Source organism: Modestobacter marinus, assembly GCF_019799945.1.
GTDB lineage: Bacteria > Actinomycetota > Actinomycetes > Mycobacteriales > Geodermatophilaceae > Modestobacter > Modestobacter marinus_B.
Genome location: NZ_JABGCH010000006.1, coordinates 1 through 115,343, shown reverse-complemented (window position 1 = coordinate 115,343; position 115,343 = coordinate 1). Strand labels below are relative to the sequence as shown.

Annotated in this window: 103 protein-coding genes and 1 tRNA gene (1 of these 104 running past the window's edge); 36 read left to right on the top strand and 68 right to left on the bottom strand. The window is 74.1% G+C overall.

What is annotated here, in order from left to right; all coding sequences use genetic code 11:
• Positions 1-755 carry the 5' portion of a dihydroxy-acid dehydratase gene (gene ilvD / locus HK417_RS08125; protein WP_222265203.1) on the bottom strand. Its footprint begins 964 nt before the window's first position, so only the first 755 of its 1,719 coding nucleotides appear in the window; it begins with the start codon at positions 753-755; the stop codon falls past the left edge of the window.
• Between the two features lie 238 nt (positions 756-993).
• Here ilvD and HK417_RS08120 point away from each other — a divergent pair, with 238 nt between their 5' ends.
• On the top strand, positions 994-1,821 hold the full coding sequence (locus HK417_RS08120; protein ID WP_222265201.1) for a helix-turn-helix transcriptional regulator: 828 nt from the start codon (positions 994-996) through the stop codon (positions 1,819-1,821).
• Between the two features lie 35 nt (positions 1,822-1,856).
• Positions 1,857-2,219, top strand: a complete 363-nt coding sequence (locus HK417_RS08115) for a PH domain-containing protein (RefSeq protein ID WP_308123444.1) — start codon at positions 1,857-1,859, stop codon at positions 2,217-2,219.
• Here HK417_RS08115 and HK417_RS08110 read toward each other — a convergent pair.
• Positions 2,216-3,157, bottom strand: coding sequence for a 2-hydroxyacid dehydrogenase (locus HK417_RS08110; RefSeq protein ID WP_222265199.1), 942 nt, complete (start codon positions 3,155-3,157; stop codon positions 2,216-2,218). The two genes, HK417_RS08115 and HK417_RS08110, sit on opposite strands and share 4 nt — an antisense overlap.
• Positions 3,158-3,218: 61 nt before the next feature.
• Here HK417_RS08110 and HK417_RS08105 point away from each other — a divergent pair, with 61 nt between their 5' ends.
• Positions 3,219-4,367 carry a PQQ-dependent sugar dehydrogenase gene (locus HK417_RS08105; protein WP_222265197.1) on the top strand — a complete coding sequence of 383 codons (1,149 nt, stop codon included), beginning with the start codon at positions 3,219-3,221 and terminating at the stop codon, positions 4,365-4,367.
• Here HK417_RS08105 and HK417_RS08100 read toward each other — a convergent pair.
• The 5 genes from HK417_RS08100 to gatC all read right to left on the bottom strand — a co-directional run bounded on the left by HK417_RS08100 (position 4,364) and on the right by gatC (position 8,548).
• Complete coding sequence (locus HK417_RS08100; protein ID WP_222265195.1) at positions 4,364-4,912, bottom strand: GNAT family N-acetyltransferase; 549 nt, start codon at positions 4,910-4,912, stop codon at positions 4,364-4,366. The genes HK417_RS08105 and HK417_RS08100 overlap by 4 nt on opposite strands.
• 31 nt (positions 4,913-4,943) lie before the next feature.
• Positions 4,944-6,455, bottom strand: a complete 1,512-nt coding sequence (gatB, locus tag HK417_RS08095) for an Asp-tRNA(Asn)/Glu-tRNA(Gln) amidotransferase subunit GatB (protein ID WP_222265193.1) — start codon at positions 6,453-6,455, stop codon at positions 4,944-4,946.
• The gene (locus HK417_RS08090) at positions 6,452-6,643 is read right to left on the bottom strand and encodes a hypothetical protein (protein WP_222265192.1); all 192 of its coding nucleotides are present in this window, start codon (positions 6,641-6,643) and stop codon (positions 6,452-6,454) included. Before HK417_RS08090 ends, gatB begins: the two co-directional genes overlap by 4 nt.
• The gene (gatA, locus tag HK417_RS08085; protein ID WP_222265190.1) at positions 6,640-8,169 is read right to left on the bottom strand and encodes an Asp-tRNA(Asn)/Glu-tRNA(Gln) amidotransferase subunit GatA; all 1,530 of its coding nucleotides are present in this window, start codon (positions 8,167-8,169) and stop codon (positions 6,640-6,642) included. Before gatA ends, HK417_RS08090 begins: the two co-directional genes overlap by 4 nt.
• Positions 8,170-8,248: 79 nt before the next feature.
• Complete coding sequence (gene gatC / locus HK417_RS08080; RefSeq protein ID WP_222265187.1) at positions 8,249-8,548, bottom strand: Asp-tRNA(Asn)/Glu-tRNA(Gln) amidotransferase subunit GatC; 300 nt, start codon at positions 8,546-8,548, stop codon at positions 8,249-8,251.
• A gap of 193 nt (positions 8,549-8,741) precedes the next feature.
• Between gatC and HK417_RS08075 the strand changes: the two genes are divergently transcribed.
• The gene (locus HK417_RS08075) at positions 8,742-9,401 is read left to right on the top strand and encodes an ACT domain-containing protein (protein WP_222265185.1); all 660 of its coding nucleotides are present in this window, start codon (positions 8,742-8,744) and stop codon (positions 9,399-9,401) included.
• Positions 9,402-9,442: 41 nt separating this feature from the next.
• On the opposite strand, the gene ligA is transcribed toward HK417_RS08075, so the two are convergent.
• Together ligA and HK417_RS08065 are read right to left on the bottom strand one after the other, a co-directional pair.
• Positions 9,443-11,617 carry an NAD-dependent DNA ligase LigA gene (gene ligA, locus HK417_RS08070; protein WP_222265183.1) on the bottom strand — a complete coding sequence of 725 codons (2,175 nt, stop codon included), beginning with the start codon at positions 11,615-11,617 and terminating at the stop codon, positions 9,443-9,445.
• Between the two features lie 91 nt (positions 11,618-11,708).
• On the bottom strand, positions 11,709-12,923 hold the full coding sequence (locus HK417_RS08065; RefSeq protein ID WP_222265181.1) for an HNH endonuclease: 1,215 nt from the start codon (positions 12,921-12,923) through the stop codon (positions 11,709-11,711).
• 109 nt (positions 12,924-13,032) lie between these two features.
• Here HK417_RS08065 and HK417_RS08060 point away from each other — a divergent pair, with 109 nt between their 5' ends.
• Positions 13,033-13,503, top strand: a complete 471-nt coding sequence (locus tag HK417_RS08060; RefSeq protein ID WP_222265179.1) for a hypothetical protein — start codon at positions 13,033-13,035, stop codon at positions 13,501-13,503.
• Here HK417_RS08060 and HK417_RS08055 read toward each other — a convergent pair whose 3' ends face one another.
• From HK417_RS08055 to HK417_RS08000, 12 genes are all read right to left on the bottom strand, one after another.
• Positions 13,504-14,556 (bottom strand): methionine synthase, encoded by a 1,053-nt coding sequence (locus tag HK417_RS08055; RefSeq protein ID WP_222265177.1) that lies wholly within the window; start codon positions 14,554-14,556, stop codon positions 13,504-13,506.
• Positions 14,557-14,594: 38 nt separating this feature from the next.
• Positions 14,595-16,430 (bottom strand): bifunctional metallophosphatase/5'-nucleotidase, encoded by a 1,836-nt coding sequence (locus HK417_RS08050; RefSeq protein ID WP_222265175.1) that lies wholly within the window; start codon positions 16,428-16,430, stop codon positions 14,595-14,597.
• A 134-nt stretch (positions 16,431-16,564) separates the two neighbouring features.
• A complete protein-coding gene (gene mnmA, locus HK417_RS08045) occupies positions 16,565-17,662 on the bottom strand; it encodes a tRNA 2-thiouridine(34) synthase MnmA (protein ID WP_222265173.1) in 1,098 nt (365 codons plus the stop codon).
• 82 nt (positions 17,663-17,744) lie between these two features.
• Positions 17,745-18,935, bottom strand: coding sequence for a cysteine desulfurase family protein (locus tag HK417_RS08040; RefSeq protein WP_222265171.1), 1,191 nt, complete (start codon positions 18,933-18,935; stop codon positions 17,745-17,747).
• On the bottom strand, positions 18,932-20,311 hold the full coding sequence (locus tag HK417_RS08035; protein ID WP_308123443.1) for an MFS transporter: 1,380 nt from the start codon (positions 20,309-20,311) through the stop codon (positions 18,932-18,934). The genes HK417_RS08040 and HK417_RS08035 overlap by 4 nt, the downstream gene beginning before the upstream one ends.
• A 161-nt stretch (positions 20,312-20,472) precedes the next feature.
• The gene (locus HK417_RS08030; RefSeq protein ID WP_222265170.1) at positions 20,473-21,438 is read right to left on the bottom strand and encodes an electron transfer flavoprotein subunit alpha/FixB family protein; all 966 of its coding nucleotides are present in this window, start codon (positions 21,436-21,438) and stop codon (positions 20,473-20,475) included.
• Between the two features lie 38 nt (positions 21,439-21,476).
• The gene (locus tag HK417_RS08025) at positions 21,477-22,256 is read right to left on the bottom strand and encodes an electron transfer flavoprotein subunit beta/FixA family protein (RefSeq protein ID WP_222265168.1); all 780 of its coding nucleotides are present in this window, start codon (positions 22,254-22,256) and stop codon (positions 21,477-21,479) included.
• 117 nt (positions 22,257-22,373) lie between these two features.
• Positions 22,374-23,471: a PLP-dependent cysteine synthase family protein gene (locus tag HK417_RS08020; RefSeq protein ID WP_222265166.1), complete on the bottom strand. Its 1,098-nt coding sequence runs from the start codon at positions 23,469-23,471 to the stop codon at positions 22,374-22,376.
• On the bottom strand, positions 23,468-24,301 hold the full coding sequence (locus HK417_RS08015) for an enoyl-CoA hydratase/isomerase family protein (protein ID WP_308123442.1): 834 nt from the start codon (positions 24,299-24,301) through the stop codon (positions 23,468-23,470). The genes HK417_RS08020 and HK417_RS08015 overlap by 4 nt, the downstream gene beginning before the upstream one ends.
• Positions 24,302-24,424: 123 nt before the next feature.
• Positions 24,425-25,981: an NAD(P)/FAD-dependent oxidoreductase gene (locus HK417_RS08010; protein ID WP_308123441.1), complete on the bottom strand. Its 1,557-nt coding sequence runs from the start codon at positions 25,979-25,981 to the stop codon at positions 24,425-24,427.
• A 123-nt stretch (positions 25,982-26,104) separates the two neighbouring features.
• Positions 26,105-27,796: a hypothetical protein gene (locus HK417_RS08005; RefSeq protein ID WP_222265164.1), complete on the bottom strand. Its 1,692-nt coding sequence runs from the start codon at positions 27,794-27,796 to the stop codon at positions 26,105-26,107.
• A gap of 15 nt (positions 27,797-27,811) precedes the next feature.
• On the bottom strand, positions 27,812-28,612 hold the full coding sequence (locus tag HK417_RS08000; protein WP_222265162.1) for an ABC transporter ATP-binding protein: 801 nt from the start codon (positions 28,610-28,612) through the stop codon (positions 27,812-27,814).
• A 118-nt stretch (positions 28,613-28,730) separates the two neighbouring features.
• On the opposite strand from HK417_RS08000, the gene glgX reads away from it, so the two are divergent.
• The gene (glgX, locus tag HK417_RS07995; RefSeq protein WP_308123440.1) at positions 28,731-30,899 is read left to right on the top strand and encodes a glycogen debranching protein GlgX; all 2,169 of its coding nucleotides are present in this window, start codon (positions 28,731-28,733) and stop codon (positions 30,897-30,899) included.
• Between the two features lie 63 nt (positions 30,900-30,962).
• Here the strand turns inward: glgX and HK417_RS07990 are convergent, their stop codons facing one another.
• A complete protein-coding gene (locus HK417_RS07990; RefSeq protein WP_222265158.1) occupies positions 30,963-31,931 on the bottom strand; it encodes an FHA domain-containing protein in 969 nt (322 codons plus the stop codon).
• 223 nt (positions 31,932-32,154) lie between these two features.
• Positions 32,155-34,704 carry an alpha-glucan family phosphorylase gene (glgP, locus tag HK417_RS07985; RefSeq protein WP_222265156.1) on the bottom strand — a complete coding sequence of 850 codons (2,550 nt, stop codon included), beginning with the start codon at positions 34,702-34,704 and terminating at the stop codon, positions 32,155-32,157.
• Positions 34,705-34,860: 156 nt separating this feature from the next.
• Here glgP and HK417_RS07980 point away from each other — a divergent pair, with 156 nt between their 5' ends.
• The 5 genes from HK417_RS07980 (at position 34,861) to HK417_RS07960 (ending at position 45,050) form a co-directional block, all read left to right on the top strand.
• Positions 34,861-36,891, top strand: coding sequence for an alpha-1,4-glucan--maltose-1-phosphate maltosyltransferase (locus tag HK417_RS07980; RefSeq protein WP_222265154.1), 2,031 nt, complete (start codon positions 34,861-34,863; stop codon positions 36,889-36,891).
• 108 nt (positions 36,892-36,999) lie between these two features.
• On the top strand, positions 37,000-38,865 hold the full coding sequence (gene treS / locus HK417_RS07975) for a maltose alpha-D-glucosyltransferase (protein ID WP_222265152.1): 1,866 nt from the start codon (positions 37,000-37,002) through the stop codon (positions 38,863-38,865).
• Positions 38,862-40,232: a maltokinase N-terminal cap-like domain-containing protein gene (locus HK417_RS07970; protein ID WP_222265151.1), complete on the top strand. Its 1,371-nt coding sequence runs from the start codon at positions 38,862-38,864 to the stop codon at positions 40,230-40,232. The genes treS and HK417_RS07970 overlap by 4 nt, the downstream gene beginning before the upstream one ends.
• A gap of 77 nt (positions 40,233-40,309) precedes the next feature.
• Positions 40,310-43,531, top strand: a complete 3,222-nt coding sequence (glgB, locus tag HK417_RS07965; RefSeq protein WP_222265149.1) for a 1,4-alpha-glucan branching protein GlgB — start codon at positions 40,310-40,312, stop codon at positions 43,529-43,531.
• A gap of 109 nt (positions 43,532-43,640) precedes the next feature.
• The gene (locus HK417_RS07960) at positions 43,641-45,050 is read left to right on the top strand and encodes a neutral zinc metallopeptidase (RefSeq protein WP_222265147.1); all 1,410 of its coding nucleotides are present in this window, start codon (positions 43,641-43,643) and stop codon (positions 45,048-45,050) included.
• Here HK417_RS07960 and HK417_RS07955 read toward each other — a convergent pair.
• Positions 45,047-46,015, bottom strand: coding sequence for a tetratricopeptide repeat protein (locus HK417_RS07955; RefSeq protein ID WP_222265145.1), 969 nt, complete (start codon positions 46,013-46,015; stop codon positions 45,047-45,049). The genes HK417_RS07960 and HK417_RS07955 overlap by 4 nt on opposite strands.
• 108 nt (positions 46,016-46,123) lie before the next feature.
• On the opposite strand from HK417_RS07955, the gene HK417_RS07950 reads away from it, so the two are divergent.
• Complete coding sequence (locus HK417_RS07950) at positions 46,124-47,242, top strand: serine hydrolase domain-containing protein (protein WP_222265143.1); 1,119 nt, start codon at positions 46,124-46,126, stop codon at positions 47,240-47,242.
• A 21-nt stretch (positions 47,243-47,263) separates the two neighbouring features.
• On the opposite strand, the gene HK417_RS07945 is transcribed toward HK417_RS07950, so the two are convergent.
• The 6 genes from HK417_RS07945 to HK417_RS07920 are packed head-to-tail and all read right to left on the bottom strand — an operon-like array spanning position 47,264 to position 55,648.
• Positions 47,264-48,955, bottom strand: coding sequence for an acyl-CoA mutase large subunit family protein (locus tag HK417_RS07945; RefSeq protein ID WP_222265141.1), 1,692 nt, complete (start codon positions 48,953-48,955; stop codon positions 47,264-47,266).
• Positions 48,956-48,977: 22 nt separating this feature from the next.
• Positions 48,978-49,514 (bottom strand): MarR family winged helix-turn-helix transcriptional regulator, encoded by a 537-nt coding sequence (locus HK417_RS07940; RefSeq protein ID WP_222265139.1) that lies wholly within the window; start codon positions 49,512-49,514, stop codon positions 48,978-48,980.
• A gap of 10 nt (positions 49,515-49,524) precedes the next feature.
• A complete protein-coding gene (locus tag HK417_RS07935) occupies positions 49,525-51,894 on the bottom strand; it encodes a putative bifunctional diguanylate cyclase/phosphodiesterase (RefSeq protein WP_222265137.1) in 2,370 nt (789 codons plus the stop codon).
• A gap of 48 nt (positions 51,895-51,942) precedes the next feature.
• A complete protein-coding gene (locus HK417_RS07930; RefSeq protein WP_222265135.1) occupies positions 51,943-53,409 on the bottom strand; it encodes a phytoene desaturase family protein in 1,467 nt (488 codons plus the stop codon).
• 23 nt (positions 53,410-53,432) lie between these two features.
• Positions 53,433-54,446 (bottom strand): methylmalonyl Co-A mutase-associated GTPase MeaB, encoded by a 1,014-nt coding sequence (gene meaB / locus HK417_RS07925; RefSeq protein ID WP_222265133.1) that lies wholly within the window; start codon positions 54,444-54,446, stop codon positions 53,433-53,435.
• Positions 54,443-55,648 (bottom strand): acetyl-CoA C-acetyltransferase, encoded by a 1,206-nt coding sequence (locus HK417_RS07920; protein ID WP_222265131.1) that lies wholly within the window; start codon positions 55,646-55,648, stop codon positions 54,443-54,445. The genes meaB and HK417_RS07920 overlap by 4 nt, the downstream gene beginning before the upstream one ends.
• A gap of 114 nt (positions 55,649-55,762) precedes the next feature.
• On the opposite strand from HK417_RS07920, the gene mce reads away from it, so the two are divergent.
• From mce to HK417_RS07895, 5 genes are all read left to right on the top strand, one after another.
• Complete coding sequence (gene mce, locus HK417_RS07915) at positions 55,763-56,215, top strand: methylmalonyl-CoA epimerase (RefSeq protein ID WP_222265129.1); 453 nt, start codon at positions 55,763-55,765, stop codon at positions 56,213-56,215.
• Positions 56,216-56,289: 74 nt separating this feature from the next.
• Positions 56,290-57,603 carry a hypothetical protein gene (locus HK417_RS07910; RefSeq protein ID WP_222265127.1) on the top strand — a complete coding sequence of 438 codons (1,314 nt, stop codon included), beginning with the start codon at positions 56,290-56,292 and terminating at the stop codon, positions 57,601-57,603.
• Between the two features lie 160 nt (positions 57,604-57,763).
• Positions 57,764-59,548 (top strand): hypothetical protein, encoded by a 1,785-nt coding sequence (locus HK417_RS07905; protein WP_222265125.1) that lies wholly within the window; start codon positions 57,764-57,766, stop codon positions 59,546-59,548.
• A gap of 66 nt (positions 59,549-59,614) precedes the next feature.
• Positions 59,615-60,475 (top strand): DUF4397 domain-containing protein, encoded by an 861-nt coding sequence (locus HK417_RS07900; RefSeq protein WP_222265123.1) that lies wholly within the window; start codon positions 59,615-59,617, stop codon positions 60,473-60,475.
• Positions 60,476-60,489: 14 nt separating this feature from the next.
• Positions 60,490-61,122 (top strand): class F sortase, encoded by a 633-nt coding sequence (locus HK417_RS07895; protein ID WP_222265122.1) that lies wholly within the window; start codon positions 60,490-60,492, stop codon positions 61,120-61,122.
• 66 nt (positions 61,123-61,188) lie between these two features.
• On the opposite strand, the gene HK417_RS07890 is transcribed toward HK417_RS07895, so the two are convergent.
• The 3 genes from HK417_RS07890 to nucS are packed head-to-tail and all read right to left on the bottom strand — an operon-like array spanning position 61,189 to position 63,894.
• Positions 61,189-61,527: a hypothetical protein gene (locus HK417_RS07890; protein WP_222265120.1), complete on the bottom strand. Its 339-nt coding sequence runs from the start codon at positions 61,525-61,527 to the stop codon at positions 61,189-61,191.
• 2 nt (positions 61,528-61,529) lie between these two features.
• A complete protein-coding gene (locus HK417_RS07885) occupies positions 61,530-63,194 on the bottom strand; it encodes a 3-hydroxyacyl-CoA dehydrogenase family protein (protein WP_222265118.1) in 1,665 nt (554 codons plus the stop codon).
• Positions 63,195-63,222: 28 nt separating this feature from the next.
• Complete coding sequence (gene nucS, locus HK417_RS07880) at positions 63,223-63,894, bottom strand: endonuclease NucS (protein WP_222265116.1); 672 nt, start codon at positions 63,892-63,894, stop codon at positions 63,223-63,225.
• Between the two features lie 60 nt (positions 63,895-63,954).
• Here nucS and HK417_RS07875 point away from each other — a divergent pair, with 60 nt between their 5' ends.
• Positions 63,955-64,809 carry a hypothetical protein gene (locus HK417_RS07875; protein ID WP_222265114.1) on the top strand — a complete coding sequence of 285 codons (855 nt, stop codon included), beginning with the start codon at positions 63,955-63,957 and terminating at the stop codon, positions 64,807-64,809.
• A 6-nt stretch (positions 64,810-64,815) separates the two neighbouring features.
• On the opposite strand, the gene HK417_RS07870 is transcribed toward HK417_RS07875, so the two are convergent.
• Positions 64,816-65,589 carry an enoyl-CoA hydratase-related protein gene (locus HK417_RS07870; protein WP_222265112.1) on the bottom strand — a complete coding sequence of 258 codons (774 nt, stop codon included), beginning with the start codon at positions 65,587-65,589 and terminating at the stop codon, positions 64,816-64,818.
• A gap of 53 nt (positions 65,590-65,642) precedes the next feature.
• Here HK417_RS07870 and HK417_RS07865 point away from each other — a divergent pair, with 53 nt between their 5' ends.
• From HK417_RS07865 to HK417_RS07855, 3 genes are all read left to right on the top strand, one after another.
• Positions 65,643-66,374 carry a YqjF family protein gene (locus HK417_RS07865; protein WP_222265110.1) on the top strand — a complete coding sequence of 244 codons (732 nt, stop codon included), beginning with the start codon at positions 65,643-65,645 and terminating at the stop codon, positions 66,372-66,374.
• Positions 66,375-66,420: 46 nt separating this feature from the next.
• Positions 66,421-67,446 (top strand): Gfo/Idh/MocA family protein, encoded by a 1,026-nt coding sequence (locus HK417_RS07860; RefSeq protein WP_222265108.1) that lies wholly within the window; start codon positions 66,421-66,423, stop codon positions 67,444-67,446.
• An 89-nt stretch (positions 67,447-67,535) separates the two neighbouring features.
• Entirely contained in the window at positions 67,536-67,853 is a 318-nt protein-coding gene (locus HK417_RS07855) for a hypothetical protein (protein WP_222265106.1), read from the top strand.
• Between the two features lie 9 nt (positions 67,854-67,862).
• Here the strand turns inward: HK417_RS07855 and murA are convergent, their stop codons facing one another.
• Positions 67,863-69,161, bottom strand: a complete 1,299-nt coding sequence (murA, locus tag HK417_RS07850) for a UDP-N-acetylglucosamine 1-carboxyvinyltransferase (protein WP_222265104.1) — start codon at positions 69,159-69,161, stop codon at positions 67,863-67,865.
• A gap of 91 nt (positions 69,162-69,252) precedes the next feature.
• Between murA and HK417_RS07845 the strand changes: the two genes are divergently transcribed.
• Entirely contained in the window at positions 69,253-69,855 is a 603-nt protein-coding gene (locus HK417_RS07845; RefSeq protein ID WP_222265102.1) for a cob(I)yrinic acid a,c-diamide adenosyltransferase, read from the top strand.
• Positions 69,856-69,878: 23 nt separating this feature from the next.
• Here the strand turns inward: HK417_RS07845 and HK417_RS07840 are convergent, their stop codons facing one another.
• From HK417_RS07840 to argS, 24 genes are all read right to left on the bottom strand, one after another.
• A complete protein-coding gene (locus tag HK417_RS07840) occupies positions 69,879-70,283 on the bottom strand; it encodes a DUF2550 domain-containing protein (protein WP_222265100.1) in 405 nt (134 codons plus the stop codon).
• A 64-nt stretch (positions 70,284-70,347) separates the two neighbouring features.
• Complete coding sequence (locus tag HK417_RS07835; protein ID WP_222265098.1) at positions 70,348-70,737, bottom strand: F0F1 ATP synthase subunit epsilon; 390 nt, start codon at positions 70,735-70,737, stop codon at positions 70,348-70,350.
• 149 nt (positions 70,738-70,886) lie between these two features.
• Complete coding sequence (locus tag HK417_RS07830; RefSeq protein WP_222265096.1) at positions 70,887-71,123, bottom strand: hypothetical protein; 237 nt, start codon at positions 71,121-71,123, stop codon at positions 70,887-70,889.
• Between the two features lie 259 nt (positions 71,124-71,382).
• Positions 71,383-72,828 carry a F0F1 ATP synthase subunit beta gene (atpD, locus tag HK417_RS07825; protein WP_222265094.1) on the bottom strand — a complete coding sequence of 482 codons (1,446 nt, stop codon included), beginning with the start codon at positions 72,826-72,828 and terminating at the stop codon, positions 71,383-71,385.
• Positions 72,829-72,919: 91 nt separating this feature from the next.
• The gene (locus HK417_RS07820; protein WP_222265092.1) at positions 72,920-73,873 is read right to left on the bottom strand and encodes a F0F1 ATP synthase subunit gamma; all 954 of its coding nucleotides are present in this window, start codon (positions 73,871-73,873) and stop codon (positions 72,920-72,922) included.
• Positions 73,874-73,875: 2 nt separating this feature from the next.
• Positions 73,876-75,513: a F0F1 ATP synthase subunit alpha gene (gene atpA / locus HK417_RS07815; protein WP_222265090.1), complete on the bottom strand. Its 1,638-nt coding sequence runs from the start codon at positions 75,511-75,513 to the stop codon at positions 73,876-73,878.
• 64 nt (positions 75,514-75,577) lie between these two features.
• Positions 75,578-76,408: a F0F1 ATP synthase subunit delta gene (locus tag HK417_RS07810; RefSeq protein ID WP_222265088.1), complete on the bottom strand. Its 831-nt coding sequence runs from the start codon at positions 76,406-76,408 to the stop codon at positions 75,578-75,580.
• Positions 76,408-77,001, bottom strand: coding sequence for a F0F1 ATP synthase subunit B (locus HK417_RS07805; RefSeq protein WP_222265086.1), 594 nt, complete (start codon positions 76,999-77,001; stop codon positions 76,408-76,410). Before HK417_RS07805 ends, HK417_RS07810 begins: the two co-directional genes overlap by 1 nt.
• Positions 77,002-77,059: 58 nt before the next feature.
• Positions 77,060-77,287 carry an ATP synthase F0 subunit C gene (atpE, locus tag HK417_RS07800; RefSeq protein ID WP_056288464.1) on the bottom strand — a complete coding sequence of 76 codons (228 nt, stop codon included), beginning with the start codon at positions 77,285-77,287 and terminating at the stop codon, positions 77,060-77,062.
• 94 nt (positions 77,288-77,381) lie between these two features.
• Positions 77,382-78,212, bottom strand: coding sequence for a F0F1 ATP synthase subunit A (gene atpB / locus HK417_RS07795; RefSeq protein WP_222265084.1), 831 nt, complete (start codon positions 78,210-78,212; stop codon positions 77,382-77,384).
• On the bottom strand, positions 78,209-78,538 hold the full coding sequence (locus HK417_RS07790; RefSeq protein WP_222265083.1) for an AtpZ/AtpI family protein: 330 nt from the start codon (positions 78,536-78,538) through the stop codon (positions 78,209-78,211). The genes atpB and HK417_RS07790 overlap by 4 nt, the downstream gene beginning before the upstream one ends.
• 14 nt (positions 78,539-78,552) lie before the next feature.
• Positions 78,553-79,062 carry a hypothetical protein gene (locus HK417_RS07785; RefSeq protein WP_308123439.1) on the bottom strand — a complete coding sequence of 170 codons (510 nt, stop codon included), beginning with the start codon at positions 79,060-79,062 and terminating at the stop codon, positions 78,553-78,555.
• On the bottom strand, positions 79,059-80,369 hold the full coding sequence (locus HK417_RS07780) for a glycosyltransferase family 4 protein (protein ID WP_222265081.1): 1,311 nt from the start codon (positions 80,367-80,369) through the stop codon (positions 79,059-79,061). Before HK417_RS07780 ends, HK417_RS07785 begins: the two co-directional genes overlap by 4 nt.
• Before the next feature lie 3 nt (positions 80,370-80,372).
• The gene (gene glyA, locus HK417_RS07775) at positions 80,373-81,719 is read right to left on the bottom strand and encodes a serine hydroxymethyltransferase (protein WP_308123438.1); all 1,347 of its coding nucleotides are present in this window, start codon (positions 81,717-81,719) and stop codon (positions 80,373-80,375) included.
• A 104-nt stretch (positions 81,720-81,823) separates the two neighbouring features.
• A complete protein-coding gene (locus tag HK417_RS07770; RefSeq protein WP_222265079.1) occupies positions 81,824-82,465 on the bottom strand; it encodes an L-threonylcarbamoyladenylate synthase in 642 nt (213 codons plus the stop codon).
• Between the two features lie 14 nt (positions 82,466-82,479).
• Positions 82,480-83,322, bottom strand: a complete 843-nt coding sequence (gene prmC / locus HK417_RS07765) for a peptide chain release factor N(5)-glutamine methyltransferase (RefSeq protein ID WP_261326145.1) — start codon at positions 83,320-83,322, stop codon at positions 82,480-82,482.
• Positions 83,323-83,336: 14 nt separating this feature from the next.
• On the bottom strand, positions 83,337-84,413 hold the full coding sequence (prfA, locus tag HK417_RS07760) for a peptide chain release factor 1 (RefSeq protein WP_222265077.1): 1,077 nt from the start codon (positions 84,411-84,413) through the stop codon (positions 83,337-83,339).
• An 87-nt stretch (positions 84,414-84,500) separates the two neighbouring features.
• Positions 84,501-84,725, bottom strand: a complete 225-nt coding sequence (gene rpmE, locus HK417_RS07755) for a 50S ribosomal protein L31 (protein ID WP_222265075.1) — start codon at positions 84,723-84,725, stop codon at positions 84,501-84,503.
• A gap of 184 nt (positions 84,726-84,909) precedes the next feature.
• A complete protein-coding gene (gene rho, locus HK417_RS07750; protein WP_222265074.1) occupies positions 84,910-87,093 on the bottom strand; it encodes a transcription termination factor Rho in 2,184 nt (727 codons plus the stop codon).
• Between the two features lie 285 nt (positions 87,094-87,378).
• Entirely contained in the window at positions 87,379-88,272 is an 894-nt protein-coding gene (gene thrB, locus HK417_RS07745; protein WP_308123437.1) for a homoserine kinase, read from the bottom strand.
• Positions 88,273-88,274: 2 nt separating this feature from the next.
• Complete coding sequence (gene thrC / locus HK417_RS07740; RefSeq protein WP_222265072.1) at positions 88,275-89,366, bottom strand: threonine synthase; 1,092 nt, start codon at positions 89,364-89,366, stop codon at positions 88,275-88,277.
• Entirely contained in the window at positions 89,363-90,658 is a 1,296-nt protein-coding gene (locus HK417_RS07735) for a homoserine dehydrogenase (protein ID WP_222265070.1), read from the bottom strand. The genes thrC and HK417_RS07735 overlap by 4 nt, the downstream gene beginning before the upstream one ends.
• Positions 90,659-90,692: 34 nt before the next feature.
• Positions 90,693-92,186 carry a diaminopimelate decarboxylase gene (lysA, locus tag HK417_RS07730; RefSeq protein ID WP_222265068.1) on the bottom strand — a complete coding sequence of 498 codons (1,494 nt, stop codon included), beginning with the start codon at positions 92,184-92,186 and terminating at the stop codon, positions 90,693-90,695.
• Positions 92,183-93,844 carry an arginine--tRNA ligase gene (gene argS, locus HK417_RS07725; protein WP_222265066.1) on the bottom strand — a complete coding sequence of 554 codons (1,662 nt, stop codon included), beginning with the start codon at positions 93,842-93,844 and terminating at the stop codon, positions 92,183-92,185. Before argS ends, lysA begins: the two co-directional genes overlap by 4 nt.
• A 199-nt stretch (positions 93,845-94,043) precedes the next feature.
• Here argS and HK417_RS07720 point away from each other — a divergent pair, with 199 nt between their 5' ends.
• From HK417_RS07720 to ygiD, 4 genes are all read left to right on the top strand, one after another.
• Positions 94,044-94,859 (top strand): DUF3105 domain-containing protein, encoded by an 816-nt coding sequence (locus tag HK417_RS07720; protein WP_222265064.1) that lies wholly within the window; start codon positions 94,044-94,046, stop codon positions 94,857-94,859.
• Positions 94,860-94,882: 23 nt separating this feature from the next.
• Positions 94,883-95,569, top strand: a complete 687-nt coding sequence (locus HK417_RS07715; RefSeq protein ID WP_222265062.1) for a DUF305 domain-containing protein — start codon at positions 94,883-94,885, stop codon at positions 95,567-95,569.
• A 75-nt stretch (positions 95,570-95,644) separates the two neighbouring features.
• Positions 95,645-95,716, top strand: a tRNA-Arg gene (locus HK417_RS07710).
• Positions 95,717-96,050: 334 nt separating this feature from the next.
• Positions 96,051-96,929 carry a 4,5-DOPA dioxygenase extradiol gene (gene ygiD, locus HK417_RS07705; protein ID WP_308123436.1) on the top strand — a complete coding sequence of 293 codons (879 nt, stop codon included), beginning with the start codon at positions 96,051-96,053 and terminating at the stop codon, positions 96,927-96,929.
• A 43-nt stretch (positions 96,930-96,972) separates the two neighbouring features.
• Here the strand turns inward: ygiD and HK417_RS07700 are convergent, their stop codons facing one another.
• Positions 96,973-97,467: a MarR family winged helix-turn-helix transcriptional regulator gene (locus HK417_RS07700; protein WP_222265060.1), complete on the bottom strand. Its 495-nt coding sequence runs from the start codon at positions 97,465-97,467 to the stop codon at positions 96,973-96,975.
• A gap of 83 nt (positions 97,468-97,550) precedes the next feature.
• Here HK417_RS07700 and HK417_RS07695 point away from each other — a divergent pair, with 83 nt between their 5' ends.
• Positions 97,551-98,126 (top strand): NADPH-dependent F420 reductase, encoded by a 576-nt coding sequence (locus HK417_RS07695; RefSeq protein WP_222265058.1) that lies wholly within the window; start codon positions 97,551-97,553, stop codon positions 98,124-98,126.
• 81 nt (positions 98,127-98,207) lie between these two features.
• Entirely contained in the window at positions 98,208-99,122 is a 915-nt protein-coding gene (locus tag HK417_RS07690) for a dioxygenase family protein (RefSeq protein WP_222265057.1), read from the top strand.
• Positions 99,123-99,126: 4 nt separating this feature from the next.
• Here the strand turns inward: HK417_RS07690 and HK417_RS07685 are convergent, their stop codons facing one another.
• The 3 genes from HK417_RS07685 to HK417_RS07675 are packed head-to-tail and all read right to left on the bottom strand — an operon-like array spanning position 99,127 to position 102,056.
• Positions 99,127-100,767 carry an ABC-F family ATP-binding cassette domain-containing protein gene (locus HK417_RS07685; protein ID WP_222265055.1) on the bottom strand — a complete coding sequence of 547 codons (1,641 nt, stop codon included), beginning with the start codon at positions 100,765-100,767 and terminating at the stop codon, positions 99,127-99,129.
• Positions 100,768-100,817: 50 nt separating this feature from the next.
• Positions 100,818-101,834: an adenylate/guanylate cyclase domain-containing protein gene (locus HK417_RS07680; protein ID WP_261326137.1), complete on the bottom strand. Its 1,017-nt coding sequence runs from the start codon at positions 101,832-101,834 to the stop codon at positions 100,818-100,820.
• Positions 101,835-101,891: 57 nt separating this feature from the next.
• Positions 101,892-102,056, bottom strand: a complete 165-nt coding sequence (locus HK417_RS07675) for a hypothetical protein (RefSeq protein WP_222265053.1) — start codon at positions 102,054-102,056, stop codon at positions 101,892-101,894.
• 286 nt (positions 102,057-102,342) lie between these two features.
• On the opposite strand from HK417_RS07675, the gene HK417_RS07670 reads away from it, so the two are divergent.
• The 3 genes from HK417_RS07670 to HK417_RS07660 all read left to right on the top strand — a co-directional run bounded on the left by HK417_RS07670 (position 102,343) and on the right by HK417_RS07660 (position 107,214).
• Positions 102,343-106,191: a multifunctional oxoglutarate decarboxylase/oxoglutarate dehydrogenase thiamine pyrophosphate-binding subunit/dihydrolipoyllysine-residue succinyltransferase subunit gene (locus HK417_RS07670; protein WP_308123434.1), complete on the top strand. Its 3,849-nt coding sequence runs from the start codon at positions 102,343-102,345 to the stop codon at positions 106,189-106,191.
• Between the two features lie 15 nt (positions 106,192-106,206).
• Positions 106,207-106,392 carry a DUF6104 family protein gene (locus tag HK417_RS07665; RefSeq protein WP_222265050.1) on the top strand — a complete coding sequence of 62 codons (186 nt, stop codon included), beginning with the start codon at positions 106,207-106,209 and terminating at the stop codon, positions 106,390-106,392.
• Positions 106,393-106,500: 108 nt separating this feature from the next.
• The gene (locus HK417_RS07660) at positions 106,501-107,214 is read left to right on the top strand and encodes a metal-dependent hydrolase (RefSeq protein ID WP_222265048.1); all 714 of its coding nucleotides are present in this window, start codon (positions 106,501-106,503) and stop codon (positions 107,212-107,214) included.
• 18 nt (positions 107,215-107,232) lie between these two features.
• On the opposite strand, the gene sodX is transcribed toward HK417_RS07660, so the two are convergent.
• The gene (sodX, locus tag HK417_RS07655; RefSeq protein WP_308123433.1) at positions 107,233-107,613 is read right to left on the bottom strand and encodes a nickel-type superoxide dismutase maturation protease; all 381 of its coding nucleotides are present in this window, start codon (positions 107,611-107,613) and stop codon (positions 107,233-107,235) included.
• A 51-nt stretch (positions 107,614-107,664) separates the two neighbouring features.
• On the opposite strand from sodX, the gene sodN reads away from it, so the two are divergent.
• The gene (sodN, locus tag HK417_RS07650) at positions 107,665-108,069 is read left to right on the top strand and encodes a superoxide dismutase, Ni (protein ID WP_222265044.1); all 405 of its coding nucleotides are present in this window, start codon (positions 107,665-107,667) and stop codon (positions 108,067-108,069) included.
• A 63-nt stretch (positions 108,070-108,132) separates the two neighbouring features.
• Here sodN and HK417_RS07645 read toward each other — a convergent pair whose 3' ends face one another.
• Positions 108,133-109,020 (bottom strand): hypothetical protein, encoded by an 888-nt coding sequence (locus HK417_RS07645; protein ID WP_222265042.1) that lies wholly within the window; start codon positions 109,018-109,020, stop codon positions 108,133-108,135.
• Between the two features lie 196 nt (positions 109,021-109,216).
• Here HK417_RS07645 and HK417_RS07640 point away from each other — a divergent pair, with 196 nt between their 5' ends.
• Genes HK417_RS07640 through HK417_RS07625 form a run of 4 tightly spaced genes read left to right on the top strand, consistent with a single transcriptional unit; the run spans position 109,217 to position 112,016 of the window.
• A complete protein-coding gene (locus tag HK417_RS07640) occupies positions 109,217-109,882 on the top strand; it encodes a phosphatidylserine decarboxylase (protein ID WP_222265040.1) in 666 nt (221 codons plus the stop codon).
• Positions 109,883-109,893: 11 nt separating this feature from the next.
• Positions 109,894-110,691: a CDP-diacylglycerol--serine O-phosphatidyltransferase gene (pssA, locus tag HK417_RS07635; protein ID WP_222265038.1), complete on the top strand. Its 798-nt coding sequence runs from the start codon at positions 109,894-109,896 to the stop codon at positions 110,689-110,691.
• Entirely contained in the window at positions 110,688-111,173 is a 486-nt protein-coding gene (locus HK417_RS07630) for a GNAT family N-acetyltransferase (protein ID WP_222265036.1), read from the top strand. Before pssA ends, HK417_RS07630 begins: the two co-directional genes overlap by 4 nt.
• A 60-nt stretch (positions 111,174-111,233) precedes the next feature.
• Complete coding sequence (locus tag HK417_RS07625; RefSeq protein ID WP_222265034.1) at positions 111,234-112,016, top strand: HAD-IIA family hydrolase; 783 nt, start codon at positions 111,234-111,236, stop codon at positions 112,014-112,016.
• A gap of 18 nt (positions 112,017-112,034) precedes the next feature.
• Here the strand turns inward: HK417_RS07625 and HK417_RS07620 are convergent, their stop codons facing one another.
• The 3 genes from HK417_RS07620 to HK417_RS07610 form a co-directional block, all read right to left on the bottom strand.
• Entirely contained in the window at positions 112,035-112,967 is a 933-nt protein-coding gene (locus tag HK417_RS07620) for a threonine/serine dehydratase (protein WP_222265032.1), read from the bottom strand.
• A 348-nt stretch (positions 112,968-113,315) separates the two neighbouring features.
• Positions 113,316-114,608: a hypothetical protein gene (locus HK417_RS07615; protein ID WP_222265030.1), complete on the bottom strand. Its 1,293-nt coding sequence runs from the start codon at positions 114,606-114,608 to the stop codon at positions 113,316-113,318.
• 248 nt (positions 114,609-114,856) lie between these two features.
• A complete protein-coding gene (locus HK417_RS07610) occupies positions 114,857-115,087 on the bottom strand; it encodes a hypothetical protein (RefSeq protein WP_222265028.1) in 231 nt (76 codons plus the stop codon).
• Between the last annotated feature and the right edge of the window lie 256 nt (positions 115,088-115,343).

Sequence of the window (115,343 nt, the reverse complement as noted above, 5' to 3'; positions counted from 1 at the left end):
CCGGAGGCGATCGCGACGGCGTCCCGCCGGGCGTCCGGCGCGGGCGGCGCGGCGCTGCCCGGGAGCGCCATGCCCAGCGCCTCGGCGACGCTGGCCATCGTGTTGGCGGTGTACATGCCGCCGCACGAGCCCATGCCGGGACAGGCGTTCTTCTCGATGGCGGTGAGCTCGTCCCGGGTGATCTTGCCGGCGGCGCACGCGCCGACGCCCTCGAAGACGTCGATGAGCGTCAGGTCCTTGTCCCCGAGCTTGCCGGGCAGCGTCGAGCCCGAGTAGACGAAGACGCTGGCCAGGTCGAGCCGGGCGGCGGCCATCAGCATGCCGGGCAGGGACTTGTCGCAGCCGGCCAGCAGGACCGAGCCGTCCAGCCGCTCGGCGAACATGACGGTCTCGACCGAGTCGGCGATGACCTCCCGGGACACCAGCGAGGCGCGCATGCCCTCGTGGCCCATCGAGATGCCGTCGGAGACGGAGATCGTGCCGAACTCCAGCGGGTAGCCGCCGGCGGCGTGCACGCCCTCCTTCGCCCGCTTGGCGAGCCGGTCCAGGGAGAGGTTGCAGGGGGTGATCTCGTTCCAGGACGACGCGACGCCGATCTGCGGCTTGGCGAAGTCCTCGTCGCCCATCCCGACCGCCCGGAGCATCGCCCGGGCCGGGGCCTTGGCGTCGCCGTCGGTCACCTCGCGGCTGCGGGGCTTGATGTCCACGCCGGGTGCGGCGGTGGTGCTGTCGGGGCGCTCTTCCACGGTCGTCACGACCGGCGATGGTAGGCCGCTGGACGTCGGCGCCCCCGACGTCCTGCCGGTGCTGGGTGCCGCCGGCGGCTTGCCGGGCTGGGTCGTGGTCATCGCGCTGTTCCTCCCGATCCGGTGTGCAGACCGCCGGCGCTGGGGTCCGGCCGGTCGGCGCCCCCCACCCTGAGGGCGATGCGCGGGGAGGACAAGGGGGCAATCATGCTGGTACCAGCACCACCACCGTCCCGAGGAGCAGTGGGTGAACCGGTCGTCGCGGACGGAGTTGGGCGACTTCCTGCGATCTCGCCGACGGCAGCTGGACCCGAGCGATCTCGGCGTCCCTGTCAGTGGCTCCCGCCGGACGCCGGGCCTGCGCCGGGAGGAGGTCGCGTTGCTCTCGGGCGTCAGCCACACCTGGTACACGTGGCTGGAGCAGGGTCGGGACATCCGGCCGTCCCGGCAGGTGGTCGACGCCGTCGCGCGCACGCTACGGATGTCGCCGGCCGAGCACCGGTACGTGCTTCGCCTGGCCGGCCTCGCTGCCGCGCCGGCGACCGACGGCGGGAACGGCCGGTTGCCCGCGCACGCGCAACGACTGCTCGACGCGCTGGGCGACTCCCCCGCCTACGTGATCACCCACGACTGGTCCATCGTCGGCTGGAACGCCGCGTACGAGCGCTTCTACCCGGGCGTGGCCACCGCTGTGCCCGCCGACCGCAACCTGCTCTGGGTGGTGTTCACCGACGCCTACGTACGGGAGTTGCTCGGCGACTGGACGACCGACAGCAGGCGTTTCCTGACCCAGTTCCGGGCCGAGGTCGGTGGCCGGGTGCACGACGCGGCCGTCGTGGACCTGGTCGACCGGCTGCAGCAGGCCAGTGAGCACTTCCGGGCTGGCTGGGCGAGTCACGACGTCGACCAGTTCAGCTCCAGCGAACGGCGTTTCGAGCACCCCGGGGTCGGCAGCCTCCTCCTGGAGCACCACCAGCTGACCCTGGCCGACTCCCCCGACCTGCACCTGGTCGTCTACACCGCGGTCCCGGGTTCCGACAGCGCCACCCGGCTGGCCCGGCTCAGCAGCGGCTGACGGGGTGCCGTTCCACCGTCTGGGAAGATCAGGGGGTGGCTGTCGCCCGCATGCGGATGAGCCGGACGGCGCTGCTCCCCGTCGTCCTGCTCGCCATCTGCCTCCTCCCCCTGGCCACGATCAGCCCGTGGCTGCTCGTGGTCCTCGTGGTGCCGGTGACCCTCGCGGCGTGGGTGCTGCGGGTCGGGGTCGACCTCGGCGACCAGGGCGTGACGGTGCGCTCGCTGCTCGCCGAGCGCACCGTGCCGTGGGAGCGGCTGACCGGCATCCGGGTCGCCGAGAACGGCGCGCTGTGGCTGGTGACCACGGCCGGCACGCAGCTGCGGATGCCGGTCCTCCGCCCGCGCGACCTGCCCCGGATGAGCGAGCTGACGAACGGCCGCATCCCCGCCCCCTAGTAGTCGCTGACGACGTTCTGCAGCGGCTTCCCCGCGAGCACCCGCTCCACCTGGTCGACGACCGCGGCCGCGGCGCGGGCGTCCGCGCCCGGCACGGCGCCGGCCACGTGCGGGGTTAGCAGCAGGTCCGGCACCGACCACAGCGGGTGGCCCGCCGGCAGCGGCTCGGGGTCGGTCACGTCCAGCGCGGCCCGCAGCCGGCCCGACCGCAGCTCGGCGAGCAGCGCACCGGTGTCGACCACCACGCCGCGGGCTGCATTCACCAGCAGGGCGTCGTCAGCCATCGCGGCCAGGAACGCGGCGTCCACCATGCCGGTGGTCTGCGGTGTGACGGGCACGATCAGCACGACGACGTCGGCGTGCGGGAGGAGCTGAGGGAGCTCCGCGAAGCCGTGCACCCCCTCCCGGGCGGTGCGCGCCACCCACGTGAGCTCGACGTCGAAGCCGGCGAGCATCCGGCCGATCGCGCGGCCGATGTCCCCGGCGCCGACCATCAGCACCCGCGCGCCGACCACCGAGTGCTCGGTGCGCGGCGACCAGCACCCGGCGTCCTGCTCGCGGGTGAAGTGCGGGATCCCGCGCTGCGCGGCGAGCATCGCGGCGACCGCCCACTCCGCGGTGGCGGGCGTGTGCGCACCGCGGGCGTTGCACAGCCACACCCCCGCGGGCAGCTGGCCGACGAACTTCTCCGCGCCGGCACTCGTCAGCTGCACCAGCCGCAGCTCCGGGAGGGCGTCGAGCACCCCGTCGGGGAGCGCGCCCCCGCTCTGCGGCACGAGCACCTGCGCCCGGGCGGCCTCGCCGGTGGGCGGCCCGTCCGCCGGGTCGAAGCGGTGGGCCCGCACCCGCGGGGAGAGGGCCTCGACCGCCTCGGCGAGGGCGGTGGACGGCACGAGCACGTGCAGCGGCTCGTCGGGACCGAGTTCCAGCGTGGGCACGGCACCGAACCCTAGGCCGCGGCGGACCGTCCGGTCCGCACGGGCCCGTACTGTGGCTCCCGTGGGACGGCGGACGACGGCGACCCGGGGCCGGGTGGCAGCCGGCCTGCTCGGCTGCCTGCTGCTGGCCGCCTGCGGCGGCGGTTACGAGCCCGCCGGACCGTTCCGCGAGCTGCCGCAGGGCCAGCCGCCACAGGTCGGCCCGCCCAGCGAGAGCGCTCCCGCCCCGGTGCCCGGCGACCCCTCGACCCCCGGCACCCAGGACGAGCAGGACGGCGATCCGAACGTCGTGGCCGGCGGGCTCACCGTCCCGACCGGCGTGGTGGTGCTGCCCGACGGGACGGCGGTGGTCGGCGAGCGGGACACCGGCCGGCTGCTGCAGGTGTTCCCCGATCGCTCCCCCGCCCGGGAGCTGATGACCGTGCCCGTGGACACCGGCGGGGACGGCGGGTTGCTGGGGCTGGCGCTCTCGCCCACGTACGCCGAGGACGGGCTGTTCTACGCCTACGTCTCCACGGCCACCGACAACCGGGTGGTCCGGTTCCCGATCGGCGGCACCCCCAACACGGTGGTCCCCGGGATCCCGCGGGGCGAGGTGCACAACGGCGGCGGGCTGGTCTTCGGCCCGGACGGCACCCTCTACGTCGGCACCGGCGACACGGGGAACGCCGCGCTGGCCGCGGACGCGGCGTCGCTGGCCGGCAAGGTTCTCGCGGTCGACGTGTTCGGCCAGCCGGTGGGCACGAGCGGCCCGGTGTTCTCCCGGGGGCACCGCGACGTCCCGGCCCTGTGCCTGGGCGGCGACGGCCGGTTGTACGCCACCGACGACGCCCTCGACGGGCCCGACGAGCTGGCCGCGCTCAGCTCCGGCGCGGACCACGGGCCCGGCGGGAGCGAGCCGGTGCTCGAGGTGCCCGCGGCCGAGGCGGGGCTGGGTGGTTGCGCCCTCGCCGGGACCACGGTGTTCCTCGGCGCGCTCGACGGAGAGCAGGTCCACGTCGTCGAGCTCGACGGCACCGGGACGCCGGTCGGTGAGCCCGAGGCGCTCCTGGACGGGCAGTACGGGCGGCTGCGCAGCCTGGCGCTGGACAGCGAGGGCGCGCTGTGGATCACCACGTCCAACCGGGACGGGATCGGTTCCCCGGCCGGCGATGACGACAAGGTCCTGCGCATCCTGCCGCCGTCCTCGGACCCCGGCTCGGCTCTCTAGGGGGACCGGCTGAACCGGTGGACCACGTGGTCCGGGGGGTCGATCGGGTTGTCCGGCTCCATCTCCCCCGCCGCGTACCAGGTCCCGCCGGCGCGCTGCAGCGCCCGCCACGACCGCTCGTTGCCGAGCGCGACCGGGACCAGCACGTCCTGCGCGTCCGGGTGGTCGGCGAACCCGCGGGCGACGCCGGCCGCGATCAGCGCCGCGCCGAGGCCGCGGCCGCGGGCGCTGGGCTCTCCGACCAGGTAGTCGATGCTCAGCGCGCCGGGCGGGACCGCGCAGACCGACGCCAGCTCCTCGACGTACTCGGCCTCGTCGTCGATCCGGTACACCTGCACCAGGCCGAACGGCTCGCCGTCGGACACCCCCAGGTAGATCGCGGTGGGGTCGGTGCCGTCGACGCACGGGCCGAAATCCTTCTCGACCGCCTCGGGGCTCGGGTCGTGGTCCCACCACCGCGCCACCAGCGGCTCGGCGAGCCAGCGGGAGAGCAGCGGGAAGTCCGCCCGCCGGAGCGGGCGCAGCTCGACCGGGGGCAGCGCCACAGCCCGGGAGGCTAGGCGCTGCCGCGCCGGATCAGGAAACGACTATCCGCTCCTCGAGCATCCGCTTGACCGTCGCGGCGTCGGCCTTGCCGCGCGTGGTCTTCATGACCGCGCCCACCAGCGCGCCGAGCGCCTGGACCTTGCCGGCCTGCACCTTGGCGACGACGTCCGGGGCGCCCGCGATCGCGGCGTCGACCGCGGCGACGAGCTCGTCGGACTCCCCCATGACCGCCAGGCCGCGGGCCTCGACCACCTGGGCCGGGCCACCCTCGCCGGCCAGCACGCCGTCGAGGGCCTGCCGGGCCAGCTTGTCGTTGATCGTGCCCTCGGCGACCAGCCGGGTCAGCTCCGCGACCTGCGCCGGGGTCACCGCCAGCCCGGTGAGGTCCACGCCGGCGTCGTTGGCCCGCCGGGCCAGCTCGCCGAGCCACCACTTGCGGGCCTCGGCCGGGCTCGCGCCCGCGGCGACCGTCTCCTCCACCAGGCCAAGCGCCCCGGCGTTGACCAGCCAGGTCATCTCGGTGGCCGGCAGCCCCCACTCCTGCTGCAGCCGCGCGCGGCGCGCGGCCGGCAGCTCGGGCAGGTCCACGCGGAGCTTCTCCACCCACTCGGCGTCCGGGGCGATCGGCACCAGGTCCGGCTCGGGGAAGTACCGGTAGTCGGTGGCCTCCTCCTTGCTGCGCCCGGGAGAGGTGGAGCCGGTCTCCTCGTGGAAGTGCCGGGTCTCCTGCAGCACGCGCCCACCGTCGTCCAGGACGGCGGCCTGGCGGCGCATCTCGAAGCGGACGGCGCGCTCCACCGACCGCAGCGAGTTCACGTTCTTGGTCTCGGTGCGGGTGCCCCACTCGAGGCTGCCGACCGGCGCCAGCGAGGTGTTCACGTCGCAGCGCAGGCTGCCCTGCTCCATGCGCACGTCGGAGACGCCGAGCGCCTGGACGATGTCCCGCAGCTCGGCGACGTAGGCCCGGGCGACCTCCGGTGCCCTGGCTCCCACGCCGGGGACCGGGCGGGTGACGATCTCGACCAGCGGGATGCCGGCCCGGTTGAAGTCGACCAGCGAGTGGTCGGCGCCGTGGATGCGGCCGGTGGCGCCACCGACGTGCAGGTTCTTACCGGTGTCCTCCTCGAGGTGCACCCGCTCGATCTCCACGCGGTAGGTTTCACCGTCGACCTCGACGTCCAGGTGCCCGGCGGTGCACAGCGGCTCGTCGTACTGGCTGGTCTGGAAGCCCTTGGGGATGTCCGGGTAGAAGTAGTTCTTCCGGGCGAAGCGGCACCAGCTGGCGATCCGGCAGCCCAGCGCGAGCCCGATCCGGATGGTGGCCTCGATCGCCGCGGCGTTGGCCACCGGCAGCGAGCCGGGCATGCCCAGGCAGACCGGGCAGGTCTGGGTGTTCGGCTCGGCGCCGAAGGTGGTGGGGCAGCCGCAGAACATCTTCGACGCGGTGCCCAGCTCGACGTGCGTCTCCAGCCCGATGACCGGTTCGTAGCGGGCGACGACGTCGTCGAACTCGACCAGGCGGTCGCCTGTCGTTGTGGTCACTTGCGCTCCCCGGACGAGGACGAGCTGGGCGGTGCCGTGCGGAACACGAGAACGGCTGCCGTGCCGGTGAGCACGCCCAGGATGACGAAGATGGCGAAGACGGACCGGCCGGTGGTGGCCCAGCCGACGATGCCCACGACGATCACGAACAGGGTCAGCGCCCACGCGGCCTTGAGCGCACCGCTCATGCCCGCACCCCCGCCGCGCTGGGCAGCTCGTCGAGCAGCCGGTGGCCGCGGGCCGCGTCCTGGACGGCCTCGAGCGCGGCGGCGACCCGGTAGCAGCGGTCGTCGGCGAGGGCGGGGGCCATGATCTGCAGACCGACGGGGAGCCCGTCGGACAGGCCGCTGGGCACCGAGATCGCCGGCAGCCCGGCCAGGCTGGCCGGCAGGGTGCACAGGTCTGCGGCGTACATCGCCAGCGGGTCGTCGACCCGGGCGCCGAGCGGGAACGCGACGCTGGGGGTGGTCGGGCTGACCAGCACGTCCACCCCGTCGAAGGCGGCGGTGAAGTCCCGGGTGATCAGCGTCCGCACCTTCTGCGCCTGGCCGTAGTAGGCCTCGTAGTAGCCGCTGGACAGCGCGTAGGTGCCCAGGATGATGCGGCGCTTGACCTCGGGACCGAAGCCCTGCTCCCGGGTGAGCGCCATGACCTCGTCGAGGTCGTGGCTGCCGTCGTCGCCGACCCGCAGGCCGAAGCGCATCCCCTCGTAGCGGGCCAGGTTGCTCGACGCCTCGCTGGGGGCGATGAGGTAGTAGGCCGGCAGCGCCAGGTCGAAGGACGGGCACGACACCTCGACGACGTCGGCGCCGAGCGCCGCGAGCCGCTCGATCGCCTCGCGGGTGCGGGCGAGCACGCCGGGCTCGTAGCCGTCGGTGTGCCCCTCCCCGCCCAGTTCGCGGACGACGCCGACCTTGACCCCGCGCAGGTCGCCCTCGGCACCGGTCCGGGCGACCGCGGCCAGCGGCGCCACCGGGGCGTCGATGCTGGTGGAGTCGCGCGGGTCGTACCCGGCGATCACCTCGTGCATCAGCGCCGCGTCCAGCACGGTGCGGGCCATCGGGCCGGCCTGGTCGAGGCTGGAGGAGAAGGCGATGAGGCCGTAGCGGGACACCGCCCCGTAGGTCGGCTTGTGGCCCACCAGCCCGGTCACCGCGGCCGGCTGCCGGATGGAGCCACCCGTGTCGGTGCCGATCGCCCACGGTGCCAGGTGCCCGGCGACGGCCGCGCTGGACCCGCCGGACGAGCCGCCCGGGATCCGGGAGGGGTCCCACGGGTTGCGGGTGACCTGGTAGGCCGAGTTCTCGGTGGAGGACCCCATCGCGAACTCGTCCATGTTGGTCTTGCCGAGCAGGACGGTGCCGGCGTCGGCCAGGCGGGAGGCGATGGTGGCGCTGTAGGGCGGACGCCAGCCCTCGAGGATCTTCGAGCCGCTCGTCGTCGGCACGCCCTCGGTGACCACGAGGTCCTTGAGCGCGACCGGGACGCCGGCCAGCGGGCCGAGCTCGGCGCCGGCGCTGCGGGCCTGGTCGACGGCGGCCGCCGAGGCCAGCGCAGCGTCCGGGTCGACGTGCAGGTAGGAGCCGAGCCCGCCGTCCTCGGCCGCGATGCGGTCGAGGTGGGCACGGGTCACGTCGACGGCGCTGACGTCCCCGGCGGTGAGCAGCCGGGAGAGCTCGGCGACGTCCTTGGTGGTGAGCTGCACGTCGCTCATCGCTCGACTCCGCACTCGTTCCGCTCCTCGGTCGCTGGCGCTCCCTGCGATGCTCGCTCGCGCGTCGTCATCGCCGTGCTCACTCCTCCTCACCCAGGATGCGCGGCACCCGGAACCGGCCGTCCTCCGCGGCCGGCGCGCCGGCCAGCACGGCGTCGCGGGACAGGCACGGGGTGACCTCGTCGGGCCGGGTGACGTTGGTGAGCGGGACGGCGTGCGACATCGGCGGGACGTCGGCGACCGCGGCCTCGCCCACCCGCGCGACGGCGGAGAGCACCTGATCGAGCTGCCCGGCGAACCGGTCGAGCTCCTCGTCGGTCACGGCCAGCCGGGCCAGGCGGGCGAGATGCGCCACGTCCTCCCGGGAGATGCTGCTCATGCTGCGGTTGGACCCCACTTCGGCCGCCGGGGAGACCCGGCTTCGACTCGCTACACGACCCGCCCACTGTACGTGGGGCGGATGTGCGGCCCGATCGCGAGCCGGACTTGGACGGGAGGCGCCTGATGCGAGAGGCTGCCCCTGCCCGCGATCGACGGCGATCGGCCCGCATACGCACGGCACCGGAGGTTCCGTGTCCCATCTCTTGCGGCTGGTCGTCCCCGACCGCCCCGGCATCCTGGGTGCCGTCGCGACCGCGCTCGGCGCGGCCGGCATCGACATCGTGGGTGTGGACGTGCTCGAGCGCGGCAACGGCGTCGCGGTCGACGACATCGTCGTCGACCTGCCACCGGACCGGGTCGTCGACAGCCTGATCACCGCCGCGACCACGGTCCCCGGCGTGCAGGTGGAGTCGCTGCGGCCGTTCGCCGGGCCGCTGGACACCCACCGGGAGCTGGACCTGCTGGAGGCGCTGGCCCCGGCGGGCGAGGTGATGCCGAAGGTGCTCGCCGCCGAGCTGCCGCGGGTCTTCCACAGCGGGTGGGCCGTGGTGGTCAGCGGCAGCGGCGAGCAGCCCGAGGTGGTGGCGGCGTCGGAGGCGGCGCCGTCCCTGGACGGTGTGGCGTTGCCGTGGCTGCCGCTGCGCGGCCCGCTGCTGCTGCCGAGCGACGCCGACTGGGTGCCGCAGCGGTGGCAGGAGCTGGCCGTGGAGATGATGGCCGCCCCGCTGGACGCCGAGTCCGCGGTGCTGGCGGGCCGCACCGGCGGGCCGGCCTTCCGCCGGTCGGAGCTGCTGCGGCTGACGCACCTCGCGGGCATCGCCGCCACGGTCGCCCGGCTGCCCCCGATCTGAAGCGGTACCCCTGCCCTGCACGGGGGGCGGGTTCGGGGTCGTCAGGACTCGGCGGGGCCGCTGCCGTCGCCGATCGTGGCGACCTCGCGGGCGGCGTCCGGTCCCTGCTCCAGCAGCACGGCGAACCCGTCGTCGTCCAGGATCGGGGCCTTCACCTGGACCGCCTTGTCGTACTTGCTGCCCGGATCGGCGCCGACGACCACGAAACCGGTCTTCTTCGACACCGAGCCGGTGACCTTGCCGCCGCGCTCCTGGATGGCGGCGATGGCCTGGTCGCGGCTGAGGTCGCGCAGCGACCCGGTGACCACCACGGTGACTCCGGTCAGCGGGCCGGGCGTGGCGTCGGACTCCGCGTCGGCCATGCGCACGCCGGCCCGCCGCCACTTCTCCACCACCTCGCGGTGCCAGTCGACGGCGAACCAGTCCCGGACTGCGGTCGCGATCGTCGGCCCGACTCCCTCCGCGGCGGCCAGCTCCTCCTCGCTCGCGGCCATGAGCCGGTCGATGGAGCGGAACTCGCGGGCCAGCGCCTGGGCGGCCGTGGGCCCGACGTGGCGGATGGACAGTGCCACGAGGACCCGCCACAGCGGCACGTCCTTGCGGGTCTGCAGATTGGCCAGGAGCTTCAGACCGTTCGCCGAGAGGGTGCCGTCCTTCTTGGTGAAGAAATCGGTCTGCTCGAGCCTCTCCTCGTCGAGGAAGAAGATGTCGCCCTCGTCCTGGAGGAGGTGGGACTGCAGGAGCGCGATGGCGGCCTCGTAGCCGAGCACCTCGATGTCGAAGGCGCCGCGGCCGGCGACGTGGAAGACGCGCTCCCGGAGCTGGGCGGGGCAGGACCGGGCATTGGGACAGCGGATGTCGGCGTCGCCCTCCTTCTCCGGGCGCAGTTCGGTGCCGCACTCGGGGCAGTGGGTGGGCATCACGAACTCGCGCTCGGAGCCGTCGCGGGCGGCGACGACCGGACCGAGCACCTCGGGGATGACGTCGCCGGCCTTGCGGATCACGACGGTGTCGCCGATGAGCACGCCCTTGCGCTTGACCTCACTGGCGTTGTGCAGGGTGGCGAGCTGGACGGTGGAACCGGCGACCTTGACCGGCTCCATGAAGGCGAACGGGGTGACCCGGCCGGTGCGCCCGACGTTGACCCGGATGTCGTGGAGCTTGGTCGTGGCCTCCTCGGGCGGGTACTTGAAGGCGATCGCCCAGCGCGGTGCGCGGCTGGTGGAGCCGAGCCGCCGCTGGAGCGCGACCTGGTCGATCTTGACGACGACGCCGTCGATCTCGTGCTCGACGGAGTGCCGCTGCTCGCGGTAGCGCTCGATGAAGGCCCACACGGCCTCCAGGTCGGGGACCACCTCGTAGCGGGTGCTGACTGGCAGGCCCAAGGCGGCCAGCCGCTCGTAGGCCGTGGACTGCCGGTCGGCCTCGAAGCCCCGCCGGGCGCCCAGGCCGTGCACGACCAGCCGCAGCGGCCTGGTGGCGGTGATCTTGGCGTCCTTCTGGCGCAGTGACCCGGCGGCTGCGTTGCGCGGGTTGGCGAAGGGGGCCTTGCCGGCCTCGACCTGGCCGGCGTTGACCTCGGCGAAGGCGGCGACCGGGAAGTAGACCTCGCCGCGGACCTCGAGCAGCTCGGGGACGTCCTCCCCGGCGAGCTGCTGGGGGACGTCGGCCATGGTGCGGACGTTCGCCGTGACGTCCTCGCCGGTGATGCCGTCGCCGCGGGTGGCCGCGCGGATCAGCCGGCCGCGCTCGTAGACCAGGTCGATGGCCAGGCCGTCGACCTTCAGCTCGCAGAGGTAGCCGCCGCCGGCGGCACCGTCCCGCTCGATGCGGGCGGCCCAGGCGGAGAGCTCGTCGGAGCTGAAGGCGTTGTCCAGGCTCTGCATCCGCTCCAGGTGCTGGACGGGCGCGAAGGTGGCGCCGAAGCCACCGTTGACCTTCTGGCTGGGCGAGTCGGGGGTGACGAGAGCGGGATGGGCGGCCTCGATGACCTTGAGCTCGCCCATCAGCTCGTCGTACTGGCCGTCGCTGACCAGCGGCGCGTCCTGCACGTAGTACGCGAAGGCGTACCGGTCGAGCTCCTCGGAGAGGTCGCGGTGCCGGGTGCGCGCGTCGTCGGGGACCTCGGTCAGGTCCTCCCGGTCGACCGCGGACTCCACCACGGGCTGGTCGGGGCCGTCGACGGCCTCCTGCTCCACCTCTGCCTCGGTGCTCACGACCAAGACCGTATCCGCCTGGTCCGACGGGAAACGGAGCACTGATCCGCCGTCACCCGCCCGTGTGGTGGGGCTGCACAGCAGGCCACCCCTACAGCCTCGGGTGGATGAGGATCTCGGTGCCGTCGGGGCGGTAGGTGCGCCATCGGCTGCCCGGTGGCGCGGCGTCGTCGCGGTCGACCCGGAACCCGTGATGGACCTTCGTATGGTGCCGCTCGCACAGCAGAGCGGAGTTCTCCAACGAGGTCTCGCCGCCGTTGATCCACTCCAGCAGATGATGGACGTCGCACCAGTGTGTGGGGGCGCCGCAGCCGGCGAACACGCAGTGCCGGTCCCGCCGCTCCACCGCCCGGCGGATGTGCGGCGGCACGATGCGCTGCTCCCGGCCGACGTCCAGCGGCAGCCCGCCGGGGCCCATCACCATCCGGGAGATGATCCCGTCGCAGGCCAGCCAGCGGGCGCGGGCAGCGGAGATCCGCGCCCCGAACCCGGTCTGCGCGGCGGCCGGGCCGGTGCTGGTGGTGTCGGTGAGGTCCTCGTCGTCGATGGTGACGATCACGTGCGGCTTCACCCGACGCAGGAACGGCAGATCACCCTGCGCGAGGGCGTTGTCGGCCAACTGCACCAGGGCGTCGGCCTGCTGCTGAGCGCGGGTGCGGGTGTCCCCCTTCGGGCGGGCGGCCTGCACGATCGACTCCAGCGCGGCCTGTACCTTCTCCCCGCCCACGGCGTCCAGGTCGAACCGGCCGGTGATGCTGCCATCGGCGTGCTGGGCGATGGTCAGCCGCCGGCCCTCGGTGGGGTCCGGCTCGGTCCCGTCGGGGTCCAGCGCGTCCAGGTAGCGGTGCACCGCCTCCCCCAGCCGCAGATGCGGCTGGGTGGCGGCCACCGAGGTCAGAGCCTCATCGACCTGGCCGAGATCGATCTCCTGGGCAGCGGCGGCGGCCAGCGCGCCAGCATCCGCGACGGGTGCCACCACGTTCACCTGGTCGGCGGTGATGGTCCCGGCGGCGAAGGCCTCGGCGAGGGCGGGAAGGTGTTCCAGCGCCCACCCCGAGCGCACCAGCCGCCCAGCAGCGGCCGGGGACAGTCGGGCGTGTCCGCGCAGCCAGGCGGGCATCGTTTTCAGCCCGTCGAACTCCGCCGCACCGGCCTTCTCACACTCCCGCACCGTCCGGGTCACCTCGGCGGCGATCCGGTTCTGCACCTGCAAGAGGTCCTTGAGCCGGACCAGCAGCGGCGGCCCGAACAGGCCCGACAGGTCCTCGGCCGCGAGGGCGTCCAGGGCCGACTGCAACTCGCCCACGACACCTCCCGCCGGCTTCGAACATGTGTACGAAGTCTATCGGTCCCGAGTCGAGGCCGCAGCGCGAATCCCCAGCTCAGGAGCGGTTTCCACATTCCGCGGAGGACCAGTGACAGCGGCGATCGGGCCCACTGAGCGGACGACGCCGCACGGCGATCCGCTGGCGTCCATCGGCCCGCCGTGCCAGCGTGCCCGGGTGCACGTACAGCTCGCCAGCGCCCTGGCGCCCGTCTTCGCCGACGTCACGGCCACCGGCGCTCCGGTCCCCCGGGTGGTCGACGACGGCTGGTCGGCCGACCCCGGCTCCGCGACCGCGATGCTGTGGAGCGGCGACGGCAGCCACGGCGCCGGCGTCTCAGTCCCGCTCGACCGGCCCCGGCCGGAGCAGGTCTGCCACGTGGCCGCCATGGCGCAGGACTGGGTGATCGACGAGCTGTGCGGCACCACGGCCACCAACTGGCCGCGGTGCCCGCACCACCCGACCACGCACCCGCTGCAGGCCGTCGTCCGGGACGGCGCCGCCCGGTGGAGCTGCCCGCGCGACGGCACGCCGGTCGCCGTCGTCGGCACCCTGCGCTGACTACTCCGGCAGCAGGTACTTCGCCGCCTCGCGGACGTGGGTCATCGCCGTCCGGGCGTAGCCGGAGCTCGCCCCGGCCAGGCCGCAGGACGGCGTGAGCGTCACCGCGGTGTACAGCTCGTCCATCGGGAACCCCAGCTCCCGCCACCAGCCCTGCACCCGGCTGGCCGTGGCCTTCGGCTGCGGCAGCCGGGTGTCGGTGCCGGGCACCACGCCGACGAGCAGGTGGGTGCCCGCCTCCACCGCCGTCCCGAGGGCGTCGAGGTCCTGCACCAGCCCCAAATCGAAGGAGACCGCCGCGGCACCGGCGGCCCGGAACAGGTCCAGGGGCGCGCGGGAGGCGCAGCAGTGCACGACCACCGGCCGGGCGATCCGGTCCACGAGGTGGCCGAGCTCCTCCTCCACGACGGTGGCCTCGACCGCGGCCAGCTTCCCGAACCCGCTGGCCGTGGGCAGCGCCCCCTGCAGGACGGCGGGCAGCGACGGCTCGTCGAGCTGGACCACGACCTCCGCCCCCGGCACCCGCGCGGAGACGGCGGCCACGTGGGCCGTGATCCCCTCGGCCAGGGACTGCGCGAGGTCCCGTCGCGCGCCCGGGTCGACGACGGCCCGGTCGCCGCGGGTCCGCTCCAGCCCGGCCGCCAGCGTCCACGGCCCGGCCACCTGCACCTTGAACGGCCCGGCGTACCGCTCGGCCACCTCGTAGAGGGCGTCGAGGTCGCGGGCCAAAGTCGCGTGCGCCCGGCGCAGGTCGGCGCCCGGCCGCGGGACCAGCCGCCATCCGGCCGGGGTGAGGTCGACGGCGAGGTCAACCAGCAGCGCGGCGCTGCGCCCGATCAGGTCGGCGCCCGGCCCCCGCCCCGGCAACTCGGGGAGGTGCGGGAAGTCCGGCAGCTCCCCGGTCACCAGCCGCACGGCCTCCACCGGGTCGTCCCCGGGCAGCGACCCGACCCCGGAGGCCGGCCCCCACCGCGTGGGCGCCGGCCCGTGGTCGGCCGGCGCGTCGGCGCCGGGGCTGCTGTTCTCGTCCGGGGAGTCTGTCGGCGAGGCCACGACCCGACCGTAACCCGGCCTCCCGACGTCCCGGGTCGTCAGCAGCTCGGTGTGGTCACCGGGATCGCGTGGTCCCCGTTCGGCGGGTCGATCGTGCGGCCCTGCAGGTAGGCGACCGCCGTGTCGACGTCCGGCGGCCCGGTCACCTGCTCGGTGCCGGTGGTGAACGCCGTGAAGCTGTCCCCGCCCGCGGCCAGGAACGAGTTGGCCGCGACCCGGTAGCTGCCCTCCGCGGTGACCGGCTGCTCGCCGATGCTGATCGAGCAGTCGAAGACCCGGTCGCCCTCGGCCCGCGCGCGGTCGTACTCGTAGCGGAAGCCGCCGGACGTCGACAGCACCAGGTCGGTCGTGTTGTCCGCGCCGCGGAACTGCTGCTCGAGCACGTCGTCGATGGCCGCGCCGGTCAGCACCAGCGTGTTGACCGTGTTGCTGAACGGCTGGACGTCGAACAGCTCCCGGAAGGTGACCTCGCCGGCGGCGATGTCGGTGCGCAGCCCGCCGGGGTTCATGAAGGCGACGACGGGGGCGCCGAGCTCGGGCTGCGCCTGCGCACCGGCCAGCTGCGCGTCGGCGACGAACGTCCCGAGCACCGACTCGTCGTTGCGGACGACCGTCTCGCCGCTGCGGGCCCGCAGCAGGTCCCCGGTGACGGTCCCGACGACGACGTTGCCGGTCTCGTCGGCCCGGCCGTTCCAGTACTCGACGACCGAGGCGACGTCCGCGTCCGCCGTCGTCCGGGTGACCGGGACGTTGGCCGCCTGGTAGGTGGCCGCCCGGTCCACGTCGCCGGTCTCCGGGTCGACCGTCAGCCGGATGTCGGTGACCAGCCGGCCGTAGTACCCGGCCTGCGTGACCAGCCGCTGCTGACCGTCCGGGTCCGGCAGCCGGCAGTTGTACGCCTGGTGCGTGTGCGCGCTGATGATCAGGTCCACCGCGGGGCTGGTGCGCGCGTTGATGTCCAGGACCGGCCCGCTGAGCCCCTCGCAGCCGTCGAAGGCGATCGGCATCGCGTTGCCGACGGTGCCGCCCTCGTGGATGAGCACGCCGATCGCCTCGACGCCCATCTCCTGCAGCTCGGGCACCCAGGTGTTCACCGCGTCCGCCTCGTCGATGAACGTGACGTCGGCGATCCCGGTGGGCGACACGATGCTCGGCGTCGTCTCGGTGACCACCCCGATCAGCGCGACCTGCACGTCGCCGGGGGTGTCGAAGACCTGGTACGGCGGCAGAATCGGCTCGCCGGTCTCGGTGGCGACGACGTTGGCCGCCAGGTACGGGAAGTCCGCGCCCTCGAACTCGTGGCCGTCGGTGCCGAAGCAGCCGTCCACGCCGACCGTCACGCCGTCGCAGGCCTCGACGTCGTCGGTGTACGTGCCGTCGGTGGCGGCGGAGATGCGGCGCAGCTCCTCGGTGCCGCGGTCGAACTCGTGGTTGCCGACCGAGGAGACGTCCAGCCCCATCGCGTTGAGGACCTCGATGGTCGGCTCGTCCTTGTAGACGCTGGACTCGAACGGCGAGGCGCTGACCAGGTCACCGGCGCCGACGAACAGCGACGCACCGGTGTCCTCGCTGTCGGCCAGGAACGACTCCTGCAGCGCGGCGACGGTGGCCGCGACGTGGGCGGAGCCGCCGACCTCGGTGACGACGTCGTCGTTCGTGCCGGTCGCCGGGTTGGTGCCGTAGACGCCGTCCGGGCCGGGCGAGGTCAGCAGCTGGCTGTCACTGCCCGTCGTGGGGCTGACCCGCCCGTGGAAGTCGTTCATCGCCAGCAGCTGGACCGGGACGCCCGGGTCCTGCGCCGCGGCGGGGGTGGGCACGGTGACGACCGTGGCTGCGGCCAGGGTCACGGCGACGGTCAGGCGCGTTCGGCGCAAGAGTCCTCCAGGACGCAGGCCGGGCTGCGCGGGCGCACCTCGGCGACAACGGCCCGGCCGCTCGGGCCGGGCTCACCAGCCGTGCGGAGGCCGGCCCGGCTGACGCTAATCCCGTGGCAGGAGGCCTGCCAACCTCAGCGGACGACGGCCGCCGACCGTTCACCGGCGCGCAGCACCGGGCCCTGCCCGAGCACCTGGTCGCCACGCTCGACGTCGGGGGCGTAGAGGACGGCGGACTGCCCCGGCGCCACCCCCCGCTGCGGCTCGGCGAGCGCGATCCGCAGCCCGCCGTCCGCGCTGCCGGTGACCCGGCAGGCGACCGCCGCCCCGTGTGCCCGCAGCTGGACCTGGGCTGTGAACGGCAGCTCCGGCTCCGGACCGGTCCAGGTGGGCCGGCCGGTCAGCACCTCGTCGACGGCGGCCTGCTCGGCGGTGCCGACGGTCACCGTCCGGGTGACCGGCTCGATCCCGAGCACGTAGCGCGGCCGCTGGTCGCCGGTGCTGACGCCCAGCCCGCGCCGCTGCCCGACGGTGAAGCCGTACGCGCCGGCGTGCGTGCCGACCGTCTCCCCGGTCGCCACGTCGACCACCGGCCCGGGCTGCTCGCCCAGCCGCCGGGTCAGCCAGCCGCGGGTGTCGCCGTCGGAGATGAAGCAGATGTCGTGCGAGTCCGGCTTGGTGGCCACCGCGAACCCGCGCTCGGCGGCGATCGCGCGCACCCGGTCCTTGGTCATCGAGCCGAGCGGGAACAGCGCGCCGGCCAGCTGCCCGGCGGTGAGCACGCCGAGCACGTAGGATTGGTCCTTGGCCGCGTCCACCGACCGGCGCAGCTCGCCGTCGGCGAGCCGGGCGTGGTGCCCGGTGACGACGGCGTCGAAGCCCAGCGCCCGGGCGCGGTCCAGCACCGCGGCGAACTTGATCCGCTCGTTGCAGCGCAGGCAGGGGTTGGGCGTCCGGCCGGCCGCGTACTCGGCGACGAAGTCCTCGACGACGTCCTCCCGGAACCGCTCGGCGAGGTCCCAGACGTAGAACGGGATGCCCAGCTCGTCGGCGACCCGCCGCGCGTCGTGCGCGTCCTCGACGCTGCAGCAGCCGCGGGCGCCGCTGCGCAGCGTCTGACGGTCCGGGGACAGCGCGAGGTGGACGCCGGTCACCTCGTGCCCCTCCTCGACGGCGAGCGCGGCGGCGACAGCGGAGTCCACTCCCCCGCTCATCGCGGCGATGACCCTCACCGCCACACCACTTCCGCTCGGCTCCGCGCTCGCTCCGCTCCTCGCTCGCTGGCGCTCGCTGCGATGCTCACTCGCTGTCGCCTCACCGCGTCGTGGTCCCCGCCCGGCGGGCCCGCTCGACGACGGGGGCAATGACCTCGAGCACCGCGTCCACGTCGGCGTCGGTGGACGTGTGGCCGAAGCTGAAGCGCAGCGAGCTGCGCGCGCGGGCCGGCGGGGCGCCCGCGGCGAGCAGCACGTGGCTGGGCCGGGCCACCCCGGCGCTGCAGGCCGAGCCGGTCGAGCACTCGATGCCCCGCGCGTCCAGGAGCATGAGCAGCAGGTCCCCCTCGGCGCCCGGGAACGACAGGTGCGCGTTGCCCGGAAGCCGGCCCGGGCCACCGGCGACGACGTCGTCCAGCGCCGGCCCGTTGAGCTGGGCGTCCGGCACCCGCTCCAGGACGCCGGCGATCAGCCGGTCCCGCAGCGCGGCGATCCGGGCTGCGCGCTCCGCGCGGTCGGCCACCGCGGCCTGCGCGGCCACCGCGAGCCCCACGATCGCGGCCACGTCGAGGGTGCCCGAGCGGACGTCCCGCTCCTGGCCGCCGCCGTGCAGCAGCGGCGTGCACTCGGCGTCCCGGCGCAGCAGCAGCGCCCCGGCACCCATCGGACCGCCGAGCTTGTGCCCGGTCATGGTCAGCGCGTCGACGCCGCTCGCGGCGAAGTCGACCGGCAGCTGGCCGATCGCCTGGACCGCGTCGGTGTGCAGCGGCACGCCGACCGCGTGCGCCACCTCGGCCAGCGCGGCCAGGTCGCTGACCGCCCCGATCTCGTTGTTGGCCCACATGACGCTGGCGACGGCGACGTCGCGGCCGTCGCCGAGCGAGTCGGCGAGGGACTCGGGGGTGATCCGCCCGGTCTCCCCGACCCGCAGCCAGGTGACCTCGGCGCCGTCGTGCTTCTCCAGCCACTCCACGCTGTCGAGCACGGCGTGGTGCTCGGCCGGGCTGGCCACCACACGGCGACGGCGGTCCTCGGCACCCCGGCGGGCCCAGTACAGGCCCTTCACCGCGAGGTTGTCGCCCTCGGTGCCCCCACCGGTGAAGAGCACCTCCGACGGCCGGGCCCCCAGGGCGGCGGCGAGCCCCTCGCGGGACTGCTCGGCCACCCGCCGGGCCTCGCGGCCGCTGGCGTGCAGCGAGGACGCGTTGCCCACGCGCGCGAGCTGCTCGGTCATCGCCGCGAGGGCGGCGGGCAGCATCGGCGTGGTCGCCGCATGGTCGAGATAGGTCATGACGACGCAAGCGTAGGCGTCGCGGCCGACGGTCCGCCGAGCGCCGCTGCCCGCCCGGCGACCCCGACCCCGGCCAGCGCGAGCACGGTGAAGACGACGATCGACCCGAGCACCGCCGTCGACAGGGACAGCGAGCCCGCGGTGGCCGCCGCGACCAGCACGCCGGCCGCCCCGATGCACAGCGCGGAGGCGGTGACGTCGGCGATCTGCAGGGCCGCGGAGTCCGCGCCGCGGCGGTGCTCCGGCGACTGCGCGAGCAGCAGCACCCCGACGCTGGGCATGCCCAGGCCCATGCCGAGGCCGGCGACCGCCCAGGTGAGGTAGGCGGGCCAGCCGCCGAGCGCGGGCAGCGCCGCGAGGGAGGTCGCCGCGAGTCCCACCGCGAGCAGCACGAACCCGATCCGCAGCAGCCGCTCGCGGGGCAGGTCCGGCAGCCGGCCCTGCACCTGGGACGCCGTGGCCCAGCCGAGGGCGCCGGCGGTGAGCGGCACCCCGGCGGCCGTGGCGCTGAAGCCGTGCACCTCGGTGAGGGTCAGCGGCAGGAGGGCGTCCATGCCGAAGAAGGCGCCGGCCAGCAGGCCGCGCGAGGCGACGACGGCCGGCATCCCACGGGCGGCCCGCACCGTGCCCGCCGGCAGGAGCGGGCGCAGGCCCGCGACGAGCGCGGCGATCCCGGCCGCGGCGACCGCGATCGCCACCAGGTCCCGCCGCTGGCCCGCGTACTGCAGCGCGGCGATGCCGGCCCCGGCCAGCACGGCCCACCACCACCCGGCCCGTTCCCCGCCCGTCCCCTCCGGCCGGGGCAGGGCACGGACCGCGGGCAGCACGAGGGCGAGACCGAGGACGATCAGCGGGAGCAGTCCGAGGAAGACGACCCGCCAGCTCGCGTGCGTGGTGAGCAGGCCCGCGACGACCGGGCCGACGAGGGCGGGCAGCACCCACGCGGTGGAGATCGCCCCGAACAGCCGGGGGCGCAGCGCGGGCGTGTAGGCCTGGCCGGCCATCACGTAGAGCAGGACGACGATCACGCCGGCGCCCAGCCCCTGCACGGCCCGGCCGACGACGAACACCGCCATGTCCGCGGCGACCCCGGCGGTGAGCAGCCCGGCGGCGAAGGCCCCGACGCCCCACGGCAGGGCCACCCGCACGCCGCGGCGGTCGCCCACCCCGCCGCCGACCACCATGCCGACCACCGAGGCGACCAGGAACGCGCTGAACGGCCACGCGTACCAGGCCAGGCCGTCGAGCTCGGCCACCGCCGTCGGCATCGCCGTCCCCACGGCCATCGACTCGAAGGCGATGAAGGTGACGAGCATCAGCAGGCCGGCCGTCGTGCGCCGGTGGGCGCGGTCGAAGACGGACGAGCTCCCGGTCACCTCCGGGCCAACCGTCGCGACCGGCCGGGCCTTCCCGGCCCCGGGACGAGCGTCGAGCGCCGACCCGGGGGGTGGTCGGCGCTCGACGGTCTCGGGAGTGGCCTCGGTGCAGGGTCCGGCGCCGAGCGTCAGCGAGGCGTGGAGGGCACCGAGGTCCGTTCTCAGCCCTTGCGGGCGGCGATCTGCTGGGTGGCCGCGGGGACGATGGTGTTCAGGTCGCCGACCACGCCGAAGTCGGCGAGCTCGAAGATCGGCGCCTCCGGGTCCTTGTTGACCGCGACGATCGTCTTCGACGTCTGCATCCCGGCCCGGTGCTGGATCGCCCCGGAGATGCCGACCGCGATGTACAGCTGCGGGGACACCGTCTTGCCGGTCTGCCCGACCTGGAACGTGTGCGGGTAGAAGCCGGAGTCGACCGCGGCCCGGGAGGCGCCGACGGCAGCGCCGAGCGAGTCGGCCAGCGCCTCGATGAGCGAGAAGTTCTCCGCGCTGGCCACGCCGCGGCCGCCGGAGACGACGACCGCGGCCTCGGTCAGCTCCGGCCGGCTGCTCTTCGCCTCCACGACCCGGTCCACGACGCGGGTCTGCCGCGCCCGCTCCGAGAGGGTGACCTGGACCGGCACCTGGCTGGCCGCCGCCGGCGCGGGCACCGGGGTGACCGAGTTGCCGCGCAGCGTGTAGATCGGCGTCCCGACCGTCACCCGGGAGTGGACGATCGTCTGCCCGGCGAAGGCCACCTGGGTGGCGGTGCCGTCGGGGGCGATCTCGGTGACGTCGGTCAGGAACCCGCTGCCGGTCTTGATCGCCAGCCGGCCGGCGATCTCCTTGCCCTCCGGAGAGGAGGGGACGACGACCGCGGCCGGGGCGACCGCGCCGACCAGCTGCGCCAGCACCTCGGCCTTCGGCGCCACCAGGAAATCGTCGGCCTCCGCGGACTCGGCGACGTAGACCTTCCCGGCGCCGTACTCCGCCAGCGCGTCCTGCACGCTCGCGGCGGTGCCGGGAGCGCCGACGACGACCGCGGAGGGCTCACCGAGGGCGCGGGCGGCGGTCAGCGCCTCCAGCGTCGTCTTGCGGACACCCTCGCCGGCCGGGTCGAGCTCGACCAGGACCAGAACCTCTGCCATGGGTTGGGTACTCCTCTTCGTAGTCGCTGGTGGCCGGCTCAGACGAGCTTCTGCTCGGCGAGGAAGCCGACCAGCTTCTCGGCGCCGTCGCCCTCGTCGCTGACCTTCACCCCCGCCCCCTTGGGCGGGCGGCCGGCGAAGTCGACGACCCGGCTGGTGGCCGTGGCCAGGCCGACGGTGGCGGAGTCGATGCCCAGGTCGGCCAGGGTCAGGGTCTGCACCGGCTTCTTCTTGGCGGCCATGATCCCCTTGAAGGAGGGGTAGCGCGGCTCGTTGATCGTGTCCCAGGTGGACACGATCGCCGGCAGCTGCGCCTCCAGCAGCCAGTAGCCGCCGTCGGTCTGCCGCTCCACCCGCGCCGTGGAGCCCTCGACGGTGAGCTTGCGGGCGCCGGACAGGTGCGGAATGCCCAGCCGCTCGGACAGCAGCGCCGGCATGACCGAGACCTGGCCGTCGGTGGACTCCGCGCCGCACAGCACCAGGTCGTAGTCCAGCCGCGACAGGGCGGCGGCGATGATCGCGCTGGTCTGCGGAGCGCACGCGCCGTGGATCGCCGGATCGCTGACGTGCACCGCCCGGTCGGCACCCATCGACAGCGCCTTGCGGATCGCGTCGGTGGCCGTGTCCGGGCCGACGGTCAGGATCGTGACCTCACCGCCGTGCGCCTCCTTGACCGTCAGCGCCTCCTCGATGGCGTACTCGTCCATCTCGTTGATCACGTTGTCGGCGGTGGCCCGGACCACCGTGTTGTCCGCCGGATCCAGCGCGCGCTGGCCGCCGGAGTCGGGAACCTGCTTGACCAGAACGACGATGTCCATCGTCAGACCAACCTCCGCGGTGGTTCTCGGGGCGCGGGCGGGGCCCGCCTCGCTGCCGATCATCGAGGTTACTTGCCGGTAACCCATCCTGCGCAGGGTGGGGTGAGGTGACGCCGGTCACGCACCGGCCGGCCACTCCCCCGTCGCGGCGAAACGCCCCAGCGTCGCGGCGTGCGGCGCCAGGTCCAGCCCCTGCGCGGCCACCCAGTCGTCGGCGTAGTACGTGTGCGCGTACCGCTCGCCCCCGTCGCACAGCAGGGTCACGACGCTGCCGGTGCGCCCGGCCGCCAGCATCTCGGCGACCAGCCCGAACGCACCCCACAGGTTGGTGCCGGTCGAGCCGCCGGCCCGCCGGCCGGTCACGCGCTCCAGGTGCCGCATCGCGGCGAGGGACGCCGCATCGGGCACGCAGACCATCCGGTCGACGATCGTCGGCACGAACGAGGGCTCCACCCGCGGTCGGCCGATCCCCTCGATCCGCGATCCGCGCCCCTGGGTGCCCGGGTCGCCGTCCCGCCACCCGGGGAAGAACGCCGACCCCTCCGGGTCGACGACGGCCAGCCGGGTGGGCAGCCGGCGGTAGCGCAGGTACCGGCCGATGGTCGCGCTGGTGCCGCCGGTCCCGGCACCGACGACGACCCACTCCGGGACCGGGTGCCGCTCGCGCGCCAGCTGGTCGAACACCGACTCGGCGATGTTGTTGTTGCCGCGCCAGTCGGTGGCCCGCTCGGCGTTGGTGAACTGGTCCAGGTAGAGCCCGCCGCAGTCGGCGGCGATCCGCCGGGCCTCGTCGTAGACGGTGCCGGCCTCGGCGACGAGGTGGCAGCGGCCGCCGTGGAACTCGATGAGCGCGATCTTCTCCGGGCTCGTCGTGGCCGGCATGACCGCGACGAAGGGCAGACCGAGCATCCGGGCGAAGTACGCCTCGCTGACCGCCGTCGACCCGCTCGACGCCTCGACGACCGTGCTGCCCTCCCCCAGCTGCCCCGAGCAGAGCGCGTACAGGAACAGCGACCGGGCCAGGCGGTGCTTGAGGCTGCCGGTCGGGTGGGTCGACTCGTCCTTCAGGTAGAGGTCGATGCCCCACTCCGGGGGCAGCGGGTACACCAGCAGGTGGGTGTCGGCGCTGCGGTGCGCGTCGGCCTCCACCAGCGCGACCGCCCGCTCGACCCAGGCCCGCCCGGCCGGGTCGGACCGGTCGACGTCGGCGCTCACCGGCCGGTGAAGGTGGCCCTGCCCGGGCCGTTCTCCAGGAACGAGCGCATCCCGGTCTTCTGGTCCTCGGTGTCGAACAGCTCCGCGAACAGCCGGCTCTCCAGCGCCAGGCCACTGGCCAGGTCGCCGTCCAGGCCCTCGTCGATCGCCTGCTTGGCGGCCGCGAGCGCCCGCGGCGGGCCGCTGGCGAACTTGCGGGCCATCGCCACCGCCGTCGCGTACACCTCGTCGTCGGGGACGACGGCGTCGGCCAGGCCCATCTCCATGGCCTCCTCCGCGCTCACGTGCCGGCCGGTGAAGATCAGGTCCTTGGCCTTCGCGGGGCCGACGAGCCGGGCCAGCCGCTGGGTGCCACCCGCGCCGGGGATGACGCCGAGCTGGATCTCCGGCTGGCCGACCTTCGCGTTCGTGCCCATGATCCGGAAGTCCGCGCACAGCGCCAGCTCGTACCCGCCGCCCAGGGCGTAGCCGGTGATCGCCGCGATGACCGGCTTGGGGATGCGGGCCACCTCGGCGAAGGAGCTGGTCAGCTCCCGTCCCCAGGCCACCATGCCGGTCCGGGTCAGCCCGGCCATCGCCTTGATGTCCGCACCGGCGGCGAAGACCCGCTCCCCGCCGTAGAGCACCACGGCCCGCACGTCTGCCCGCTCCCCGGCCTCCTGCGCGGCGCCCCGCACCTCCCAGTGGAGCTGCTCGTTGATGGCGTTCATCTTCGGCCGGTCGAGCCGGATCGTGCCGACCCCCTCCCCGACCTCGAGGGTGACGAACTCGCGCGCTGCCATGAGGGCCTCCGGAGGTGGGAACGGCTGGACGACGTCGTCCTCCCGCACCCTAGGACCGCCCGGTCAGGGGGGTGACGCGGACCCGGGGCCTCAGGCGGTGCCGACGGCCGGACTCCACGCGCCGGTCCGCTCCTCCCTCGCAGAGCTCGGTCGATGCTCCCGGCGCTGTCGTCAGGCGGCGCGTACCGGCCTGGGTCCGCGCGAGCGCACCGGGGCGGAGCGCCCCGTCCCGGCGGCGGCCCGGGTGCCGGCCGGCACCGCCGCCCAGCCCTCCCCGGCCGGGGCGCCCCCGGACTCGTGGTAGTCCTCCTCCACGTTGACCGACCACACGTCGTGGCCGGCGTCGTCCAGGATGTTCTCGACGGTCAGCATCGCGGTGACCATCGAGTGGTCGGCGTTGTTGTAGCGGTGCATGCCGTTGCGCCCGACCGGGTGCACGTTGGGGACCTCCGCGGCGAGCCAGGCCCGGATCACCTCGACCTGCCGGTCGTAGCCCTCGTCGTAGACCGGGTAGGCCTTGGGCATGCGGACGGCGAAGCCGCGCTCCACCGCCGCGGTCGGGACCAGGCCGAGCTGGTCCAGCTCCCGGGTGGCCAGCGCCACCAGGTCCTCGTCGCGGGACTCCCACAGGTCGTCACCCTCGTCGACGAAGTACTCCAGCCCCAGGCAGGTCCACCCGTCCTTGACCATGTACGGCGACCAGCTGCCGAAGTTCTGGATCCGGCCGACCCGGACCTCCGGCTGGTGCACGTAGATCCAGTTGTCGGGGAAGCCGCACTCCTCGGGCACCACCAGGGCGACGGTGAGGAAGTCGCGGTGGCTGAGGGCCCGGGCGGCCGCCTGCACGTGCTCGGGGGCCGGCGGGTCCATCGCCAGCACGAGCTCGGGCAGCGGCATGGAGCTGACGACGTCGTCGGCCGGGAGCACGTCCCGGGTGCTCGGCCCGGCGGGCCGCGCCGTCCGCACCTCGACCGCGGTCACCCCGTCCTCGTCGCGGAGCAGCCTGATCACCCGAGCGCCGAGCAGCACCGCGCCGCCCGCGCCGCGCACCTGCTCGGTGGCCCGCTCCCACATGAGCCCGGGACCGGTCCGGGGGTACTGGAACCGGTCGATCAGCGTGGTGACCTCGGTCTGGCCCCGCTGCGGGAACAGCGCGTTGCGGATCGCCGTCCCGAGCGAGAGGTTCTTGATCCGCTGCGCGGCCCAGTCCGCCTGGATGTCGGTGGCCGGCATCCCCCACACCTTCTCGGTGTAGGTCTTGAAGAAGATCCGGTACAGGCGGTCGCCGAAGCGGGCGGAGACCCAGCCCTCGAAGTGGGACTGGTCCCGCGGCGGGCGGATCCGGGCCTTGACGTAGGAGGCGACGCTCCGGACCGCCTCCACCACCCCCAGGTTGGTCAGCGCGTTGAGCGGCCGCAGCGGGTAGTCGAAGAGCTTGCCGGCGTAGAGGATCCGGGACATCCGGGGCCGGGACAGGAAGTCCTCGTCGGGCAGCACCTCGTGCCACCAGCGCTCGACCGCGGGCACCTTGGTGAAGAAGCGGTGCCCGCCGATGTCGAACCGCCAGCCCTCCCGCTCGACGGTCCGACTGATCCCGCCGACCACGGTGTCCGCCTCCAGCACGGTCGCCGGGACGCCGCGGCGGGTGAGCTCGTGGGCGGCGGTCAGGCCGGCCGGGCCGGCGCCGATCACGACGACCTCGGGATGGGGTCCAGGGCGAGTGGGCACGGAGCCTCCGATGACGTGTCCGCCGGCCCGCCGTCCCGCGGGCCGGTCGGCGGTGGGAGCCGCGCAGCGCTGCGGACGGCGTCCGATCTGTTCCTGATCATGCAAGTCCACGACCGCCCCCGTTCAGCCGGACGGCCGGTCCGTGGACTCCCACAGCGCGACGGTCCCGGCCTGCGAGGAGGTCGGCACCGGGCGGTAGCCCGAGCGCAGGTCCGCCATCAGCGCGACCACGTCCGGGTCCGCGCGCACCGACGCCGACGCGTCCTCCCAGTCCACGAGCAGGACGTAGTCGAGTTCGCCGGACACCGCCGGCAGGTCCACCGAGGGCGGTACGTCCTCCAGCCCGGCCAGCTCGGGATCGAGCCGGCTGCGCAGGGAGGGCTCCACGAACCTTACCTGGAAGTAGGGGAAGACGGCCTCGTAGTGGCCGACGTCGACCCCGCGGGCGCGCACCGCCAGCCCACTGGAGACGTGCCGCAACGGGTCCGGCCCGGACTCCAGCGGAGCCACCTGCGCGCGGTAGGGGGTGAACCACAGCACCGCCAGGGTCGCCCCCGGCGGCAGGTCGTCGGCGACCGACAGGACGTCGGCGGCGACCCGCTGGTCGTGCAGCTGGGTGGGCAGCCGCACGAGGACCGCCGCGGTCGCGGCGACGACCAGCGCCCCGGCGACCGCCACGCGGGCGGCCGCCCGCACCGGAGGGCGCGTGGCGCAGAACAGCACCAGCAGCAGCGGCGGGAACCAGGCCAGCCGGTCGGGCAGGAAGCCGTACTCCCGGCCCAGCCGGGTCGGGGACAGCAGGAACCCCGCCGTCGCGGCGAGGGTGCCCAGGCCGAGCACCCACCGGTCCGCGCGGGCTCCGGCGGCCTCCGCCCGGGGCCGGTCGGCCGGGGTCGCGCGCGGCCACAGCGCACCGGCCAGCAGGACGGCGAGGACGACGGCGACCCCGATCGAGGCGCCGAGCTCGAGCCGGCTGCCGACCACCAGCGGCCGGTACAACGACAGCAGCCACCCCAGCCGCTCCAGCGAGGGCTCGCCCACGGGGGCGCCCCGCGGGCCGTCCCCGCTGCTCACGTAGAGCGCGCTGAGCGCCACCGTGGGGGCCAGCGCCAGCACCGGTCCGAGCAGGTGCCGCCGCAGGGCGGCGGGCCAGTCCTCCCCCGCCCACCGGGCCGCTGCCGACCGGCCCAGCCCGAGCCCCAGGACCAGGCCTGCCGCCACCGCCCACGGCATCAGGTGCGAGAACCAGGCGAGCACCGACAGCCCGGCCAGCGCGACGGCTGAGCCGCGGGACCAGCCGGCCCGGCGGCGCAGCGCCAGGCCGACGACGAACAGCGCCAGGGCCACGCCCCAGCAGAAGTTGTAGAAGCCGTAGGCGACCAGCTCGCTCCCCGCCAGGGGCAGCGCCGCGACCGCCAGCCACCCCGCCGGGCGGTCCACGCCGCGCAGCGCGTACCCGAGGCCGGCCACCAGCAGCACGACGAACCCGCCGACCACCACTTTCTCGGCCACGACCGGCGAGAGCACGGTGAGCAGCACGCGGAGCAGCAGCGTGGTGAGCATGTTGGGGACCGGGGTCAGGTCGACTGCGTAGTGCCGGCGCAGCAGCTCCCCGACGGCGTCGTCGTCCCCGTGGTGGGCCAGCACCCAGGCCCCGGCGACGTGCGCCGGACCGTCCTGGGTGAGCACGACCGGCAGCAGCAGGACCGGCGCGAGCTGCACGGCCAGCCCGACCGCGAGCAGGACGGGGAGCAGCCGGGCCCGGCGCAGCCACCGGCCCGGCGGGGCCTCGACCGGAGGCGCCGCCCCGGTCACCGGGTCCAGGGGCGGTCAGGCCGCACGGCGGGCGCTGTACCGGCCGCGGTCGCGCTGGACGTCCAGCGGGAGCGCGAAGGTCTCCGACAGCAGCGGGGCGGTGAGCACCTCACGGACCGGACCCGCGGCCACGACCGCGCCCCCGCGCAGCAGCAGCGCGTGGGTGTAGCCGGGCGGGATCTCCTCCACGTGGTGGGTGACCAGCACCTGAGCCGGGGCGTAGCCGTCGCTTGCCAGGTCCGACAGCCGGGTGACCAGGTCCTCCCGACCGCCGAGGTCGAGCCCCGCGCCCGGCTCGTCGAGCAGCAGCAGCTCGGGGTCGGTCATCAGCGAGCGGGCGATCTGCGTGCGCTTGCGCTCTCCCTCGCTCAGCGTCCCGAAGGTCCGGTGCGCCATCGGCGCGACACCCCACTGCTGCATGAGCATCGCCGCGCGGGTCAGGTCGTGGACGTCGTAGCGCTCCCGCCAGCGGCCGACGACGGCGTACCCGGCGCTGACGACCACGTCACCGACCCGCTCGCTCGGGTTGATCCGCTGGGCCAGGGCGGAGCTGGTGAGCCCGATCCGCGGCCGCAGCTCGAAGACGTCGACCGCGCCGAGGGTCTCGCCCAGCACCGTGACCACGCCCCGGGTGGGGTGCATCTGGGCGGCGGCGAGCTGCAGCAGCGTCGTCTTGCCCGCCCCGTTGGGCCCCAGCAGGACCCACCGCTCGTCGGCCCGGACCGTCCAGTCGACGGCGCGCAGCAGGTGCGACTGGCCGCGGACGACGTCCACACCCCGGATCTCGACGACCGGCTCGTTATCCACGGCCGCCATCCAACCAACCCACCGGGCGTCATGCCGAATGGGCCGGGGACGTGTCGGGCACGATGCAGGGCATGAGAGTGCTCACGAGCGCACCACCGGGCACCCCACTCGCCGGGGAGGTGCGCCGGTGAAGCCGCCGCCGGCCGGCCGGCCCGCGGCTGCGCCGGAGCTGTGGCCCGGCTTGCCCGCCCCCCTGGGCGCCCACTGGGACGGCACCGGGACCAACTTCGCCCTCTGGACGGCCGGGGCCTCCGCGGTGGACCTGTGCCTGTTCGACCCGGACGGCACCGAGCACCGGCAGCGGCTGCAGGAGACCACCCACCAGGTCTGGCACGGCCGGCTGCCCGGCGTGGGCCGGGGACAGCGGTACGGCTACCGCGTCCACGGCCCGCACGACCCGGCGTCCGGGGCCCGGTACAACCCGGCGAAGCTGCTGCTGGACCCATACGCCCGCGCGGTCTCCGGCGACCTGGTGCTCTCCGACGCGCTGATCGGCCACGACCAGCGCGATCCGCACCTGGCCGACCCCCGGGACTCCGCGCCGTTCGTGCCGCGGGGCGTGGTCGTGCACGACTCCTTCCCCTGGGACGGCGACACCCGGCTGAACATCCCGTGGTCGGACACGGTCATCTACGAGGTGCACGTCAAGGGCGCCACGAAGCTGCACCCCGACGTCCCGCCGGCGCTGCGCGGCACGTACGCCGGCCTGGCGCACCAGGCGTTCGTGGAGCACCTGGTGTCCCTGGGGGTCACGGCGGTCGAGCTGCTGCCGGTGCACCACTTCGTGAGCGAGACGCACCTGCTCCGCCGCGGCCTCACCAACTACTGGGGCTACAACACCCTGGGCTACTTCGCCCCGCACGCGGCCTACAGCTCGATCGGCGCCGACGGTGGGCAGGTGACCGAGTTCAAGGCCATGGTCAAGACCCTGCACGCCGCGGGCATCGAGGTGATCCTCGACGTGGTCTACAACCACACCGCCGAGGGCGACCACACCGGTCCGACGCTGTCGTTCAAGGGCATCGACAACGGCGGGTACTACCGGCTCGGCCGGGACGACCTCGCCCGCTACACCGACTACACCGGCTGCGGGAACACCCTCGACGTCCGCCGCCCCGCCGTCCTGGCGTTGCTGATGGACTCGCTGCGGTACTGGGTCACCGAGATGCACGTCGACGGTTTCCGCTTCGACCTCGCCTCCGCGCTGGCCCGCTCGATGCACGACGTCGACCGGCTGTCCGCCTTCTTCGACGTCGTCCACCAGGACCCGATCGTCAGCCAGGTCAAGCTGATCGCCGAGCCGTGGGACATCGGCGAGGGCGGCTACCAGGTGGGCAACTTCCCGCCGCCGTGGACGGAGTGGAACGGCCGGTACCGCGACACCGTCCGCGACGTGTGGTCCGGCGCCCGGGTCGGCGTCCGCGACCTCGCCTACCGGCTCACCGGGTCCTCCGACCTCTATCGGTTCGATGGGCGCCGGCCCTTCGCCAGCATCAACTTCGTGACCGCGCACGACGGGTTCACCCTCGCCGACCTGGTCAGCTACGAGCGCAAGCGCAACGAGGCCAACGGCGAGGACAACCGGGACGGCGAGAGCCACAACCGGAACTGGAACTGCGGGGTTGAGGGGCCCACCGACGACCCCGAGGTCACCACCCTGCGCGCCCGCCAGGTGCGGAACCTGCTGGCCACGCTGCTGCTGTCCACCGGCGTGCCGATGCTGACCGCCGGCGACGAGCTCGGCCGCACGCAGCGGGGCAACAACAACGCTTACTGCCAGGACGGCGAGACGTCCTGGATCGACTGGGGTGCCATGGACGCGGACCTGTGGACCTTCGTGTCCCGGGTCATCGCCCTGCGCCGCGCCTCGCCGGCACTGCGCCAGGAGGCGTTCTTCGAGGGCTTGGAGGTGCCGGACTCCGGCGGCACGCGGGACCTCGCCTGGTTCGCCCCGAACGGTGAGCAGCTCACCAGCAGCGACTGGTTCGACACCGGGTTGCAGACGATCGGCATGTACCTGGACGGCCGCGGCCTGCGGCACCGCGACGAACGCGGCCGGCCGGTGGTCGACCACTCGTGGCTGCTCTGGCTGCACGCCGGCGCCGACCCGCTGGAGGTCGTGCTGCCCGGCGCGCCCTGGGGGGACGGCTACGAGCTCGTGCTGGCCACCGAGTACCCGACCGGCGCCCCGCCCCGGCCGACCGCGGTCGCACCGGGACCGGTGGAGCTCCCCGGCCGGTCGGTGTGGGCGATGCGGGTGCTGCGCCCGCCGGTACAGGAGTCCCACGCGGACTGACGACGGGACGACGCAGCCCGCCCCCGGCGAGGCCGGGGGCGGGCTACGGGCGTGGGCTCCCCGCTACTCGGCGGGCTGCTCGAAGGTGATGACCGTCCAGCCGAGGAGGAGGCGGTCGCCGTCGGACAGCGGGTGCGGTACACCCGGCTCGAGCTGGGTCCACTCGGTCGCCTCGGGGCCGGCCACGTGGGTGCCGTTGAGCGAGCCGAGGTCGACCAGGGAGACCTCGCGGCCGGCGCGCTGGATCGCGGCGTGCGCCGAGGACAGCACGTTCTGGGTGTCGGCGATCGGCACCGGACGGGCACTGCCACCGGTCACCAGGTCGTGCCCGTCGGGACGGCGGCCCAGTACGAGGTCCTCGTCGACGGTGACGACCATGCCGTCGTCGAACCGCAGCACCGGGGCCGCCGGCGGCTCGGGGCGCCAGAACGCCGTCTGCTCGCCCACCTGGCCGATCGGCCCGCTGGCGACGTGGCCGGAGTCGCCGAAGCCGGCGTCGGAGCCGGCGGTGAACGACTCCCCGCTGGGCAGCGAGGCGGCCGGCGGGACGGCGACGGCCGGCGGGACCGCGGCGGCCAGTTGGAGCAGCGCACCGGAGCCGGGGACGGTGCCCTCGACCAGGTCCAGGGCCACCCCCGGGGGCATCGCGGCGGCCGGCTGGCCCGGGCCGACGTAGAGGGTCTGGCCGAGCGAGAAGCCGGCGGCGAGGGTGCAGCCGTCGACGGCGGAGCCGGACACCGGCACCCCGTCGACCGCCGGCTGGCCCTTGCCGGACCAGAGCGCCACACCGGAGCCGGAACCGCCGGCGGTGTCGGCGAGGACGAGGGCGAAGGAGACCGGGCCGTCGGAGATCCGGGACACCTGGTGGGCCATGGCGGCCAGCACCCGGTCGGCGCCGGGTCCGCTCACCCCGAGGCAGGCGTGCAGGGCTGCGACCAGCGCCGGCGAGCCGGGCGCGTCGACCCACAGCAGGCCGCCGCCGCGGCGGGCGACGACACAGTCTCCGGGGAGGACCTCACAGCGGTCGGGCATGACGTCCAGCCTAGTGAGCGCACAGCGGATCCGGCGGCCCGCCGGGACGTGCCACGCGTTGATCTCGGCCCGTTGTGCACGACCCGTACCACTCGCCACACAGGTAGCACCCGGACCAGTACCGTGCGCTCTCCTCTGGCGGCGTGTCGGCTCAGCGTGGCGATCCGCTGGAGCGGCCCGCTGCGGGGCCGGCGCCGAGGTGCGGGGGCAGCGGGGTCCTTGTTCAGGCGTTGACGACGACGCCGAGCTCGGCCGGCGTGGCCAGGTTCTCCGAGTGCGGCAGCACTCGGACCGTGTAGCCGAACGCACCGGTCAGCGTCAGCGGGACGGTGGCGGTGAACCAGTGCCGGGTGCCCTCCGCGGACTCGTGCTGCATCGGCACGGTGGTCACCCCGTGCAGGCGGTCGGCCTCGTCCACCCGCCCGTAGGCCGCCTCGACTACCACCTCCGCCGGCGTGACGCCGGGCAGCTCCACCTCGGCCCGCAGGTCGATGCCACCGCCGACCTCGGCGGTGTCCCCGACCCCGGTGGCCTCCACGTGCGCCACGCGCACGGCGTGCCAGTGCTCCAGCAGGCGGGACCGCCACGCGGCCTCGGCCCGTGCGGTCCCGTAGCCGCCGGTCGCCATGGACCTGGCCGAGACCGAGGCCGGCACGTAGAGCTGCTGCACGTAGTCCCGGACCATCCGGGTGGCCTGGACCTTCGGACCGGTCTCCCGGAGGGTGCTGCGGATCATCTCCACCCAGCGGGTCGGGATGCCCTCGGCGTCGACCTCGTAGAAGCGCGGCAGCACCTGCTCGTCCAGGAGGGCGTAGATGGCGTGCGCCTCCACGTCGTCGCGGCGTTCGGGGTCGGTGACCCCGTCGGCGGTCGGGATGGCCCAGCCGTTCTGGCCGTCGAACCACTCGTCCCACCAGCCGTCGCGGATGGAGAGGTTCAGCCCGCCGTTGAGCGCGGACTTCATGCCCGAGGTGCCGCAGGCCTCCAGCGGCCGCAGCGGGTTGTTCAGCCAGACGTCGCAGCCCCAGTACAGGTAGCGCGCCATGCCGATGTCGTAGTTGGGCAGGAACGCGATCCGGTGCCGGATCGCCGGGTCGTCGGCGAACTTGACCATCTGCTGGATCAGCTGCTTGCCGCCGTCGTCGGCCGGGTGGCTCTTGCCGGCGATGACCAGCTGGACCGGCCGCTCCTCGTCGAGGAGCAGCGCCTTGAGCCGGGCCGGGTCGCGCAGCATCAGCGTCAGCCGCTTGTAGGAGGGCACCCGGCGGGCGAAGCCGATGGTGAGCACGTCGGGGTCGAAGGCGGTCTCGGTCCAGCCGATCTCGGTCTGCGCCGCGCCGCGGGAGAGCGCCGTCTCCCGCACGCGGCGGCGCACCTCCTCCACCAGCCGGCCGCGCAGCAGCCGCCGGGTGTCCCAGAGGTCGCTGCTGCTGATCCGGTCGACGCCGTCGAAGTGCACGGCCCCCGGGACGTCGGCCGGGTCGCCCTGGCTGGTCGTCTGCGTGCCGAGCTCGACCAGCTCCCGGGCGGTCCAGGTGGCGGCGTGCACGCCGTTGGTGATCGAGGAGATCGGGACGTCGTCGGCGTCGAAGCCCGACCAGAGGCCGCCGAACATCTCCCGGCTGACGTGGCCGTGCAGCGCGCTCACCCCGTTGGCCCGCTGCCCCAGCCGCAGGCCCATGTGCGCCATGTTGAACTTGCTCGGGTCGTCCTCCGCGCCGAGCGCGAGGAGCTGGTCGACCGGGACGCCGAAGCCGGCGAAGTAGCGCTCGATCAGGGCCCGCGGGAACCGGTCGATGCCGGCCGGCACCGGGGTGTGCGTGGTGAACACCGTGCCCGCGCGGACCGCCTGCAGCGCCTCGGCGAAGGACAGCCCGTGGGACTCGGTGAGCTCTCGGATCCGCTCGATCCCCTGGAAGCCGGCGTGGCCTTCGTTGGCGTGGAAGACCTCCGGCTGGGCGGTGCCGGTGAGGGAGCAGAACGCGCGCAGCGCGCGCACGCCGCCGACGCCGAGCAGCATCTCCTGGCGCAGCCGGTGGTCCTCGCCCCCGCCGTACAGGCGGTCGGTGACCCCGCGCTCGGCGGCGTCGTTCTCCTCGATGTCGCTGTCGAGCAGCAGCAGCGAGACCCGGCCGACCTGCGCCCGCCAGACGTGCGCGTGCAGCGTGCGCCCCTCGGGCAGCGGCACGGTGATCACCACGGCGTTGCGGTCGGCGTCGCGGAGCAGCTTGACCGGCAGGCCGTGCGGGTCGAGGGCCGGGTAGTGCTCCAGCTGCCAGCCGTCGGCCGACAGGCTCTGCGAGAAGTAGCCGGCCCGATACAGCAGCCCCACGCCGATGAGCGGGACGCCGAGGTCGGAGGCGGCCTTGAGGTGGTCGCCGGCGAGGATGCCGAGCCCACCGGAGTACTGCGGCAGCACCTCGGTGATGCCGAACTCCGCGGAGAAGTACGCGACCGAGGCGGGGGCGTCGGGCCCGAGCGACTGGTACCAGTGCGGGGCGTCCAGGTACTCGCGCAGGTCGTCGGTCACGCGCTTCAGGCGGGCGAGGAACTCCTGGTCCTCGGCCAGCTCGGCCAGCCGCTCGGCGGAGACCTCGCCGAGGACCCGCACCGGGTCGCCACCGCACCCGCCCCAGAGACCGGGGTCCAGCGCCTCGAACAGGTCACGGGTCTCCGGGTGCCAGGACCAGCGGAGGTTGACCACCAGCTGCGCGAGGGGCATCAGCGCCTCGGGCAGCGCGGCACGGACGGTGAGTCGACGGAGGGCTCGCACCCGGTCGACAGTAGTGCTGGGTGTCACAGCTCACGCCGTCGGCCCGGCGTCCGGACGCTGCGCCGGGGACCGCGGCGGGGCCGGTTCCCGGCCCGGTTGTGAGCGACCTCTCCCGCCGAGGTGCTGGCGGGCGACGATCTAGATAGCGTGACCGCGATGACTGGCCGCGCAGACCTCCGCCTCGGCATCACCGATGTCGCCCCCGTCGTGTCGTGCGGGTCGTTCTCGACCCGCGCCGTGGTCGGCGAGCACCTGCCGATCACCGCCACCGTCTTCCGTGAGGGCCACGATGCCGTGGCCGCCAACGTGGTGCTCACGCCTCCGGCCGCACCGGGCTCCATGGAGCCCGGTCGACCCCAGGCCGGCCGTCCGTTGGTGCGGATGCGGAAGTTCGGCCCCGAGCCGGACCGCTGGATCGCCACCGTCGTCCCCGACCACGAGGGGTTGTGGACCTACACCGTCGAGGCGTGGGACGACCCGCTGAGCACCTGGCACCACGACGTCGAGGTGAAGGTGGCGGCCGGCCAGGGTGCCGACGATCTCGCCAACGACCTCGAGTCCGGTGCCCGGCTGCTCGAGGAGGTCGCCGCCTCCGCGCCGCGGCAGCACCGGGACGTCCTGCTCGCCGCCGTCGCGGCGCTGCGGAACGGCGACCTGGAGCTCACCGCCCGGCTCGCCCCGGCGCTGGCCCCCGGCCTGCAGCACGTGCTGGACGAGAACCCCGTGCGCCGGATGGTGACCTCCTCGCAGCGCTACGAGCTGTGGGTCGACCGCAGGCGGGCGCTCTACGGCTCCTGGTACGAGTTCTTCCCGCGCTCGGAGGGCCCGGTGGTCGGTGGGCAGCCGACCCACGGCACCTTCGCCCAGGCGGCCGAGCGGCTCCCGTCGATCGCTGACATGGGCTTCGACGTCGTCTACCTGCCGCCGATCCACCCGATCGGGCACACCAACCGCAAGGGCAAGAACAACACCCTGGTCGCCGCGCCGGACGACGTCGGCTCCCCGTGGGCGATCGGCAGCGAGGAGGGCGGCCACGACGCCGTCCACCCGCAGCTGGGCACCCTGGAGGACTTCCAGACCTTCGTCTGGCGGGCCGGCGAGCTCGGCATGGAGGTCGCCCTCGACCTGGCGCTGCAGGCGACCCCCGACCACCCGTGGGTGCGGGAGCACCCGGAGTGGTTCACCACCAAGCCCGACGGCACGATCGCCTACGCGGAGAACCCGCCGAAGAAGTACCAGGACATCTACCCGCTCAACTTCGACAACGACCCCGAGGGCCTCTACGCGGAGGTGCTCCGGGTGGTGCGGCACTGGATGGCCGCCGGGGTGCGGGTGTTCCGGGTCGACAACCCGCACACCAAGCCGCTGAACTTCTGGCACTGGATCATCTGGGAGATCAAGAAGACCGACCCCGACGTCCTCTTCCTGGCCGAGGCGTTCACCCGACCGGCGATGATGCACCAGCTGGCCCGGCTGGGCTTCACCCAGAGCTACACCTACTTCACGTGGCGGACCGCCAAGGGGGAGCTGGAGGAGTACGGCCGCGAGCTGGCCGCCAGCAGCCACTACATGCGGCCGAACTTCTTCGTGAACACCCCGGACATCCTGCACGAGTCCCTGCAGGTCGGCGGGCCCCCGATGTTCAAGATCCGCGCGGTGCTCGCGTCGATGATGAGCCCCACCTGGGGGGTCTACAGCGGCTACGAGCTGTTCGAGCACGTCGGCCTGCGGCCGGGCAGCGAGGAGTACCTGGACACCGAGAAGTTCCAGCTCCGGCCGCGGGACTGGGCCGGCGCGGAGGCCAGCGGCCGCACGCTGACCCCCTACCTGCGGCGGCTCAACGAGATCCGGCGCGCGCACCCGTCGCTGCAGCAGCTGCGCACCCTGCGGTTCCACCACGTCGACAACGAGAACCTGCTCTGCTTCTCCAAGACCGATCCCGGCTCGGACGACGCGGTGCTCGTGGTGGTCTCACTGAACAGCAACTCCACGCAGATCGGGACCACGTCGCTGGACATGCCGGCGCTGGGTCTCGACTGGTCCGACCGGTTCGCGGTCACCGACGAGGTCACCGGGGCGACCTACGACTGGGGCCAGCACAACTACGTGGAGCTGGACCCCTTCCGGGAGCCGGCGCACGTGTTCACCGTGCACCGCAGCGTCCACTCCCCCGTCCCGCCGCTGTGACCCGCTGAGCCGGCCCTCACTCCGGTCGACCCGGCGCCGGCCCACCTGCGGGCCGGCGCCGGCGACCGCACACCCCGCTTCCCGCCGCAACGAACGAGGACCGACGTCATGACCACGCTCCCCGTCCCCAGCCAGTCGACTCCCGGCGCGGACGAGCAGTCGACGCTGCCACCCCCGGGCACCGATCCCGAGTGGTACAAGCGCGCCGTCTTCTACGAGGTGCTCGTCCGCGGCTTCGCCGACAGCAACGCCGACGGCATCGGCGACCTGCGCGGCATGATGGGCAAGCTCGACTACCTGCAGTGGCTGGGCGTCGACTGCCTGTGGCTGCCGCCGTTCTTCGCCTCCCCGCTGCGGGACGGCGGGTACGACGTCAGCGACTACACCGCGGTGCTCCCGGAGTTCGGCGACATCGACGACTTCAAGGAACTGGTCGAGGCGTCCCACTCCCGTGGGATGCGGGTGATCATCGACTTCGTCATGAACCACACCTCGGACCAACACCCCTGGTTCCAGGCCAGCCGCAGCGACCCCGAGGGGCCCTACGGCGACTTCTACGTGTGGGCCGACGACGACACCGGCTACGCCGACGCGCGGATCATCTTCGTCGACACCGAGAGCTCGAACTGGACCTTCGACCCGGTCCGCAAGCAGTACTTCTGGCACCGGTTCTTCAGCCACCAGCCGGACCTGAACTTCGAGAACCCTGCCGTGCAGGAGGCGATCCTCGACGCGCTGCGCTTCTGGCTTGACCTGGGCATCGACGGGTTCCGGCTGGACGCGGTCCCCTACCTGTTCGAGGAGGAGGGGACCAACTGCGAGAACCTGCCGCGGACGCACGCGTTCCTCAAGCGGGTGCGCAAGGTCGTCGACGCGGAGTACCCGGACAAGGTGATGCTCTGCGAGGCGAACCAGTGGCCGGCCGACGTCGTCGAGTACTTCGGTGAGGACGGCGACGAGTGCCAGATGGCCTTCCACTTCCCGGTGATGCCCCGGCTGTTCATGGGGGTCCGGCGGGAACAGCGGTTCCCGATCTCGGAGATCATGGCTCAGACGCCGGCCATCCCCGAGAACTGCCAGTGGGGCATCTTCCTGCGCAACCACGACGAGCTGACCCTGGAGATGGTCACCGACGAGGAGCGCGACTACATGTGGGGCGAGTACGCCAAGGACCCCCGCATGAAGGCCAACATCGGCATCCGCCGGCGGCTCGCGCCGCTGCTGGACAACGACATGGACACCCTCGAGCTGTTCAACGCCCTGCTGCTCTCGCTGCCCGGGTCACCGGTCCTGTACTACGGCGACGAGATCGGGATGGGCGACAACATCTGGCTCGGTGACCGCGACGGCGTCCGGACACCGATGCAGTGGACGCCGGACCGCAACGGCGGGTTCTCCACCGCCGACCCGCAGCGGATGCACCTGCCGCTGGTCGCCGACCCGGTCTACGGCTACCAGGTGACCAACGTGGAGGCGCAGCTGCGCAACACCACGTCGATGCTGCACTGGATCCGCACGATGATCGCCGTCCGCAAGCAGCACCCGACCTTCGGCGTGGGCAGCTTCGCCGAGATCGGCTCGCGCAACCCCACGGTGCTGTCGTTCGTCCGCGAGTTCGGCGACGACATCGTGCTCTGCGTGAACAACCTCTCGCGCTTCCCGCAGCCGGTGGAGCTGGACCTGCGGCGGTTCGAGGGGTACACGCCGATCGAGCTGACCGGGCGCGTGCAGTTCCCCCAGATCGGCGTCCTGCCGTACATGCTCACGCTGGGCGGACACGGCTTCTACTGGTTCGAGCTCTCCCGCCCGGCCGCTCCGGCCGCGGAGGAGGAGGAGAGCTGGGAGACCCACACCAGCACAGTCGCCCAGTCCCTGCTCGACTCCGGCCTGGTGTCGGAGGGCGCCCCCGGAGGCAGCGGTCGTCTGGGCGCCGAGGCCCCGACCGTGACCGACTCCGAAGGAGAGGCCCGATGAACGCAGTGACCGAACTGCTGGCCGGATGGATGCCCGGCCAGCGGTGGTTCGGCGGCAAGGGCCGGGAGTGGGCGGACGTCACGGCCGAGGGCTTCTTGCTCGACCAGTCCGACCCCGTCCTCTCGGTGCACCGGGTGCGGGTCACCTACAAGGACGGCGCGACCGAGACGTACCTGGTGCCGCTGTCCTGGCGCGAGTCGCCGGTCGAGGAGCTCTCCAGTGCGTTCATCGGCGCCGTCGCCGACCCCCACGGCGGGGAGAACTACGCCTACGACGCGATGCGGGACCGCGACGCCACCGTGCCGTGGCTGACCCACCTCGTCGCCGCGTCGACCGTCGGGCCGATGCGCTTCCACCCGGCCGGGGTCGCCTACATCCCCGAGGGGCTGCCCGGCGACATCCTCTCCACCGAGCAGAGCAACACCTCTCTGGTCTACGGCGAGACGGCGATCCTCAAGCTGTTCCGCCGGCTGGAGCCCGGGCTCAACCCGGACGTCGAGGTCCACGACGCGCTGCGGCAGACCGAGAACCCGCACATCGCGCCGCTGCTCGGCTACGTCGAGATCGACAACGGGCCGGGCGAGGAGGCCTCCACGGTCGCGATGCTGCAGGCCTTCGTGCCCAACGCCAGCGACGGGTGGCGGCTGGCCACCTCCAGCGTCCGGGACCTCTACGCCGAGGGCGACCTGCACGCCGACGAGGTCGGCGGGGACTTCGCCGGGGAGAGCGAGCGGCTCGGCGAGGCGACCGCCTCGGTGCACCGCGACCTCACGCGGGTGCTGCCCACCGAGCCGGCCGAGCGGGACTGGTACCGCTCCCTCGCCGAGCAGATGACCTCCCGGCTGGAGGCCGCGCTCGCGGTGGTGCCGGACCTGGCCGAGCACGCCGACGGGCTGCGACGGCTCTACGCGGCCGTCGCCGACACCGACGAGCCGGTGGTGCGCCAGCGGGTGCACGGCGACCTGCACCTCGGGCAGGTGCTGCGCACCGCGTCCGGCTGGATCGTGCTGGACTTCGAGGGTGAGCCGGCCCGCCCGTTGGCCGCGCGCCGGGAGCTGGACACCCCCCTGCGCGACGTCGCCGGCATGCTCCGGTCCTTCGACTACGCCGCGCGGCACATGCTCGTCGAGCAGCCGGGCGACCCGCAGCGCAGCTACCGCGCGCAGGAGTGGGCCGAGCGGAACCGGCAGGCGTTCTGGGCGGGCTACTCCGCCGCCAGCGACCTGCAGCTGTCCGCCGGCTCGGCGCTGCTGCGCGCGTTCGAGGCGGACAAGGCCGTCTACGAGTGCGTCTACGAGGCGCGGAACCGGCCGCACTGGTTGATGATCCCGCTCAGCTCGCTGTCCCGGCTGACGTCACTGGTTTGACGCAGGCCCGCGACACCGGGCGACGCGCCCGGCAGGATGTTGACGAAGCACCCCGAAGCACCCCAGGGACGGAGCCCATGAGCATCGAGGACGCGCAGAGCCAGCAGCCGGGTGGCGAGCCCGCTGACAAGGCAGAGCTGATGCGCCGGGTGGAGGAGAAGACCGAGGCCGTTCGGCGGGCCACCGCGACCGACAGCGAGCCGGAACCGGCCGCCGACCCGGCGCCGGTCGGCCAGGCCACCGGCACGGCCGCTGCCGCCAAGAAGGCGCCCACGAAGCGGGCCGCCCAGGAGGCGGCCGACAGCATGCAGGCCGACCTGGCGGCCGCCCCGGCGAAGAAGGCGGCCAAGCGGGCGGCGAAGAAGGCCGCGCCGGCGACCGCTGGTGCGGCGGAGGTCCCCGCCACCGGCGGGGCCGAGGGGACCGCCGGCACGGTGAAGAAGGCGGCCAAGCGCACCGCGGCCAAGAAGACCGCGGCCGCCGGTGCCGAGGCCCCAGCGAAGAAGGCCGGGCGCAAGGCGGCGGCCACCAAGAACGTCACCGCCACTCCCGTGGTCGCCCCGGCCCCGATCGCTCAGCCGGGTGCCCCCTCCGCGCCGTCCGCTCCGCAGCCGGAGCCGCCGAACCCCGACCCGGCCGAGCCGAGCTCGCCGCAGGCCCCGGCCTCCGGCGAGCACGCCGGCACCGGGGGCAGCTCCCCCGCCGTGACGGCGTCGGAGCCGGGCAACGTGCTGGCCCCGGACACGGTGCCCGTCGAGGCCCCCGCGGGGACCGGCCGGACCCCCACGGGGACCGGCCAGGCCCCGGCAGTGGCCGGCGGCGGCGCCGCCCCGGCCACCGCGTCCGGGCCGGACGTCACGACCGCCGACCTGGTCACCTCCGAGGTCCCCGACCTGCCGCCGGCGCCCGCGGAGCCGCCCGCCCCGGAGTCCGCCACACTGGTCGAGGCGCTGCCCGAAGGTGAGGCGCCGTTGAGCACGTCGGTCCCAGCCGAGGCCAGCCCCCAGGCCCGGGAGGTCGACCAGGAGGCGCTGCGCGCCGTCGTCGAGGGCTGGTCCCACGACCCGCACTCGGTGCTGGGCGCCCACCGGCTGTCCGACGGCTGGGCGGTGCGCACGCTGCGGCCGGACGCCGTCCACGTCGTCGTCGTCGACCAGGACGGGACCCGGTACGACGCGGAGCAGATCCACGACGGCGGCGTCCACGAGGCGCTGCTGCCGAACCAGCCGGGCGACTACCGGATCGAGGTCGCCTACGCGAACGGGCAGGGCGGCACCGACACCTTCCTCGTCGACGACCCCTACCGCTGGCTGCCCACCCTCGGCTCGCTCGACCAGCACCTCATCCGCGAGGGCCGGCACGAGCAGCTGTGGACGGTGCTCGGCTCGCACGTCCGCGGCTACGACACCCCGGGCGGCCGGGTGGACGGCGTCTCCTTCGCCGTCTGGGCGCCCAACGCACGTGGGGTGAAGGTCACCGGCGACTTCGACTACTGGGAGGCCCGCGCCTACCCGCTGCGGTCGCTGGGCTCCTCCGGTGTCTGGGAGGTCTTCATCCCGGGCGTGCAGGAGGGCAGCCGCTACCGGTACCACGTGCTCGGCGCCGACGGGCACTGGCGGGTCAAGAGCGACCCGATGGCGAACGCCACGGAGGTGCCGCCGGCCAACGCCTCGGTGGTCACCGCCTCCCGGTACGAGTGGGGCGACGAGGAGTGGCTCGCCTCCCGCGCGGAGGCCGGCTGGCACGAGCGGCCGATGAGCATCTACGAGGTGCACGCCGGCTCCTGGCGGCAGGGCCTCAGCTACCGCCAGCTCGCCGACGAGCTGGTCGACTACGTCGTCGACGCGGGGTTCACGCACCTGGAGTTCATGCCGGTCGCCGAGCACCCGTTCGGCGGGTCGTGGGGCTACCAGGTCACCTCCTACTACGCCCCGACGTCCCGCTTCGGCTCCCCCGACGACTTCCGCTACCTGGTGGACAAGGCGCACCGGGCCGGACTCGGCGTGATCATCGACTGGGTGCCGGCGCACTTCCCCAAGGACGAGTGGGCCCTCGGCCGGTTCGACGGCACCGCGCTGTACGAGCACGCCGACCCGCGCCGCGGTGAGCAGCCCGACTGGGGCACGTTCGTCTTCGACTTCGGGCGCAGCGAGGTGCGCAACTTCCTGGTCGCCAACGCCCTGTACTGGTGCCAGGAGTTCCACGTCGACGGGCTGCGGGTCGACGCGGTGGCCTCGATGCTCTACCTGGACTACTCGCGCGCCGAGGGCGAGTGGACGCCGAACCAGTACGGCGGCCGGGAGAACCTCGACGCCGTCGCGTTCCTGCAGGAGATGAACGCGACTGTCTACAAGTCGGTCCCCGGCGTGGTCACCATCGCCGAGGAGTCGACCGCGTGGCCCGGCGTCACCCGGCCCACCTACCTCGGCGGCCTGGGCTTCGGCTTCAAGTGGAACATGGGCTGGATGCACGACTCGCTGGACTACATGGCCCGGCCCTCGGTGTACCGGAGCTACCACCACAACCAGCTCACCTTCTCGATGGTCTACGCGTTCTCCGAGAACTACATGCTGCCGATCAGCCACGACGAGGTCGTGTACGGCAAGGGCTCGCTGCTGCGGAAGATGCCCGGCGACCGGTGGCAGCAGCTGGCCAACCTGCGGGCGTACCTGGGCTACATGTGGGCGCACCCGGGCAAGCAGGTGCTGTTCATGGGCTCGGAGTTCGGCCAGCTGTCGGAGTGGGCGGAGAGCCGCTCGCTGGACTGGTGGCACCTCGACGACCCGGCGCACCGCGGGGTGCTCGACCTGGTGCGCGACCTGAACCGGGTCTACCGGGAGAGCGAGGCGCTGTACTCGCAGGACGTCGACCCCGCCGGGTTCCAGTGGATCGACGCGAACGACGCCCAGGGCAACACGCTGTCCTTCGTGCGCTACGGCAAGAACGGGCAGGTGCTGGCCTGCATCGCGAACTTCGCGGGCACCCCGCACCACCACTACCGGGTCGGGCTGCCCCGCGGTGGCCGCTGGCGCGAGGTGGTCAACACCGACGCCGGGGGCTACGGCGGCTCGGGCGTGGGCAACCTGGGCGGCGTCGACGCGGTGGCGCAGACGTGGCACGGGCAGCCGTGGTCGGCCGAGCTCACCGTGCCGCCCCTGGCGACGGTCTGGTTCGTCCACGAGGGTCCCGAGCCGGAGCGGGCAGGGTCCGGCGACGCGGAGCGCGCCGCCGCGGCGGAGGCCTCGGGTGCCGCCGAGGGCCGGGGCGCCGTCGAGCACCAGGTCCCTCCGCAGGACTGATCCCCGTCCGGGGCTGCGGCGGCGACTGTCGAGCCGTCGCCGCAGCCCCGCCGGTCGGGCAGGATGGACCTCCCGCCGCGTCCCCGCCGACCCGACCGATCGGGAGCCCATGTCCGCCTCGTCCCGCCCCGCCGCCGCCGTCGTCGGGCTGGTGCTGGGCACCTCGGCGTTGAGCGGGTGCGCGGTCACCCTGATCGAGGGCACCGGCAGCCCGGCGCCGGGTGCCGGCGGGGTGGTCGCCGTCGAGGAGTTCCCGATCATCGGGGCCGGCGACGGGGAGATCGACCAGCTGGCCCGCAACGCGCTGTCCGACCTCAACACCTACTGGGCCGAGCAGTTCCCGTCGGTGTTCCGGCAGGACTTCACCCCGCTGGCCGGCGGCTACTACTCGGTCGACCCCAACGACATCGACCCCGGGCAGTACCCCAACGGGCAGATCGGCTGCGGGGAGCCGCCGGAGGCGGTGACCCAGAACGCCTTCTACTGCAGCCCCAGCGGCGAGTACCCGAACGGCGACGCGATCCAGTACGACCGCGACTTCCTGTCCGAGCTGGCCTCCGGCTACGGCAGGTTCATCCCGGCCCTGGTGATGGCGCACGAGTTCGGGCACGCCGTGCAGGGCCGGGTCGGCTACCCGGTGCCCGCGTCGATCGTGATCGAGACCCAGGCCGACTGCTTCGCCGGGGCGTGGACCGCGTGGGTCGCCGACGGCAACTCACCGCACAACTCCATCCGGCCGGCCGAGCTCGACGACGTGCTCCGCGGCTACCTGCTGCTGCGCGATCCGGTGGGGACCGGCGTGGGCGAGGCCGAGGCGCACGGCTCCTACTTCGACCGGGTGTCGGCCTTCCAGGAGGGGTTCGACGACGGGCCCACGGCCTGCCGCGACCAGTTCACCGCCGACCGGCCGTTCACCCAGCGCGGGTTCTCCGACGCCGACCTGCTGACCGGCGGCGACGCCCCGTACAACCAGACCGTCGAGGCCTTCGCCCCCGACGGGCTGTCCGAGTTCTGGACCACCGTGTTCGACCAGCTCGGCGAGACCTTCCAGCCACCCCAGCTGGAGCCGTTCTCCGGGCGGGCACCCACCTGCGGCGGCCGGGCGCCGGACACCGACCTGGTCTACTGCGCGGCCGACGACGCCGTGGGCTTCGACGAGGCCGAGCTGACCGAGCCGCTGTACGAGGCCGAGGAGGGCGGCGACTACGCCGTCCTGACCGCGATCTCGATCCCGTACGCGCTGGCCGCGCGCGACCAGCTGGGCCTGTCGACCGACGACCAGGCAGCCGTCCGCTCCGCCGTCTGCCTGACCGGCGCGTTCACCGCCTTCGTGCTCAACGGGAGCAGCGGGGTGCTGTCCATCTCCCCCGGCGACGTCGATGAGAGCGTGTCGTTCCTGCTCGAGTACAGCGACGACCCGGAGGCGTTCGCCGAGGCGGACATGACCGGCTTCCAGCTCGTCGACGTCTTCCGCGGCGGGGTGTTCCAGGGCCCGTCGGCCTGCGACGTCGGCGTCTAGAACAGCGCGGCGCTCAGCGCCCGGCGGGCGGCCCCCACCCGCGGGTCCTCGTCGCCCACGATGCCCAGCAGCTCGACGAGGTGCTTGCGCGCCATGTCCCGGTCCTCGCCCGAGGTCCGCCGGACGACGTCGAGCAGCCGCTCGAAGGCCAGCTCCACGTTGCCGGTGCCCAGCAGGAAGTCCGCGGCCCGGTTCTGCGCGGCCACGTCGTCGGGCGCCGCGTCGGCGGCGGCGAGCGCATCGGGGCCGGCCTCCTCGGCCCGCCGGAACAGCTGCACCTGGCGCAGCGCCAGGCCCGCCACCGGGTGGCCGGGCTCGGCGTCCAGGATCGCCTGGTAGGCCTGCTCGGCAGCGGCGAGGTCACCGCGGTCCAGCGCGGCCTCGGCGGCGTCCAGCCGCGGGTCCTCCGGCTCCGGGGCCTCGTCCTCGGCACCGCCGGGAACGGCTCCGCCGGTCGTGGCGGCGACCAGCTCGGTGACGAACTGGCGGGCCTGCTCCTCGGGGATCGCACCGGTGAACTCGGCGACCAGCTGCCCCTGCCACACCGCCTTCACCGCGGGGATGCCCTGCACCCGCAGTCCCTGCGCGAGCGCCGGGTTGGCGTCGACATCGACCTTCGCCAGCACCCAGGAGCCGCCGCCCTCGGCGGCCAGCCGCTCGAGCACCGGGGAGAGCTGCTTGCACGGACCGCACCACTCGGCCCACAGGTCCAGCACCACGGGCACCTGGAAGGAGCGGTCGAGCACCTCGGCCTGGAAGGTCGCCTCCGTGACGTCGACGACCGCGCTGCCCGGCAAACCCGTGGGCGCGGCAGTGCTCGGTGGCGGGGCGGTCTGGGCGCGGGTCGCGGCCTCGCTGCGCGCCTTGACCGCGGCGAGGTCGACCGCGCCGGCCAGCGAGGCCGCCAGGCGTGCCTGCTGCGCGGCGGCGCGCGGGTCGGTTCGAGCGGGACGGTTGGGCTGCATGCCCCGATGATCTCACTGTTCCCGCTGTCGCCCACCCGGGCTCTCCCCGGGGTGCCGGACCGGGGGAATCCGGTTGCCCCGAGGGTCCGGTTCGCGTTGGTTCGGGGCATGGCCGACATCCAGGGCTCGTACGACGACTTGTTCACCGCGGTGCCGAGTGCGCTGGCCGGCCAGCTGGACCGCGGGGACACCGGCGCCTCGATCGCGGTCTTCGTGGACGGCGAGCCGGTGGTGGACGTCTGGGGTGGGTTCGCCGACGCGGAGCGCACGATCGCGTGGCAGCGGGACACGATCACCAACGTCTGGTCCGTCACCAAGACGATGACGGCACTGTGCGCGCTGGTCCTTGCCGACCGGGGCGACCTCGATCTGACCGCACCGGTCGGCCGGTACTGGCCCGAGTTCGCCGCGGCAGGCAAGGAAGCGGTGCTGGTGCGTCACGTGCTCGCGCACACTGCGGGCCTGCCCGACTGGGAGGGGCCGATCGACGAGCTGTACGACTGGCCCTCCGCCACGGCACGGCTGGCGGCGCAGGAGCCGCAGTGGGTACCGGGGAGCGCGGCCGGATACCACTCGCTCACCCAGGGGTTCCTCGTCGGCGAGGTCGTGCGCCGGATCACCGGCCGGAGCCTGGACGAGTTCTTCGCGGCGGAGGTGGCGCGACCGCTGGGTGCCGACTTCTCCATCGGACTGCCCGCCGAGCACGACTCCCGGGTGGCGCTCAGCGTCCCGCCGCCGTCCCGGGACGACGACTACGCCGCCGGCCCGTCCGGCGGCAGCGCACACCCCGCCCCCGGCACCGTGGTCCGGGTCCGGGTCCGGGTCCGCGACGGGAACAGTGTGGCGTGGCGTCGGGCGCAGATCCCCGCGGCGAGCGGCTTCGGCAACGCCCGCTCGGTCGCCCTCGTGCAGTCGGTGCTGGCCTGCGGCGGAGCTGTGGGCGAGGTGCGGCTGCTGTCACCGGCGGGCTGTGACCGGGCGCGGGAGGAGCAGTTCAGCGGCGAGGACCGCGTCCTGGGCATGCCGGTGCGCTACGGGCTGGGCTACGGGCTGTTCGGCAGCTCCCTCGGCTGGGGCGGGTGGGGCGGCTCGCTTGTCATGGTCGATCCCGAGTACCGGATGGCGGTGGCGTACGTGACGAACCAGATGCGCGAGCCCGCGGAGGACGACCGGGGGTTGGAGCTCGTGACGGCCGCCTACGACGGGCTCCAGGGTCTGCGCGCCTGACCGGCGTCCCGGCGGGGACGACTAGAACCTGGCTTGCTCGGTGTAGGTGCCCCACTCGGCGCGGAGGGCGTCGCAGATCTCCCCGAGCGTGGCCTCGGCGCGGGCGGCGTCGAGCATCGCGGGCACCAGGTTGTCCGCGGTCCGGGCCACCTCGACCATCCGGGCGACCGCGGCCCGTGCGGCGGCGTCGTCCCGCTGCTCCCGCCGCCGGCCGAGCTCTGCCCGCTGGTCCAGCTCGACCTGGTGGCCGACCCGGAGGATCTCGAGCTGGTCGTCGGCGTCCACCGAACCGGTCAGCGTGTTCACCCCGACGACCTTCTTCTCCCCCTTCTCCAGCGCCCGCTGGTAGGTGAACGCCGCCTCGGCGATCTCGCCGGTGAACCACCCGTCCTCGATGCCCCGCAGGATCCCGCTGGTCATCGAGCCGTCCGAGCCCATGTCGCGGATCCGGGCGAAGACCTCCTCCGCCTGGCGCTCCAGCTCGTCGGTCAGCGCCTCGACGTACCAGGAGCCGCCCAGCGGGTCGGCCACGTTCATCACCCCGGTCTCCTCAGCGATCACCTGCTGCGTGCGCAGCGCGATCTGCGCGGCCTTCGCGCTGGGGAGCGCGAGCACCTCGTCCAGGGCGTTCGTGTGCAGGGAGTTGGTGCCGCCCAGTACCGCGGCCAGCGCCTCGACCGCCGTCCGGACGACGTTGTTGTCCGGCTGCTGCGCGGTGAGGGAGACCCCGGCGGTCTGGGTGTGGAACCGCAGCTGCTGGGCCTTCTCCGTCCGCGCGCCGTACACGTCGCGCAGCCAGCGCGCCCAGATCCGCCGGGCGGCGCGGAACTTGGCGATCTCCTCGAAGAAGTCGATGTGCGCGTCGAAGAAGAACGACAGGCCGGGCGCGAAGACGTCGACGTCCAGGCCCCGGGACAGGCCGAGCTCCACGTAGGCGAAGCCGTCTGCCAGCGTGTACGCGAGCTCCTGCGCGGCGGTCGAGCCGGCCTCCCGGATGTGGTACCCGGACACCGAGATCGGCTTGTACGCCGGGATCCGCTCGGCGCAGTACTCCATGAGGTCGCCGATGAGGCGCAGGTGCGGCTCGGGGGCGAACAGCCACTCCTTCTGCGCGATGTACTCCTTGAAGATGTCGGTCTGCAGCGTGCCGTTGAGCCTCCCGACGTCCGCGCCCTGACGCTCGGCCGCGACCAGGTACATGCAGAAGACCGGGACGGCGGGCCCGCTGATCGTCATCGACGTCGTCGTCTGCTCCAGCGGGATGCCCTCGAAGAGCACGTCCATGTCCGCCGCGGAGTCCACCGCCACCCCGCAGTGCCCCACCTCGCCCAGCGCTCGGGGGTCGTCGGAGTCCCGGCCCATGAGGGTCGGCATGTCGAAGGCGACCGAGAGCCCGCCACCGCCGGCGTCGAGCAGCGACCGGAAGCGCTCGTTGGTCTGCCGGGCGTTGCCGAAGCCGGCGAACTGGCGGATCGTCCAGGCCCGGCCGCGGTAGCCGGTGGCGTACAGCCCGCGGGTGAAGGGGAACTCCCCCGGCCAGCCGATCCGCTCGAACCCGGGGACGGCGCGCTCGTCGGCCGGCCCGTAGGCCGGTTCGACCGGGAGCCCGGAGAGGGTGGTGAAGTCGGCGTCGCGCACCTTCCCGGCGGCCAGGGCCGCGTCGAAACGCTGCTGCCACCGGCGGCGGGCGTCGTTGCCCGGGACCTCGGTCATGCCAAGATGTTAGGACGTCCTACTAGTTCTCACCAGGCCCCGCCCGCGAGTCGGCGTCGGCCACGTCGCCGGCACCCAGCCGCACGCGGCGGAGCAGCTCGAACAGGGTGTCCAGGTCGGCCTCGGGCAGGATGCCCAGCCCGAAGTCCTGACCGGTCAGCGCCTCGGTCGCCAGCTCGACGACGGCGCGGCCGCGGTCGGTGATCGCGGCCAGCACACCACGCCCGTCCTGCGGGTTGGGCAGGCGCTCGACGTACCCGGCGGCCACCAGCCGCTCGATCGCGTTGGTGACGCTGGTGGGGTGCACCATCAACCGGCTGCCGATGACCTTGAGCGGTAGCCGACCGGTGCGCGAGAAGGTGAGCAGCACCAGCACCTCGTAGCGGGCGAAGGTGAGCTGGTGCGGGCGCAGCGACTCGTCGAAGCGGGCCAGCAGGATCTGCTGCACCCGGAACACCGAGGTGGCCGCCCGCATCGACGCGGCGGGGCCGAACCGCTCCTCCCACGTCTGCGCGGCGCGCTCGATCGGGTCGAACGGCAGCCCCAGCGGACGGACCATGCCGCGCACGCTACCGCCCGGTAGATCGCCACCTGCCGCGGGAGGCCCGTCCCCGTGGCGTTCCCCGCCGGCCGGGCGGCCCCGGCGCCACCCCCGCCGCACCGTCCCCGGCGAGCAGCGCGTCGAGTGCCAGCTCGCCCGGCGGCAGAGGCCGGGAGAACAGGTACCCCTGGGCGAACTCGCAGCCCAGGTCGGCCAGCCGGTCCCGGACCGCCGGGGTCTCGACCCCCTCGGCGACGACGTGCATGCCCAGCGCATGGGCGAGGTCGACCGTCGACTCCACGATCGCCGCCGACCGCGGCTCGGTGTCCAGGTCGGCCACGAAGGAGCGGTCCAGCTTCAGCCCGCGGATCTCGTGCAGGTCGCGCAGGTAGCCCAGCGAGGAGTAGCCGGTGCCGTAGTCGTCGATCACCAGCCCGACGCCGGCCTCGAGCAGCGCGGCGACCGCCCCCCGGGCCCGGGCCGGGTCGGCCATGAACAGGTCCTCGGTCAGCTCCAGCTCCAGCGTCCCGGCCGGCAGCCGGCGGACCGCCAGCAGGTCCACGACGTGCTCCGGGAAGGAGGGGTCCAGCAGGTTGGTGACCGACAGGTTGACCGCGACCGTCACCGGCAGCCCCTGGGCGTGCCAGGCGGCGACCTGGCGCAGCGCCTGGTCGAGCACGGCGACGGTGAGCCTCGGCATGAGCCCGGCGCTCTCGGCTTGGGCGAGGAAGCTGCTCGGCGGCAGCAGTCCCGACTCGGGGTGCTCCCACCGGACCAGCGCCTCCACGCCGCTGACCGCCCCGCTGGGCAGCGCGACCTGCGGCTGGTAGTGCAGCACCAGCTCGCCGTCCTCGATCGCCCGGCGCAGCCGCTCGGCGGTCTCCAGCCGGATCCGGCCCGTGGGGTGCAGCTCCCGCCGGTAGAGCGCCTGCCCGCTGCGTGCGGCCTTCGCGTCGTACATCGCCAGGTCGGCGTGCTGCAGCAGCTGCACCGGGTCGCGGCCGTCGTCGGGTGCGAGCGCGATGCCGACGCTGGGCGCGATGACCACGTCCCGCGGGCCGAGCCGGAAGGAGCGGCGGAACCCCGCCCGCAGCCGCTCGGCGACCGCGACCGCCAGCGCGCCGTCCGCATCGGGGAGCAGCACGCCGAACTCGTCCCCGCCGATCCGGGCCACCAGGTCACCGCCGCGCAGCGCCTGCTGCAGCCGGGAGGCCGCCTGCCGCAGCAGCTCGTCCCCGTAGTGGTGGCCGAGCGCGTCGTTGACGGCCTTGAAGTCGTCGAGGTCCACGACGAGCAACGCGAGCCGGTGCTGCGGCGAGGCGTGCCCGAGAGCCCGCTCCAGCGCCTCGTTGAACGCCCGCCGGTTGGCCAGGCCGGTCAGCTCGTCGGTCCGCGCCTCCCGGCGGTGCTCCGCCAGTCCCCGCACCGCACGGAAGGAGAGCGCCGTCCGGGCGGTGGCCGCGACCAGCCCGCCGCCGGCGCAGGCCACCCCCAGCGACGGGACCTCCGTCCGCGTGGCGTACACCAGCACACCCAGGCAGACCAGCGAGAACAGCACGGGGAGCACCACGCCCGGCAGCGGCTCGGGACGGCGGCCGGCCAGGACCTCCCCCGGCAGCCAGCCCGCGAGGGCGACCAGCGCCATGAGCGCCAGCGAGCCCGAGCTCAGCAGCGTCCCCGGCCGGAAGTCGCCGGCGGCGAGGAGGTGGAGGTATACGCCGTCCGCGACCGCGAAACCGGCCAGCCCTCCGGCCAGCGCGCACATGGACGGCGACGTCGGCCGACCGGAGAGGAGGAGCACCCAGATCACGGCCACGGCGAGCACCACGTCCAGGACCGGGTACGCGAGGTTGACGGCGAGCGCCCCGCGGGGCGTCCCCGGGGCGGCGAGGGACACGAGGGTCGGGTACAGCAGGGTCACCGCCACCGAGGCGGCGGCGAGCCCGGCCACGGCACCGTCGAGCAGCAGGCTGGACGTCAGCAGCCGCGCGCGCTCACGGACCAGGAGCGCGAGCCCGACCAGCATGAGCAGGTACATCGCCAGCCAGCCGGCGTCGGCGACCGAGGGGTACGGCGTCGGCTCCTGCGGGCGCACCACGGCCAGCCAGAGCACGAACCCCAGCGCGCGGGCGCCGAGCGCGGCGCCGATCCACGCCCAGGCCGCCCGGTCGGCCGGCCGGAGGGCGGGGCGGAGCAGGACCAGCGCGGTCGCGGTGAGGTAGCCGAGGGCCTGCAGCCAGCCGTCGAGCGGCAGGGAGAAGTCCTCGGTCGCGCGGACCCCGGGCACCGTCGACACCAGGAACACCGCGACCTCGACCAGCAGCACCCCGGCGACCACGCGGACCACCGGCGGCGCCGGGTCGCGCGGCGACCGCCACAGCGACCCCCGCGCGTGCACGGCGCCCACTGTGGCACGTCGCGGTGCCGATCGGGGACCGACCCGGCCTCAGGGCGCGGGGGCGAGCCGCGGGGCCCTGCGGATGCCGAACACCTCCCGCAGTGCGACCTGCGCGGCGTTGTCCCCGCAGGCGCCGTGCACCGCCGGCCCCGGTGGGGTCGCCGCCCCGGCCAGGTAGGTGCCGCGGATCGGCGTCGAGTAGGTGTTCCACCGCGGCACCGGGCGGGCCAGCATCTGCCGCAGCGACGCCTCCCCGTTGGAGATGTCCCCACCGACGTCGTTGGGGTTCCAGTGCTCCATCTCCCCGGCGTGCATGGTGTACCGGGCCAGCACGGTGTCCCGGAAGCCCGGGGCGAAGCGCTCGACCTGGTCCTCGATCGCCTCGGTCATGTCCACGGTCGACCCGTGCGGCACGTGCACGTACGCCCAGAACACGTGGCCGCCCGCGGGGGCGCGCGACGGGTCCACCACCGTCGGCTGCACGGCGAGCACGTACGGCGCCTCGGAGATCCGCCCGTGCGCCGGCGCCGACTCCCCCGCGATGGTCTCCTCCATCGTGCCGGCCAGGTGCACCGTGCCGGCCCGCCGGACGTCGGGGTTGGTCCACGGCACCGGCTCGGACAGCGCCCAGTCGACCTTGAAGACGCCGGGGCCGTGCTTGTACCGCCGCACCCAGCGCCGGTAGCCGTCGGGCAGCCGGTTGCCGGCCATGGCCACGAAGGCACCCGGCGAGGTGTTGAGCAGCACCGCGGGGACGCCGTCGAACTCCCGCAGGTCGGTGACCTCGTGCCCGGTGACGAGCTCGCCGCCCTGCTGCTCCAGCGCCGTCACCATCGCGTCGGCCACCGCCTGGGAGCCGCTCTCGACCAGCGGCCAGCCCTGGTGGTGCGACAGCATGCCGAGGAATATGCCCAGCGCCGCGGTGAGCGGGCGGGTCAGGTCGAGCATCCCGTGCGCGGCCGCCCCGGTGACCAGGGCCTTGGCCGCGTCGTCGGTGAAGTACCGCTCGGCCAGGAACCTGATGTTTGGCAGCCCCTGCAGGCCGAAGCGGGTGATGGCCGGCGCGCCGCGCAGGGGGACGCGGCGGAACGCCGAGGTGAGGAAGAAGTCGACGATCTCGTCCGCGTGGCGCAGCAGCGGGCCGAACAGCCGGCGGTAGCTGTCCGCGTCCCGCCCCAGCCCGTCGGCGGTCCGGTCCAGGTCGTGGAAGGAGAGCGCGGCCCGGTCGCCGTCCAGCGGGTGGGCGAAGTTGATCTCCGGCTGCAGCAGCCGGACGCCCCGGGAGGGCAGGTCGAACTCCCGGAAGAAGGGCGCGGTGGCGGCCATCGGGTGCACCGTGGAGCAGATGTCGTGCCGGTAGCCGGGCAGCGTCACCTCCTCGGTGCGCAGCCCACCGCCGGCCTGCTCACCGCGCTCCACCACGCGCACCCGCAGGCCGGCGGCGGCCAGCCGCAGCGCTGCGGCCAGCCCGTTCGGTCCGGCTCCGACGACGACGGCGTCAGGGGTCCCGTTCACCCCGCCATCCTGCCCGTCAGGGGCTAGAGCTGCGCGATCAGCTCGTCCGCCGCGCGGTACGGGTCGGTCTCCCCGGCGACCACCCGGCCGGCCAGCGCCTCCAGCGCGACGGACCCGCCCACCTCGCCCATCCGCTCGCGCAGGCCGGTGACCGCGATTGCCTCGACCTCCCGGGCGGCCCGCTCCAGCCGGCGCCGGTCCCCCTCCCCGGAGGACGCCAGCCAGCCGGCGTGCTCGTCGATCCGGGCGAGGACCTCGTCCACCCCGCTGTCGACGTCCCGCGAGGCGACGGTCCTGACGATCGGCGGGCGCCAGGCGCCGGCCCGGGTGTGCCGCCCGCCGAGGGAGAGCATCGACCGCAGGTCGCGCACGGTCTCGTCGGCGCCGTCCCGGTCGGCCTTGTTGACCACGAAGACGTCGGCGACCTCGAGGATCCCGGCCTTCGCCGCCTGGATCCCGTCGCCCATCCCCGGCGCGAGCAGCACCAGGGTGGTGTCCGCGAGCGAGGCGACCTCGAGCTCGGACTGCCCCACCCCGACCGTCTCGACCAGCACGACGTCGCAGCCGGCCGCGTCGAGGACCCGTAGCGCCTGCGGGGTCGCCCAGGCCAGGCCGCCGAGGTGCCCGCGGGAGGCCATCGAGCGGATGAAGACGCCCGGGTCGCCGGCGTGGTCCTGCATCCGCACCCGGTCGCCGAGCAGCGCACCGCCGGAGAAGGGGGACGACGGGTCGACGGCGAGCACCCCGACGCGCTGCCCGCGGGCCCGGAAGGCGCGGACGAGGGCGGTCGTCGTCGTCGACTTCCCGACCCCCGGTGGCCCGGTGAGGCCGATGACCCGGGCGGAGCCGGTGTACGGCGCGAGCGCGGCGGCCACGTCGCGCAGCAGCGGGCTGGCGTCCTCGACCAGCGAGATCAGCCGGGCCACCGAGCGGGCGTCCCCCGCGCGGGCGCGCTCGACCAGCGTGGGCAGGTCGGCCGCCCGCCGTCCCCGCCGTCCGGTCGCCGGGGCCGCGGTCTGCTCGGTCCCGCCCGTCACGCCCCGGCGGGCACGTGCAGGACCAGGGCGTCGCCCTGACCACCGCCACCGCACAGCGCCGCCGCCCCGACCCCGCCGCCGCGGCGGCGCAGCTCCAGGACGACGTCGAGCACGATGCGGGCGCCGCTCATGCCGACCGGGTGGCCGAGCGCGATCGCGCCGCCGTTGGGGTTGACCTTCTCCGGGTCGATGCCGAGCTCGCGGGTGGAGACGAGGGCGACCGCGGCGAATGCCTCGTTGATCTCGACGAGGTCCAGGTCCGCCGGCTCGATGCCCTCGCGGGTGCAAGCCTTCGCGAGCGCCCGCGACGGCTGGGTCTGCAGCGTCGCGTCGGGACCGGCGACGACCCCGTGCGCGCCGATCTCGGCGAGCACGGTGCAGCCGAGCTCCGCCGCCTTCGCCGCGGACATGACCACGACGGCGCAGGCGCCGTCGGAGATCTGCGAGGCGGTGCCGGCGGTGATCGTGCCGTCCGCCGCGAAGGCCGGCTTGAGCCGACCCAGGCTCTCGACCGTGGTGTCGGGACGGATGCCCTCGTCCTCGCGGAACTCGATCGGGTCGCCCTTGCGCTGCGGGATGAGGACCGGGGTGATCTCCTCGTCGAAGACCCCGTTCTTGGCCGCGCGGGCCGCCTTCTGGTGGCTCTCCGCGGCGAACGCGTCCTGCTCCTCACGGGTCAGCCCGTACCGCCCGTTGGACCGCTCGGTGAGCACGCCCATGGCGATCTGGTCGAAGCTGTCCGACAGCGCGTCGTGCGCCATCGAGTCGATCAGGGTGGCGTCGCCGTACTTGGTCCCGGTGCGCGAGGTGGCCAGCAGGTGGGGCGCCTGGGTCATGGACTCCATGCCGCCGGCGACGACGACGTCGAACTCCCCGGCGCGGATGAGCTGGTCGGCGAGCGCGATGGAGTCGATGCCGGACAGGCAGACCTTGTTCAGGGTGAACGACGGCACCGACATGGGGATGCCGGCGGCGACCGCGGCGGGGCGGGCCGGGTTCTGCCCCGCACCGGCCTGGATGACATGGCCCATGATCACGTAGTCGACCTGGTCGCCGGAGATGCCGGCGCGCTCGAGGGCGGCCTTGATCGCCACGCCGCCGAGGTCGGCGGCGGAGAAGTCCTTCAGCGAGCCGAGCAGTCGGCCCATCGGCGTGCGGGCGCCCCCGACGATCACGGATCGGGGCTGGGTGGGCTGGCTCATCTGGTTCTCCACTGGTTCCGGTCGCCGAGGTCGGCGGCCGTTCGACACGACGCCGCGTTGACACCGGGGTGGCGGCACGGGCATGTCCAGGATAGGACGGGCAGGATCGGGGAGGTGACCGACGACCCCCGTGGGGCTCTACCCGCCGACCTCTTCACCACCATCGACCACGTGGGCATCGCCGTGCCCGACCTGCGGGAGGCGATCGCCTTCTACGAGCTGGCCTTCGGGATCACCTCGGTGCACGAGGAGGTGAACGAGGAGCAGGGGGTGCACGAGGCGATGCTGGCCGTGGGGGACGGCGAGACCCGCGTGCAACTGCTCGCCCCGCTGACCCCGGAGTCGACGATCGCGAAGTTCATCGGCCGCTCCGGCCCGGGGCTGCAGCAGCTCGCCTTCCGGGTGACCGACGTGGAGGCGGTCAGCCAGACCCTGCGTGACCGCGGGCTCCGGCTGCTCTACGACGTCCCGCGCCGCGGCACCGGCGGCAGCCGGGTCAACTTCGTGCACCCCAAGGACGCCGGTGGCGTGCTCGTGGAGATCGTCGAGCCGGCCACCGACCACTGACCGCTCCTGGAAGTTGGCTGGGGAACGCCGGGACCGGATGCCCCGGCTCCGTGCTCTCTGGGAGGATGAGGTACATGAGCGACCCCCGTGACGACCTGTTCCGCGACGGCGGCTCCTTCGACGTGGTGCGGAAGGGGTACGACCGGGAGCAGGTGCACGAGACGCTGGCCGGGCTGGACGCCGACCTGCGGGTCGCCCTGGCCGACCGGGACGCCGCCGTCGCCCGGTCCGCCGACCTCGCCCGGCAGCTGCAGGCCCTGCACGGAGAGGTGGAGCAGCTGCGCCGCCGGGCGGCCAGCGCCAGCGCGCCGACCTTCGAGAACATGGGCGAGCGGATCTCCAACATGCTGCGCCTCGCCGAGGAGGAGGCCGCGGAGATCCGCCGGGCCGCCGAGGAGCAGGCCGCTCAGCTGCAGGCGGCCGTGGCCGCCGAGGCCGAGGCGCTGCGGGAACGGCTCGCCGGTGAGGAGCGGGCGCTCGGCGAGCGGGCCGCCGCGAGCCGGGCCGAGGCCGAGCGGCTGGTGGGCGAGGCCCGTCAGCACGCGGAGCAGGTCGCGGCCAAGGCGCAGTCACGGGCCGACGAGCTGGTGAGCAAGGCGCAGGAGCGGGTCGCCCGGCTCGACGCGGACTCCGAGGCCCGGCGGACCAAGGCGGAGGAGGACTTCGAGATCACCCAGCGGGTCCGGCGCACGGAGACCGCCCGGGTGGAGGAGGAGCGCGAGCGCGCCTCGATCGCCGCGGCCCAGCAGCGCGTCGCCGCGGCCGACGAGCACGCCCGCCGGATGGTCGCCGAGGCCGAGGCGGCGGCGGCCGCCGTCCGCGCGGTCCGCGACGACGTCGCCCGCCGGCTGGGCGACGTCCGCAGCCTCCTCGGGCGGCTGCCGGACCTGTCCGACGCCAGCCCGGACGGCGCGGCGCCGACGCCGGCCCCGGCTCGGGCGCAGGGCCCGGCCCAGCCCGCCGAGCACCCCGCCACGCAGACCCAGGCGGTGCCCGCGCAGTCGGCCGCCCAGCCGCAGGCCGTCCGCCCGACGACCCAGCCCACCCCGGCCCAGCCCACCCCGGCCCAGCCCGCCCCGGCGGGGGCGACCGCGGTGGGGGCTGCGGCGACCCAGCCGGCCGCCCCGCAGGCCCGACCGGCGACGGCTCCGCAGGCCGCCGTTCCGCAGCAGGCGAACGGGCAGGCGCCGCAGCCGGCTGCCGGTCGCCCGGCGCCGGTCGAGGGGCCGGCCACCTCCACCGAGAACCGGGCGATCAGCGTGCAGCCGACCAGCCGGCAGACGCCGCCGGTCCCGTCCCGCGACCCCGCCACCGCGGTCCAGCAGCCCGCCTCCTCGGCGATCCCGGCCGGGCAGCCCGGCGGACCGACCGCCCCCGAGCAGGGCTGAGCCCGACCCTTCGACCCGCCACTCCCCGACGGCCCGTCGGCACAGCCCGTGCCGACGGGCCGTCGCCGTCGCGGTGGCCGCACCTGCACGCGCGTGTCAGGGTCGGACCGTCCCCGTCCGGTGGCCGTCGCCGGCTCGACCGCCGGGAGGAGCACCGTCCGTGTCGGACCCGACCCCGGTGACCTCCCCCGGGCCCGCGGCCGGGAGGCCCTCCCGCGCGCCGCGGCACCGGGCCGCCGCCCGGGTCCCGGTCCGGACACTGCTCGCGCCCCTCGTGGCGCTGGCGCTCGTCGCGCTGGCCGGCGCCCGGGGACTCGGCGGTCCCCGCCGGCCCGGCGACGGCGCGCTCACCACCCCCGCGTACGCCCTGCTGGGCGGCGACCCCGCGCCCGGCGCCCTGTCCCCGGAGGGGCTCGGCGCCGTGCACGCCGCGGTCGCCGCCTCGCTGACCCGGGCGTTCGCGCGGCACGAGACGCTCGCCGGTGCCCAGCGTGAGCTGCTGTGGGTCGTCCTGGTGGTCAGCGCCGTGCTGCTGTGGCGCACCGCCCGCCGGCTCGGCGTGCCCGACGGGGCCACCGCCGGCGGCGTGCTCGTGTTCGGCGCGATCGCGGTGGCGACCGGGCTCTCCACGCGCGGCACCCCGGCGGCGCTCGCCGTTCCGTGGCTGCTGGCCGCCGCCCTGCTCCTCGCCCGCGGGCGCCTGCCGCGGGCGGCCACCGCGGGCGCGGTGCTCGCCGCCGTCCTGGCCGTGCTGCTGGCGCCGGACAGCCTGCTGCTGATCGGCGCGGCCGCCGCGGCCGCCCTGGCCGGCGACGACCACGGCCGCCGGCCCCGGTGGCAGCGGACGGTGCTGCTCGTCGCCGTCCCGCTGCTCGCCGGGGTCCGTCTCCTCCTGCCGACCTGGGCGTCGGAGCCGGCCGAGCCGGACTGGTCGGGGGCGGCGCCAGTGCTCCTGTCCGTCGCGTTCCTCGTGGTCGCCGCCCTGGCCGGCTGGCTGCTGCCGGGATTCCGGCCGGTCGCCGCGGCGCTCGCCGTGCTGACCCTGCTCTCCGTCGCGCCGCCGACCGGCCGGCTGGCCGGCGCCGTGCTCGGGCTGCCGGTCGCGGCGCTGCTGCTCGCCGCGCTGACGGCCGCGGCCGCCGAGCGGCTGGCGGAGCGGGCCGCCCCCCGCGGGCGGGTCCTGCCCGCCGTCGGGACGGCCGTCCTGCTCCTGCTGGTGGTGCCCGCCGTTGCCGGGCTGGTGACCGCGCCCGACGGCGATCTGGGCGCGCGTGCCGACGCCGGGCTGGTCGGCTGGGCGCGGGACCAGCTGCCCGCCGGGACGACGCTGCACACGGACCGGGAGCTGGCCGCCGAGCTGCTGCACGCCGGCGGCGATCCCACCCGGCTGACCACCGCGGCCCGGTCGGTGCCCGGCGAGGGGGCGGGGACCGTGCTGCGCGTGGTCCGGGGCGCCGGGGACGGCCACGTCGTCGCCCGGTTCCCCGGGGACGGCGACCCGGGGCTGAGCGTGACCGACCCGCTCCCGGACCGGGTGGGCCCCGTCCAGCAGCAGGCGCGACAGGACCTGGCCGCCGCCCTGCTGGCCGGCGTCGCGCCGGTGCCCGGGGAGGTCGCCGCCGTGCTGGACGCCGGGGAGGTCGACCCGCGGCTGCTCACCCTGCTCGCCGGCATCTCCTCCCGCTTCGGCCTCGGCCTGGCCGACCTGCCCCCGGTCCCCGGCGAGGTCCCCGGCATGCCGGTCCGGCAGGCGGTCATCTCCTCCGTCGGCGGCAGCCCGGTGCCCGCGGACGGCGCGGCGACGGCCCAGCTGCAGGCCTGGCTGGACGCGCAGCGCGAGCCGTTCGCGCCGGACCGGGTGGCGCGCGTCGACGGCGGCGTCCTGGTCACCTACCGCCTGGTCGCGGACCCCGATGGCCTCGTCTCCCCGGCCGGGGGAGGATGACCCCGGCGGGTGCACACGGTCACCGACCGGTCCACGGGAGGGCACCCCGCCGCAGAGGGGAAGCACATGTCGCGGCTGTTCCGAGCGTCGTTGCTCGCCCTGGTGTCCGCAGCGCTGTGCGTGCTGGCGCCCTCACCCGCGGCCGCCGCGGAGGACGCCGCGGAGACCGGGCTGCTGCGGATGATGCACCTCTCCCCCGACACCCCGGCCGTCGACGCCGCGATCGACTCGGTGTCCGACCCGGGGGTGGGGGTCGTCCTGCCCGCTGTCGGCTACGGCGACGTCTCGCCCTACCAGGTACTCCCGCCGGGCACCTACACGGTGAGCGTCCGGGCGCCCGGCGCCGATCCGGCGACCCCGCCGGCGCTGGCCACCACGGTCACCGTCGCGGCAGGCGCCGCCACCACCATCGCCGGTGTGGGTTCCTTCGCGGAGCTGCAGTTCGCGGTGCTCCCCGACGACCTGACCCTGCCGCCGGCCGGCCGGTCGCGGGTCCGGGTGGTCAACGCGACGGCCGCCGGCTCGCCGCTGGACCTCGGCCTCGACGGCGGGCCCGCGCTGGCGACCGGCCTGGCACCCGCCGGCCACACCGAGTACGTCGACGTGCCGGGCGGGCCGGGCACGCTCACGGTCACCCCGGCACCCGGCGCCCACACCGGCCTGCCGGTCGACCTCGCCGCCGGGTCGGTCTACACCGTCCTGGTGCTCGACCGCGAGGGCGGCGGGGTCGAGGTCACCACCTCGCTGGACGCCGCCAGCCCGGGCATGGTCCCGGTCGGCGGTGTCGAGGCCGGCGCAGGTGGCACCGCCGCGAGCGGCCCGCCCACCGGCTGGCTGGCGCTGCCCGTCGTCGCCCTGGCCGCCCTGGCCGTGCCGCTCCGCGCCCGGTTCGGTCACCGGGCCGGCACGCGGTACGCGGCGCGCTGACCGGCTCCCCGCCGGTGGGCCGGGGCCGGCACCGCCGACCGGCGCGCCGGGCCCGCCCACGGGTCCGCTGGGCGCTCGCCCTGCTCGCCGCGACGGGCGGCGCGGTCGCCTGGCTGTCCCCGGGCGGCGGCGCGCCGGCCGGTTCGACCCCGGCTCCCCCGGCGCCGACGGTCGTCGCGGCGGCGTCCAGGGCGGTGGCCCCGGTCGCGGCGCCGGTGCGGCTCACCGTCCCGGCCATCGGCGTGGACACCGCGCTGCCGGGGATCGGGGTGGACGACGCCGGCGCCCTGGTCCCCCCGGCCGACCCCTCGCTGGCCGGCTGGTTCACGGCCGGGCCCGCGCCGGGCGCCACCGGCCCGGCGGTGATCGCCGGCCACGTCGACGACCGCAGCGGCCGGGCGGTGTTCTTCCGGCTGGAGGAGCTGGCCCCGGGCGACCTGGTGACGGTCGCGCGCGCCGACGGGACGACGGTGCAGTTCGCCGTCACCGGGGTGACCAGCTATCCGAAGCGCGCGTTCGGCACCGCGGAGGTCTACGGCCCCACGACCGGTCCGGAGCTGCGGCTGATCACCTGCGGCGGCGAGTTCGACCGCAGCCGGCGCAGCTACGAGGACAACGTCGTGGTCTTCGCCCGCCACGTGAGCTGATGAACGGCTCCGCTGCAGGGTCCCGCCGCGAGCCCGCGAGCGGTGGGGGGCAGCGGGGTCCTTCGACTAACGCCGGCGGCCCCTGGCCTGCCAGCAGGCCCGGTGCCAGTGGCGGCGCTGACCGGCCGCCGACTCGGTGTCCCACGGGTCGAGGTCGGAGTCGCGGGCGTAGGCCGGCCAGGTGACCAGGTGCGGGGTGCCCGGCCGGATCTCCTGGTCACAGCCCGGGCAGCGGTAGGTCTTGTCGTGGGCCGCGCCGGTCACCGGGCGCACCACCCAGTCGCCGTCCGCGGACTCCTCGACCGGCTGTGCCGCCGGGAACGGGCGACGTCCGGCCGTGCGCCCGCGCCGGCCGGCCGGGATCGCCCCGGGCCGGTCGCCGCGGGAGCCGCCTCGTCGAGGCACGACTACCGGGCGGGGTGGTCGCGGAAACCGCGGCCGGCCGTGCGGCCCACGTGGCCCGCGGTGACCAGGTGCTCGAGCAGCGGCGCGGGCGCGAGGCCCGGCTCCCGGGACTCGGCGTAGAGGTCACGCTGGACGGCCAGGGCCACGTCCAGCCCGACGTCGTCCAGCACCTGGAACGGCCCCCGGGGGTAGCCGCACCCGAGCGTCATCGCCGCGTCGATGTCGTCGGCGGTCGCGTACCGGGCCTGCAGCATCCGCACCGCGTCGTTGAGGTAGGGGAACAGCAGCGCGTCGACGATGAAGCCGGCCCGGTCGGTGCAGGACACCGGGTGCCTGCCCAGCGCCGCGCAGAACGCGTGCGCGGTGGCCGCGACCTCCGGGGCGGTGGCGACGGTGGAGACGACCTCGACCAGCGGTGCGGCGGGATGGGGCACGTGCAGCCCGACGACGTCGGCCGCCCGCCCGCTGGCCGTGGCGAGCTCGATGACCGGCCCGCGGGACGTCGTGGCGAGCACCGCCCCCGGCGCGAGGACCCCACCCAGTGCGGTGACCAGCGCCTGCTCGGTGTCCAGCGGCCCGGGACCGGCCGCGACGACGAGATCGCAGGCGGCGAGCTCCTCCAGCGCGGCGGCTCCTCCGCCGTCCGTCACCACCGTGACCTCGTACCCGGCCTCGCCGGCCGATCCGGCGAGGCCGGCGGCCGTGGGGCCGGCACCCACCACGCCGACGCGGCGCACCGGCCGGCTCCCGCTGACGGCAGCACCCCCGGCCGGGGTCCGGTCGTCGGGCACGACCTCGCCGGAGTGCGGGCCGGCGTAGGTGTAGAAGCCGCGGCCGGACTTCCGGCCCAGCATCCCGGCGGTGACCATCTGCCGGATGAGCGGGCTCGGGGCGTGCAGCCGGTCGCGCGACTCCCGGTACATCGTCTCGAGGACCTCGTGGGCGGTGTCGATCCCGATCAGGTCCAGCAGGGCGAGCGGGCCCATCGGCAGGCCGCAGCCCAGCCGCATGGCGGCGTCGACGTCCTCCCGGCCGGCGTACCGGGTCTCGACCATCGAGACGGCGTGGTTGAGGTAGCCGAACAGCAGCGCGTTGGCGATGAAGCCGGCCTTGTCGCCGATGGTGACGCCGACCTTGCCGAGCCGGTCGGCGAGCGCCGCGACGTCGGCCACCACGGACGGCTCGGTGACGACGGTCCGCACGACCTCGACCAGCTTCATCACCGGCGCCGGGTTGAAGAAGTGCATCCCGATGACCCGGCCCGGCCGGCCGGTGCCCACCGCCAGCTCGGTCACCGACAGGCTCGAGGTGTTGGTGGCCAGGATCGTGTCCGGCGGACAGGTCTCGTCCAGCGCGGTGAGGACCGCCGCCTTGAGCTCCCGCCGCTCGGGCACCGCCTCGACGACGAGCGCGGCGGTCGCCAGGTCGGCCATCCGCGTGGTGAAGCGGATCCGGTCGAGGACCGCGTCGCGCTCGGCCGGGTCGAGCCTGCCGCGGGCGACGGCCCTGCCCGTCGAGGTCTCGACGTGCCCCCGGCCGCGCTGCAGCGCCTCGTCGGTGATCTCGACGGCGGTCACCGACAGGCCCGCCCGGGACAGCACCTCGACGATGCCCGCGCCCATGGTGCCCAGCCCCACGACGCCGATCTCGGTCAGCTCTCTGGCCATGCCGTCCTCCTCCGTCATCGGTCCGTGCTCAGAACAGCCGGGCGGACGGGTCGTCGGTGCCCTTGAGGACGGCGTAGTCGACGACCAGGCAGTCGATGCCCCGGTCGCCGGCGAGCACCCGGGCCTGCGGCTTGATCTCCTGGGCGGCGAACACGCCCTTGACCGGGGCCAGCAGCGGGTCGCGGTTGAGCAGCTCCAGGTACCGGGTGAGCTGCTCGACGCCGTCGATCTCGCCCCGGCGCTTCACCTCGACCGCCACCGTGCTGCCGTCGGCGTCCCGGCAGAGCAGGTCGACCGGTCCGATCGCGGTGGGGTACTCCCGGCGGACCAGCGACCACCCGGCGCCGAAGGTCTCCACGTGCAGCGCGAGCAGCCGCTGGAGCTCGGCCTCGACGCCGTCCTTCTGCAGGCCCGGGTCTACGCCCAGCTCGTGCCGTGAGTCGTGCTCCACCGACTCGATCGTGATCACCAGCTGCTCGCCGGCCTTGTTGGTGACCGTCCAGGTGCCGGCGCCGTCGACGAGCCCGTCCTTGAGGCTGCACGGCGGGGTCATCCAGTTCAGCGGTTTGTAGGCCCGGTCGTCGGCGTGGACCGACACCGAGCCGTCGGCCTTCACCAGCAGCAGCCGGGTGGCCGGTGGCAGGTGGGCGGTGAGCCGCCCGATGTAGTCGACGGAACAGCGGGCGATCACCAGGCGCACGGGGCCCGACGGTACCCGGACGCCCTGGAACCGGCGCCGCCAGCCGATCGTCCTAGGTCCGTGACGACCCGGGGGGCACGGACGGCGGCCGCCATGGCGCTGCTGCTCGTGCTGGCGGGCTGCGCCCGGCCGGGGACGGACGGCGAGGGGGGCGGGTCGCCCCCCGCCTACCCGTACGGGCCCGACGACCTGGTGCTGCAGCTGTCCTGGACCGGCGGCTTCGTGACCCCGGAGATGCTGGCCGGGCGGCTGCCGCTGGTCAGCGTGTACGGCGACGGACGGGTGGTCAGCGAGGGCCCGGTGATCGCCATCCACCCCGCCCCGGCCCTGCCCAACCTGCAGGTCCGGGAGATCGACCGGTCCGCCGTGCAGGACCTCGTCGACCGGGCCCTCGAGGCCGGCGTCGGCGACACCGCCGACCTCGGCATGCCGCCGGTGTCGGACCTGCCCTCCACCCGCTTCACCGTCTCCACCGGCCTGGAGACGATCCAGCGGGAGGTCTATGCGCTGTCCGTGCCCGAGGACCTGCAGTCGGGCCTGACCGAGGAGCAGATCGCCGCCCGCGCCGAGCTGCGGGCCTTCGCCGACGAGCTCACCGGGCTGTCCTACGAGACGACCCAGCCCTACGAGTTCACGACGCTGGCCGCGCTGGTCACGCCGTACACGCCCCCCGAGGAGCTGCCGCAGCCGGACGTGCCCTGGCCCGGGCCGGCGCTGCCCGGTGAGCCGTTCGAGCCGGCGCTCGGGCTGAGCTGCGTGGTGGCCACCGGCGAGGAGGCCTCGGCCGTGCGGACGGCGGCGCGCGCGGCCAACGCGCTCACGCCGTGGGTCGCGCCGGACGGCGCCCGCTGGTCGCTGACGTTCCGCCCGCTGCTGCCCCACGAGACCGGCTGCGCCGACCTCCGCGACGGCTGACCCCCGTCAGTCCGTCCAGACCGGCGGGCGCTTCTCCAGGAACGACGCCATCCCCTCCCGGGCACCGGGCAGCTGGCTGGCCGCGGCCATCACCTCGACCGCGATCCCGTAGGCGTCCCGCTCCGGACGGTCGAGCTGAGCGTACATCGTCTGCTTCCCCCAGGCCTTGCTGGCCCGGGATCCGCGGGTGGCCCGGCCCAGCAGGTCGCGGACGGCGGCGTCGAGCTCGTCGTCGGGGACGACCCGGTTGACCAGCCCCCAGTCCAGCGCCGTCCGGGCGTCGATGACGTCACCGGTCAGCGCCAGCTCCATCGCCCGCTTGCGGCCCACGTTGCGGGCGATGGCCACCATCGGCGTGTGGCAGAACCAGCCGCCCTTGCCGCCGGGCGCGGCGAAGCCCGCCGACTCGGCGGCGACCGCGAGGTCGCAGGAGGCGACCAGCTGGCACCCGGCCGCGGTGGCCAGCGCGTGCACCCGGGCGAGCACCACCTGCGGCACCGACTGGATCGTCTCCATCAGCTCGGTGCACAGCGCCAGCAGGCTGCGCACCTCGGTCACCGGGCGGTCCCGGACGTCGCGGAAGTCGTGCCCGGCGCTGAACACCGGCCCCTCCCCCGCCAGCACGATCCCCGTCGCACCGGTGCCGCCGGCCTCGGTGAACGCGGCGAGCAGCTGCTGGAGGTGGTCGCGGGCGAGCGCGTTGCGCCGCGCGCCCCTGGTCATCGTGATGCAGATCGTGTCGCCGTCGCGCTCGACCCGCGGTGCGCCGTCCTCCGCCATCCCCAGAGCCCACCACGGCGACTCCCGGCGGGCAACGGGTCCAGGCTGGAGGGGTGACCGTCCCCGAACCCGTCAGCCGGACGTCCCCGCGACCGGTGCGGCGCACCGTGTTCACCCAGGGCTGGCGGGACGTCACCTTCCTGCACTGGGCGGTCGACCCGGCAGTGGTGGCCCCGCTGCTGCCCGCCGGCGCCCGGCCCGACGAGCTCGGCGGCGCGACCTACGTCGGGCTCATCCCCTTCCGGATGCGCCGGATCGGCCTGCTGGGGGCACCGGGCATGCCCTGGGTCGGTTCGTTCGCCGAGACCAACGTGCGGCTGTACTCGGTCGACGAGCAGGGCCGGCGCGGCGTCGTCTTCCGGTCGCTGGAGGCCGACCGGCTGCTGCCGGTGCTCGCGGCCCGGTGGGTCGCGCACCTGCCCTACCTGTGGTCCCGGATGCGGGTCGAGCGGGAGGGTGACCAGCTCACCTACCGGTCCGACCGGCGGTGGCCCGGCCCCCGCGGCGCGGGAGGGACCGTCGTCGTCCGGGTCGGCGACCCGCTGCCCGAGCCCGGTCCACTGGCCCGTTTCCTCACCAGCCGCTGGGGCCTGCACCAGACCACCGGCAGGCGCCTCGCCTACTGGCCCAACGAGCACCCCGCCTGGCCGCTGTACGCGGCCGACCTGCTGGCCCTCGACGACGACCTGGTCGCGGCGGCCGGCCTCCCCTCCGTCGCTGGCGCTCCGGACAGCGTGCTGTTCTCCCCCGGCGTCGACGTCCGGTTCGGCCCCCGGGAGCACTGACGGCAAGATCTCCCTGCACGCCCGACGACGCACGAGGAGCGCATCGATGGAGCCCGTTCGATTCGGACTGGTGGGGTACGGGTTCGGCGGCCGGTACTTCCACGCACCGCTGCTGGCCGCCGCGCCGGAGTGCGCGCTGCTGGGCGTCGTGACGACGTCCGCGGAGCGCCGTGAGCTCATCGGCCGGGAGCGCCCGGGCACGGCGACCTTCGACTCGCTGGAGGCCCTCGCCGCGGCCGGCGCGGAGGCGGTGTCGATCTCCACGCCGGCGGGAACGCACACGGAGCTCACCGACCGGGCGCTGGACCTGGGACTCGCGGTCGTGTGCGACAAGCCCTTCGCCCTCGACGCGGCCGCCGCCTGGGCCAGCGTCGAACGCGCCGAGCGGCTGGGCCTGCTGCTCGCGCCGTACCAGAACCGGCGGGTGGACTCGGACTTCCGCACCGTCCGGGCGCTGGTCGAGGAGGGGCGGCTGGGCACCGTGACCCGCTTCGAGTCGCGGTTCGAGCGGTTCACCCCCGATCCGGGCCCGGCGCCCGCCGGCGGTGGCACGCTGCTGGACTTCGGCAGCCACCTGGTCGACCAGGCGCTGGTGCTGCTCGGCCCGGTCACCTCGGTCTACGCCGAGTGGCGGGTGCGCGAGAGCGGGCTGGACGACGACGTGTTCGTGTCGCTCACCCACGCGAGCGGCGCCCGCTCGCACCTGGCCGGCAGCTGGAGCGAGGGCGCCCCGGGGCTGCGCTTCCGGGTCACCGGGACCGCGGGCAGCTACGTGGTCGACGGCCCGATGGACGTCCAGGAGTCGATGCTGCTCGCCGGCGAGACCCCCGCGACGCTGGGCGACGCCTGGGGCGCGGAGCCCGAGGAGCGCTGGGGCCGGCTGCGGCGCGGGGACGACGGCGAGGTCGTGCCCACGCTGCGCGGCCGGTGGGACACCTTCTACCCGGGGTTCGCCCGGGCCGTCCGCGGCGAGGGACCGCTGCCGGTGACCGCCCGGGACGCCGTCGTCACCGCCACCGTCCTGGACGCCGCCCGCCGCAGCGCGACCGAGGGCGTCGTCGTCCGGCTCTGAGCCAGGAGGAGGACGCGGTCGGGCCCGGTGAACGGTGGCACACTCGGGGCACGGGACTGCACGCACCGGGCCCGCTTGAGGAGGTCGCCGTGCCGATCAACGCCGGGAGCCTGCACTTCCTCGTCGGGCCGGTCATCGCGCTGCTGATGATCGGCCTGTGCTCGCTCTTCCTGCGCTGGGCCTTCTCCTCGCGGACGCCGCCGTCCCGCGGGCACGACGAGGAGCTGCTCACCCCGGTGGCGTCCCTCAGCCGCCGGGAGTCGGCGCTCGCGCTGCGGGCGGTGCTCTCGGACGCGGGGATCCGCTCGACGATCCGCGAGCCCGCCGCGCACCGCACCGACGTGCTGGTCTTCCCGGAGGACCTCGACCGTGCCCGGGTGCTCGCCCTCTCCTTCGGCGGGCCCTGAGGCAGGGTCTCAGTCAGCCAGCTGGGTCCGGGTGATCTGCACGCCCACGCCGCGCAGCTGCTCCAGGAAGGCCGGGTAGCCGCGGTCGACGTGCCGGACGTCCTGCACCTCGGTGACCCCGTCGGTGAGCAGGCCGGCGAGCACCAGCCCCGCGCCGGCCCGGATGTCGGTGGCCAGCACCGGGGCGCTGGAGAGCCGCTCGCGGCCGCGGACCACCGCGTGGTGCCCGTCGATCCGGACGTCGGCGCCCAGCCGGACCAGCTCGTTGACGAACATGAACCGGCCCTCGAAGACGTTCTCGGTGATCAGCGCGGTGCCACTGGACACGGCCGCCAGCGCGACCGCCATCGGCTGCAGGTCGGTCGGGAAGCCCGGGAAGGGCAGGGTGACGACGTCGACGGCCCGGGGCCGGTCCTCCATCGCGACCCGCACGCCGTCGGCCCGCGGCTCCACCGTGGCACCGGCGTTCACCAGCTTCTCCAGCGGAACGGTCAGGTGCTCGGCGACCGCGCCCTCGACGACCAGGTCACCGCGGGTCATGACCGCGCCGATCGCCCAGGTGCCGGCCACGATCCGGTCGGGGACGGTCGTGTAGGCGACCGGCTCCAGCCCGTCGACCCCCTCGACGGTGATCGTGGACGTGCCGGCGCCCTGGATCCGGGCGCCCATCGCGGTGAGCATCCGGCACAGGTCGACGATCTCCGGCTCGCGGGCGGCGTTGTCGACGATCGTCGTGCCCTCGGCCAGGACGGCGGCCATCACCAGGTTCTCGGTGGCGCCGACCGAGGGGAAGTCAAGCCAGATGGAGGTGCCCACGAGCTTCGGCGCGGTGGCGATGAGGAAGCCGTGCTCGTTGACCACGGTGGCACCGAGCCGCTCCAGGCCGGCCACGTGCATGTCCAGCCCGCGCGAGCCGATCGCGTCGCCACCGGGCAGCGCGACCTTGGCCGTGCCGAGCCGGGCGACCAGCGGGCCGAGCACGCTGATCGAGGCGCGCATCCGGCGGACCAGGTCGTAGTCGGTCTCGCTGGAGGGCTCCTCGGGGACGTCGATGAGCACCCGGCCGCCACCGCTCGGGCTGCTGTCGCCGGGTTCGAGCGGGTAGCGCTCGAAGGTGACGCCGCAGCCGAGCCGGCGCAGCACCTCGCTCATGATGTGGACGTCGAGGATGTCGGGCACCTCCTCGAGCGTCGTCCGCCCCGTGGCCAGCAGCGCGGCGGCCATCAGCTTGAGGGCGCTGTTCTTGGCGCCGGTGACGCGGACGCGACCGCGCAGGGCTGATCCGCCGGTCACCTCGAAGCACTCCACCGGGTCACCCTACGGTGGCCCTGCTGCAGGGTCCCACCGCGCGCTGGCGAGTGGTGGGGGGGCAGCAGGGTCCTTCTTCTAGGCTCGGCCCATGACCGTCCGGCTGACCCGCATCTACACCCGCACCGGCGACGCCGGTCAGACGCACCTGGGCGACATGTCCCGGGTGACGAAGACCGACCCGCGCCTGGTCGCGTACGCCGACGTCGACGAGACCAACAGCGTGCTGGGGATCGCGCTGGCCCTGGGCGGACCGCCGACCGAGGTCGCCGAGCTGCTGAGCAGCCTGCAGAACGACCTGTTCGACGTCGGGGCCGACCTGTCGACCCCGGTGACGGCCGCGCCGGAGCACCCGCCGCTGCGGGTCACCGCGGCCTACACCGAGCGCCTGGAGGCCGCCTGCGACGCCCACAACGCGGCGCTGCCGACGCTGACGTCCTTCGTGCTGCCCGGGGGCACCGCGCTGGCCGCGTTGCTGCACCAGGCGCGCACCGTCGCCCGCCGGGCCGAGCGCAGCGTCTGGGCGCTGCTGGAGGCCGACGGGGAGCGGACCAACCCGGAGACCGCGCGCTACCTCAACCGGCTCTCCGACCTGCTGTTCATCCTCGCCCGGGCGGCGAACCCCGACGGCGACGTGCTGTGGGAGCCCGGCGCCCACAGCGGCGTGCACGCCCAGCGCGCGGCCCGCGACTGACGCGGCCCCGTCCCGGGCGCCGCTCAGCGGTCGACGGGTGGGGCGGACTCGACCCAGGACAGGAACCCGGTCACCGTCGAGGGGTCCATCGCCAGCTCGTGGGGGCCGGCGCCGGTACGGCAGGTGAGGACGACGCTGTCCGGCGGCAGCGACAGGTCCGCGCCGGTCGGCCGGCGGCGTGCGTCGATCTGGAACTGGGAGCGGCACATCCGCCGGTTGGGGCGCACCGACAGCGACAGCGCCCGGTACCACAGCAGCGTCTCGCCGGAGTACCAGGCCACGCCGACCGACCAGCGCGCGGCACCCGGCGGCCGCAGGTACATGGTGACGGCGCCGAGGCCGGAGAGCAGGAAGCGGCGGCGGAGCAGGAAGGCCGCGACGAACGCGACCAGCAGCAGCCCCACGACGATGAGAACGGCCGTGGTCATCGCTGCGGGTCCGGGGGGCGCGGGCGGGGTCGGTGCCGGAGCGAGCGGGGGGGTCGCGAGCTGGTCAGGCGTCCTGGCCGGCGGCCCGGAGGCGGGACTGGGCGCGGCGCGCGGCGGCGACGGTCTCGGGGTCGTCACCGGCCCCCTCCGCCCGGCGGAGCGCCTCGCGGGCCCGCTCGACGTCGATCTCGGTCGACAGCTCCGCGGTCTCGGCGAGGATCGAGACGCCCTTCTCGGTCACCGAGAGGAAGCCACCGTGCGCAGCCACCGTGAGGTCGTCGCCTGACTCGGTGCGGATCGTGACGACGCCACCGGGGGCGAGCTCACCGAGCATCGGCGCGTGCCCGGGCAGCACGCCGAGCTCACCCTCGGTCGTGCGGGCGATGACGATGCGGGCCTCGCCGGACCAGATCATCCGCTCCACGGCCACGAGCTCGACCTGCAGAGTCGCCACGACACTCCTCGGGGTTCCACCGGGCCGGCGCGCGGCCGACGGTGCGGGGCCGCCGGTCCGGACGGACACGGCGACGGGTCGGTGTCCACTCTAACCGGGCGCGGCAGGCCACTCGCCCACCGGCCGGGCAGCGAGGTGGTGGTGTGACGTCAGGAAGCGCTGCGCCGGTACACCACGGTCCACCGGCCGAGGCGCACCAAGGGGTGCCAGACGACCGACGCGGGGGCCCAGTCGTCGTCCTCGGGGAACGGCTCACCCTCCACGGGGGCGTAGGGCGGCCAGCTCCACTCGAGAGCGTCCGTCGGCAGCGGCTGCGGGAGCCCCGCGCCGTCCGGCTCGTCCGTGTCCGTCCTCCGCAGCACCCCTGCGAGGTCCCACCTGTGCACATCTGCTCCTGCGCCGACGTCCGCCTCTCGGACGCACTGCAGCACATGGTCGTCAGGTCGCCACGGTTCCTTGAGCGGCACGTTCTGATTTCATCCGATCGTGGCCCACCGACCCTCGCGGCGTCACCCCGCGTCCCGGAGACCATGCGAACGGCGACGGCCGGGTCACCCCACAAGGGCGACCCGGCCGTGGTCAGGCCCCCTGCAGGGTCCCGCCGCGAGCCTACGGGTGGCGGGGGCAGGGGGTCCTTCTACTTCGTCAGCTCTTCTTGAGCTTGTCGTAGTTGCGCTCGAGGTCCTCGAGGCCCCCGCACATGAAGAACGCCTGCTCGGGCACGTGGTCGTACTCGCCGCCGGCCAGCGCCTTGAAGGCCTGCAGCGTCTCCGACAGCGGGACGTAGGAACCGGGCTGACCGGTGAAGGCCTCGGCCACGAACATGTTCTGCGAGAGGAACCGCTCGATCCGCCGTGCCCGGTTGACGGTGACCTTGTCCTCCTCGCCGAGCTCGTCGATGCCGAGGATGGCGATGATGTCCTGCAGCTCCTGGTAGCGCTGGAGGATCTGCTTCACCGTCTGCGCGGTGTCGTAGTGCTCCTGCCCGATGTACTGGGCGTCCAGGATGCGGCTGGTGGAGTCCAGCGGGTCGACGGCCGGGTAGATCCCCTTCTCGGAGATCGGCCGGCTGAGCACCGTGGTGGCGTCGAGGTGGGCGAACGTGGTGTGGGGCGCCGGGTCCGTGATGTCGTCGGCGGGCACGTAGATCGCCTGCAACGAGGTGATCGAGCGGCCGCGGGTCGAGGTGATCCGCTCCTGCAGCTCGCCCATCTCGTCGGCGAGGGTCGGCTGGTAGCCCACGGCCGAGGGCATGCGGCCGAGCAGGGTGGAGACCTCCGAGCCGGCCTGGGTGAACCGGAAGATGTTGTCGATGAAGAGCAGCACGTCCTGGTCCTGCTCGTCGCGGAAGTACTCCGCCATCGTCAGGGCCGACAGCGCCACCCGCAGTCGGGTGCCCGGCGGCTCGTCCATCTGGCCGAAGACCAGCGCGGTCGAGTTGATGACGCCGGACTCGGTCATCTCGGTGATGAGGTCGTTGCCCTCACGGGTGCGCTCGCCGACGCCGGCGAACACCGACACGCCACCGAACTCCTGGGCGACGCGGCGGATCATCTCCTGGATCAGCACGGTCTTGCCCACGCCGGCGCCGCCGAACAGGCCGATCTTCCCGCCACGGACGTACGGGGTGAGCAGGTCGATGACCTTGATGCCGGTCTCGAGCAGCTCGGTGCGACCCTCGAGCTGGTCGAACTTCGGCGCGTGCCGGTGGATCGTCCAGCGCTTGGCGTCGTCGCCGTAACCAGGGGTGTCCAGGCACTCACCGAGGGCGTTGAACACGTGCCCGGTCACGACGTCGCCGACCGGCACGGAGATGGCGGAGCCGGTGTCGCGGACCGCGGCACCGCGGACCAGGCCGTCGGTGGGAGCCATCGAGATGGTGCGGACGACGTTGTCGCCCAGGTGCTGGGCGACCTCCAGCGTCAGCGTCTTGCCCAGGTCGGCCAGGGTGACCTCGACCTGGAGGGCGTTGAAGAGGTCGGGCATCGCGTCGCGGGGGAACTCGACGTCGACGACCGGCCCGGTGACCCGGACGACGCGACCGGTGCCGGTCGTCTCCTGGGTGTTCGGACGGTCCTCGGTGACAGTCATCTGTGCTGCTCTCCTGCCCTCGGGCTCGGTGGTCTCGCGTATCCGGTGTCCACGGCGGCGGCGGCTCGCGCCGCCACCGCCGCGGGGTGGGTCAGTCGTCGGCGTTGGCCGAGACGAGCGCGTCGGCGCCGCCGACGATCTCGCTGATCTCCTGGGTGATCTCCGCCTGGCGCGCCTGGTTGGCCTGCCGCGACAGGTTCTTCGCCAGCTCCTCGGCGTTGTCCGAGGCCGACTTCATCGCCCGTCGCCGCGACGCGGACTCGGAGGCGGCCGCCTCGAGCATCGCCGCGTAGATGCGGGTGGTGACGTACTTCGGCAGCAGCGCGTCCAGCAGCGCCTCGGCCGAGGGCTCGAACTCGTAAGAGGTCGGGACCTCGGTGCTCCGCTCGGGCTCCTCGTCGCGGAACTCCTCGACCTCCTCGACCACCAGCGGGGCCATCCGCTTGGCGACCGGGACCTGCGAGAGCAGCGACCGGAACTCGGTGTAGACGATGTGCAGCTCGTCCACGCCGAGGATGCCGTCCGCGCCCGCGCCGCTCTCCTCGTCGTCCTCACCGGCGGTGAAGGCGTCGATCAGCGTGCGGCCGACCTCCTGCGCGTCCGTGTAACCCGGCTGTTCGGAGAAGCCGGTCCACGAGTCCACGAAGTCCCGGTCGCGGAAGCGGTAGTACGTCTCGCCCTTGCGGCCGACCACGTACAGCACCGGCTCCTTGCCCTCGTTGCGCAGCAGGCCGAGCAGCTCCTCGGTGCGGCGCAGCACGTTGACGTTGTAGGAGCCGGCGAACCCGCGGTCGGAGGTGATGACCAGGACCGCGGCCCGCCGGGCCTCCGCCCGCTCCGTGAGCAGCGGGTGGTCCAGGCTCGCCGAGCCGGCCAGCGCCGAGAGCACCCGGGTGATCTCCCGGGCGTAGGGCTTGGACGCCTCCACCCGGTTCTGGGCGCGCACGATGCGGGCACCGGCGATCAGCTCTTGGGCCGAGAAGATCTTCTTCGTCGACTGGGTGGAGCGGATCCGGCGCCGCAGCGCGCGGAGGGATCCGGCCATGGTCAGCGACCCCGCTTGACCTGGACGGTCTCCTGGCCGCGCTGGCTGGCGTCCATGGCCTCGACCTCGGGCTCGTTGATCTGCAGCGACTCACCGGTCGACGTCGTGAACTGCCCGTAGAAGGTCTCGACCGCCCGCTCCAGGCTGCCGACGCTGTCCTCGGACAGCGTCCGGGTGTTGCGGATGTCGTCGTAGATCGTGTTCTCGCCCCGGCTGATGAAGTCGAGGAACTCGGTCTCGAACCGGCGCACGTCGCTGACCGGCACGCGGTCGAGCTTGCCCGTCGTACCCAGCCACAGCGACACGACCTCGCGCTCGACCGGGTACGGCGAGTACTGGCCCTGCTTGAGCAGCTCGACCAGGCGCTGACCGCGGTCCAGGGTGGCCCGGCTGGAGGCGTCCAGGTCCGAGGAGAAGGAGGCGAAGGCCTCCAGCTCGCGGTACTGGGCCAGGTCCAGGCGCAGCCGGCCGGCGACGGACTTCATCGCCTTGATCTGCGCCGAGCCGCCGACCCGGGACACCGAGATGCCCACGTTGATCGCCGGGCGGACACCGGAGTTGAACAGACCGGTCTCCAGGAAGATCTGCCCGTCGGTGATCGAGATGACGTTGGTCGGGATGTACGCCGAGACGTCGTTGCCCTTGGTCTCGATGAGCGGCAGACCGGTCATCGAGCCCGCGCCCAGCTCCTCGGAGAGCTTCGCGCAGCGCTCCAGCAGGCGGGAGTGCAAGTAGAAGACGTCGCCGGGGTAGGCCTCGCGGCCCGGCGGGCGGCGCAGCAGCAGGGACACCGCACGGTAGGCCTCGGCCTGCTTGGACAGGTCGTCGAACACGATCAGGACGTGCTTGCCCTCGTACATCCAGTGCTGGCCGATGGCCGAGCCGGTGTAGGGGGCGATGTACTTGAAGCCGGCGGGCTCCGACGCCGGGGCGGCGACGATCGTCGTGTACTCCATCGCGCCCGCCTCCTCGAGGGCGGTGCGGGTGGCGGCGATCGTCGAGCCCTTCTGACCGACGGCGACGTAGATGCAGCGCACCTGCTGCTGCGGGTCGCCGGTGGCCCAGGCCTGCTTCTGGTTGATGATCGTGTCGAGCACGATGGCCGACTTGCCGGTCTGCCGGTCGCCGATCACGAGCTGACGCTGGCCGCGGCCGATCGGGGTCATGGCGTCGATCGCCTTGATGCCGGTCTGCAGCGGCTCGTGCACCGACTGCCGCTGCACCACGGTGGGGGCCTGCAGCTCCAGCGCGCGGCGGCTGGTGGTCTCGATCGCCCCGCCGCCGTCGATGGGGTTGCCCAGCGGGTCGACGACGCGGCCCAGGTAGCCGTCGCCGACCGGCACGGAGAGGACCTCGCCGGTGCGGCGCACCGTCTGGCCCTCCTCGATGCCGGCGAAGTCGCCGAGGATGACCACGCCGACCTCACGGACGTCGAGGTTCAGCGCGAGGCCGCGCACCCCGCCCTCGAACTCCAGGAGCTCGTTGGTCATGACCGAGGGCAGCCCCTCGACCCGGGCGATGCCGTCGCCGGCCTCGGTGACGACCCCGACCTCCTCGCGGGAGACGTCCGGGCTGTAGTCGGAGACGTAGTTCTGGATGGCACTGCGGATCTCGTCCGCGGAGATCGTCAGCTCGGCCATGGCTCTCGCGTCCTCTTCTGCTGGTGTCTGTGGTGGTGCGGGCGGCGGGGTGGGAGGTCGGCGGTCAGCCGGCCAGCCGCCGGCCGGCGGCCTCGAGTCGGTGGGCGATGCTGCCGTCGATGACCTCGTCGTCGACGCGGATGACCAGGCCGCCGAGCAGCTCCGGGTCGACCTGCACCTGGAGGCCCATGGGGCGTCCGTACATCCGCTCCAGGGAAGCGGCCAGCCGCTGCTCCTGGGCCGCGGTCAGCGGGACGGCGCTGGTCACGTGCGCGACCGACCGGCCACGGCGGCGGGCCGCAGCGACGGAGAGCCGCTCCATCCCGCTCTCCGGGTTGTGCACGTGCGAGCTGGTCAGGTGGTTCCGCACCAGCCGCTCGGTGACCGGGCTGACCTTCCCGGCCAGCAGCCGGTCCAGCAGCGCTGCCTTGCCCTCCCGGGGAGCCGCCGGGTTCCCGAGGATCCGGGCCAGGTCGGCGTCCCCCGCGATGATCCGGCCGAACCGGAACAGCTCGTCCTCGACGCCGTCGAGCTCCCCACGGGCGTCGGCGGCGTCGAGCGCCGCCTCCGTGGCGAGGGTCTCGGTGGCCTCGACGAGGTCCAGCGGCCGCGACCAGCGCTGCCGGGCGACGGTCTCGACGAGCTCCAGCGTGCCCGGCTGCACCTGGGCACCCAGCAGCCGGCGGGCGAGCCCGGCCCGGTCCTCGGGTCGGACCGAGGCGTCGGACAACGCGCGGCGCAGCGTCGGCTGCCCGTCGAGCAGGTGCGCGACGGCGAACAGCTCGTCGGCCAGGACCAGCATTGCCTCGCCGCGGTTGCGACTGCGGGCACCGCCGGTCTGCTCCTGCAGGCTGGCTCGGGCGGCCACCATGGCCGCGCGGCTGGCAGCGTCCATCAGCGCGCGTCCTGCGGGACGTAGACGGTGGCGCCACCCTGTCCGCGGCCGGCCTGGCCGTCGGGGGTGGTTGCGCTCATGCCGTCGAGCTGGTCCAGGAACCGGTCGACGGTGCCGCTGCGACGGGCGTCGTCGGCGAGGGACTCACCGACGACCCGGCCGGCCAGGTCGACCGCGAGCGCGCCGATCTGGCCGCGCAGCTCGTTGATGACCTGCTGCCGGGAGGCGGCCAGCTGCTCCTCGCCGCGGGCGACGATGCGGGCCGACTCCTCCTGCGCTTGGGCGCGGAGCTGCTCGATGATCTGCTGCCCCTCGGCCCGGGCGGCGTCGCGGATCTGCGCCGCCTCGGTCCGCGCCTCGGCGAGCTGGGCGCGGTACTGGTCCAGCGCCGCCTTGGCCTCGGCCTGCATGGCCTCGGCCCGCTCGATGCCACCTTCGATCGCCTCGCGGCGGGCGACGAACGTCTTCTCCATCTGCGGGAAGACGAACTTCGCCAGCACGAAGTAGAGGATCGCGAAGGCGATGACCCCCACGATGATCTCGCCCACGGGCGGGATCAACGGGTTGTGCGCCTCGGCGGCCAGGATGCTCATGTGTCAGTGTTCCCGTCTCGAATCGGCACCGGCGTCGATCAACGCTGGAGCAGCCGGCTCACTGGCCGAAGATGAAGGGGACGACCAGGCCGATGAGGGCCAGGGCCTCCGACAGGGCGGCACCGAGGAAGGCATAGGTGCGGGTGAGGCCGGCGGACTCGGGCTGACGGGCGGTGGCCTGGATGTAGGCGGCCCACACGATGCCGACACCGATACCGGGGCCGATCGCGGCGAGGCCGTAACCGACCGAGCCGATGCTGCCGGTCAGCTCTGCGAGAACGTCCATTGCGAGGTGTTCCTCCTGTGTCGGTCGCCCGGGGAGGTCCGGGCGGCTGGCTGGGGGTGGTGCAGTCTGCGGGTGGTGCGGGTCGTGCGGTGGGTCAGTGTGCAGGCTCGACGGCGCCGTTGAGGTACGTGGCCGTCAGCACGGTGAAGACGTATGCCTGCAGCACGATGACCAGCAACTCGAAGAAGGTCATGATGATCGCCATCAGCAGGGAGAACGGCGCGAAGATCACCGAGAAGTTGCCGACCTGGAGCAGGTAGACCGCACCGAGGGAGAAGACGACGAGCAGCATGTGCCCGGCGAACATGTTGGCGAAGAGTCGGACCGCGAGCGTGAACGGCCGGATCACGAAGACCTGCAGCAGCTCGATCGGGGTCACGAGGATCAGCGCGGCGGCCGGCACGCCCGGCGGGACAGCGGCGTCCTTGAAGTACTTGCCCGCACCCTGCTCGCGGATGCCGACGTAGTTGTAGAGGACCCAGACGAAGACCGCGAGCACCAGCGGGAACGCGAACTTGCTCATCGGCGAGATCTGCAACGCGGGCACGATGCTCATCGCGTTGTTCGCCAGGATGAAGAAGAACAGCGAGCCGAGGAACGGCGCGAACGGCAGGCCCTTGGGGCCGATGACGTCGCGCGCGATGCCGTCGCGGACCACGGAGTAGCCGCTCTCGGCGAGCCACTGCAGCTTGCCCGGGACGATCCCCGGCTTGCGCATGGCGGTCACCAGCAGAGCCAGGATCAGCGCCGTGGCGAGGAAGAGGATGAACGTGATGCGGGTGAACGCGAAGTCGACGCCGAGCAGCGAGAACGAGACCAGCGGCTCGGGGTAGAACTCCTCGATGGTCGGCGACTGGAAGCCGCTGTCGCCTTCGCCACCTTCGGCGGCGAGCACGTTGACGAGCGCGAGGGCGCTGGAGGTCACCGTTGTCCCTTCTGCGTCCTGGGCCGGCTCCGACGGCCACCCGAGGCGGTTCCGCGCCCTGCCCGGCCGGCCGGCGGCACGGGCGGGGCGTACTTCATGATCACGATGTAGATGGCCACGCTGAGGCCGAGGATCACGCCGATGAGGACGAAGAACTGCGTCCCCAGCCAGCGGTCGAGGGCCAGCCCGACGCCACCCCAGACGATGATCCCCGAGAGCATGGTCCCGGTGATGCCCCACCCCACATCGGCCCCGCTGGGCTGGTGCTGGGTGGACGTCTCGGATCGCGGTCGGGCACCCCCACGTGCGGGCGTGTCCTCGGCCATCGCTCAGGACACTATCAGCCGCGTGTCGTGGGGGTTTCCGGGTCGTCGGCGGCCCCCGGGGCGGGGGTCCGGGGGCCACCCGACGGGGTGACGGCGGGTGGCGCCGGCGGGGTGACGTAGTACAGCTGCCGGGTCCAGACCCACCGCGCCTGCACGCCGCTCCAGAGGAGGGCGCCGACGACCACGGTCCAGGCCAGCACGCGCAGGTCGACCCAGCCGTCGTCCGGCAGCGACTGGAGCACCGCGAAGAGCACGATCACCTTGACCGCGAAGGTGCCCAGCGCGGCGACCAGCGCGAAGCTGTCGTCGATCCGTCCGGCCCAGGCGATCACCCAGGCGGAGACGCAGAAGAAGGCGGCGACGACGGCGGCACCGAGGACCACGCCCACCGCGTCGGCCCAGCCCAGCAGCAGGCCGACCACCGGGGCGGCGACCGCGGTGAGCACCAGCGTGGCCGCCAGACCCGGCCGCAGGAACGAGACGTCCCAGGGCGCGGAGCTGCGGGCCGGTGGCGCGGCGGTCACCGGGGCACCCCGGCGGCCGGGGTGGCCGCCGGGGGCGAGGCCGCCGTCGAGGGGGTGGCCGCCGGGGGGACCGCCGTCGGGGAGTCCGTCGCGCCACCGACGGCGGCCGGTGGCGACTCGCGCGGACGGGTGGTCCCGTTGGCCGGGTGCGCGGCCCTGCTGCGCTGCTTCATGGCCGCCAACTCTGACTGACGGGCGGCGATCGCCTCGCGGCGGGCCCGCGGGCTGAGCACGACCATCACGCCCACCACCAGCAGCGCCCCGATGACGACGAGCACCTCGACGGTCCCGCCGGTGATCGACAGCGCGACCGCGCCGAAGCTGAGCAGCGCGGCCCAGAAGTACATGATCAGCACGGCGCGGCGGTGCGAGTGCCCGATCGACAGCAGCCGGTGGTGCAGGTGCATCTTGTCCGGCGCGAACGGCGACTGCCCGCGCAGGCTGCGGCGGACCACGGCCAGGAGCAGGTCGACGAACGGGATGAAGAGCACCGCGACCGGGATCAGCAGGGGCAAGGTGAGCGGCAGCAGGTTCGCCGCCGAGCCGAGGGTCTGGGAGTCGGTCTGCCCGGTGGCCGACACCGCGGCCGCGGACAGCATGAGGCCCACCAGCATCGACCCCGAGTCGCCCATGAAGATCCGGGCCGGGCTGAAGTTGTGCGGGAGGAAGCCCAGGCAGGCGCCGGCGAGCACGGCGGTGATCAGCGCCGGGGCGCTGGCCACGTCGTCGTAGCCGACCAGGCCCAGGTGGTAGCTGTAGGCGAAGAAGGCGACCGCGGCGATCGCGGACACGCCCGCGGCCAGCCCGTCGAGGCCGTCGATGAAGTTCAGCGCGTTCACCGTGAGCACGGTCAGCAGCACGGTCGCCGGCACGCCGACGTCCGGCCCGAGCGACAGCGTGCCGATGTCGGCGAACGGCAGGAACAGGAACGACAGCTGCACGCCGAAGAGCACCATCACGCCGGCCGCGGCGATCTGCCCGGTGAGCTTGGTCAGCGCGTCCAGGCCGAAGCGGTCGTCCAGGACGCCGAGCAGGCAGATCAGGCCGCCGGCGACCAGGACGCCGACGGTCTGGGTGTTGAACTCGAAGCTGCGCTGCAACGAGGGCAGCCGCGAGGCGACCAGCACCCCGGCCGCGACGCCGAGGTACATCGCCACTCCCCCGCCCCGCGGGGTGGGGATGACGTGCACGTCACGGTCGCGGACCGCGGCCATCACCCGGAAGCGGACCGCCGCCACCCGCACGACCGGCGTGGCCAGGAAGGTGACCAGCGCGGCGGCGAGGAGGACGACGGCGTACTCGCGCATGGCTCAGCGGGTGGGCGCCGGGTAAGCGGGATGCGCGGCGACCAGGTCGCGGACGCCGGCGGCCACCTCGGCGGTGCGCGAGCCGTCGGCGTCCCGGATCGCCGTCCCGATCAGCGACGCGATCGACTTCATGTCCGCCTCGACCATGCCCTGCGTGGTGACCGACGGGCTGCCCACCCGGATCCCGGAGGCCACCGAGGCCGGCTGCGGGTCGAACGGGATGGCGTTCTTGTTCAGCACGATCCCGGCGGCGTCGCAGCGCGCCTCGGCGATCTTGCCGGTGACCGGCGTGCCGGCGGCGTCGGTGACCTCGCGGAGGTCCAGCAGCGCCAGGTGGGTGTCCGTGCCGCCGGCGACCGGGCGCAGCCCCTCGGCGGCCAGGCCCTCGGTGAGCGCCTGGGCGTTGCTGATCACCTGCCGGGCGTAGGCCTGGTACTCGGGCTGCAGGCACTCCTTGAGGTTCACCGCCTTGGCGGCGATGGCGTGCATGAGCGGCCCGCCCTGCATCATCGGGAAGGCCGACTTGTCGATCGCCTTGGCGTGCTCGGCCGTGCAGACGATGGCGCCGCCGCGCGGGCCGCGCAGCACCTTGTGGGTGGTGAAGGTGACCACGTCGGCGTGGGGCACCGGCGAGGGGATCGCCTTGCCGGCGACCAGGCCGATGAAGTGCGCCGCGTCGACCATGAAGATCGCGCCGACCTCGTCGGCGATCTCCCGGAAGGCGGCGAAGTCGATCAGCCGCGGGATGGCCGAGCCACCGGCGACGATGAGCTTAGGCCGGTGCTCGCGGGCGAGGGCGCGCACCTGGTCGTAGTCGATGTGCTCGGTCCGCTCGTCGACGCCGTACTGGACGGCGTTGAACCACTTCCCGGAGAAGCTGACCTTGGTGCCGTGGGTGAGGTGACCGCCGTGCGGCAGGGCCATGCCGAGCAGGGTGTCGCCGGGCTGCAGGAAGGCGCCGTAGGCGGCCAGGTTCGCGCTCGCGCCGGAGTGCGGCTGCAGGTTGGCGTGCTCGGCGCCGAAGAGCTCCTTCGCCCGCGCGATGCCGATCTCCTCGGCCCGGTCCACGACCTCGCAGCCGCCGTAGTACCGCCGTCCCGGATAGCCCTCGGCGTACTTGTTCGACAGCGTGCTGCCCAGCGCGGCGAGGACGGCCGGGCTGGTGAAGTTCTCGCTGGCGATCAGCTGCAGACCGCCGCGCAGCCGGTCCAGCTCGTCGAGGACCACGCCGGAGATCTCCGGGTCGAAGGCGGCCAGGGCATCGAAGTCCGGGCCCCAGTAGGGGGTGCTCATCGAGGCTGCACTCCAGAGGTCGGCGAGGGCGTCGGCGCGCGCGGGCGATCTGTCCACGGTATCGCCTGCGGCCGGTGCCGCCGATCAGAACAGGCTGTGCGAAGCCGGTTCGCGAGAGACTGCCCTCCTGCCGAGGCCCGCCGGAGGACGGGGTCCGCCGATCAGTCGGTGAGCTCGGGCACGACCTCGCGCAGCCGGTCGACGTCGATCGCGCCGATCCGCAGCACCCGGGGGATCGGCGCGGTGCAGTCGACGATCGTGCTCGGCCGGCTGTCGACCCGCGGGCCGCCGTCGAGCACCACCGCCGCGTGCTCCCCCAGCTGGTACTGCGCCTCGGCGGCCGTGGTGGCCGCCGGGCGGCCGGACCGGTTGGCGCTGGACACGGCCAGCGGCCCGGTGCGGCGCAGCAGGTCACGGGCGACGTCGTCGTCGGGCAGCCGGACGGCGACGGTGCCCTCCGCGTCGCCGAGGTCCCAGGCCAGCGTGGGCGCGTGCTCGACGACCAGGGTGAGGCCGCCCGGCCAAAACGCCTGGGCGAGCCGGTTCGCCACCGGCGGCACCGTCGCCACCAGCCCGGCCAGCGTCGACGCCTCGCCGATCAGCACGGGGACGGGCATGCTGCGCCCGCGGTTCTTCGCCGCGAGGAGCCGGGTCACCGCCGCGGGGGTGAAGGCGTCGGCGGCGACGCCGTAGACGGTGTCCGTGGGGATCAGCGCGAGCTCGCCGCGGGACAGCGCCGCGGCGGCGGCGGCGAGCCCCTCCTCGCGCCGAGCGGGTTCACTGCAGTCGAAGACGTCGGCCACGGGACCGGAGTCTGTCACTGCCGGTCGCGCCGCGCGGTCGTGTACCGGGGGCGACCGGCCAGGTCGGGGTGGTCGGCGACCTCGGTCCAGCCACCGGCGGACCGCACCAGCGCCGGCAGCGAGCTGCCCTGCTGGTCGGCGTGCTCGATCCCCAGCCAGCCGCCGGGACGGAGCAGCCGCGCCGCGGTCCGCACCAGCCCGCGCACCACGTCGAGCCCGTCCGGGCCGCCCCACAGCGCCAGCGGCGGGTCGTGGTCGGCGACCTCCCGCGGCAGCCGGGCGCCCTCGGGCACGTACGGGGGGTTGGAGACGACGACGTCGACCGTGCCGTCCAGCTCGGCCAGCAGCCCGGGGTCGGTCATGTCCCCCGGCCGGACGTCGACCGGGGTGTCCCCCGCCGCCGCCCGGGCCGCCGCGTTGTGCCGGGTCCACTCGATCGCCCCGGCGTCGCGCTCGACCGCGACGACCCGGGCGCCGGGGTGCTCGTGCGCCACCGACAGGGCGATGGCCCCGGACCCGCTGCCCAGGTCCACCACGGTGGGGGCCTCGAGCCCGGCGGTCCGGTCCAGCACCCAGCCGGCGATCAGCTCGGTCTCCGGGCGGGGCACGAACACCCCGGGGCCGACGGCGAGGTCGAGGTGGCGGAAGGGCGCCGTCCCGGTCAGGTGCTGCAGGGGCACCCGGGCGGCCCGCTGCTCCAGCAGGCCGGCGAACCGGTCGGCGGCGTCCGCGGGCACGTCGCCGACGGTCAGCAGCCCGGCCCGGGAGACACCGAGGACGGCGGCGAGCAGCAGCTCGGCGTCCACCCGGGGTGACTCGACCCCGGCGTCGACGAGCCGGCGGGCGGCGTCGGCCAGGAGCCGGGGGGCGCTCAGGAGCCGGCCGCCAGCAGCTCGGCGGTGTGCGCGGCGGTCAGCGCGTCGATCACCGGGTCGAGGTCGCCGTCCAGCACCTGGTCCAGGTTGTGCGCCTTGAAGCCCACCCGGTGGTCGGAGATCCGGTTCTCCGGGAAGTTGTACGTGCGCACCCGCTCGCTTCGGTCGACGGTCCGCACCTGGCTGCGCCGGGCGTCGCTGGCCGCGGCGGCGGCCTCGTCGCGGGCGGCGGCCAGCAGCCGGGAGCGGAGCACCCGCAGCGCCGACTCGCGGTTCTGCAGCTGGCTCTTCTCGTTCTGCGAGCTGACCACGATCCCGCTCGGGAGGTGGGTGATCCGGACGGCGGAGTCGGTGGTGTTCACGCTCTGCCCGCCGGGCCCGGAGGAGCGGAAGACGTCGATCCGCAGGTCGTTGGGGTCGACGGTGACGTCGACCTCCTCCGCCTCCGGCAGCACCAGCACCCCGACGGCGGAGGTGTGGATCCGGCCCTGCGACTCGGTGACCGGCACGCGCTGCACGCGGTGCACGCCGCCCTCGAACTTCAGCCGCGACCAGATGCCCTCGTCGCCGCGCGCCTTCACCGCGATCGCGATGTCCTTGTAACCGCCGAGCTCGGCGTCGACCGCGTCGAGCACCTCGGTCGCCCAGCCCCGCCGCTCGGCGTACCGCAGGTACATGCGCAGCAGTTCACCGGCGAACAGCGCCGACTCGGCGCCGCCCTCCCCCGCCTTGATCTCGAGGATGACGTCCTTGTCGTCGTCGGGGTCCTTGGGCAGCAGCTGCTCGGTGAGCCGTGCGGTCAGCCCCTCGACCTGCTGCTCGAGCTGCTCGGCCTCGGCGGCGAAGGAGGCGTCCTCCCCGGACAGCTCGCGGGCGGCGGCCAGGTCGTCGCGGGCGGCGTCCAGCGCGCGGGCGGTCTCCACCACCGGCGCGAGCTGGGCGTACCGCCGTCCCAGCCGGCGGGCCCGGCCGGTGTCGGTGTGCACCGCCGGGTCGGCGAGGGTGGCCTCCAGCTCGGCGTGCTCGGCGAGCAGGCCGGCGAGCCGGTCGCCCCCGGCGTCAGTGCTGCTCACGGTCGCTCCTCGAGGACGGTGCTGGGCCCGGACATGACGACGGCGCCCGCACCACCCCGGAGGGCGGCGAGGGCGCCGTCGGACGAGCTACTTGCCGGTGCCGGCGTTGCGCTTGCCGAACCGCTTCTCGAAGCGGGCGACGCGGCCACCGGTGTCCAGGATCCGCTGCTTGCCCGTGTAGAAGGGGTGGCAGGCGGAACAGGTCTCGACGGTCAGCTGACCGCTGGGCACCGTGCTGCGCGTGGTGAACGTGTTGCCGCAACCGCACGTCACGGTGGTGACGTCGTAGTGCGGGTGGATGTCGGCCTTCATGCCGGTCACCCTCTCTCTGGTCTGGTCGGTCCGGTGGTTCGAACGTCGCCACGGTCGGGGTATTCCCCGGCGGCGTCGGGCACGGTCCGCCAGTCTCCCAGACGGGAGACCGGCGATCCCTGTCGGCCCCCTTGCAGGGCCCCGCCCCGAGCGTGCGAGGGGTGGGGGGCAAGGGGGTCCTTGTTCAGTCCTTCTCGCCGACGCCGAGGGTTGTCTTCTGGATCTGCATGAGGAACTCGATGTTGTTGCGGGTCTTCCGCATGCGGTCGAGCAGCAGCTCCAGTGCCTGCTGGGGCTCCAGCGCGGAGAGCACCCGGCGCAGCTTGATCACGATCGCCAGCTCGTCGGGCGCGAGGAGGATCTCCTCCTTGCGGGTGCCCGAGGCGTTGACGTCGACCGCCGGGAAGACCCGCTTGTCGGCCAGCCGACGGTCGAGCTTGATCTCCGCGTTACCGGTGCCCTTGAACTCCTCGAAGATGACCGTGTCCATCGTGGAGCCGGTCTCCACCAGCGCCGAGGCGAGGATGGTCAGCGAGCCGCCGTTCTCGATGTTGCGGGCGGCGCCGAGGAAGCGCTTGGGCGGGTACAGCGCCGTGGAGTCGACACCACCGGAGAGGATGCGCCCGCTGGCCGGGGCGGCCAGGTTGTAGGCGCGGCCCAGGCGGGTGATCGAGTCCAGCAGGACGACGACGTCGTGACCCATCTCGACCAGGCGCTTGGCCCGCTCGATCGACAGCTCCGCGACCGTGGTGTGGTCCGACGGCGGCCGGTCGAAGGTCGAGGCGATGACCTCGCCCTTCACCGAGCGCTGCATGTCGGTGACCTCCTCGGGACGCTCGTCCACGAGGACGACCATGAGGTGGCACTCGGGGTTGTTCGTGGTGATCGCGTTGGCGATCGCCTGCAGCACCATCGTCTTGCCGGCCTTGGGCGGCGAGACGATGAGGGCGCGCTGCCCCTTGCCGATCGGCATGACCAGGTCGATGACCCGGGTGGTCAGCTGGTGCGGCTCGGTCTCCAGCCGCAGGCGCTCCTGCGGGTAGAGCGGCGTCAGCTTGGTGAACTCGGGCCGGTTGCGGGCCTGCTCGGGGTCCAGGCCGTTGACCGAGTCGAGCCGGACGAGCGCGTTGTACTTGTCCTTGCGCTCGCCGTCGCGGGGCTGCCGGACGGCGCCGGTGATCGCGTCACCGCGGCGCAGGCCGTAGCGGCGCACCTGGGACAGCGACACGTAGACGTCGTTCGGGCCGGTCAGGTACCCCGAGGTGCGGACGAACGCGTAGTTGTCCAGCACGTCCAGGATGCCGGCGACGGGCAGCAGGACGTCGTCCTCGGCGACCGTGGGCTCGCCCTGGTCGAACCGCTCCCGACCGGGGGCCTGACCACGGCGGTTGCGGTCCCGGTAGCGACGGCCGCGGCGGCGGCCGCTGCCCTCGAAGTCGTCGTCGTCCTCGTCGTTGCGGGGGTCGTTGCGGTCGTTGCGGCCGCCGTCCCGCTGCTCGGGCCGCTCGTTGCGGTCGTTCCGGTTGCGGGCGGTGCGGTCGTTCCGGTTGCCGTCACCGCGGCCCGCGTTGTCCCGGTTCCCGTCGCCGTCGGTGCGGTCCCGGGTGTCGGTGCGGTCCCGGTTCTCGGTCCGGTCCCGGTTCTCGGTGCGGGTGCGGCCGCTGCGCTCGTCCCGCTCCTCGCGGGTGCCGCGGTCCTCGCGGGTGGACTCGCGCTCGCCGCCGTCCCGGTCACCGCGGTTGCGGTCCCGGTTGCGGCTGCCGCGCTCCCGCTGCGGGCGGTCGGCCTCGGTGCGCCCGTCGGCCGGCGGGGCCTGAGTGGTCGCCTCGGCGGCGGCCGGGGTGTCGGTGGTGTCCTCGACCGCGCTGCTGGTGGCCGCGGCCTGGGCCGGGCCGGCCTCGGCGGTCACCGGCTCAGCGGGAGCGCCGGCCTCGGCGGTCGGCGCGCCGGCCGGGCGGCTGGCCCCGCGGCGACGGCGACCGGTGGGGGCCGGCTCGGCGTCGGCGTCGGCGGTGGTGATCGGCCCGCCGTTGGCGCCGCCACTGACCGGAGCCTCCAGCGGCGTGGCCGTGGCGACCGCACCGCCGGTGGGGGCGACGGAGTCGGCGCGGGGGGCGGGCACGGTGGCGGCCGGGGCGGACTCGCCCACCTGCCGCTCGGAGATGGCGGCGATCAGGTCGCTCTTGCGCATCTTGGTGGTACCGGGGATGCCTAGTTCACCGGCCAGGCGCTGCAGCTCGGGCAGCAGCATCCCGGACAGTCCGCTGCCGCGGCGGCGGGTACGGGGGGCCGTCCCGGTGCCGGCAGCTGCCTCGTCGGAGGGGGTGGCGGTGCGCTCGCCCTCGACGAGGTCGGTGGTCTCGCTCACGTACAGGTCCTTCCCTGCGGTGGCCTGCGCCCATCAGCGCAGGAGGTGACCCGGTCCCGGACGGGAGGAGCCCAGCGGGCTCGTGTCGTCCATGACGGGACGCCGGGTCTGTGGATGCGGGGCGAGGGTCAGGGAGACGATCATCGAAGACGGATCGTTCGTCTGCTACGTCCCGCGTGAGGCACGCCCTGGGGCGGCTACGTCGTCAGCCTAGATGCAGGTCGACATCGGCCACAACACCGGCTGCCACCAGTGTGTTCCTGAGCATCACAACCGTACCGCACGTCACGCGGGTGTGACGACCGCGCCGTCGTCGTCCACCGAGAGGGTGAGGGAACGCCACCCCTCCGGGGTGTGCCCGGCGGCTGTCGCAGGGTCGCCACCAGTCAGCACCAGCACGCACGGCCCCGCCCCGGAGATGACGGCGGCGTGGCCGTCGGCGCGCAGCCGGGCGAGCAGCGCCGCGCTGTCGGGCATCGCGGGCGCCCGCTGGGCCTGGTGCAGCCGGTCCTCGGTGGCGTCCAGCAGCAGGGCCGGGTCGGCGGTCAGCGCGTGCACCAGCAGCGCGGCCCGGCCGGCGGCGTGCGCGGCGTCGGCGTGCGGGACGGCGTCGGGCAGCAGACCGCGCGCCACGTGGGTCGAGAGGGTGGTCCCGGGCACGAACAGCACCGGCACCACCCGGGGGTCGACGTCCAGCCGCACCGCGCGGGCGCCCGCCCCGGTCGTCCAGGACAGGGTCGCGCCACCCAGCAGGCACGGCGCCACGTTGTCCGGGTGGCCCTCCAGCTCCGAGCACAGCCGCAGCACGGCCGCCCGGTCGACGCTCTCGACCTCCGGGCACAGCGCCCAGGCGGCGAGCACCCCGGCGGTCACCGCGGCCGCCGACGAGCCCATCCCCCGGCCCTGCGGGATGCCGTTGCGCGCGGAGAGCCGCAGCCCCGCGGGGTGCCACCCGAGCTCGTCGCAGGCGGCCCGGAACGCCCGGACGACGAGGTGCGACCCGTCGGTGGGCAGCTCCCCCGCCCCCTCACCGGTCACCTCGACCGACAGCGCGTCCGCGACGGCGACCTCGAGCTCGTCCCAGCAGGTCAGCGCGAGGCCCGCCGAGTCGAACGCCGGCCCGAGGTTCGCGCTGGTCGCCGGGACGCGGATCCGCACCGCCCGGCCGGGGTCCCCCACCGTCAGAGGCCGAGCTGGGCGGCGGCCGCGGCGGCGTCGACCGGGATCGTGACCGGGGCAGGCGCACCGGAGATGGCCCACTCGGGGTCCTTGAGGCCGTTGCCGGTGACCGTGCAGACCACCCGCTGGCCCTGTTCCAGGCCACCGGCCTCGGCGACCTGCAGCAGCCCGGCGACGGAGGCGGCCGACGCCGGCTCGACGAAGACGGCCTCGCTGCGGGCGAGCAGCCGGTAGGCGGCCAGGATCGCCCGGTCGGTCACCGCGTCGATGCGGCCACCGGACTCGTCCCGGGCCGCGAGCGCCTTGGTCCAGGACGCGGGGTTGCCGATCCGGATGGCGGTGGCGATGGTGCTGGGCTGCTCGACGACCTTGCCGATGACGATCGGCGCCGCGCCCGCCGCCTGGAAGCCCCACATCCGCGGGGTCCGGGTGGCCGGCCCGTCGGCGGCGTACTCGCGGTAGCCCTGCCAGTAGGCGGTGATGTTGCCGGCGTTGCCGACCGGCAGGCAGTGGACGTCGGGGGCGTCGCCGAGGACGTCGACGATCTCGAACGACGCCGTCTTCTGGCCCTCGATCCGGAACTGGTTGACGCTGTTGACCAGGCTCACCGGGTAGTCGATGGCGAGCTTGCTGGCCAGCGCGAGGCAGTCGTCGAAGTTGCCCTCGACCTGCAGCAGCTTGGCGCCGTGCACCAGCGCCTGGGCCAGCTTGCCCGTGGCGATCTTGCCCTGCGGCACCAGGACGGCGCAGACCAGCCCGGCGCGCGCGGCGTAGGCGGCGGCGCTCGCGCTGGTGTTGCCGGTGGAGGCGCAGATGACCGCCTGCGCGCCCTCCTCCAGCGCCTTGGTGATCGCCATGGTCATCCCGCGGTCCTTGAAGGACCCGGTCGGGTTGGCCCCCTCGACCTTCAGGTACACCTCGCAGCCGGTGCGCCGGGACAGCTCCGCGGCGGGTACCAGCGGGGTGGCGCCCTCCTGGAGGGTGACCACCGGGGTGGTGTCGGAGACCGGCAGCCGGTGCCGGTAGGCCTCGATGAGACCGGGCCAGTAGGGCGAGATCGCCCCGCGCAGTCCGGTCGGCACTCCCGCGGTCATGACGCCAGTCCCTCCACACGCAGCACGCTGGTCACAGCCCGCACGACGGGCATCCCCCGGAGCCGGTCGACGGTCGCCGCCAGCGCGGCGTCCGGCGCCCGGTGGGTCACGATCACCAGGGTCGCCGCGTCGCCGTGCCCGTCCTGGCGGACGGTGGCGATGCTGACCCCCTGGGCGGCGAACTCGTGCGCGACCGTGGCCAGCACGCCCGGCTTGTCGGCGACGTCGAGGCTGACGTGGTACCGGGTCGGGGTCTCGGCCATCGGCCGGATCGGCAGCCCGGCGTACCCCGTCGTCCCCGGCCCGGCGACGCCGGCCAGCCGGTTGCGGGCCACCGCCACGAGGTCGCCGAGGACAGCGCTGGCGGTGGGCTCTCCCCCGGCGCCCTGCCCGTAGAACATCAGCTCGCCGGCCGCCTCCGCCTCGACGAAGACCGCGTTGAACGCCCCGCCCACCGAGGCGAGCGGGTGCGTCGTCGGGATCATCGCCGGGTGCACGCGGACCGCGACGGAGTCGCCGTCGCCGTTCTGCACCCGCTCGCAGATGGCCAGCAGCTTCACCGTGCAGCCGATCTCCGCGGCGCGGGCCACGTCGGTGGCCGAGACCGCCGAGATGCCCTCCCGGTACACGTCGGAGGAGCGCACCGGCGTGTGGAAGGCCAGCGACGCCAGGATCGCGGCCTTCGCGGCGGCGTCGAAGCCGTCGACGTCGGCGGTGGGGTCGGCCTCGGCGTACCCGGCCTCGGTGGCCTCGGCGAGCGCCTCACCGAACCCGGCGCCGGTCTCGGCCATGCGGGACAGGATGTAGTTGGTCGTCCCGTTGACGATGCCCACGACCCGGCGCAGCTGGTCCCCGGCCAGCGACTCGCGCAGCGGGCGCAGCAGCGGGATCGCGCCGGCCACCGCGGCCTCGTAGTACAGGTCGACGCCGGCCTCGGTCGCGGCGGCGTGCAGCGCGACGCCGTCCTCGGCGAGCAGTGCCTTGTTCGCGGTGACCACCGACTTCCCGGCGCCGATGGCCGCCTGCAGCAGCGCGCGGGCGGGCTCCAGGCCGCCGATCACCTCGACGACGAGGTCGACGTCGTCGCGGGTGACCAGGGCGAGCGCGTCGGTGGTGAGCAGGTCGGCGGGCACGTCGGGGTGGTGGTCGGGACGGCGGACGGCGACCCCGGCCACCTCCACCCGGCGGCCGATCCGGGCGGTGAGGTCGTCCGCCTGCTCCGACAGCAGCCGCAGCACCGCGCTGCCGACCGTGCCGCAGCCCAGCAGCGCGACCTTCAGGGCGTCACTCATCGGCTCGACTCCGGGCTCGTTCCGCTCGCGTACCTCATGACCGGGCTCCTGCAGCGTGTTCGGGTGCCGGCTGGTCGATCGCCGGGCTGGGGGCGGGCACGTCCGCCAGGACCGCGTCGAGGGCGAACACGTCGGCCAGGGTCTGCCGCCGCACGACCTCGATCGCCTCGCCGTCCCGGACCGCGACCACCGGTGGCTTGAGCAGGTAGTTGTAGTTGCTCGCCATCGACCAGCAGTAGGCGCCGGTGGCGGCCACCGCGAGCAGGTCGCCGGGCTGCACGTCCGAGGGCAGCCACAGGTCGCGGACCAGCACGTCCCCGCTCTCGCAGTGCTTGCCGACGACCCGGCACAGCGCCGGCGGGGCGTCGGAGGTGCGGTTGGCCAGCACGCAGGTGTAGGACGCGTCGTACAGGGCGGTGCGGATGTTGTCGCTCATCCCGCCGTCCACCGAGACGTAGTTGCGCACCAGCGGGGCACCCGGCGTGCCGCTGGACCCCAGCCGGACCGGCTTGATCGTGCCGATCTCGTACAGCGTCACCGTGCCCGGGCCGGCGATGGCCCGGCCCGGCTCCACCGCGAGCCGGGGCACCGGCAGGCCCAGCTGGGCGCACTCGGCGGCCACCACGGCCCGCAGCCTCTCCGCGACGTCGTGCGGGCTCACCGGGTCGTCCTCGGAGAGGTAGGCGATCCCGAAGCCGCCGCCGAGGTTGAGCTCCTCGAGCAGCTCCCCGGTGGCCTGGTGGACCTGCCCGAGCAGGCCGACGACCCGGTGCGCGGCGGCCTCGAAGCCGGCGGTGTCGAAGATCTGCGAGCCGATGTGGCTGTGCAGCCCGGCCAGGTGCAGCGCCGGCTCGCGGATGACCCGCACGGCGGCGGTCAGCGCGTCGCCGGTGGCCAGCGAGAAGCCGAACTTCTGGTCCTCGTGCGCGGTGGCGATGAACTCGTGGGTGTGCGCCTCGATGCCGACGGTCGACCGGATGAGCACCGGCACGGGACCGCCCCCGGCGGCGAGCCGGGCAGCGGCCAGCGGGACCAGCCGGTCGATCTCGTCGAAGGAGTCCAGGACGACGTGGCCGATGCCCGCGTCGACGGCCAGCCGCAACTCGACCAGCGACTTGTTGTTGCCGTGCAGCGCGATCCGCTCGGCCGGGAAACCGGCGGCCAGCGCGATGGCGAGCTCGTTGCCGCTGCAGGCGTCCAGGTGCAGCCCGTCCTCGGCGACCCACCGCGCGACCTGGCCGCACAGGAACGCCTTGGAGGCGTAGTGCACGTCGGCGCCGGCGAAGGCGGTCGCGAACTCGGCGGCGCGGCCGCGGAAGTCGGCCTCGTCGAGCACGAACAGCGGGGTGCCGTGCGCCCGGGCCAGGTCGGTCACCGGCCGCCCGCCCAGGTGCAGCTCGCCGCCGATCCGTTCCGCGGTGCGCGGCCACACGTGCCGGTCCAGCTCACCCAGGTCGGCCGGTGCGGCCCCGACGGCCGGCGGCGGCGCGATGCTCCCGTGCAGCGGCCCGGCCGGGTGCGCTCTCACATCCGCTCCGGAGCGTGCACGCCGAGCACACCGAGGCCGTTGCGCAGGACCGTGGCGGTCGCCGCGCACAGCCACAGCCGGGCGGTGTGCAGCGAGGTCGTCTCCTCGTCCCCGCGGGGCAGCACCCGGCAGGAGTCGTAGAAGCGGTGGTAGGTGCCGGCCAGCTCCTCCAGGTACCGGGCGACCCGGTGCGGCGCCCGCAGCTCGGCCGCCGAGGTCAGCGCCCGCGGGAACTCGCCGAGTGCGCGCAGCAGGTCACCCTCCCGGGGGTGCGCCAGGGCGCCGGTGTCGACCGCGGCCGGGTCGCCGAGCTGCAGGCCCAGCTCCGCGGCGTTGCGCAGGACCGAGGAGATCCGGGCGTGCGCGTACTGGACGTAGAAGACCGGGTTGTCGTTGGTCCGCCGGCTCCACAGGTCCAGGTCCAGGTCGATCTGCTGGTCGACCGAGGCCCGGGCCAGCGCGTAGCGGGCGGCGTCGGCGCCGATGGCCTCGACCAGGTCCTCCAGCAGGACGACGGTGCCCGCGCGCTTGCTCATCCGCACCGGCTCGCCGTGGCGCACCAGGTTGACCAGCTGGCCGATGAGGATCTCGAGGTGGACGTCGGGGTCGTCCCCGGCGGCGGCCACCAGCGCCTTGTACCGGCCGATGTAGCCGTGGTGGTCGGCCCCGAGCATGATCACGACCTTGTCGAAACCGCGCTCGCGCTTGTCCAGGTAGTAGGCGCAGTCGGCGGCGAAGTAGGTGTACTCGCCGTCGCTCTTGACCAGCACGCGGTCCTTGTCGTCGCTGAAGTCCGTGGTCCGCAGCCAGACCGCGCCGTCGGCCTCGAACACGTGCCCCTGCTCGCGCAGCCGGGCGATCGCCTTCTCCAGCGCCCCGGTCTCGTGCAGCGTCCGCTCGCTGAAGTAGACGTCGAAGACCACGCCGAACTCGGCCAACGACCGCTTGATCTCCGCGAACATCAGGTCGACGCCGCGGATCCGGAAGCGCTCCTGCTGCTCTACCTCCGGCAGCTCCCGCACGCCGGGCTCGGCGGCGACCACCTGGGCGGCGATGTCGTCGATGTAGGCACCGGCGTAGCCGTCCTCAGGCACCGGCTGCCCCGCCGCGGCGGCCATCAGGCTGCGGGCGAACCGGTCGATTTGCGCGCCGGCGTCGTTGAAGTAGTACTCGCGGGTCACGTCGGCACCGCTGGCCGTCAGCAGCCGGCCGAGCGCGTCGCCGACCGCGGCCCACCGGGTGCCGCCGATGTGCACCGGGCCGGTCGGGTTCGCCGACACGAACTCCAGGTTGAGCCGCTGACCGGCCAGGACGTCGGTGCGGCCGTACGCCTCGCCGGCGCTGACCACGCGGACGGCGATCTGGCCCAGGGCGTCCTTGGCCAGGACGACGTTGAGGAAGCCGGGGCCGGCCACCTCGGCCGCCGCGATCCCCTCGGCGGCGCGCAGCTCCCCGGCGATCAGCTCGGCCACCTCGCGGGGCGGGCGGCCGGCGGCCTTGGCCAGCCGCAGGGCCACGTTGGTGGCGTAGTCGCCGTGCTTGGGGTTCTTGGGGCGCTCGACGACGACGTCGTCGGGAACGTCGACCGCGAGCGCACCGCGCGCCACCGCCGCCGCGACAGCGGACCGGACGACGTCGCGCAACTGCTCGGGGGTCACCCGTCGAGCGTACTGAGCGGGCGGCCGCACCCCCGCGCCCCGTCCGCTCACCCCATCCGTCCCGGGAGCCCCGAGCGCCCGTCGCGAGCCGCTCGCCGGCCGGGGTCGCACAGGTGCCGCACCTACACTCCCTGCCGCAGGACGGGACCAGCCCGGCACGAACCGAGGGCGCCACGGGCGCCGGCAGCGAGGAGAGGCAGTGGCCAAGGACCCCAGGGCCGAGAACGGTCGCGCACGGCGCGACGCTCCCCGCGGGGGGTCGGGCTCCAGCCGGTCCGCCGGGCAGAGCGGGAAGGGCGGCCGCACCCGCCCGCCGGTCAACGTCGTCTCCCCGCAGAGGCCGTGGGGCCTGATCGCCGGGGCCGTGGCGGTCGCCGTCTTCGCCGCCGCCGTCCTCACCTACGCGGTGGTGCAGGTCAACCGGGCCAACGCCGACAAGGTCACCTCGGTCGATCAGATCGCCGACGTCCGGACCTTCGAGTACGCCAACGGCCAGGAGCACGTGACCACGCCGGTCACCTACACCGAGAACCCGCCGGTGGGCGGTCCGCACGACCCGGAGTGGGCCGACTGCACCGGCACCGTCTACGACGTCGACATCCGGCACGAGAACGCCGTGCACAGCATGGAGCACGGCGCGACGTGGATCGCCTACGACCGCGACGCCGTCAGCGACGAGGACCTGTCGACCCTGCAGGAGCTGGTCGACGGCCGCTCCGGGCTGATGCTCTCCCCCTACGCCGGGCTCGGCTCGCCGATCAGCCTGCAGTCGTGGAACCACCAGCTGTCCGTGGACTCCGCGACCGACGAGCGGGTCGCGCAGTACGTCGACTTCATGACGTTTAACGCCGACTTCTACCCCGAGGTCGGCGCCAGCTGCGAGAACCCGACGTTCATCAGCGACCCGCTGGTCGTCGGCGACACCAGCCGCGGCGCCGACGCGGCCGCGACCGACGCGCCGACCACCGAGACCCCGGCGGCCGGGAGCAGCGCACCGGAGAGCACCACCCCCTGAGCACCGCCGTCCCCGAGGTGACCATGACCGCGACCGACAGCCCCGCCGGACCGGCTCCCGGCCGTCCGCACCGCCGGCTGACCGCGCTGCTGGTCGCGGTCATCGCCGTGGGGCTGCTCGCGGCCGGCGGCGGGCTGGCGGTCGCGCTGGGCCTCGGGCGCACCGCGCCGCCCACGGCCGACTCGGTGGACGCCGGCTTCGCCCGCGACATGTCCCGCCACCACCTCCAGGCGGTCGAGATGGCCAACCTGGCGCTGGACCGGAGCACGGACGCCGAGGTCCGGCAGCTGGCCTTCGACATCTCCGCCACGCAGACCAACCAGGTCGGCCGGATGCAGGGCTGGCTGACGCTGTGGGGCCTCCCGCTCACCAGCGGCGAGGTCATGGGGTGGATGGGCGACGACATGGCCGGTCACGACATGACCCACATGGACGGCGCCGACGGCGCGGTGATGCCGGGCATGGCCACCGAGGCCGAGCTCGCGACGCTGCGCTCGCTGTCCGGGACGGCGTTCGACGTGATGTTCCTGCAGCTGATGACCCGGCACCACCAGGGCGGGCTGGAGATGGCCGAGTACGGCGCCGAGCACGCCGAGCTGGCCGCCGTCCGGGGGCTGTCCCGCTCGATCGCCGAGACCCAGACCGCGGAGACGACCACGATGGAGTCCATGCTGCGGGCCCGCGGCGGCACCCCGCTGCCGGCGCCCTGACCCACCGGCCGCGCCGTGGCGGTCGGCTGGTAGCGTCTGTCCCCGGCACCTCGCGAGGGGTGCAGCGCGGAACGAGCCCCCGTAGCTCAGGGGATAGAGCACTGCCCTCCGGAGGCAGGGGCGCAGGTTCGAATCCTGCCGGGGGCACCCACACCCCAGCTCGGACCGCCCACCACCGCCCGCCCGGCTCCTGGCCCGGCGGGCGGTCGTGCGTCCGCCCGTCAGGGGTGCAGAACCTGCGGCACGGGGCGTCACCCTGAGAAGGCGCGCCACTCGACACCCTCGTCATCGACCCAGGTGTCGTTACGCCGGTTGCCGCGTGGTTCCTGCAACTCGATCGTGATCACCTCGTCCGGGATCTCTGCGGAGGCTGGTGATCGAGCGCGGGCGAAGGCCTCTGCGCGGACCGTCACCTCTGGTGCGCCGGGCGGCGGCGGGACAGGATCCCGACACCTCGACGGGCTGGCAGGCGGGAGTGGGCGTGAGCGTGGACAGCGACGGCCGGGCCGGGCTGATGCCCGCGGCGTTCTTCGGACACGGCAACCCGATGAACGCGCTCGAGGTGAACCGCTACACGTCCGCGTGGCGTGCGTTCGGTGCCGCTGTGCCGCGTCCCCGCGCGATCCTGGTGGTCAGCGCGCACTGGTACATCAACGCGACCGCGGTCACGACGATGCCGCGACCGCGCACGATCCACGACTTCTACGGCTTCCCGCAGCAGCTGTTCGACGTGCAGTACCCGGCGCCCGGGCTGCCGGAGCTCGCCGAGGAGGTCAGCGACGTCGTCCACCCGACGTGGGTCGGCGCGGACGTCGACAGCTGGGGCATCGATCACGGGACCTGGTCGGTGCTCGTGCACGCGTTCCCGGACGCCTCGATCCCGGTCGTGCAGCTGAGCATCAACGCCGACAAGAGCATGGAGTACCACCTCGAGCTCGGCGCGAAGCTCGCGCCGCTGCGCGAGCGGGGCGTGCTGGTTGTGGCCAGCGGCAACGTGGTGCACAACCTGCGCGGCATGAACTGGTCGCTCAAGGACGACGGTTTCGACTGGGCGCAGCGCTTCGACCAGGACGCCAAGGAGCGCATGCTCACCGCACCGACCGAGTTCGCGACGCTGGACGCGCACGCCGACTACCGCACCGCCGTGCCGACGCCGGACCACTTCATCCCCGCGCTGTACCTCGCCGGGCTCGCGGGTGCGGCCGGCGACCGGTCGACGACCGTGCTGGTCGACGGGTACGCGTACGGCTCGCTGTCGATGACGGCGTACACGCTGGGCCTCGACTGCGGACGGGCCGCCGAGACCGGCGGAGCGGCGGAGGCGCCACCAGGGGTGCCGCCGGACGGCTCCAACATCTGACCGGGCAGCGCCCGCGGCCGGCGGGCCGACCGGGACACCGCGGTCACCCCTCGTCGTACCGGGTGTACGTCGCGGCCATCGTCCCCGACGGGTCCAGCCGCGTCAGGATGGCGTCGCCGATCGCGGCGAGCTGGTCGATCTGCTCGTCGGTGAGCGGATCGACGACGTGCTGCCGCACGGTGTCCACGTGGCCCGGGGCTGCCTCCTGCACCTTCTCCCATCCCGGCCCGGTGAGCCGGGCGTTGGTGGCGCGGCGGTCGTCCGGGCAGGGGAAGCGCTTCACCAGGCCGCGGCCCTCCAGGCGGCTGACCACGTGCGAGAGGCGGGGCAGCGTGGCGTTGGTCTGCCGGGCCAGCTCGGTCATCCGCAGGGTCCGGCCGGGCGCCTCGGAGAGCATCGCCAGCACGTAGTAGTCGAAGTGGGTCAGCCCGGCGTCCCGGCGCAGCTGCGCGTCCAGCACGCCGGGCAGCAGCTCCAGCACCGCGGCGAGCCGGATCCAGGCGTGCAGCTGTCGTCGGTCGAGCCAGGGGGTGTCCACGGTCACGTCCTCGCGGGAAGGGTTGTAGCGACAAGTGTGCTGTACGAGACGGAAGCAGTTCCCACAACGACAGGAGCACCGTCATGGCGCACGTGAGCATCATCGGCACCGGCACCATGGGCACGGCCATCGCCGGCGTCGTCAGCAAGGGCGGCAACACCGTCGAGCTGCTCGGCCGCGGGAACGCCGACACGCCGGTCACCGGCGACGTCGTCGTCCTGGCCGTCCCCCACGGCGCCGTCGCCGACGTCCTCGCGCAGCGCGGCGACCAGCTGACCGGCAAGGTCGTCGTCGACCTCACCAACCCGGTGGACTTCGAGACCTTCGACTCCCTGGTCGTCCCGGCCGACGGCTCGGCGGCCGCCGAGATCGCCGCTGCGCTGCCGCGGTCGCGGGTCGTAAAGGCGTTCAACACCACCTTCGCCGCCACCCTGGTGTCCGGGACCGTCGGTGGACGGCCGACGGCCGTGCTGATCGCCGGCGACGACGCTGACGCCAAGTCGCTGCTCGCCGACATCGTCACCGCCGGCGGCCTGCGCGCCGTCGACGCGGGCTCCCTGCGCCGGGCCCGCGAGCTCGAGGCGCTCGGCTTCCTGCAGATCAGCCTCGCCGCCGCCGAGGAGATCGCCTGGACCGGCGGGTTCGCCGTCGCCGCCTGACGACCGCCGCACCGCACGACCAGTTGACGCGGGGCGGCGAGCCCCGCCGTCCCGCGCCGCGACCACCGCCGAGGAGTCCCCATGACCACGCCCATCCGCAGCGGCACCACCGCGGCCGCCGACGCCCGCATCCCGGACGCGCACCCCTTCGCCGCGCACCTGCGGCGCACCGCCGCCCTCGAGGCCGCGCAACCGCACCGCCCCTGGACGCCGGAGGACGGGCCGCTGCCCAGCCTCTACCTCTCCCACGGCGGCGGGCCGCTGCCGTTCGGCAGCCGCGAGTGGCTGGACCCGCTGCACGACTGGGCCCGGGCACTGCCGAAGCCCCGGGCCGTCCTGGTCGTCTCCGCGCACTGGGAATCCGCGCCGCTGTCGGTCAGCGCCGACCGGCCCGACGAGCTGGTCTACGACTTCGGCGGGTTCGACCCGCTCTACCACTCCTTCCGCTACGACACCCCGGACGCCGGCGAGCTGGCGCGCCAGGTGGTCGGGCTCATGCCGGACTCCGAGCAGGTGCACCAGCACAGCCGCCGCGGGCTGGACCACGGCGCCTGGGTGCCGCTGAAGATGATGTACCCGACGGCCGACGTCCCGGTGCTGCAGCTGAGCCTGCCCACCGAGGACCCGGACCGTCTGCTGGCCCTGGGGGAGCGGCTGCGGCCGCTGCGCGAGCAGGGGGTGCTGGTGGTCGGCTCGGGTCACATGACCCACGGCCTGCCCTTCCTGACCCGCGAGATGTTCACCGGGAACGAGGTGCCCGGCTGGTCGGCCGACTTCGACTCCTGGGCCGCCGACGCGCTGGCCCGCGGCGACGTGGCCGAGCTCGCCCGCTTCCGCACCGCCGCCCCGGGCATGCCCTACGCGCACCCCACGGTGGAGCACTTCACGCCGCTGTTCGTGACCCTCGGGGCGGCCACCGATCCCACCGCCCCGGTGGTCACGACGCTCGACGGCTACGGCGTCGGGTTGTCCCGGCGTTCCTTCCAGGCGGCGTAGACGCTCACACCTCGGTCACCGCTCCCCCGGCCACCTCGAACCGACGGGTGGTGCGCACCGCCTCGAGCATCCGCCGGTCGTGGGTGACCAGCAGCAGCGTGCCCGGGTAGTCGGCCAGCGCCTGCTCCAGCTGCTCGATCGCGGCCAGGTCCAGGTGGTTGGTCGGCTCGTCGAGCACCAGCACGTTCACCCCGCGGGCCTGCAGCAGGGCCAGCGCCGCCCGGGTCCGCTCGCCGGGCGAGAGGGTGGCCGCGGGGCGCAGCACGTGATCGGAGCGCAGGCCGAACTTGGCGAGCAGCGTCCGGACCTCGGCGTCCGGCCGGTCCGGCACCTCCCGACCGAACGCGCGCGCCAGCGGCTCCTCCCCCAGGAACACGCCGCGCACCTGGTCCACCTCGCCGAGGTGGACGCCGGACCCGAGCGACGCGGCGCCCTCGTCGAGCGGGAGCCGGCCCAGCAGCGCCGCGAGCAGGGTGCTCTTGCCCGCGCCGTTCGCCCCGGTGATCGCCACCCGGTCGCCCCAGTCGACCTGCAGGTCCACCGGGCCGAGCTGGAAGCCGCCGCGGCGGACGACGGCGCCGCGCAGCGTGGCCACGACGTTCCCGGACCGGGGCGCCGCGGCGATCTCCATGCGCAGCTCCCACTCCTTGCGGGGCTCCTCGACGACGTCCAGCCGCTCGATCCGCCGCTCGGTCTGCCGGGCCTTGGCCGCCTGCTTCTCCGACGTCGCCCGCATGTGCGCCCGGATGTTTTTGTCCGGCTCGCTCTGCCGGCTGCGCACCGCGTTGCGGACGCCCTTGGCCATCCAGTTGCGCTGCATCCGGGCCCGGGCCTCCAGCTCGCCCTTGGTCCCGGCGTACTCCTCGTACTCCTCGCGCGCGTGCCGGCGGGCCACCTCCCGCTCGGCCAGGTACGCGTCATAGCCACCGTCGTGCACCCGGACGAGCTGCTGGGCGAGGTCGAGCTCGACGACCCGGGTGACCGTGCGGGCCAGGAACTCGCGGTCGTGGCTGACCACCACGACACCGGCCCGGACGCCGGCGACGAAGCGCTCGAGCCGGTCCAGCCCGGCGAGGTCCAGGTCGTTGGTGGGCTCGTCGAGCAGCAGCAGGTCGTAGCGGGACAGCAGCAGGGAGGCCAGCCCGACCCGGGCCGCCTGACCGCCGGACAGGCCGGTGGTCGGCGCCTCGAGCGGCACGCCGGGAGCGACGTCGGCGAGCACCTCCGCCGCCCGCTCAGCCAGGTCCGCCCCGCCCAGGCCCAGCCAGCGCTCGAGTGCGTCGGCGTAGGCGTCGTCGGCGCCGGGGGCCCCGGCGGTGAGCGCCTCGGTGGCCGCGTCGAGCGCCGCCTGCGCCACGGCCACGCCGGTCCGCCGGGCCAGCAGGTTCAGGACGGTCTCCCCCGGCTGCCGGTCGGCCTCCTGCGGCAGGTAGCCCACGGTCGCCGTGGGCGGTGAGAGCGCGACCTCCCCGGACTCGGCGGGCAGCAGCCCGGCCAGGGTGCGGAGCAGCGTCGACTTGCCGGCGCCGTTCACCCCGACCAGGCCGACGACGTCCCCGGGAGCGACCACGAGGTCGAGGTCGGCGAACAGGACGCGGGCGCCGTGGCCGGCGGCCAGACCACGGGCGAGCAGGGTGGCGGACACCCGCCCATGGTGCCGACCGGCTCCCGCGGCGGTCGAACGGGTTCGGGGACTCAGCCCGGACCGGCGGGATCCGGCGGCCGCAGCACGTCGTCGGCGATCTCGTCGAGCATGCCCTCCAGGGCGGCCACCGCGTCGGCGTTCCCGTCGGTGCGCCTGCGGACCAGCCACGGCTGGAGGTTGTCGTAGCCGCGGACGGAGACCCGGTTGAGCGGACGCACCCGGTAGGCGTCCACCCCGCGCAGCCGCCGGGCGAGCTCCTCGTCGACCAGGACGGTGCCCGGCCGGGCGATGGAGGTCAGCCGGCTGGCCAGGTTCACCACCGGCGCGTAGACGTCGCCGAGCCGGGTGAGCACCGCCCCGAACGCCACGCCCACGCGCAGCGGCGGCCGGTCGTCGGCGGCGGACCACTCGACCGGCAGCCGCAGCGCGATCTCCACCGCGTCGACCGGGTTCCCGGCGGTGAACAGCACCCCGTCACCGACGGCCTTGACCACCCGGCCGCGGTGCCGGGCGATGAGGTCGGCGGACAGCCCCTCGAAGTCCTCCACCATCGCGCCGAGCTCGCGCCCACCCATGCCCCGGGAGCGCGTGGTGTAGCCGACCAGGTCGGCGAAGCCGACGGCCAGTTGGCGGCGGTCGCCCGCGCCGGGGGACCCGGCCCGCAGCCGCCCGGTGTTCGCCGCGAGGTGACGGCGCCAGACGTAGTCCTGCAGCTCGCTCATCAGCGGCAGCAGCGCCTCGGCGTGCCGAACGATGTCGGCCACCGCCTCGGCGCTCCGGTCGGCGAGCAGGGCGGCGAACATGTCGATCTGCCAGTCGGCCAGCCGGGACAGCGACTGGCCCATCGCGCGCACGATGGACGCCTCGGTGTCGGGGTCGATGAAGCCGGTGGCGATGAGCGCCGACAGCCGGGCCAGCGCGGCGACGTCGGCGTCGCTGAAGGCCCGGTCCTCGTCGGGGACGTCAGCGAACCCCAGTGCGCGCCACAGCCGCCGGGTGCGCTCCGGCGGCATCCCCGCCAGCTCGGCCACCTCCCGGCGCGTGTAGCGACGCGGCCCGTCGAGCAGCAGGCGCTCGAGGGCCTCGCTGGGATCGGTGTCGCCGGCTCCCGGTCCCGCCAGGGCTCAGTCCGCCCGCGATCCGCCGGTGGCGGCGACCACCGGCCGGTAGGTGCTCACGTCGGCCGAAGCTACCGAACGGGTGTGCCCGGGGTCACGGCACGGGTTCCCGTGGATGCCGGGCGGCGCGCTGGGGGCGACGACCCAGGACGGCGCCAGTGCGCTGGACATCGCCCGGGTCGCCGGCGCCCACCGCCGGCGGAGGCCCCCGGCGCGGACCCGGTGTCCGCGACGCTGGTCGAGTTGCTGGTCGCCGCCGGGGCCAACGGATGAGCAAGCCGGCCGGCGCCGGACGGCCGGGTGAAACGGGACACGTGCCCCGCCGTCTGCCGGACCGGCCAGTGCAGAGGGCTCCGGCGTAGAGTCGGCACCCGGTCCAACGACGTCCCCCGACGAAGAAGGCACTCACCCCGTGTCAAGCGCCAGCTCATCCCAGCCCCCCAACGGAAGCAGCCCCGTGGCCGGATTCGGCACGAACGAGTGGCTCGTCGAGGAGATGTACCAGCAGTACCTCGCCGATCCGCAGAGCGTTGACCAGGCCTGGCACGAGTTCTTCGCCGACTACCGGCCGGGGAGCCCCGTCGCCGACGGGCAGGACCGCGCCGGCCAGGCCGCCGCGGCACGCTCCGACGTCGTCGAGGAGGAGCCGGCCGCGGCGCCGGAGCCGGCGACGACCGCCGCGCGGCCGGCGGCCCAGCCGGCCGCCTCCGCGGCGAGCCGGACGACCAACCCCGCACCCGCGGACGCTGCCGCATCGGCCACCCGGCCGGCCAGCCCCGCGGTCGCGCCTGGCACCCAGGAGCAGCCCTCCCGGGCCACCCGCGTCGACCCCCGGTCCGAGGGCACCGTCGTCGACCGCGCCGCCGAGCGGGCCTCCCAGCAGGTGAAGGCCGCACCGCCCAAGGCCGCCCCGAAGCCGGGCAGCGGCACGCCGGCCGGCGGCGACGGCGGCGGTCCGAAGCGGACCCCGCTACGCGGCGCCGCGGCCAGCGTCGTGAAGAACATGAACGCCTCACTGACGGTCCCCACCGCGACCAGCGTCCGGGCCGTGCCGGCCAAGCTGCTGGTCGACAACCGGATCGTCATCAACAACCACCTCGCCCGCGCGCGCGGCGGGAAGGTGTCCTTCACCCACCTGATCGGCTACGCGCTGGTCCGGGCGCTGGACGACTTCCCGAACATGAACAGCGCCTTCGCCGAGATCGACGGCAAGCCGACCCTGGTGCAGCCGGAGCACGTGAACTTCGGCCTGGCCATCGACCTGCCCAAGGCCGACGGTTCGCGCTCCCTCGTCGTCGCCTCGATCAAGGCCGCCGAGGAGATGGACTTCGCCCAGTTCTGGGGCGCCTACGAGGACATCATCCGGCGGGCCCGGGCCGGCAAGCTCACCATGGACGACTTCTCCGGGACGACGATCAGCCTCACCAACCCGGGCACCATCGGGACCAACCACTCGGTGCCACGGCTGACCACCAACCAGGGCACGATCGTCGGCGTCGGGGCCATGGACTACCCGGCCGAGTTCCAGGGGATGAGCCCCGAGGCGCTGGCCGAGATGGCCGTCTCGAAGATCATCACGCTGACGTCGACCTACGACCACCGGGTCATCCAGGGCGCGGAGTCCGGCGACTTCCTGCGCCGCATGCACCAGCTGCTGCTGGGCGAGGAAGGCTTCTACGACGAGGTCTTCCGCTCGCTGCGGGTGCCCTACGAGCCGGTGCGCTGGGTGCCGGACAAGCGGGTCAGCCACGAGGGCCAGATCGACAAGAACGCCCGGGTCATCGAGGTCATCGAGGCCTATCGGCGCAACGGCCACCTGATGGCGGACACCGACCCGCTGGAGTTCCGGGCACGCACCCACCCGGACCTGGACATCGTCCAGCACGGACTGACGCTGTGGGACCTGGACCGGGAGTTCCCGGTCGGCGGGTTCGCCGGCGAGCGGGTCATGAAGCTGCGCGACATCCTCGGCGTGCTGCGCCAGTCGTACTGCCGCACGGTCGGCATCGAGTACATGCACATCACCGACCCCGAGGAGCGCCACTGGCTCCAGGAGCGCATCGAGGTCAAGCACGACCAGCCCACCCGTGAGCAGCAGAAGCGGGTGCTGGCCCGGCTGAACGCCGCGGAGGCGTTCGAGACCTTCCTGCAGACCAAGTACGTCGGGCAGAAGCGGTTCAGCCTCGAGGGCGGCGAGTCCGTCATCCCGCTGCTCGACGAGGTGCTCACCGCCTCCGTCGACCACGACCTCGACGAGGTCGCGATCGGCATGGCGCACCGCGGCCGGCTCAACGTGCTGGCCAACGTGCTCGGCAAGAGCTACTCGAAGATCTTCGGCGAGTTCGAGGGCAACATCGACCCGGGCACCGTGCAGGGCTCCGGCGACGTGAAGTACCACCTCGGCGCCGAGGGCACCTTCGAGCACGAGGGCCGGTCGATCGCGGTCTCGCTGGCCAGCAACCCCAGCCACCTGGAGACGGTCAACCCGGTGCTCGAGGGCATCGTCCGGGCCAAGCAGGACATGATCGACAAGGGTGAGGGCGGCTTCACCGTGCTGCCCGTCCTGCTGCACGGCGACTCCGCGTTCGCCGGCCAGGGCGTGGTGCAGGAGACGCTGAACCTCTCCCAGCTGCGCGGCTACCGCACCGGTGGCACCGTGCACGTGGTCATCAACAACCAGGTCGGCTTCACCACCAGCCCGGCGGCGGCCCGCTCGAGCCTCTACTCGACCGACGTCGCGCGGATGATCGGGGCGCCGGTCTTCCACGTGAACGGCGACGACCCCGAGGCCTGCGTGCGGGTGGCCCGGCTGGCGATCGACTACCGGCAGACGTTCAAGAAGGACGTCGTCATCGACATGGTCTGCTACCGCCGGCGCGGCCACAACGAGGGCGACGACCCGTCGATGACCCAGCCGCTGATGTACGACATCATCGACCGCAAGCGCTCGGTCCGGAAGCGGTACACCGAGGCGCTGGTCGGCCGCGGCGACATCACGCTGCAGGAGGCCGAGGAGGCGCTGAAGGACTACCGCGGCCAGCTGGAGCGGGCCTTCGCCGAGACGCACGACGCGCAGGACTCCTCCAAGCCCGAGCCGGTCATGGACCCGCGCACCCCGCAGCAGTCGGAGGTGCAGACGGCGATCCCGCTCGAGGTGCTCAAGGCGATCGGCGACGCGCACGTCTCCCTGCCGACGGACTTCACCGTCCACCCGAAGCTGCAGCGGATGCTGGAGCGGCGGGCGGCGATGGCCAGCGAGGGCGGCGTCGACTGGGCGATGGGCGAGCTGACCGCGTTCGGGTCGCTGCTCATGCAGGGCGTCCCGGTGCGGCTCGCCGGCCAGGACTCCCGCCGCGGCACGTTCGTCCAGCGGCACTCGGTGCTCATCGACCGGGAGACCGGCCGGGAGCACACGCCGCTGTCACACCTGTCCGAGGAGCAGGCGAAGTTCTTCGTCTACGACTCGCTGCTGTCCGAGTACGCGGCGCTGGGCTTCGAGTACGGCTACTCGGTGGCCAACCAGAAGGCCCTGGTGCTGTGGGAGGCGCAGTTCGGCGACTTCGTCGACGGCGCGCAGATGGTGATCGACGAGTTCATCTGCTCCGGTGAGGCCAAGTGGGGACAGCGCTCCGGCGTCGTCCTGCTGCTGCCGCACGGGCTCGAGGGCCAGGGTCCGGACCACTCCAGCGGCCGGATCGAGCGCTTCCTGCAGCTGTCGGCGGAGAACAACTTGACCGTCGCCAACTGCTCCACCCCGGCGAACTACTTCCACCTCCTCCGCCGCCAGGCGCTGTCGGACGTGCACCGCCCGCTCGTGGTGTTCACCCCCAAGTCGCTGCTGCGGGCCAAGGCCGCGGTCAGCGCGGTGGCCGACTTCACCGAGGACAGCTTCCACCCGGTCATGGCCGACCCGGGGGTCGGTGGGGAGCCGCTGGACGCCTCGGCGGTCCGCAGGGTCGTGCTGTGCAGCGGGAAGGTCAGCTACGAGCTGCTGTCCCAGCGCGAGGCCGAGGGGCGGACCGACACCGCGGTGCTGCGGGTCGAGCAGCTCTACCCGCTGCCGGCCGAGGAGATCGTGGCCGCGCTGGAGCGCTACCCGAACGCGCAGGACGTCGTCTGGACGCAGGAGGAGCCGGCCAACATGGGGGCCTGGCAGTTCATGGCCTGCAACCTGCCCGAGCACCTGCCCGCGGGCCGGGAGCTGCGGCGGGTCTCCCGCAAGGCGTCGGCGAGCCCGGCGGTGGGCTCGGCGAAGGTGCACGAGGTGGAGCAACGCGAGCTGGTCGCCCGCGCGTTCGCCGACTGAGCCCGGAGCCGGGGCGTGTACTTCACCGACCGCGGCATCGAGGAGCTGGCCGGCCGGCGGGGCGAGGAGGAGGTCACCCTCGCCTGGCTGGCCGACCAGCTGCAGGCCTTCGTCGACGAGCACCCGGACTTCGAGGTGCCGGTCGAGCGGCTGGCCACCTGGCTGGCCCGTGGCGGCACGGACGACGTCGACGACGACTGACGGAGGGCCGCCTCCCCCCACGTCGCCCACGCTCGGCGCGGGACCCTGAAGGGCGGCCGCACCGCGCGCCTCCCGCACGGCCTGGGGCTGCGGCTGCACCCTGCGTAGGTGCTCGGTCACTCGCATGCGCTGTCGGGGCTCGCCACCGGGGCCGCCACGCTCCCGTGGGTGCCGGTCGACGGCCCGGTCGCGCAGGTCGCCTGGGTCGCCGCGGTCGGCGGGTTCGCCATGCTGCCGGACCTGGACCAGGGGGGCTCCACGATCGCCCGGATGTGGGGTCCGTTCACCGACGTCCCCGCGGGCGTGGTGGGCACGGCCGCGCGCGGGCACCGGTGGGGCACGCACGACGCCGTCCTCGGGCCACTGGTGTTCGGCCTGCTGGCCTACGCCGCCAGCTGGGCGTACTGGTCCAGCCTGCTGGTCCTCGCGCTCGCCGTGGGCCTGACGCTGCGGGCGCTGCACTTCGTGATCCCGGGCCGGGCGGAGAACACCGTGATCGGCAACCTTTTGCTCTCCTGGGGCGCCGCCTGGCTGCTGCTCGAGCACAGCCCGAGCCCGCTGTGGCTGCCGCTGGCCGTCGTCCTGGGGACGCTCACCCACATCGCCGGCGACTTCCTGACCAAGGAGGGCGTCCCGGTCCCCCTGTTCTGGCTGGTCCGCCGCAGCCGGCTGGCGCCGATCCACCTGCGCACCGGGACGACGCTGGAGAAGGCGGTCCTGGCACCGCTGTTCCTCGCGGCCGCGGTCGCGTTCCTGTACCTCAACACCGGGGTGAGCGAGCTGCTCGACCCGCTGCTGCACCAGATCGACGCCCGCGGCTGACCTCCCGGCGCCGGCTCTCTATGAAGGCGGGGGCGGGGCGGCCGGCAGCCGGCCCGGGCGCGGTCGGAGCCGGCCGACCACCCGCCCGATGACGACGGCCGGCCCGAACGCGCGGCTGTCGTCGGCGACCAGTGGGTTGTCGCCCTCGACCCAGTGCCCACCCGGCACGGCGCGGCGCACGCGCTTGACCACCAGCAGCTCCGGACGCGCGGGGAACCGGGCCAGCACGACGTCCCCGGGGTGCACGCGTGTGCGCCGGCCGACCCGGCGGACCAGCAGCCGGTCCCCGTGCCGGACGGTCGGGGACATGGACGGGCCGGTGACCCGGGCCAACGCCCAGCGTGTGGGCAGGCCGGGGGGCTGTGGGGGCGGGCCGCTGGACGTGTTCGCGCTGATCACCGCGAGTAGGGTCGCAGACGAACGTTCCCCACGATCCCCGGAGGCACCCTCATGCGTCTGTTCCGCATGTTCTCCGCCGTGGAGGCCACCGCGCACTGCGACCTCCCCTGCGGCGTGTACGACCCGGCCCAGGCCCGGATCGAGGCCGAATCGGTCAAGGCCATCCAGGAGAAGTACCAGGCCAGCGACGACGAGGTCTTCAAGATGCGCGCGGTGCTCATCAAGGAGCACCGGTCCGACCTGGTGAAGCACCACCTGTGGGTGCTGTGGACCGACTACTTCAAGCCCCCGCACTTCGAGAAGTACCCGCAGCTGCACGAGCTGTTCAACAAGGCCACCAAGCAGGCCGGCGCCGCCGGCGGCAAGGGCAGCATGGACCCGGCCGAGGGTCAGAAGCTGCTGGACTACATCGCCGAGATCGACAAGATCTTCTGGGAGACGAAGGCCGCGGCCTGAGCTCTCACCACCGGGACGGCGCCCGGCGACGGTCTCCGTCGCCGGGCGCCGTCGCGTCCCGGGTCAGTTCTCCCGCTGCGACGCGTCCTGCCGCAGGATCTCCTCGCGCCGCGCCTCCTGGCGCGCCGCCTCCTGCCGCGCCGCCTCGTCGCGCAGCACCTCCCGCCGCGACGTCTCCGGCCGTTCCCCCTCGTGCTCCGCCGGGCGGCCCTCGCGCCGCCCGGACCGCAGCGTCTCGGTGGCGAACCGGACGACCAGCGGCGTGGGGCCGGTGACGACCAGCGCCCGCACCGCCGCGCGCAGCAGCAGGATGGCGCCGAAGTTCTCCAGGATCTCCTCGAGGTGGGTGCCGAGTTGCAGCGGCCAGCCGTTCGTGCCGGGGGCGTCCAACACCCCGTTGAGCGACTCCATCCCGAGCGCGCCGCCGAAGAACAGCGCCAGCCCCAGGAGCAGGTCGGTGCGCGGGGGCCCGGTCAGCCGGGTCATGAGGTTCCAGAAGCACCAGCAGCAGAAGGCCGCCAGCACCACCCCGGGCAGCACCCACGTGTAGCCGAGCTGGATCGCCAGGCCGGACTCCAGCTGCTCGCCGAGACCCGCAAGACGCTCGTGCAGGGCGGCGAAGTCATCGAAGCCGAACAACAGCAGGACGACGGACGTCGCGGCGAACGCGAGGGACAGCCGGCGGTCGTGCGCCCGGGCGAGCACGGCCGCCAACGCGTGGGCGGCCGCCCCTCCCAGGAAGATGCCGACGCTGAGGAAGGCCCAGAGACCCATCTCCTCGGAGACTCCGAAGAACATGCGGACCGGCGAGCCCGGGGCCGCGAGGAAGTCCACGCTGGGCGCGATGTTCGGCAGCCCCAGGCTCAGCGCCGCCAGCGCCAGGGTGAGCGTTCCCAGCGCCCGCGTGACACGTCTGCCCGTCGCGGGACGGCCGGGGTCGAGCTCCTGCACCCCCTCACCTCCTCCGATCACTCCCGTCCGGAGGGTGACGGACGGGTGACGGCGGACGGTACAGAACGTTGCGCGCTCGTGGGGGGCTCTGCTGCACGGCCCTGACCAGCGGACCTGCCTGCGGGGCGCGCGGAGGCGAGCTGTGGCCACGGATGCGGCGGTGCGGCGGAGGGGCTCCCGGTACCGTTTGCCCACGATGCGCATCGACCGGGCCGGGTGGCCTTTCCTCGCCGTGCCTCTCGCCTCCGCGGCTGTGTCCGCGGTCGTGGGCCGGGGCACCGGTTCCCGCTGGACCCGCCGGGCCGCCTGGCCGTTCCTGGCGCTGGGCACCTACATGGCGGTGTTCTTCCGGGACCCCGACCGCCGCTGCGACACCACGACGCCGGACCCGGACGAGGTCCTCTCCCCCGCCGACGGTGTGGTCATGGTCGCCGGGGAGCCGCAGGAGGGCGTCGCCCCCGAGGGTGACTGGCAGCAGGTCAGCGTCTTCCTCTCCGTCGTCGACGTGCACGTCAACCGCTCGCCGTACCGGGGGCGGGTGACCTCCGCCGGCTACCGGCCGGGCAGCTTCCTGGCCGCGTACCGCAAGGAGAGCGCGCACCGCAACGAGCGCAGCGAGCTGTGGGTGAGCGACGGCGACCGCACCGTCGTCTTCCGGCAGATCGTCGGCGTGCTGGCCCGGCGGATCGTCACCCGGGTGCGCGAGGGCGACGACCTGGTCACCGGCCAGCGCATCGGGCTGATGAAGTTCGGGTCGCGGATGGACGTCTTCGTGCCCCGCGGCTGCACGGTCACGGTCACGCAGGGACAGCGGGTGCGCGGCGGCGAGACCGTCATCGCACGCTGGTCCCGGCCCAGCTGAGGAGGGCCGGCATGCCCGGGAGACGTACGACCACCGTCGAGTTTGTCCGGGGGTCGGTGCGCGGTGGACGGCGGAGGGCGCGGTCGTCGCTGCCGAGCCTGTTCACCCTCGCCAACATGATGTGCGGGTTCGGCGCGATCCTGGTCTCCTTCCGCGGGGAGTACCGGCTGGCCTGCCTCCTGGTGGGGCTGTCGGTGGTCTTCGACATCGCCGACGGCGCGGTGGCGCGGCTGGTCGGTGCGGTCTCCCCGTTCGGGCTGCAGTTCGACTCGCTGGCCGACCTGGTGTCCTTCGGGCTGGCGCCGTCGCTGGTCGTGTTCGCGCTGTTCTCCGACGGCCGCGACCAGTGGGACCCGCTCGGCTGGCTGGCCTGCTTCCTGTGGGTGGCGTGCGCGGCGATCCGGCTGGCGCGCTTCAACACCACCATCGACCCGACCGCGGACAAGCGGTACTTCACCGGGCTGCCCAGTCCCGGGGCCGCGGGGGTGGTGCTGGCCAGCGTGTACGCCTTCGCCGACGTGATGCAGGGGCGCGACCGACTGTGGGTGCTGCTGGTCGTCGTCGTCCCCGGGCTGCTGATGGTCAGCACCATCCGGTGGCGGTCCTTCCGGTCGCTGGTCAGCCCGAAGAGCGGCAAGCCGTACGGCCTCGTCATCGCCGCGGTGCTCGTCGTGGTGGGGATGATCACCGTGCCGGTGGTGACCGTCTGCCTGCTGGCCTACGGCTACCTGTTCTCGCCGCTGGTGATGCCCGTGCTGTCACCCCTTGGCCGGCTGGTGCCGGCGCGACTGAAGGAGACGCTGTCGTGAGCGTGCGGCGGGTGCGGCCGGACGACGTCCCGGTGATGGTCCGGCTGGTCCGCGAGCTGGCCGCCTACGAGAAGGCGGAGCACCAGGCGCTGATGACCGAGGAGCAGCTGTCCGCGGCGCTGTTCGGGGAGCGGCCGGCGCTGTTCGGCCACGTGGCGCTCGCCGACGGGTCCGACGAGGTCGTCGGCCTCGCGCTGTGGTTCCTGAACTTCTCCACCTGGCGCGGCACGCACGGGGTGTACCTGGAGGACCTCTACGTCAGCCCCGGGCACCGCGGCACGGGCCTCGGCCGGGAGCTGCTGCGCACGCTGGCCGAGCTGTGCGTGGAGCGCGGCTACTCGCGGCTGGAGTGGGCGGTGCTGGACTGGAACACCCCGTCGATCGACTTCTACAGAGCTGCGGGTGCCGTGCCGATGGAGGACTGGACGGTCTTCCGGCTCACCGGGAACGCGCTCGACCGCTTCGCCGGCGCGCTCCGCTGACCGGTCGCCACCGTGCCACCTGACAGACACCACCCGACCCGACAGACGAGGAGCCGACGGGTGACGATCGAGCGTGCAGAGTCCCAGTGCTGGTTGACCGACATGGACGGCGTGCTCGTTCACGAGGGCAACGCCCTGCCCGGCGCCGCGGACTTCCTGCAGCGGCTGGTGGACCGGCAGCGCCGGTTCCTGGTGCTCACCAACAACTCCATCTTCACCCCGCGGGACCTCGCCGCCCGGCTGGCCCGGTCGGGGCTGAGCGTGCCGGAGGAGTCGATCTGGACCTCGGCGCTGGCGACGGCGGACTTCCTGTCCTCCCAGCTGCCCGGCGGGTCGGCGTACGTCATCGGTGAGGCGGGGCTGACCACGGCGCTGTACGAGGCGGGCTACACGCTCACCGACACCGACCCCGACTACGTGGTGCTCGGTGAGACCCGCACCTACTCGTTCGAGGCCATCACCCGGGCGATCCGGCTGGTCGGCGCCGGCGCACGGTTCATCGCGACCAACCCCGACGTCACCGGCCCGTCCCCCGAGGGCCCGCTGCCGGCCACCGGCTCGGTCGCCGCGATGATCACCAAGGCCACCGGCGCCGAGCCGTACTTCGTCGGCAAGCCCAACCCGATGATGTTCCGCAGCGCGATGAACCGGATCGAGGCGCACTCCGAGTCGACCACGATGATCGGCGACCGGATGGACACCGACGTCGTCGCCGGCATCGAGGCTGGCCTGGACACCATCCTCGTGCTCACCGGGTCCACCCGGGCGGACGACGTGGCCCGCTTCCCGTTCCGCCCCGGCCGGGTGCTGCCCTCGATCGCCGAGGTCATCGAGCTCGTGTAGGGCCCCGTCGGGCCGGCGTCACGTCAGGTCGGACGGGTCGGTGTTGGCCCCGCAGAGGACGACGACGACCCGCTCACCGGGCTCGGGGACGTAGGCACCCGCGGTGAGGGCCGCGAACGCGGCGGCGGCGCCGTGCTCGACGGCGATGCGGTGGTCGGCCCACAGCCGGTGCCGGGCGGCGACCAGGTCGTCGTCCTCGACGAGCACGGGGAGGACGCCGGTGCGACCGGCGACCGACCAGCCGATGTCACCGATCCGGCGGGCACCCAGCGAGTCGGCGGCGATCCCGGAGACCGGCACGTCGACCGGTGCGCCGGCCTGCACCGCGGCGTGCAACGTGGGTGCCCCGACCGGCTCCACCGCGACCACGCGGGCGACCCCCTCGACGGCGGAAGCCACCCCGGCCATGAGCCCGCCCCCGCCGACGGCGACGAGCACGGTGTCGACGCCACCGTCGAGGTCCTCGAGCAGCTCCAGGCCGAGCGTGCCGGCGCCCGCGGCGATCTCTGGCTGGTCGTAGGCGTGGCAGTACACGGCGCCGGTCTCCGCGGTCCGCTCGACCGCGGCGGCGTAGGCGAGGGCGTACTCGCTGCCGGTCTGCACGACCGTGGCGCCGTAGCCGCGCAGGCGCGCGACCTTCACGGCGGGCGCCGTGGTGGGCACGAAGACGGTGGCCGGGACGCCGAGCGCCGCGGCCGCCCAGGCGTTGGCCATGCCCGCGTTGCCCCCGGAGGCGACGACGACGCCCACGCGGGGGTCCAGCTCGCCGCGCTCCTGCGCGCCGAGGATGCGGTTCACCGCGCCGCGGGCCTTGAAGGTGCCGGTGTGCTGCAGGTACTCCAGCTTGAACCACCCGGCGGGGGCATCGGGGTCGCCCTGCAGCAGCGGCGTACGGCGGACCCTCCCGGCGGTCCGCCGTGCGGCCGCCTCGACGTCGGCGCGGGTGATCATGCGGTTCTCCTCGGTCGGGGGCGGGCACGCATGATCGTGCCGGAGCCCCTCCGCCGGCTCTCCGCAGGCCCAGAGCCCGTGCGCCCGGGAGCCCCTGTCTGTCCGCGTCGACAGGTCGACGTGTCGATCCGTCGACCAGGACACCCGTCGTCGTGTCGCCCTGTCGACTTCCGGCTCAGAAGGGCGGTGAGTCGTCGGCCATCGGTTGATCCGTGCCGGAGCTGAGCCCGACTCCGATCCGGTGTCGCAGGCCCGGTGGTCGGGTGGTGCGGGTGACGCCCGACGGGGTCGTCACGGTGAGCACCCCGTCGCAGCGCACGGCGAACCGCCAGCCGGGGGCGTGGGTCTTCAGCCGGTGATGCCGGCGGCACAGGCAGCACAGGTTCGCGCAGTCGGTCCGCCCGCCGGCGGCGTAGGGCACCACGTGGTCGGTGTCGGTCCGCCCGGCCGGCCGCCGACAGCCCGGATGCCGGCACCAGCGGTCCCGAGCGCGGCCGAACCGCCGCTGGGCGGGTGTCGGGGTGTACCGGTCCGCCGGCGGTGGCCGGTCCAGCACCGCGCAGCCGCACACCCCTCCCGGATGCGCCGGGCAGCCGCGGCGCACCAGCCGCTGCAGCTCCGCCCGGGTGATGGTCGCCCGCAGCGCCCCGCTGCCCGGATCGGTGAGCGCGAACTCCAGGGTGCCGCCGGTCGGGGCCCGCGGCCCGCCCGGGCACAGCGCGTCCAGCCGCTCCAGCAGCTCCCGCAGCTGCCCGGCGCCCCGTCCACCGACGCCGCGTCGGCATCGGTGGGCACCGAGAGCCCCGCACCACCCTCTCCGCCGCCAGCACCCGCACCCCGGCCGGGGCCGGCTGGCCGCCGCGCGTCGAGCGCGGGTAGCGGCGCGAGCACGGTCAGGTGCGCGGTCACCGGCTCCCGCGAGGTGTCCCAGGGGCGCAGCACCAGCTCGGCCAACACCAGCGACCGCAGCTGACCGATCGGCCGCTCGTCCCCGGTCTTCCTGGCCAGCCGGGCGTAGCCGTCCACCGCCTTCCGGCAGGCCGCGGTCACCGGCCCGGGCAGATCCGCGACCAGCTGCGCCATCCCGTCCGCGGCCGGGCGCACGGTCACGTCGGCGTGCCGCTCGGCCCGCTTCCGCCGCCGGTCCGCCGCCGCCTCATCGACCGCGATCAGCGCCGCCGCCGTCCGCTCCCGCAACCGCACCGGGGTCTCCCCGGCCACCGCCCAACCGATCGCCTGAGCCTCCACCTCGGCGACCACCGCCGGATCCACGACACCGCCGGCGTCGGTCGACTGCCCGCCCAGCGCGGCGGCGATCGCCCGCGCCCGCGGCTCGTCGATCAGCCCGTCGGCCAGCGCATGCCAGATGGCCGGCAGCTCGCGCACCCAGACCAGCGCCCGCTCGGCCAGCCCCACCGCCGCTGTCCGGGATGACCGGGTGATCGTCGCCAGCTGCGCCCGCACATCGGCGATCGCGGCCAGCTCACCGACCAGCCGGGCATCGACGACCCCGGCCGGGTGCAGCACCTCGGTCAACCGCGACCGCCGCCGCACCACCGGCACCGGCGGCTCATCCCCAGCCAGCAGCACGGAGACCGGCGCGACCGTCACCGCGACCCCGAACCCACCGCCTCCGACCACACCCCCAACCTGGAGCGGGGGTACGACAGTTCTCGCTGGTCAGCGCAGGTGTCCGGGGCGGGCCAGGACGCGCACGGTTCTGCGACGCGGGGCCCCTACGCCGACGTGGAAACGACGCGGCGCCATCCGCCGCAGCTGACGAGCCGTGACTCAGCGCACCGCTGGCCTCCGTCGCTGGGTGAGAAGCTACGGGCACCGACGTCCCAGCCGTCCGGCTCGCCGGGCGGCCGTGGGCTGGTAGTCAGGGGTCAGCCGGTGGGACCCGTGGCGTCGGCGATGCCCGGGCGCTTGGCATCCGGGTGGTCCGGCGCGCGGTCGGGCACCCGGGTGACGTCCTCGGACATCGGCCCCTCCGCGGCACGGGGTTCCTCGGCGGAGTTTGCGCCGACGCTCTCGTGGCTGGGGCGCTCGCCGGGCAGCACGTCGGTGTCGTCGGGGCGCTTGTTCACGCCGCCGTAGGGGCGACCGGTCTCGGTCATGGCAGCCTCCTCCACGTCGGAACGGTGGATGCTCCACGTCTGCCCGTGCTACGTCCGGTGAAACGGCTCCACTTGACCGGATTCGCCGGAAAATACGCCCCCACGGTTCCTCAATGGGCCGTCATGGGACACCGCCCGCCGCCCGAGCTTCATAGGCAGGGCGAAAATTGCCGGCCGCCGTACAACTAGTGCTGCTCTCCGTTGAAACGTCGGGGGTCTGAGGGCCAGGCGGTGGGGTCGTTGAGGTAGAGGCCGC

Coding starts and splice junctions, on each gene's coding strand:
- HK417_RS08090 (WP_222265192.1), bottom strand. CDS start 6,643: ATGAGCGGTGCGCTCAAGGCCGCGTGGGCGCTGACCCTGTTCGTGATC.
- gatA (WP_222265190.1), bottom strand. CDS start 8,169: ATGAGCGACGTGCAGCTCACCACCAAGGACGTCGCCGAGCTCTCCCGG.
- gatC (WP_222265187.1), bottom strand. CDS start 8,548: ATGAGCAGCATCTCCCGGGAGGACGTGGCGCATCTCGCCCGCCTGGCC.
- HK417_RS08040 (WP_222265171.1), bottom strand. CDS start 18,935: ATGACCTATCTCGACCATGCGGCGACCACGCCGATGCTGCCCGCCGCC.
- HK417_RS08030 (WP_222265170.1), bottom strand. CDS start 21,438: ATGGCAGAGGTTCTGGTCCTGGTCGAGCTCGACCCGGCCGGCGAGGGT.
- HK417_RS08025 (WP_222265168.1), bottom strand. CDS start 22,256: ATGGACATCGTCGTTCTGGTCAAGCAGGTTCCCGACTCCGGCGGCCAG.
- HK417_RS08000 (WP_222265162.1), bottom strand. CDS start 28,612: ATGGCGGCCGTGGATAACGAGCCGGTCGTCGAGATCCGGGGTGTGGAC.
- HK417_RS07990 (WP_222265158.1), bottom strand. CDS start 31,931: ATGCCCGACCGCTGTGAGGTCCTCCCCGGAGACTGTGTCGTCGCCCGC.
- HK417_RS07980 (WP_222265154.1), top strand. CDS start 34,861: ATGACTGGCCGCGCAGACCTCCGCCTCGGCATCACCGATGTCGCCCCC.
- treS (WP_222265152.1), top strand. CDS start 37,000: ATGACCACGCTCCCCGTCCCCAGCCAGTCGACTCCCGGCGCGGACGAG.
- HK417_RS07970 (WP_222265151.1), top strand. CDS start 38,862: ATGAACGCAGTGACCGAACTGCTGGCCGGATGGATGCCCGGCCAGCGG.
- glgB (WP_222265149.1), top strand. CDS start 40,310: ATGAGCATCGAGGACGCGCAGAGCCAGCAGCCGGGTGGCGAGCCCGCT.
- HK417_RS07960 (WP_222265147.1), top strand. CDS start 43,641: ATGTCCGCCTCGTCCCGCCCCGCCGCCGCCGTCGTCGGGCTGGTGCTG.
- HK417_RS07955 (WP_222265145.1), bottom strand. CDS start 46,015: ATGCAGCCCAACCGTCCCGCTCGAACCGACCCGCGCGCCGCCGCGCAG.
- HK417_RS07950 (WP_222265143.1), top strand. CDS start 46,124: ATGGCCGACATCCAGGGCTCGTACGACGACTTGTTCACCGCGGTGCCG.
- HK417_RS07945 (WP_222265141.1), bottom strand. CDS start 48,955: ATGACCGAGGTCCCGGGCAACGACGCCCGCCGCCGGTGGCAGCAGCGT.
- HK417_RS07940 (WP_222265139.1), bottom strand. CDS start 49,514: ATGGTCCGTCCGCTGGGGCTGCCGTTCGACCCGATCGAGCGCGCCGCG.
- HK417_RS07920 (WP_222265131.1), bottom strand. CDS start 55,648: ATGAGCCAGCCCACCCAGCCCCGATCCGTGATCGTCGGGGGCGCCCGC.
- HK417_RS07910 (WP_222265127.1), top strand. CDS start 56,290: ATGAGCGACCCCCGTGACGACCTGTTCCGCGACGGCGGCTCCTTCGAC.
- HK417_RS07900 (WP_222265123.1), top strand. CDS start 59,615: ATGTCGCGGCTGTTCCGAGCGTCGTTGCTCGCCCTGGTGTCCGCAGCG.
- HK417_RS07885 (WP_222265118.1), bottom strand. CDS start 63,194: ATGGCCAGAGAGCTGACCGAGATCGGCGTCGTGGGGCTGGGCACCATG.
- HK417_RS07870 (WP_222265112.1), bottom strand. CDS start 65,589: ATGGCGGAGGACGGCGCACCGCGGGTCGAGCGCGACGGCGACACGATC.
- HK417_RS07860 (WP_222265108.1), top strand. CDS start 66,421: ATGGAGCCCGTTCGATTCGGACTGGTGGGGTACGGGTTCGGCGGCCGG.
- HK417_RS07845 (WP_222265102.1), top strand. CDS start 69,253: ATGACCGTCCGGCTGACCCGCATCTACACCCGCACCGGCGACGCCGGT.
- HK417_RS07840 (WP_222265100.1), bottom strand. CDS start 70,283: ATGACCACGGCCGTTCTCATCGTCGTGGGGCTGCTGCTGGTCGCGTTC.
- atpD (WP_222265094.1), bottom strand. CDS start 72,828: ATGACTGTCACCGAGGACCGTCCGAACACCCAGGAGACGACCGGCACC.
- HK417_RS07820 (WP_222265092.1), bottom strand. CDS start 73,873: ATGGCCGGATCCCTCCGCGCGCTGCGGCGCCGGATCCGCTCCACCCAG.
- atpA (WP_222265090.1), bottom strand. CDS start 75,513: ATGGCCGAGCTGACGATCTCCGCGGACGAGATCCGCAGTGCCATCCAG.
- HK417_RS07810 (WP_222265088.1), bottom strand. CDS start 76,408: ATGGACGCTGCCAGCCGCGCGGCCATGGTGGCCGCCCGAGCCAGCCTG.
- HK417_RS07805 (WP_222265086.1), bottom strand. CDS start 77,001: ATGAGCATCCTGGCCGCCGAGGCGCACAACCCGTTGATCCCGCCCGTG.
- atpE (WP_056288464.1), bottom strand. CDS start 77,287: ATGGACGTTCTCGCAGAGCTGACCGGCAGCATCGGCTCGGTCGGTTAC.
- HK417_RS07790 (WP_222265083.1), bottom strand. CDS start 78,538: ATGGCCGAGGACACGCCCGCACGTGGGGGTGCCCGACCGCGATCCGAG.
- HK417_RS07780 (WP_222265081.1), bottom strand. CDS start 80,369: ATGCGCGAGTACGCCGTCGTCCTCCTCGCCGCCGCGCTGGTCACCTTC.
- rpmE (WP_222265075.1), bottom strand. CDS start 84,725: ATGAAGGCCGACATCCACCCGCACTACGACGTCACCACCGTGACGTGC.
- thrC (WP_222265072.1), bottom strand. CDS start 89,366: ATGACCGCGGGAGTGCCGACCGGACTGCGCGGGGCGATCTCGCCCTAC.
- HK417_RS07735 (WP_222265070.1), bottom strand. CDS start 90,658: ATGAGTGACGCCCTGAAGGTCGCGCTGCTGGGCTGCGGCACGGTCGGC.
- HK417_RS07715 (WP_222265062.1), top strand. CDS start 94,883: ATGACCGCGACCGACAGCCCCGCCGGACCGGCTCCCGGCCGTCCGCAC.
- HK417_RS07695 (WP_222265058.1), top strand. CDS start 97,551: ATGGCGCACGTGAGCATCATCGGCACCGGCACCATGGGCACGGCCATC.
- HK417_RS07690 (WP_222265057.1), top strand. CDS start 98,208: ATGACCACGCCCATCCGCAGCGGCACCACCGCGGCCGCCGACGCCCGC.
- HK417_RS07675 (WP_222265053.1), bottom strand. CDS start 102,056: ATGTCCAGCGCACTGGCGCCGTCCTGGGTCGTCGCCCCCAGCGCGCCG.
- sodN (WP_222265044.1), top strand. CDS start 107,665: ATGCGTCTGTTCCGCATGTTCTCCGCCGTGGAGGCCACCGCGCACTGC.
- HK417_RS07640 (WP_222265040.1), top strand. CDS start 109,217: ATGCGCATCGACCGGGCCGGGTGGCCTTTCCTCGCCGTGCCTCTCGCC.
- pssA (WP_222265038.1), top strand. CDS start 109,894: ATGCCCGGGAGACGTACGACCACCGTCGAGTTTGTCCGGGGGTCGGTG.
- HK417_RS07620 (WP_222265032.1), bottom strand. CDS start 112,967: ATGATCACCCGCGCCGACGTCGAGGCGGCCGCACGGCGGACCGCCGGG.
- HK417_RS07610 (WP_222265028.1), bottom strand. CDS start 115,087: ATGACCGAGACCGGTCGCCCCTACGGCGGCGTGAACAAGCGCCCCGAC.